This window comes from Paracoccus aestuarii, assembly GCF_028553885.1.
Classification (GTDB): domain Bacteria; phylum Pseudomonadota; class Alphaproteobacteria; order Rhodobacterales; family Rhodobacteraceae; genus Paracoccus; species Paracoccus aestuarii.
Genome location: NZ_CP067169.1, coordinates 1,781,060 through 1,893,313, shown reverse-complemented (window position 1 = coordinate 1,893,313; position 112,254 = coordinate 1,781,060). Strand labels below are relative to the sequence as shown.

The following is a 112,254-nucleotide window of genomic DNA, read 5'->3' as shown; positions in this document are numbered from 1 at the left end:
ATGATGTCGCTGACCGTGTCGATCGGGCTGGCGCCCTTGGCCATCGCGCAATGGGTGCCGCCGACCATGGCGCAGCTGGGCTGGCTGGGGCTGGTCGCGGTCTTTGCCACGGTGGGGCATTACACGATGACCCGCGCCTTTGCCGCCGCGCCCCTGACGGTGACCCAGCCCGTGACCTTCCTGCAGCTGGTCTGGGCCAGCCTGGTCGGCGTCTTCGTCTTTCACGAGCCGCTGGACGGGTGGGTGATGCTGGGCGGCGGCCTGATGATCGGCGCGATCAGCTATATCACCTGGCGCGAGGCCCGGCTGCGCGCCCGCGTCCAGACGCCCCCGGTCGGCGCCACCAAGGTCTGACCGGAACCGCCCCCGAGCCCTTCGTGTTGGCCCCTGCGACAGAAGGAGGCCCCGATGGCATCGCATGACGAGACGTGGGACGACTGGCAGGATCTGGTGAACATGACCCCCTCCGAGCTGGAGGACTGGCTGAAGACCGACGAGAGCAGATCCGTCGGCGACAGCGGCGGCGGGGGCGAAAGCACCGGCCACAAGTCGGGCCGGCACATCCTGCGCATCAAGGACAAGAAGAAGGCCGATCTGAGCGATGACGACTGGTCGCACATGGCCAAGGTCAACGGTTATATCAAGCGCCACCTGGCGCAGGGCGGCCCCGACAAGGACAAGGAACACAGCGACTGGCGCTATTCCCTGATGAACTGGGGCCACGACCCGCTGAAGTGACCCGCTAAAGTGATCAGCGGTTCGGCCACAGCGTCGCGTGGCGGTTCACGTCCTTGTAGAGCAAGTATCGGAACCGCCCCGGCCCGCCCGCATAGCAGGCCTGCGGGCAGAATGCGCGGAGCCACATGTAATCGCCCGGGCCGACCTCCAGCCAGTCTCGGTTCAAGCGATAGACGGCCTTGCCCTCCAGCACGAAGAGGCCGTGCTCCATCACATGCGTCTCGGCAAAGGGGATCGAGCCGCCGGGTTTGAAACTCACCACCGTGATATGCATGTCATGGCGCAAATCCGCCGGATCCATGAAGCGCGTCGTGCCCCAGGCTCCGTCCGTGTCGGGCATCATGGATGGCGCGATGTCCTGTTCCTGCACCACGATCGGGTCGGGTTTCTCCACCCCGGCGAAGGGCTGCCAGCGCTTGCGCCACCAGTGGAAACCGGCGGGGCCCGCGGTGCGGTTGCGGATCTTCCAGGGCGTGCCGGGCGGGATATAGGCAAAGCCACCGGGCGTCAGCAGATGCTCGGTCCCGTCGATCACCACCTGCATGTCGCCGCCGGTGACGAAGATCGCGTGCTGCACCTCGGGGTCGTCATCGGGGGTGTCGCTGAAGCCGCCCTCGGCCAGTTCCACGATATACTGGCTGAAGGTCTCGGCGAAACCCGTCAGGGGCCGGGCCAGCATCCACATCCGCATCCCCGTCCAGCCGGGCAGATAGCTCGTCACGATGTCGCGCATCACCGTGCGGGGGATCACCGCATAAGCCTCGGTGAAGACGGCGGTGTCAGTCGTCATGCCCGTCTGCGGCGGCAGGCCCGCGACGGGGCCGGCATAGGGGCCGCTATGCTGTTCGGGGATCACGCGGGCGATGTCGCCGGTCGGCGCGCCCTTGGGCGGTTGGTCGGTCATTTCAGGGCCTCTTGCAGGCGGAGGGTGGCGATGCGAACGACCTGCGCCTCGGCAGTGGCGCGTTCGGTGGCGGTGTCGTTGTCCACACGGGTCTGCATGGCCGACAGGATGCCCGCCTTGTCATGGTCGCGCACGGCGATGATGAAGGGAAAGCCGTGCTTTTCGACATAGGCTTCGTTCAGGCGGGTGAATTCGGCGCGTTCCTCGTCGGTCAGGGCGTCGAGGCCGGCGCTGGCCTGCTCGGCGGTGCTTTCGGCGGTCAGGCGCTTGGCGGCGGCCAGCTTGCCGGCCAGATCGGGATGGGCGGTCAGCACGCCGAGGCGCTCCGCGTCGCTGACCTGCCGAAAGACCTGCGCCATCCGCGCGGCAAGGCCTGCGGCGCTGTCATGGACCGCGCCCATCTCGGCGTCCCAGACCCGCTCGGCGATGAAGGGCGAATGTTCATAGATGCCGCCGAACCGGGCGACAAAATCCGCGCGCTCCATCTGCGACGGGCGGGGGCGGGGCTGGAAGGGATGCACCCGCGCCCAGTGGCGCGCGATGTCCAGACGGGTGGCGAACCACACGCCCTCATGGCTGCGGGCGTGATCTAGGAACCGCTTCAGCGCCATCGCCCGTCCGGGGCGGCCAGCCAGGCGGCAATGCAGGCCCACGGACATCATTTTCGGCGCCCCCGCTTGCCCTTCGGCATAGAGCATGTCGAAGCTGTCGCGCAGATAGTCGAAGAAATCCGTCCCCGTGCCAAAGCCCTGACCTGAGGAGAACCGCATGTCATTGGCATCCATCGTATAGGGCACCATCAGCTGCGGGCGGCCATTATGGACATGCCAATAGGGCAGCTCATCCGCGATCGTGTCGGCCAGATAGTCGAAGCCGCCTTCCTCGCAGCCGAGCGCGACCGTGTTCATCGAGGTCCGCCCCTGATAGAACCCGCGCGGGCGTTCGCCGCAGACCGCGGTGTGCAGCGCCACGGCCTCGGCGATATGGCGCGCCTCCTCCTCGCGCGGGACGTTGCGATAGTCGATCCATTTGAGGCCATGGGTCGCCATCTCCCACCCGGCCGCCTGCATCGCCGCGACCTGTTCGGGATTGCGCTCCAGCGCGGTGGCGACGCCGTAGCAGGTGACGGGGATGCCGTCGAGCAGCCGCAGCAGGCGCCAGAAGCCCGACCGCGCGCCGTAATCATAGATCGATTCCATGTTCCAGTGCCGCTGGCCGGGCCAGGGCTGGGCGCCGATGATCTCGGACAGGAAGGCCTCGGAGGCGGGATCGCCATGTTCGATGCTGTTCTCGCCGCCTTCCTCGTAGTTCACGACGATCTGCACGGCGATCCGTGCGCCGCCCGGCCATTCGGGGTCGGGTGTGGTCGGGCCATAGCCCCTCAGGTCACGGCTGTAGCGCATCGGTCCCTCCGTTGATCGCGCCCGCAGCAAAGCGCGCAAGCGACGCAAGGGCAAGCGCCCAAGGGCCGAATTCACTGTTTAGGATTCCGCAAAGATGGAATGCTCTTTCAATGGGCGGTTGAAAGACTTGCGGGCTGGCGGCAATTGTTCGACGGCGGCGGGGCGGCAAAGCTGCGCGCCAAGCGGCACCGAAGCCGCGCCAACAGGAAGGCATCATGGAACGCTATTTCAACCTGGCCAAGGCCGGAAGTTCGGTCAGGACCGAATCCATCGCGGGGGTCACGACCTTTCTGACGATGGCCTATATCATCTTCGTCAATCCCGAGATCCTGGGCACGACCGGCATGGACCGCGACGCGGTCTTCGTGGCGACCTGCCTTGCGGCGGCGCTCGGATCGCTGATCATGGGGTTCTGGGCGAACTGGCCCATCGGCATGGCGCCGGGGATGGGGTTAAACGCGTTCTTCGCCTTCACCGTGGTCGGTGTGATGGGCTTCACCTGGCAGCAGGCCTTGGGCGCGGTCTTCATCAGCGGGATCATCTTTCTGCTGCTGACGGTGACGGGGGTCAGGCGCTGGCTGATCGCGGGGATCCCCAATTCCATGCGCAGCGCCATCGCGGCGGGGATCGGGCTGTTCCTGGCGATCATCGCGCTGCAAAGCTCGGGCATCGTGGTGGCCAGCCCCGCGACGCTGATCACCTTGGGCGATCTGACCGCGACGGGGACGCTGCTGACCATCGCGGGGTTCTTCCTGATCGTGACGCTGGACGCGTTGCGGGTGACGGGGGCGATCCTGATCGGCATCCTGGTCATGACGGTGGCGGCCATCCTGCTGGGGGTCAGCAGCTTTGGCGGGATCGTGTCGATGCCGCCGTCGATCGCGCCGACCTTCCTGCAGCTGGACCTGATGGGGGCGCTGACCTTCGGCATCTTCCAGGTCGTGCTGGTGATGGTGCTGGTCGAGGTCTTCGACGCCACCGGCACGCTGATCGGGGTCGCCAAGCGCGCGGGCCTGCTGACCGAGGGGCCGACCCATACCAACCCCAATCTGGGCCGCGCGCTGATGGCGGATTCCACGGCCATCACGGCGGGATCGCTGCTGGGGACGTCATCCACCACGGCCTATGTCGAAAGCGCCTCGGGCGTGCAGGCGGGCGGCCGGACGGGTCTGACGGCGGTGGTCGTGGGGCTGCTGTTTCTGGCCGCGACCTTCTTTGCGCCGCTGGCGGGGGCGGTGCCGGCCTATGCGACGGCGCCGGCGCTCCTCTATGTCGCGACGCTGATGGTGCGCGAACTGTCCGAGGTGATCTGGGACGACGTGACCGAGGCCGCGCCCGCGGTGCTGACGGCCATCGCCATGCCCTTCACCTATTCCATCGCGAACGGGCTGGCCTTCGGCTTCATCAGCTATGCAGTGATCAAGCTGCTGACCGGTCGCGCGCGCGAGGTGCATGCCGCGACCTGGATCATCGCCGGGCTGTTCGTGGCCAAATACGCGATGTTCGGCGGGCATTGAGGCCCTCAGGCGGTCGGACCGCCGAGCGCCTCGGTCAGGGCGGCGGCCGCGGCCGCCACCACCGCGCCGAGCGTCTTGACATGTTCCGCCCCGATCCGCTGCGTGGGGCCGCTGACCGAGATCCCGGCCACGGCCTCGCCCGACAGATCGAAGACCGGGGCCGCGATGCAGCGCATTCCGCGCGACCGTTCCTCGTCGTCGAAGGAAAAGCCCCGATGCCGGATGCGCGCCAGATCGGCCTGCAGCCGGTCGGGATCGGTCAGGGTGGTGTCGGTGAACCGTGCCAGCCCGCCTGTCTGCAGCAGCACCCGCAGGCTGTCGGGCCGATGCGCCAGCAGCGCCTTGCCGATCCCCGAGGCATGCAGGGGCGAGCGCGTGCCCGGCGGAAAGAAGGCGCGGATCGTCTCGGTCGTCTCGACCTGGCCCAGAAACAGGACATGTTCGCCCTGCAGGATCCCAAGGTTCGCGGTCTCGCCCGTATGCTCCATCAGGGTGCGCATGATCGGGCGGGCGCGTTCCAGGAGGCCCGAGCGCCGCATGAAGGCCGATCCGAGCCGGAAGGCCTGGGCCCCGATATTCCAGGCCTGGGTGGCCGGGTCGCTTTCCACCATGCCCCGCGCGGCCAGCGTGTGCAGCACCCGATGCACGCTGGAGGGGGGCTGGCCCGCCGCGTCGGCGATCTCGGACAGGGTCAGGCCGGGGCGGGCCGCCAGCAGGTCCAGAAGGTCCAGCGCCCGGTCCAGCGCCTGGACGGTGCCGGGCGCGTCGGGCTGGGCCTTGGGCGGGCGGCCGCGGCGGCGGGTTGGATCGGCCATTTTATCGGCTCCGTAGATGGCGTCTTGCGCGCAGGGATATAATGGGCGCCGGATCGCCAGGTTTCCCGGCAAAAACCCCGGTTCGATGCTTGTCGTCCCTTATCCGGCCATTCCCCGCCAAGTTCCAGAATCTTTGTGACGGGACCGGCCCTGTGGCAGGCTGACCGCCGGGAGGGATGTTCTGCCGCCTTTTCGGGCAGATTCGCAAGGGATCGCGGCGGGATATCGGGGCGGGGCTTGCAGAGCGGCGCATCGGCGCCAGTCTGTCCGCCAGACACGGGGGACCAAGATGAGACATTCCGCAATCGGCACGCCGGAACAGCTGCGCGATCCGAACTACATGCCGCCCTTGTGGTCGGCGGTGCCCTTGGGCATCCAGCATGTGCTGGCGATGTTCGTGGCGAATGTGACGCCCGCGATCATCGTGGCGGGGGCGGCGGGGTTCGGCTTCGGCTCGAACAGTCCGGATTTCCCGGAGCTTTTGTACCTGATCCAGATGTCCATGCTGTTCGCGGGGGTGGCGACGCTGCTGCAGACGCTGACCGTGGGACCGGTGGGGGCGGCGCTGCCGATCGTGCAGGGGACGTCCTTCGCCTTCATCCCGATCATGATCCCGCTGGTGGCGGGCAAGGGGGTGGACGGGCTGGCCGCGCTGTTCACGGGCGTGCTGATCGGCGGGCTGTTCCATGCCGCCCTGGGCCTGGTGATCGGGCGCATCCGCTTTGCGCTGCCGCCCTTGGTGACGGGGCTGGTCGTGCTGATGATCGGGCTGGCGCTGGTCAAGGTGGGCATCGAATATGCGGCGGGCGGCGTGCCGCTGAAGGCGCAGGGGTCCGATCTTTATGGCAGCTGGGCCAGCTGGTCGGCGGCGCTGGTGGTGATCGTGGTGACCTTGGGGCTGAAGTTCTTCGCGCGCGGGATGCTGTCGATTTCCGCCGTGCTGGTGGGGATCGCTGCGGGCTATGTCTATTGCCTGGTGACGGGCAAGCTGCCGGTGGGGGCGATCACCGGATCCTGGAGCCAGGCGGCGGCCTTCGCGCTGCCCATGCCGTTCCGCTACGGGTTCGAGATCTCGGTCGCGGCGGTGATCGGGTTCTGCCTGATGGCCTTCGTCTCGGCTGTCGAGACGGTGGGCGACGTGTCGGGCATCACCAAGGGCGGCGCGGGCCGCGAGGCGACCGACCGCGAGATCGAGGGCGCGACCTATGCCGACGGCGTCGGCACGGCGGTCGCGGGGATATTCGGCGGTCTGCCCAACACCTCGTTCAGCCAGAATGTCGGGCTGATCGCGATGACCGGCGTGATGAGCCGCCATGTGGTAACCATCGGCGCGGTCTTTCTGATCCTCTGCGGGCTGGTGCCCAAGATCGGCGCGCTGATCCGCACCATCCCGATCGAGGTGCTGGGCGGCGGCGTCATCGTGATGTTCGGCATGGTCGTGGCGGCGGGGATATCCATGCTGTCGGACGTGTCCTGGAACCGGCGCAACATGGTCGTCTTCGCGGTCGCGCTGTCGGTGGGCCTGGGCCTGCAGCTGGAGGCGATGGGCACCGCGCCGGGTGGCGTGGACGCGCTGCAGCATCTGCCCGAGACGCTGCGGGTGCTGGGCGCGTCCGGCATCCTGCCTGCGGCGGTGATCGCGATCGTGCTGAACCTGATCCTGCCGCGCGAGCTGGCCGAGGAGGCGACCGAGGAGGTCTCGGGCGGGCTGCGCGGGCATGGCACGGGGCTGCGGAACCGCTGATCCTGCGGAAAGGGCGGCCTGCGACCGCCCTTGCGCCCTTTCTCCCGCCTCGGCGGGGCCGGGTCGGGCTGCTGGGTATTCTTCACGAAATCTATAGACTGGTTCTTGGTGCAGGACGCTCGCGATGCGGGGCGGATCGGGTATCACGGGGAAAAGACGACGAGAGGGGGCTGCGATGCCGGGCTATCTGACGACCCATGTTCTGGACACCGCGCGGGGCCGCCCCGCCGAGGGGATGGAGATCGTGCTGTTCCGCCTGGATGGCGGCGCGCGCGAGGAGCTGGCGCGGATGCGCACCAATGCGGACGGGCGCACCGATGCGCGGATCCTGCCCGAGGCGGATTTCGCCACCGGCACCTATGAGCTGGAATTCCGTGCCGGGGACTGGATGGACGCCACAGGCATCGCGCCCGAGAGCCCGCGTTTCCTGGACGTGATCCCGATCCGCTTCGGCATGTCGCAGGACGATCATTACCACGTGCCGCTGCTGGTTTCCCCCTTCGGCTATTCGACCTATCGGGGCAGCTGAGATGATCCCGGAAACCGCCATCCTGTGGGATTTTCTGTCATTCGCCATCCGCTGGCTGCATGTGATCACGGCCATCGCCTGGATCGGGTCGTCCTTTTACTTCATCGCGCTGGATCTGGGTCTGCAGAAGGCGCCGGGCATGCCCAAGGGCGCCCATGGCGAGGAATGGCAGGTCCATGGCGGGGGCTTCTATCACATCCAGAAATACCTGGTCGCGCCCGAGCGGATGCCCGAGCATCTGACCTGGTTCAAATGGGAAAGCTATGCCACCTGGCTGTCGGGGGCGGCGCTGCTGATGGTCACCTATTGGGCGGGGGCGAACCTCTATCTGATCGAGCCCGGCAAGGCCGATCTGGCGATCTGGCAGGCGATCGCGATCTCGGGCGGGTCGCTGGCGGTGGGCTGGCTGATCTATGACGGGCTGTGCAAGTCGCCCTTGGGCCAGCGGCCGACGGTGCTGATGCTGCTTCTGTTTGCGGCGCTGGTGGCGATGGGATGGGCTTATGACCAGGTCTTCACCGGCCGGGCGGCGTTGCTGCATCTAGGGGCGTTCACGGCGACGATCATGACCGCCAACGTCTTTCTGATCATCATGCCGAACCAGCGCATCGTGGTGGCCGACCTGAAGGCCGGGCGCGCGCCGGACCCGAAATACGGCAAGATCGCCAAGCTGCGGTCCACCCATAACAATTATCTGACGCTGCCGGTCATCTTTTTGATGCTGTCGAACCACTATCCGCTGGCCTTCGCCAGCGAATGGAACTGGCTGATCGCGGCGCTGATCTTTCTGATGGGCGTGACGATCCGGCATTTCTTCAACAGCATGCATGCGCGCCAGGGCTATCGCTGGTGGACTTGGGCGGTGACGGCGATGCTGTTCATCGGGGTCATGTGGCTGGCCTCGATCGGGGTCAAGCAGGACAGCTATGAGGAATCCATGGCCCGGCCCCTGACCCCGGTCGAGGCGCGCTTTGCCGCGGCCGATGGCTTCGACGATGCGGCCAATGCGGTGATCGGGCGCTGTTCGATGTGCCATGCGCGCGAGCCGGTCTGGGACGGCATCCGCGTCGCGCCCAAGGGCGTCCTGCTGGAGACGCCCGCCGACATCGCCCGCGCGGCGCATCAGGTCTATCTGCAGGCGGGGCTGACGGATGCGATGCCGCCGGCGAACATCACCCATATGGGCGATGACGAACGCGCCCAGATCCGCCGCTGGTTCCGCGAGGTGGGGATGCGGGGCGTCGCGGGGCTGTGAGCCGCGCCTGTCAGGCGGGGCTGGGTTCCGGCTCCGGTTCCGGCGCGACCTCGCGTCGCGAGATCAGCAGATAGAAGGCCGGCACCACGAAGAGCGTGAAGGCCGTGCCCACGGTGATGCCTGAAAAGATCACCAGCCCCATCGCGAAGCGCGCGGCCGCGCCCGCCCCATCCGCCGTCATCAGCGGCACGACGCCCAGGGCGGTGGCCGCCGTGGTCATCAGGATCGGGCGCAGGCGCAGGCGGCAGGCCTCGATCATCGCCTCGCGGCGGTCGGGCATCGCCCCGCGGCGCAGCTGGTTGGCGAATTCGACCAGCAGGATGCCGTGCTTGGTGATCAGCCCGATCAGCGTGATCAGCCCCACCTGGGTATAGATGTTCAGCGTCCCCAGCCCCAAGTTCAGCGGCACGATCACACCGAAGACCGTGAGCGGCACCGACATCAGGATGATCAGCGGGTCGCGCAGGCTTTCGAACTGTGCGGCCAGCGCCAGATAGATCACCACGATGGCCAGGGCGAAGGCCACCAGGACCGTGTTGCCCTCGGACACCTCCAGCCGGGACTGGCCCTCGTAATCGACGAAGAAGCTGTCGGTCAGGTGGCGCTGCGCGATCTCCTCAAGCGCGGCCAGGCCGTCGCCGGTGGAGGTGCCGATCATCGGCAGGGCGGTCAGCGTGGCCGAGTTCAGCTGGTTGAACTGTTCGATGGATTGCGGCGCGGCCTCGGCGCTGATCGAGGCGACGGCGGACAGCGGCACCAGGTCCCCCGACAGGGACCGCAGATAGATCTGGCCCAGGGCTTCGGGGGAATCGCGGTATTCCTGGGGGACCTGGACGATGACGTCATAGCTCTGGCTGTCGCGGTCGAACTGGCCGGTGGCGCCGTCGCCGACCATCAGGCCCAAGGCCTGGCCGATCTGGGCGGCGGGCAGGTTCAGCGCCGCTGCGCGGTCGCGGTCGATTGTCACGACCAGCTGGGTCGTGTCGAAGGACAGCGAGTTCTGCACGACCAGGAACCGGCCCGAGGCCTGGGCCTCCTGGCGGATGCGGTCGGCCATCTCATAGACCTCGGCGGGAGATCCGGTGGACTGGATCACCATGCCGATGGGCAGCCCGCCCCCCGCGCCGGGCAGCGAGGGCGGCGCGAAGACGAAGGCCTGCAGCCCCGCGATGGGGGCGATGCGGCCCTGCAGGTCCTGCTGGATCTGGGCCTGGCTGCGGTCGCGTTCGGCCCAATCGTCGAAGGCCCACAGCATGATCCCGCTGTTCGTGGCCCCCCCGAAGCCCACGACCGAGAAATTCGCCGCCAATTCGGGCAGGTCGGCGGTGCGTTCACGCATCTCGGCCACATAGCGGCTGGTATAATCGACCGTCGCATAGGAGGGCGCGTTGATGAAGCTGAAGAGCGCGCCGCTATCCTCCTCCGGTGCCAGCTCGGACGAGGTGTTGACGAAGAGGAACGCCGTCAGCCCGGACAGCACCGCGACCATCAGCATCGTCACCGGCACAAAGCGCAGCGATCCGGTCAGGCGGCGGGTGTACCAGCCCTCCAGCCCGGTCAGGCTGCGGTTGATGGCGCGCTGGAACCGGTTCTCGCCCCCGCTCGGGCGCAGGACATGGGCGGCCATCATCGGCGATATGGTCAGCGCGACCAACCCCGAGATCGCGACCGCCCCCGCCACCGCGGCGGCGAATTCGCGAAACAGCGCCCCCGTCAGCCCGCCCGAGAAGAACAGCGGCAAAAACACCGCGAACAGCGTCGTCATCATCGCCAGGATCGCGACCGACAGCTCGCGCATGGCGGTGAAGGCGGCCTGGCGCGGCGACTGGCCGTCCTCGATATGGCGCTGGACGTTCTCGACCACGATGATGGCGTCATCCACCACCAGCCCGATCGCCAGCACCATCGCCAGCAGGGTCAGCAGGTTGATCGAATAGCCCATCGCGAACAGGATGAAGAGCGTGCCGACCAGCGACAGCGGGATCGCCACCAGCGGGATCGAGACCGACCGCACCGAGCCCATGAAGATCAGGATGATCAGCGCGACGATGACCGTCGCCTCCAGGATGGTGCGCAGCACCTCGTTGATGGATGCGGCGATCTGTTCGGTCGCGTCATACATCAGCTCCAGCGTCATGCCGTCGGGCAGGCCCGCCTGGATCGAGGGCAGTTCCGCCAGGACCGCCGCCGACACGTCCAGCGGGTTGGCCCCGGGGGTGGGAAAGACGCCGATGAAGGTGCCGGGGCGGCCGTTGAAGGTCACGACCATGTCGCTGGATGCGGCGGCCAGCTCGATCTCGGCCACGTCGCGCAGGCGCACAACCTCGGTCCCCGAACCCGAGACCGGCATCTCGCCGAAGGCCTCGGGCGATTGCAGGGTGGATTGCAGGGTCAGCGCATAGCCGACCTGATCGCCCCGGGTGCGGCCGGGCGCGGCCAGGAAGTTCGAATTGCCGATGGCCTGGGCGACCTCCGGGGCGGTCAGCCCGTGGCCGGCCAGGCGCACCGGGTCGATCCAGACGCGCATCGCATAGGTGGCCGCGCCCATGACCTCGCTCTCGGCGACGCCCTCGATGGTGGACATGCGCGGGACGATGACGCGTTCGATGTATTCGGTGACCTGCTCGGCCGACATGGCCGGGTTCTGGACGGCCAGATACATCGTCGCGAAGGTCATGCCGGTGCCCTTGACGATGCTGGGATCCTGGGCGTCCTGGGGCAGGCGGGACCGGACCTCCTGGACCTTGGACATGACCTCGGTCAGGGCGGTGTCGGGATCCTCGCCCAGGTTCATGTTCACCGACACGATCGAGGCGGATGGCCGCGACTGGCTGGTGACGTAATCCACGCCCTCGGCGGTGGCGACGGCGCTGCTGATGGGGGCGGTCACGAAGCCCTGGATCAGGTCCGCCGATGCGCCGGGATAGACGGTGGTCACGGTGATGACAGTTTCGTCGACGCGGGGATATTGCCGCGTCTCCAGCCCCGCCAGGCCCAGGATGCCCAGCAGGATGATCATCATCCCCAGCACGCTGGAGCCGACGGGACGCTTGATGAAGGGGGCCGCGATATTCATTCCGTGCCCTCGGCCAAGGTGACGCGGCTGCGGTTCGACAGCCGGTTCTGACCCGCCACGACCACGCGGTCGCCGGGGTCCAGCCCGTCGCGGATCTCGATCAGGGTTCCGTTGCGGCGGCCGGGGGTGACGAAGACCTGCCGCGCCTCCAGCACATCCGCGTCATCCTCGCGCGGGCGGACGACATAGGCGAAATCACCGTAGAGGCTGCTGATGACGGCGGTCTGGGGCAGGGCGATCACGCCGTCCTCGGCGGGCAGGGTGATGCGGATGCGGGCGAACTGGCCCGGCGTCAGGGCGCGGTCGGGATTGTCCACCGTGCCGCGGATCGCCACCATGCGCGAGGCGGCGTCCACCTGCGGGTCGATGCCGGTGATCCGGCCCGCGAAATCGCGGTCGTCGCCGTCGATGCGCATGGCGATCGCCTGGCCGATGGCCAGCCGGGGCAGGTCCTGTTCGGGCAGGCTGAAATCGACGCGCATATTGTCCAGATCCTGCAGCGTGGCGATGGTGGTGCCGGTCGCCACGAAGGCGCCCGGATCGACGCGGGGCAGGCCGATCGTGCCGGCAAAGGGCGCGACCAAGCGGCGCTGGCCGATCACGGCCTCGGCGCGGGCCAGCTGCGCCTCGGCCGCGTCGAACCCCGCGCGGGCCTGGTCCAGCCGGGCCGAGGTGGCGACGCCGCGGGTCTCCAGCTCCTCCTCGCGGGTCAGGGTAGTGCGTTCCAGGGACAGCTGGCTGCGGGCGGCGGCCAGGTCGGCCTGCTGGACCTCGTCATCCAGCTGGACCAGCAGCTGGCCCGCCTCGACCTCGTCATTGGCGGCGAATGCGATGCTGCGCACGATGCCTGCCGTCTCGACCGTCAGATCGACGCCTTGGGCGGCAAAGACCGTGCCGATGGCCTGCAGGGCGGGTTCCCAGCTGACGGCCTCGGCCAAGGCGGTTTCCACCGGATAGGATTGTTCGGGCTGATTGGCCAGGAATTCCCCGATCATGCGGTCGCGGAACAGGTTGAACCCCACCAGCCCCCCGCCGATCACGGCTAGCAGCAGAACGGCAATCACGAAACGCTTGATCATTGATGAAATCCTGTCGGCAGGCTTGCGGGATCACTGCGGCCGCTATACCGTCCGGACGGTCAAGTCAACGGAAAGTGAGGCCCCGTGCCCCCGCAGCAGCCCAACCGCCCCGCCACCCGCGACCGCCTGCTGGCGGCGGCCGAGACCTTGGCACGGCGGCTTGGCCCCGGGCAGCTGTCGCTGGAGGCGGTAGCCGCCGAGGCGGGCGTGTCCAAGGGCGGGCTGCTCTATCATTTCCCGACGAAGGAAAAGCTGTTGGAGGCCTTGGTGGCCAGCCATCTGGACAGCTATGATGCGGCGCTGCAGGCGGCGGGGGCCGAAGGGCCGGATCAGCTGCTGCGCGCCTATCTGACCCAGTTCCGCGACGACCGCTGCGCGGGCGTGCCGCCCTCGTCGGGGCTGCTGGCGGCGCTGGCCCAGAACCCCCAGCTGCTGGACCGCGTCGGCCCCTGCGAGCGCGATTTCCTGCAGCGCATCCGCGGCAATTCCAGCGATCCCGATTTCGCGACGGCGGCCTTTCTGGTCATCCACGGGCTGCGCGCGATGACGCTGCTGGGCACCGAGGTGCTGACCGAACCCGAGGTGGACGAGATCCAGGCCTGGCTGCTGCGTGAATTGCAGGAACGGCGGCGGAGCTAGAGGGCGTCGCGGCGCAGGGCCTGCGCCTCGGCCCGGGCCAGGCGGGCGATGACCTTGTCGGGCGAACAGCCGCGCGCCCGCGACCGGCGCCAGATCGCCAGGCAGGATGCGGGCGACCAAGGCCGCGCCGCGTGGGCCAGCCAATGGCGCAGCGCCGGGGGCAGGCGGTCATAGGTCTGCATCGGATCGACTTTGCGGCTGCGGCGGGGCAGGGCCGTCCGGCCCAGATTGGCGGCGCGCAGGGATTGGGGCGCAGATTGGGGCGCAGGGGTCATGGCATCCTCCGGCAGGTGGCGGATACGTTATGTGATATGATTACGTCGCGCGCAAGGCCCCGCGCATGAAAGCGCCCCCGCCGAGGGGTCCCGGCGGGGGCGTGTCACTGGTCCGGTGGCGGGCTTACATGCCGGCCTGGACCTGGCGGCTTTCGGTCTGGACGACCTGACCGGCGGTCTGGATGTCACGGCCGGCGCCTTGGACGGTCTCGCAGGCGGTCAGCGTCATCACGGCCAGAACGGCGCTCAGGCCAAGGAACTTCTTCTGCATCGCTCAGTCTCCTCTGGGGTAAGCATCTGGTTTTGCAACGCAATCGGAAGGGATCGGTTCCGCGCTAAAATGCGACCCCGGCGATCAGCCCGATATTGGCATAGGGCGTGCATTCCCCGGTCCGCAGGATCGCCCGCGCGAAACGGCTGCGGAGCTTGAAGTCCTCATGCGTCAGGATGGTGGCGGAGCCGATGGCGCGGTCGCGGAACCGGGCGGTCAGGGCGGGGTCGGCCTCCTGCGCCAACAGGGCGGATTCGACAACCATCTCGGACAGGACGGCATCCAGGACGTCGAAGATCCCCGGCACGCCGCGCGTCACGGCCAGGTCGATCACCCGCACGCCGGGCGGCACCGGCAGGCCCGCATCCCCGATCACCAGCAGATCGCCATGGCCCAGCCCGGCCACCAGACCGGAGGTCTCGGCATGCAGCAGCGCGCCTCGTTTCATCGCATCACCCCTCGGGCAAGGTTTCCATCAGATAGGCCATCATGTTGCCGCCCATGACCTTGGCGATGCGGTCCTCGGACAGGCCGCGATCCATCAGGGCCTGGGTCAGCGCCGCCAGATGCGCCGCGTCGAAGGGCGTGTCCACCGACCCGTCCCAATCCGACCCGAGCGAGACGTGATCATCCCCCACCAGCGCGATGGCCGCGACGATGGCCTGGGCCACGTCGTCGGGCGTCCGGCCGCAGACCACGTCGGACCAGAAGCCGATGCCGATCATCCCGCCCGCCGCCGCGATGTCGCGGACCAGATCGTCGGGCAGGTTGCGGGGGCTGGGGCAATGGCCGTGGATGCCGGTATGGGACAGGACCGGCCGCGTGCCGGGGATCTGCAGCACGTCGCGCACCATCTGGGGCGAGGCATGGGTCACGTCGATGACCATCCCCCGATCCATCATCGCATCGACCACCTGGCGGCCGAAATCCGACAGGCCCGCACCGCTGCCGCCCTCGCCATGCAGGCTGCCGCCCAGCTCGTTATCGAAGAAATGGGTCAGCCCCATCAGGCGAAAGCCCGCCGCATGCAGCACGTCCAGATTGGCCAGATCCCCCTCCAGCGGGTGGCCGCCTTCGGATCCCAAGAGGCCGCCCATGACGGTCGCGCCCGCCGCACGGTCCTCCAGCAGGCGGGCCAGGTCGTCGCGGGTCTGGATCACGCGCAGGCGGTCCGGGTCGCGCCGCGCGGCGCGGTGCAGCGCCTCGGCCTGGACCAGCGCCCGTTCGCGCAGCGAGAACCACGCCCGGACCGGCCGCAGCTGGGCGATGAACAGGGGCGTGATGTTGTCGCCCGCCTCGGTGTCGTTATGGTCGTAATTCTGGCCACGCGGGCTGCGGGTCACCGTCGTGAAGACCTGCAGCGCCATGTTCCCCTCCTGCAGGCGGGGGATGTCGGTATGGCCCTGACGCGCCCGGTTCAGCAGGTTGCGGTTCCACAGCAGCGCGTCGGAATGCCAGTCGCCGATGACCAGCCGGTCATGCAGGGCCTGGGCCTCGGCGCTGACGGGCCAGCCCTCGCCGGGCATGGTGACGGGGTTCAGGCCCCGTTCGACCGCAGCCGGCGCCAGCAGCAGGAAGGCGGTGACCGCCAGGCCCAGGACCAGGGCCACTCCCAGCAGCAGCTTCTTGATCATCGCATTCCCCCCGCGGCCCGCAGGCTCAGCCCTTTAAGGCTTCCAGCTGGTCGATCAGCCCCTCGATCATCGACAGGCCCTTGTCCCAGAAGGCCGGGTCGGACGCATCCAGCCCGAAGGGCGCCAGCAATTCGCCATGATGCTTGGAGCCGCCGGCCTTCAGCATCTCGAAATACTTGGTCTGGAAATCGGGCAGCCCGTCCTCATAGGCGGCATAGAGCGCGTTCACCAGCCCGTCGCCGAAGGCATAGGCATAGACGTAGAAGGGCGAATGCACGAAATGCGGCACATAGGTCCAGAAGGTCTCGTAGCCGGGCATGAACTCGAAGACCGGGCCCAGGCTTTCATGCTGGACCGCCATCCAGATCGCGTTGATGTCGTCGGCGGTCAGTTCGCCCTCGGCGCGGGCGGCATGCAGGCGGCATTCGAAATCATAAAACGCGATCTGGCGGACGACCGTGTTGATCATGTCCTCGACCTTGCCGGCCAGCAGGGCCTTCTTCTGGGCGGGATCGGTGGTCTTGGCCAGCAGCGCGCGGAAGGTCAGCATCTCGCCGAAGACCGACGCGGTCTCGGCCAAGGTCAGGGGGGTGGATGACAGCATCTCGCCCTGACCGGCGGCCAGGCGCTGGTGGACACCGTGGCCCAGCTCATGCGCCAAGGTCATCACGTCGCGCGGTTTGCCCAGATAGTTCAGCAGGATATAGGGATGGACCGTGGTCACCGTGGGATGGGCAAAGGCGCCGGGCGCCTTGCCCGGCTTGACGCCCGCATCGATCCAGCCCTTGTCGAAGAAGGGCTGCGCCAATTCGGCCAGCGCGGGCGAGAAACCGGCATAGGCGTCCAGCACAGTGGCCTGCGCCTCGGGCCAGTCGATCAGGCGCGGGGTTTCCGTGGGCAGGGGGGCGTTGCGGTCCCAGACCTGCAGCTTGTCCAGCCCCAGCCATTTCGCCTTCAGCGCATAATAGCGATGCGACAGGCGCGGATAGGCGGCGGTGACGGCGTTGCGCAGGGCCTCGACCACCTCGGGTTCGACATGGTTGGACAGGTGGCGCGCATGCTGGGGGCTGGGCATCTTGCGCCATTTGTCCTCGATGGCCTTTTCCTTGGCCAGCGTGTTGTGGATGCGCGTGAACAGACCCACATTCTGCTGGAAGACCGCGACCAGCGCGCGGGCCCCCGCCTCGCGCCGCACGCGGTCATGGTCGGTCAAGAGGTTCAGCGTCGCCTCCAGGCCCAAGGTCTCGCCCTCGACTTCGAAGGTCAGGCCGGCCATCGTCTCGTCAAAGAGGCGATTCCACGCGGCGGCCCCCACGACCGAGGCGTCGTGCAGGAACTGTTCCAGCTCATCCGACAGCTGGTGCGGGCGCATCGCGCGCAGCCGGTCGAAGGCGGGCTTGTAGCGGGCCGGGCCCTCGGGGGCGGTGAAGACGGCCTCGTAGGTGGCGTCGGGGATGCGGTTGAACTCCAGGCTGAAGAAGACCAGCGGCGTGGTCATGTCGGTCAGCCTGGCTTGGTAATCCCCCAGCATCTTGGCGCGCTGCGGATCGGTGGTGTTCTGGTAATAGCGCAGCCCGACATAGGACATGATGCGGCCCGACAGGGTCTCGATCGCCTCATAGGCGATGATGCAGTCCAGCATCTCGGCCGGGGCCAGATCGGCCAGGCGGCCCTGATAGGCCTGGGCAAAGCTGGCGGTGCGGGTTTCCAGCGCGGCAAGGTCGGCGGCCAGTTCCGGGCTGTCCGGCGCGGGATAGAGGTCCGTCAGGTCCCATTCGGGCAGGGTCCCGAATTCGCCCTTTGCCGGTTCCGCCGCGTCGAAGACCATGCCTGCCATGCTGTATCCTTTCCGTATGTCTTGCCAGGTCCTGATGTGGACCCTGGCCGCGCGGGGTGCAAGGGCGTCACGCCCCCGCGAAGGCCGGGGCATGGGCGACGGCGCTGCCCGCCGGCAGGTCGCCCCGGATCATCAGCCCCGGCCAGGGCGAGGCCAGATCCGCGGGCCGGAACCCGAACCGGGCATAGAAGGCCGGATCGCCCAGCACCACGACCGCATGATCGCCCGCAGCTTGCAACGCGGCGCGGACCAGCGCCGACCCGATGCCCCGGCCCTGCAGCGCGGGATGGACGGCCACGGGCGCCAAGGCCAGAGCGGGGCGTTCGGCCGCCAAGGGCGACAGGGCGGCATGGCCCACAGGCACCCCGTCGGCATGGGCCACCAGTGATGCCGCCAGATCGCCCGCCTGCCGCAGATCGCGCAGCAGTTGCGCCTCGGCGTTGCCGCCGAAGGCCGCGCGCAGCAGGGCGTCCAGCCCGGGCAGGTCGGCCCGCGCCTCGGGGCGCAGGCGCAGGGGGGCGGCGTAACGGTGGAAATCACGGCCCATGTCGCGGCTGTCCCGGCCCCAGGGGCTGTCCGCGCTGCGAGCCTGATGGGCGGCAAAGGCCGCATCGTCGGCGAAGAGCTCGGACAGGGTCCAGACCATCGGATCGTCGGATTGGTCGATCTGGAAATGCAGGCAGCCCGGCTCGGCCCGACTGGCCGCCACGTGATCGGGCAGCAGCGACAGCGCGGTGGCCATCTGGCCCATGTCGCGACAGATCAGCCGCCCGTGCAGCGCGACGGGTGCGGGCATCAACCCCAGATCGCGGCCCGTCAGGTCGCGCGCCGCGCCGTCATGATGATGTCCGCAGGCGCAATCCATGCCATGTCCCTCCGCTTCGCGCGGATCGTGGCCGGGCGCAGGCGCGCCGTCAAGCCGTCAGACCGGATCGCCCGCGTCCAGCGTCCTGAGGAAATCCGCAGCCTCAGTTCGGATGGTCTTGCGGCGGTCCGCATCCATCCGGTCCCATGTCCCATAGATCCGGCCGATGCGGGGATTGCCCTCGAACCGCTCGCGGTGCCGGGCCAGGAAATCCCAATAGAGCAGGTTGAACGGGCAGGCGTCCTTGCCCGTCTTGGCCGAGACCTTGTAGCTGCAATGCTTGCAGTAATCCGACATCTTGTTGATGTAATTGCCGGAACTGACATAGGGCTTGCTGCCCACCACGCCGCCATCGGCGAATTGGCTCATCCCGATGACGTTCGGGGCCTCGACCCATTCATACGCGTCGACATAGACCTCCAGATACCATTCATGGACCTGATGCGGATCGCAGCCGGCCAGCAGGGCGAAATTGCCGGTGATCATCAGGCGCTGGATGTGATGGGCATAGGCATGGTCGCGCGTCTGCCCCACCGCCTGCGCCAGGCAGTTCATCCGCGTCTTCCCGCCCCAATAAAGCGGCGGCAGATCGCGGTCATGGCCCAGCACGTTGCGCGACGTGTAATCCGGCCCTTCGAGGAAATAGATCCCGCGCATGTATTCGCGCCAGCCCAGGATCTGGCGGATATAGCCCTCGGCCGAATTCAGCCGCACCTTGCCGTCGGCATAGGCGCGGGCCACGGCCTCGCAGACCTCGCGCGGGGACAGCAGGCCCGCATTGATATAGGGCGACAGGATCGAGTGGTGCAGGAACGGATCGTCCTGCAGCATCGCATCCTGATAGGGGCCGAATTCGTCCAGCGAATGGTCGATGAAATGGCGCAGCACCTTCAGCGCGCCCTTGCGGTCGGTGGCATAGGAGAACGGGCGCAGGCGGCCGAAATTGTCGGGAAAGCGCGCCTCGACCAGGTCCAGCACCTCGGCGGTCACCGCATCGGGCTCGAACCGCGGCGGGCCTTGGCGCAGGAGGTCGGCACGGGCGGGCTTGCGGTTGTCGTGGTCATAGTTCCACTGGCCGCCCTCGGGGGTGTCGCCATCCATCAGAAGGCCGGTCTTGCGGCGCATCTCGCGATAGAACCACTCCATCCGCAATTCCTTGCGGCCCTCGGCCCAGGCCGCGAATTCGGCATGGCTGGACAGGAACCGGTCGTCGGGGCGCTGATGGACGGTGATCGGCAGATAGGTCAGGATGGTGATCAGCCGCCATTCGCCCGGCTCGGTCGCGATCACCTCGGAGGCGCCGTGTTCGGCGGCCCGGCGCAGCAATTCGCCCCCGATCTTCTGGCTGTTCTCGGGGTCGTCCAGCGTGCTGTAGGCGACCGTCAGGCCCTTGCCGCGCAGCTCGGCCGCGAATTTGCGCATCGCGGCGAAGAGGAAGGCGATCTTCTGGGGATGGTGGCGGACATAGCTGGCCTCGTCCATCACCTCGGCCATGACGATGATGTCGCCGGGTTCGGCCTCGCGCAGGGCGGCGATGTCATGGGACAGCTGGTCGCCCAGGACCAGGATCAGACGCGGCATCGGCACCCCCCGAAAACGACAGGACGCGCGGGATGGCCCGCGCGTTCCGTCACTGCGACATCATTCCCATTCGATCGTGCCCGGAGGCTTGGAGGTGATGTCATAGGTGCAGCGGTTGATGCCCTTGACCTCGTTGATGATCCGCGTCGCGGTCTCGCCCAGGAAATCATGGGTGAAGGGAAAGTAATCCGCCGTCATCCCGTCGACCGAGGTCACCGCCCTGAGCGCGCAGGCGAAATCATAGGTCCGCCCGTCGCCCATCACGCCCACGGTGCGGACGGGCAGGATCGCCACGAAGGCCTGCCAGATCTCGTCGTAGAGACCATGCTTGCGGATCTGGTCGATGAAGACCGCATCGGCCTTGCGCAGGATCTCCAGCTTTTCGCGGGTGATCTCTCCGGGGCAGCGGATGGCCAGGCCCGGGCCGGGGAAGGGGTGGCGGCCGATGAAGCTTTCGGGCAGGCCCAGTTCGCGGCCCAGTTCGCGGACCTCGTCCTTGAACAGCTCGCGCAGCGGCTCCACCAGCTTCAGGCCCATCTTCTCGGGCAGGCCGCCCACGTTGTGGTGCGACTTGATCGTGACCGAGGGGCCACCCGAGAAGCTGACGCTTTCGATCACGTCGGGATAGAGCGTGCCTTGCGCCAGGAAATCCGCGCCCTCGATCTGGCTTGCGTATTTCTGGAACACGTCGACGAACAGCCGGCCGATGGTCTTGCGCTTGACCTCGGGGTCGCTGACGCCCTCCAGCGCGCCCAGGAACAGGTCGCTTTCGTTCGCGTGGATCAGCGGGATGTTGTAATTGTCGCGGAACATCTTCACGACATCCTCGCCCTCGTTCAGGCGCAGAAGGCCGTGATCGACGAAGACGCAGGTCAGCTGATCGCCGATCGCCTCGTGGATCAGCACCGCGGCGACCGAGCTGTCGACCCCGCCCGACAGGCCGCAGATGACCTTGCGGTCGCCCACCTGCTCGCGGATCTTGCGGATCGCTTCGTCTTTGTAGGAGGCCATGGTCCAGTCGCCGGTGAAGCCCGCCAGCCGGACGAAGTTCTCCAGCATGGTGCGGCCGTTCGGGGTGTGATGCACCTCCGGGTGGAACTGGACGCCGTAGAACTGGCGCGATTCGTCGGCGATCATCGCGATGGGCGCGTTGGGCGAGGTGCCGATCACCTCGAAGCCGGGGGCCAGCCGCGTGACGCGGTCGCCATGGCTCATCCAGACCTCCTCGCGGCCAGTGGCGAAGAGGCCCGCGAAGATGCCGTCGCCCTTGTGGCCGGGGGCGGGGGCGATGAAGGCGCGGCCGTATTCGGCATGGTGGCCCGCCTCGACCGCGCCGCCCAGCTGGGCCATCATGACCTGCTGGCCATAGCAGATGCCGAAGACGGGGACGCCCATCTCGAACACGGCCTGGGGCGCGCGGGGGCTGGCATCGTCCGTGACGCTGGCCGGACCGCCCGACAGGATGATGGCCTTGGGGGCCATGTCCCGCAGGATCTGGTCGGTCAGCGTGTTGAACGGGTGGATTTCGCAATAGACGTTCAGTTCCCGCAGGCGACGCGCGATCAGCTGCGTCACCTGGCTGCCGAAGTCGATGATCAGAAGGCGCTGGTGCTGGGTCATGCCCTGCGCTTTAAGCGCGGTTTCGGACCCGCGCAAGGGTTTCGCGGACCCGCGGCCCCGATCGGACGTTCCGGGGCAATCCCAGTCACGAGGTTCCGCCATGGTCCGTCCCGCCCTTGCCGCCGCCAGCCTGTTCGCCCTGACCGCCTGCCAAGGCGTCACCATCCCCGCGATGACCGCGCCCACGCCGCCGGTCGAACAGGCGCTGGCCACGGAATGCCGGGGCGACGAACAGGCCGGGATGCGCCTGTCGCAATCGGTGAACGCGGCCCGCCTGGCCGAGGGCAAGCGCGACCTGGCCACGGATGCGCGGTTGGACCGGATCGCGCTGGCCCATGCCTGCGACATGGCCCGCACGGGGCGGGCCGATGTCGCGGGGTCCAACGGATCGAACGTGGTCGATCGGGCGCGGTCCGTCGGCTATCCGACCTGCGGGGTGGTCCAGCTGGTCGGCACCGGCGCCGGCCCCGAGGCGGTGGTCGGTGCCTGGCTGGTGCCGGGGCCGCAGCGCGAACAGGTGCTGGGCCAGCTGAGCTATCAGATCGGCAGCGGCGTGGCGCGCGGTGCCGATGGCCGGTTGTGGCACAGCACCGTGCTGGGGAACAACTGCCGCTGAGCCCTATTTCTCGGGTAGCAGACCCCGCGGCGCGAAGCGCAGCACCAGGAGCAGCACCGCCCCCATCGCGATGAAGCGCATATGGGGCGAGCTGTCCAGCAGATGCGCCTTGATCGGGCCGTCCGCCATCGGGCTGGTCATGGCGGCGATCAGGGCGGGGCCCCAGACCTCGGCCTTGATCCACAGGAACCAGATCGTCACCGATCCCAGCACCGCCCCCCAGTTGTTGCCCGACCCGCCCACGATCACCATGACCCAGATCAGGAAGGTATAGCGCAAGGGGTTGTAGCTGGTCGGCGCCAGCAGCCCGTCCAGCGTCACCATCATCGCCCCCGCGACCCCGATCACGGCGGAACCTAGGATGAAGACCTGCAGGTGGCGGCGGGTGACGTCCTTGCCCATCGCCTCGGCCGCGGTCTCGTTGTCGCGGATGGCGCGCATCATGCGGCCCCAAGGCGATTTCAGCGCCAGTTCGGCCAGCAGGATGATGACCAGCAGGACCACGAGGAACAGCGACATGTAGGACAGCTTGACCCAGATCCCCGAAGCCTCGGCCGCGCCGAAGCCCCACCGGGACGCGGCCTCGACGAAGTCCAGGTTGCGCTGCAGCTCGATCTCGTAGGCGACGGGGCGGGGGATCGAGGTGATGTTCATCACCCCGCGGGCCAGCCATTCCTCGTTACGCAGCACCGCCACGATGATCTCGCCGATGCCCAGGGTGGCGATGGCCAGATAATCGGACCGCAGGCCCAGGGCGACCTTGCCGATGGCCCAGGCCGCCGCGGCGGCAAAGACGCCCCCCACGACCCAGGACAGCAGGACCGGCAGGCCCAGCCCGCCGATATTGCCCTGACGGGCGGGGTTGTTCGCCTCGATCGCGGTGACGGCGGGATCGAACAGCCAGCGATAGGCCAGGAACCCGCCGATCAGCACGGCCAGCGTTAGGATGCCGCTGCGGGTGCGGCCCCAAGCCAGCCGCGCCATGGCCAGCGTGCCCAGGCCCACCAGCAGCGCCAGCGCCAGGCGGGGGATGCCCGCCTCCCACGCACCCTCGACCGGGGGCAGGGATATCAGGACCGGGGCCAGCGCGCCCATGGCCAGAAAGCCCACGACGCCCACGTTGAAGAGGCCCGCATAACCCCATTGCATGTTCACCCCAAGCGCGGTGATGGCCGAGATCAGCCCCATGTTCAAAATCGCCAGCGAGGTGTTCCAGCTGCCCGAGAACATGGAGTTCCTGACCGTGCCCTCCAGCACGAAGAGGACCGCGAGGATCGCGAAGAAGATCGGCGCGCGCCAGCGGCTGTGGGCGGTGGCGGCTTGACGGTTCGTTGCCATGATATCCCCTCCCTCAGACCGACTTGCCGCGGAACAGGCCGGTGGGCCGGAACAGCAGGACGACGATCAGGATTACGAAGCTGACGGCGAATTTGTATTCGGTGCCCAGCAGCTGCATCAGGTTGCCCGGCCCCGGATCATACCACGGCGCGACATAGCCCACGACGCGGACCCAAGGATAGGTGACCGCGACCTCGGAAAAGGCGACCAGAAAGCCGCCCGCGATGGCGCCCATCGGATTGCCCAGGCCCCCCACGATGGCGGCGGCAAAGATCGGCAGCAGGATCTGGAAATAGTTGAAGGGCCGGAACGCCTTGTCCAGGCCATAGAGCGTGCCCGCCATCACCATCAGCCCCGCCGCGATGATCCAGGTCAGCCGCACCACGCGTTCGGGGTCGATCCCCGACAGCAGGGCCAGATCCTCGTTGTCGGAATAGGCGCGCATGGCCTTGCCCGACCGGGTGCGGTTCAGAAACCAGAACAGCGCGATCATGGTGATGAAGGCCAGGATCACGGTCAGGCCCTGCGTGGACCGCAGCGCCAGCCCCTCGGTCAGGCCGGTCATCTCGCGGAAGGTCCGCACGTCGATGATGAAGCGCGCGCCGTCGTCGAAACGCTGTTCGTTCACGCCGATCAACAGGCGGGTCAGCCCGTTCATCACGAACATCACCCCGACCGAGGCCATGACCAGGATGATCGGCGCCGCCTTCTGCCGGCGATAGAAGCGATAGACCAGCCGGTCGGTCGCCAGGACCAGCAGCGCGGTCAGCGCGATGGCCGGGACCAGCGCCAGCAGCGCGGTTGGCAGCGGCTGGATCGAGATGCCGAGCGCCTGCAACCCCCAGGTCAGCAGGATCACGATGGCCGTGCCGAAGGCCATCGTGTCGCCATGCGCAAAGTTCGAAAACCGCAGGATCCCATAGATCAGCGTGACCCCAAGCGCCCCGAGCGCCAGCTGCGCGCCATAGGCGGCGGCGGGAATGAAGACGAAGTTCAGGAAGACCACCAGGCCGTTCAGGATGTCCATGGCTCAGCCCCCCAGGAAGGTGCGGCGCACCTCGTCATTCTGCATCAGTTCCTTGCCCGTGCCGGTATGCGCGTTCGCGCCCTGCACCAGCACATAGGCCTTGTCGGCGATCATCATCGCCTGGCGCGCGTTCTGTTCGACCATCAGGACGGGCAGGCCGCCCCGCGCGATGGCGATGATGCGGTCGAACAGCTCGTCCATGACGATGGGGCTGACGCCCGCGGTGGGTTCGTCCAGCATCAGGACCTTCGGCTGCGTCATCAGCGCGCGGCCGACGGCCACCTGCTGGCGCTGGCCGCCCGACAATTCGCCCGCGGCCTGACGGCGCTTGGCGGCGACGGCGGGGAACAGCTCATAGACCTGCTCCATCGTCGCCTTGAAGTCGTCGCGGCGGATATAGGCGCCCATCTCCAGGTTCTCCTCGACCGTCATGGACGGGAAGATGTTGTTGACCTGCGGCACGAATCCCATGCCCGCCTTGACCCGGTCCTGCGGGTTCAGGGCGGTGATGTCCTGGCCGTTCAGCCGCACGCTGCCCTGACGCAGGTGCAGCATGCCGAAGATCGCCTTCATCGCCGTGGACTTGCCCGCGCCGTTCGGGCCCACGATCACGGCGATCTGGCCCTGTTCGACCGCGATGGTGCAATCATGCAGGATGTCGGGGCCGCTGCCATAGCCGCCCGTCATCGCCTCGCCGATCAGGAAGGGATCGCCCGCGCGACCCTCGCCCACGGGACCGGACCGGCGGGTGCCGTCGATGCTGCCCCGGCCGTTGGTGTTCACCACGGACCAGTCGCGATTGCCGCGATTGCCGAAGACTGCGTCCTGATCGCTCATCCGACCATGTCCTTGTTTTTCAGGCCCGTGCCCAGATAGGCCTCGATCACCGCCTCGTTCTGCATGATGTCCCGGGCGCTGCCTTGGGCCAGGACCTTGCCCTCGGCCATCACGATCACCGGGTCGCAGAGCTTGCCGATGAAGTCCATGTCATGTTCGATCACGCAGAAGGTATAGCCGCGTTCGCGGTTCAGCCGGATGATCGCGTCGGCGATGGTCATCAGCAGGGTGCGGTTCACGCCCGCGCCGACCTCGTCCAGAAAGACGATCTTGGCGTCGACCATCATCGTGCGGCCCAGCTCCAGCAGCTTCTTCTGGCCGCCGGAGAGGTTGCCGGCCTTCTCATGGGTCAGGTGACGGATGGTCAGGAAGTCCAGGACCTCGTCGGCCTTGCGACGCAGCTCGGCCTCCTCGCGCTCGATCCGGCCGCGCTGGAACCAGGTCTTCCAGATCGTCTCGCCCGATTGCGCGCCGGGGACCATCATCAGGTTCTCGCGCACCGTCATCGAGCTGAACTCATGCGCCAGCTGGAAGGTGCGCAGCAGGCCCTTGTGGAACAGTTCATGCGGGGGCAGGCCGGTGATGTCCTCGCCATCCATGAAGACGCGCCCCGATGTGGGGGGCAGCACGCCCGCGATCACGTTGAACAGCGTCGATTTCCCCGCGCCGTTCGGCCCGATCAGCCCGGTGATCGATCCGGTCTCGATCGTCAGGCTGGCGCCGTCGACGGCGCGAAAGCCGCCGAAATGTCTGTGAAGGTCCTCGACCCTGATCATCTTCTACATCCCCGACTTCACATTCTGGGTGAAGTTCCACCGTCAAGCGGTTGTTATCATTCGAATCGGCCCGGCACCACAGGGGCGCCGGGCCTGATGTCACGCGGTCGGATCAGCGATAGCCGACGACCTCGATCTTGCCATCCGTGAACTGGATCTCGCGGAAGGTGCCGGCGGATTCGCCCGGACCGACCAGCTCGACCGCGGTGGCGCCTTGGTAATCGACATCGCCGCCTTCGTTGATGATCTCCAGCGCGCGGGCCAGCTGGCCGGGCAGGATCTCCTCGCCGGGGCCGTTGGCCACGTCCATCACGTGATCCTTGTAGACCGCGGGATCGCTGCTGCCGGCCTTGGCCATCGCCAGCAGCATCAGCGCCGCCGCGTCATAGGCCTCGCCCGAGAAGGCGCCCGAGCCGTCGAAGCCCGCTTCCTCGGCCATGGACAGGAAGGTGTCGCGGCCCTCGCCCTCGCCGGCGGGGTTCTGGCCGAAGCTGCCGTCGATCTCGGTGCCGAAATTCGTCTCCAGTGCGGCGCCGACCATGCCGTCGGGGAAGACGAAGGTCTCGAAAGCGCCGGTGTCCAGCGCGGCGCGTACGACGCCCGACCCGCCTTGGTCGACATAGCCGACCACGACCAGCGCCTCGCCGCCGGCGGCGGCCAGGGCCGCGACCTCGGCGGAATAGTCGGCCTTGCCGTCGTCATGGGCGGCGTTCACCGTCACCGACCCGCCGCGTTCGCCGAAGGATGCCGCGAAGGCATCGGCCAGGCCCTTGCCATAGTCGTTATTGGTATAGGTTACGGCGACCGAATTGATGCCGCGTTCCTGCACGATCTCGGCCATGACCTCGCCCTGGCGGGCATCCGAGGGCGCGGTGCGGAAGAACAGACCGTCATCCTCGATATCGGTCAGCGCGGGCGAGGTCGCCGAGGGCGAGATCATGACGATGCCGTTGGCCTTGGCCACGTTCTCCAGCGAGGCGATGGTTTCGCCCGAACACATGCCGCCGATGATGCCGCGCACGTTTTCCGACGCGATCAGGCGTTCCACCGTCGCGGTCGCCGCGGCGGCGTCGATGCAGGTGCTGTCGCCGGTCACCGCGGTCACGGTCGAGCCGTCCAGCAGCAGGCCGGATTCGCTGATTTCGCGCATCGCCATCTCGGCACCCTGCTGCATCGCGGGGGCCATGGATTCCAGCGGCCCCGTGAAGCCGAGCGAGATGCCCAGCTTGATGTCTTCGGCGCCCGCGGCACCGGCCATCAGCGCGCCGGCGGCGGTCGCGAGAAGAAGGTTTTTCATGCTTGTCTCCCAGTTGGAACATTGTCCTGCGCGTCAGGTTAGAAGCGCCCTTTCCAAAAAGAAAGGGCGTTATCGCGCGCTTTTGCATGGCTTTTCGGCAGTTTGACGGTTGACCCAGGGTCAGCCCGTCAGGCCTGCAGGATCGGGCGATAGATCTCGGCCAGACGGGCGATGGCGTCCTTGGGCGACATCTCCTCGGACTGGCCGCTGCGACGGTTCGTCAGCTCGATCTTGTTGCTGGCCAAGCCGCGCGGGCCGACGGTGATCCGCCACGGCAGGCCGATCAGGTCCATGCCCGCGAATTTCGCCCCCGCCCGTTCGTCCCGGTCGTCATAGAGCGGGTCCAGCCCCTGGGCCTGCAGCTCGGCATAGATCGCCTCGCAGGCGGCGTCGGTGGAGTTGTCGCCCTGTTTCAGGTTGACGATGCCGACATGGAAGGGGGTCACGCCCTCGGGCCAGATGATGCCGCGCTCGTCGTGATTGGCCTCGATGATCGCGCCCAAGAGGCGGCTGACGCCGATGCCGTGGCTGCCCATATGGACGGGCACGCGCTGCCCGTCCGGGCCCACGACCGTGGCGCCCATCGGTTCGGAATATTTTGTGCCGAAATAGAAGATCTGGCCGACCTCGATGCCCCGCGCGCTGCGCCGGCGCTCCTCGGGGACCTGGGCATAGATCGCCTCGTCATGGGTCTCGTCGGTGCGGGCGTAACGGCTGGTGAATTCCTCCAGCACAGCCTGGCATTCGTCCACATTGTCGTAATCGATCGCGCGGTCGCCGAAGGTCAGGTCGGTGATCTGGCTGTCATAGAAGACCTCGGATTCGCCCGTCTCGGCCAGGACCAGGAATTCATGGGTATAGTCCCCGCCGATCGGCCCGCCATCGGCGCGCATCGGGATGGCCTGCAGGCCCATGCGTTCATAGCTGCGCAGATAGCTGACCAGATGCCGGTTATAGGCGTGCAGCGCGGCCTCCTTGGTCAGGTCGAAATTATAGCCGTCCTTCATCAGGAATTCGCGGCCCCGCATCACGCCGAAGCGGGGGCGGATCTCGTCCCGGAACTTCCACTGGATGTGATAGAGCGTCAGCGGCAGGTCCTTGTAGCTGTTCACATGGGACCGGAAGATGTCGGTGATCATCTCCTCGTTCGTGGGACCATAGAGAAGGTCGCGCTTGTGGCGGTCCTTCACGCGCAGCATCTCTTCGCCGTAATCGTCGTAGCGGCCGGATTCGCGCCACAGATCGGCCGGTTGCAGCGTGGGCATCAGCATCGGGATATGGCCGGCGCGGGCCTGTTCCTCATGCACGATCTGTTCGATGCGGCGCAGCACCTTGAAGCCCAGGGGCAGCCAGGAATAGATGCCCGCCGTCTGCTGCTTGATCATGCCCGCGCGCAGCATCAGGCGGTGGCTGACGATCTGCGCCTCCTTGGGGTCTTCCTTCAGAACGGGCAGGAAATAGCGCGACAGACGCATGGCACGGGTCCTTCGAAACGGTTCGGGGCAGCGTTACCGGATCGGCCGGGCCTTGCCAAGCATCGCGCTTGCAAGCAGACGCATGGGGCGGCACATTCGGCCGAGCGTCACGAAGGTCAGGAACAGATGCGCATCCCCGTTCGCAAGCAGGTCATGTGGTGGGGCGTCGCCGCGGCGTCATTGGCGGTGACTCTGTGGCTGTTGGGGCAGGCGGTGCTGCCCTTCATCCTGGGGGCGGGGGTCGCCTATCTGCTGGACCCGGTGGCCGACCGGCTGGAACGGGCGGGCCTGTCGCGCACCCTGGCGGTGGTGGTCATCACCTTCGCGGTGGTCATCGCCTTCGTCGTGGTGGTGCTGCTGCTGGTGCCGGTGCTGATCCGCCAGGCCTGGGCGCTGATCGAGATCGGGCCGGTGATGATCGAACAGGGCCGGGTCTTCGTCACCTCGCGCTTTCCCGATCTGCTACCGGATGCGGCGGGGCTGGAACAGACGCTGCGCGACATCCAGACCACGGTGGGCGACCAGGCGGGCCGCATCACCGGCACCATCCTGGGATCGGTGCGCGGGCTGATCGGGACGGTCGCGCTGCTGGTCATCGTGCCGGTCGTGGCCTTCTATCTGCTGCTGGACTGGGATCACATGGTCGAGGCGATCGACCGCCACCTGCCGCGCGAACACGCCCCCACCATCCGCCTGCTGGCGCGCGAGATCGACGAGGCGCTGTCGGGCTTTCTGCGCGGGCAGGCCGTGGTCATCGCGATCCTGGGGACGTGGTATGCGATCATGCTGATGCTGGTGGGGCTGCCTTTCGGGTTCTTCATCGGGATCATGGCGGCGGTTCTGTCCTTCATCCCCTATGTGGGGGTGCTGATCGGGGGGGCGACGGCCATCGGTGTGGCGCTGTTCAGCTTCTGGGGCGATCCCTTGTGGATCAGCGCGGTCGTGGCGATCTTTGCCTTGGGCCAGATCGTCGAGGGCAATTACCTGCAGCCCAAGATCGTCGGCGGCCATGTGGGCCTGCACCCGGTCTGGCTGCTGCTGGCGCTGTCGGTCTTCGGGGCGCTGTTCGGTTTCGTGGGGCTGGTCATGGCGGTGCCGATGGCCGCGGCCTTGGGGGTTCTGGCGCGGTTCCTGATCGCGCGCTATCGCGACAGCTCGTTCTATACCGGCCAGGCCATGCCCGAGGAGCCCGCCCAGCCCATCATGGTCGAGGTCGTGCCCACCGGCACCGTGGCCGACCGCCAGCGCGCCGCCCGCATGGCCGCCGACCGCGCCCGCAGCCAGCAGCACCTGGCCGAGATGCAGGAAGACATGTCGCGCCGCGACGATCAGGGCTGATCCGTGACGGACCGGCCCCCATCATCGCGCCAGCTGACGCTGGACCTGACCACGCCCCCCGCCCATGCGCGGTCCGATTTCCTGCCGGCCGAGGCCAACCGCGCCGCGCTGCAGGCGCTGGACCGGCCGCAGGACTGGCCCTCGGGGCGGATGCTGCTGATCGGTCCCGAAGGGGCGGGCAAGACCCATCTGGCGGCCTTCTGGGCGGCCGAGAACGGCGCGCGGCGCATCAGCGCGTCGGCCCTGCGCCCCGACGCGGCCGACATGCTGGCCACCGAGGGCGGCGCCGTGGTGGTCGAGGATGCCGATCACGCGGGTTTCGCCGCGGGCGCCGAACAGGCGCTGTTCCATCTGTGGAACTTGTCGGGGCCGCGCGACTGCCTGCTGCTGCTGACGGCGCGCAGGCCGCCGCGGGACTGGGGGCTGGTGCTGCCGGATCTCAGGTCGCGGATGGATGCGATGCCGCAGGTCCATCTGGGCCCGCCCGACGAATCCCTGCTGGCGGCTGTGCTGGTCAAGCTGTTCGCCGACCGCCAGCTGGCCGTGCCTGCCGGGCTGATCGACTGGCTGGCGCTGCACATGGACCGCGACCTGGGCTTGGCGCGGCGCTTGGTGGCGGCGATGGACGACGCGGCCATGTCGCAGAAGGGCCCCGTCACCCGGCGCATCGCGGCCGAGCTGCTGGACAAGCTGTCCGAGGCTGACGCATGATCCCCGACCCCAGCCCCCATATGCCCCATCCGCAAGAGCCCATGACCCAAGCCGATTTCCTGCGCACGCCCTTTCCCGAACCCAGGGACCTGCCCGGAGGCACGCCCGAAGGCCCCGCCCGCTTCTTCAACCGCGAGCTGTCCTGGCTGTCCTTCAACTGGCGCGTCCTGGACGAGGCGCGCAACCCGCGCGTGCCGCTCTTGGAACGGCTGCGCTTTGTTTCGATCAGCGCGACGAACCTGGACGAATTCTACACCGTCCGCGTCGCGGGCCTGCGCGAGCTGGTGCGCGAGGGCAACGCCACCCCGTCCGATGACGGGCTGACCCCGGCCGAGCAGCTGTCGCTGATCAACGCCGATGCGCGCCGCCTGATGGGCGCCCAGCAGCAGGTCTGGAACAGCCTGCGCCGCGACATGGAACGCGAGGGCATCGTGATCCTGTCCCGCCAGCGCCTGACCGGGGCCGAGGAACAGTTCCTGCACGACTATTTCGAGAACCGGGTCTTTCCGGTCCTGTCGCCGCTGGCCATCGACCCGGCGCATCCCTTTCCCTTCATCCCCAATGCGGGCTTCTCGCTGGCGCTGGAGCTGGCGCGCGAGACGGATGGCCGCCAGATGCAGGCCCTGCTGCCCATCCCCGCCCAGCTGCCGCGCTTCGTGGGCCTGCCGGGGGGCGAGCGGTTCCTGAAGCTGGAGGACCTGCTGCTGATGCATCTCTCCAGCCTGTTTCCGGGCTATCGCGATGCGGGCCATTGCAGCTTTCGCGTGCTGCGCGACAGCGATCTGGAGGTCGAGGAGGAGGCCGAGGACCTGGTCCGCGAATTCGAGACCGCGCTGAAGCGCCGCCGCCGCGGCAGCGTCATCCGGCTGAAGATCACCGCCGGTGCCCCGGACCGCATCCGCCGCCTGATCATGGAGGAGCTGGAGGTCAGCCCCGACGAGGTGATCGAGGTCGGCGGCCTTCTGGGCATGGCCGATCTGCGCGAACTGGTGCTGGACAGCCGCCGCGACCTGATGTGGCCGTCCTTCACGCCGCGCGTGCCCGAACGGGTCCAGGACCATGACGGCGACATGTTCGCGGCCATCCGGCAAAAGGACATGCTGCTGCACCACCCCTACGAGACCTTCGACATGGTGGTGCGCTTTCTGGCCCAGGCCGCGCGCGATCCCGACGTGCTGGCGATCAAGCAGACGCTTTATCGCACCTCGCGCGACAGCCCGATCGTCGATGCGCTCTGCGAGGCGGCCGAGGCGGGGAAATCCGTGACCGCGCTGGTGGAGCTGAAGGCGCGCTTCGACGAGGCCGCGAATATCCGCCAGTCGCGCCGGCTGGAACGGTCGGGGGCGCATGTCGTCTATGGCTTCGTCAACTACAAGACCCATGCCAAGATCAGCACCGTCGTGCGGCGCGAGGGCGAGGGGCTGGTGACCTATACCCATTACGGCACCGGCAACTATCACCCGATCACGGCGCGGATCTATACGGACATGTCGCTGTTCACCTGCGACCCGGCGCTTGGGCGGGATGCGACCAAGGTCTTCAACTATCTGTCCGGCTATGTCCAGCCGGCGGGGCTGGAGAACCTGTCGATCTCGCCCAATCAGATGAAGGACCGGCTGATCGACCTGATCGGGCGCGAGGCGGAATATGCCCGCCAAGGCCGCCCCGCCGCCATCTGGGCCAAGATGAACGCGCTGATCGAACGCGACGTGATCGAGGCGCTCTATGCCGCCAGCGCGGCGGGGGTCCGGATCAGCCTGGTCGTGCGCGGCATCTGCGGCATCCGCCCCGGCATCCGCGGGCTGTCGGACAACATCCGGGTGAAATCCATCGTCGGGCGCTATCTGGAACACAGCCGCATCGTCTGCTTCGGGTCGGGCCACGGCCTGCCATCGGCCAAGGCGCGGGTCTTCATCAGCTCGGCCGACTGGATGGACCGCAACCTGAACCGCCGGGTGGAAACCCTGGTCGAATGCGTCAACGACACCGTCAAGGCGCAGATCGTCAACCAGGTCATGGCCGCCAACATGGCCGACGAGGCGCAGAGCTGGCTGTTGCAGCCGGATGGCCGTTTCCTGCGTTACCTTCCCGAAGGCCGGGACGACCTGTTCAATTGTCATCGCTTTTTTATGGAAAACCCGTCTCTTTCCGGTCGCGGCACGGCCGGGGCGCGCGACGTTCCGGCACTGACGCATTCGACCGATTGACCCGGGGCCGGACCGGCCTGCATATCGACCCGAAGACAACGGACAGGACCTGACATGAACGGTGTGCGTATCACCAGCGGCAAGACCATCGAGCCGTTCGGGCCCAAATTCCGCAAGCTGCCCAAGCGGGCGCTGAAACGGATCGGCGTCGTCGATGTCGGATCGAACTCGATCCGGCTGGTGGTGTTCGACGGGGCGGCGCGGTCGCCCGCCTATTTCTACAATGAAAAGGTGATGGCGGGGCTGGGCCAGGACATGGCCCGCACCGGCCGCCTGAACCCCAAGGGCATCGAGCGCGGCTTTTCCGCGCTGCAGCGTTTCGCGCTGCTGGCGAAATCCATGGATATCGAGCCCCTGACCTGCGTGGCCACCGCCGCCGTGCGCGAGGCCGAGGACGGCCCCGACTTCCAGCGCCGCGTCGAACGCGAGACGGGCCTCAAGCTGTATGTCATCGATGGCGAGGAGGAGGCCCGCCTGTCGGCCCAAGGTGTGCTGCTGGGCTGGCCCGATGCGCGCGGGCTGGTCTGCGACATCGGCGGCAACTCGATGGAGCTGGCCGAGGTCGGCGGCGGCAAGGTCGGACGGCGCGTGACGTCCCAGCTGGGGCCGTTCCGGCTGCAGCAGGTGCCGCAGGCGCGGCTGCGCGATCATGTGGATGCGATCCTGAACGATCTGGCCGGGGCGATGGGCCGCGATCACGACCGCATCTATCTGGTGGGCGGGTCATGGCGGGCCATCGCGCGGCTGGACATGGAACGCAGCGGCTATCCCATGACGGTGCTGCACGAATACCGCATGAGCCCGGATTCCCTGCGTCAGACCATCGACTGGATCGCGGGCCAGGACCTGGCCACCCTGCGCGCCCGGGTGGGCATATCCGGATCGCGGATCGAGCTGGTGCCCTTGGCCGCCCAGGTCCTGTCGCGGCTGATCAAGGTCTTCGATCCGGCCGAGCTGGCCGTCAGCAGCTATGGCATCCGCGAGGGGCTGCTCTATGAGCATATGTCCGACACGCTGCGCCGGCGCGATCCGCTGATCGAGGCCGCGCGCTTCACCGAACGCCAACTGGCGCGGATGCCGGGCTTCGGCAAGAAGCTCTATCACTTCCTGCTGCCGCTGTTTCCCGACCTTCCGCCCGAACGCGACCGGCTGATGCGGGCGGCCTGCCTGCTGCATGACACTGCTTGGCGCGCCCATCCTGACTATCGTGCCGAGGCCTGTTTCGACAACGTGACCCGCGCGAACATGGCCGCGCTCAGCCATCCCGAGCGAATCTATCTGGGGCTGGCGCTGCTGCACCGCTACAAGAACAACCGTGCGCAGTCGCAGATGGCGCCGCTGTTCGCGCTGCTGTCCCCCGACCAGATCCGCGATGCCGAGGTGCTGGGCAAGGCGATGCGCTTCGGCGCCATGTTCGCCATCGACGACCCCTCGGACGCGGCCGCGCTGCGCCTGTCGGGGGGGCGGCTGGAACTGCGCCTGACGGCCACGGGCCGCAGCCTGATGGGCGAGGTCGCCCAGTCCCGGTTCCAGTCCCTGTGCAAATCCATGGAGGTCGAGGGCACGGTCGTCTGACCCCGCCCCGCCCGCGACATGAAAAAAGGCACCCCGAGGGGTGCCTTTTTCCGCGTTTCCGCAAGGGGGGATGATTACATCATCCCGCCCATGCCGCCCATGTCGGGCATGCCGCCGCCGGCAGCCGCGCCCTTGGGCTCGGGCTTCTCGGCGATCATGGCTTCGGTCGTGATCAGCAGACCTGCCACCGAGGAGGCGTCCTCCAGCGCGGTGCGGACGACCTTTGCGGGGTCGATCACGCCGAACTTGAACATGTCGCCATATTCCTCGGTCTGGGCGTTGAAGCCGAAGGCCTTGTCGGTCGATTCGCGCACCTTGCCGGCCACCACGGCGCCGTCGACGCCCGCGTTCTCGGCGATCTGGCGCATCGGAGCCTCCAGCGCGCGGCGCACGATGGCGATGCCGGCGTTCTGGTCGCTGTTCTCGCCTTCCAGGCCTTCCAGCGCCTTGCCGCCCTGGACCAGGGCCACGCCGCCACCGACGACCACGCCTTCCTGGACGGCCGCACGGGTCGCGTTCAGGGCGTCATCGACGCGGTCCTTGCGCTCCTTGACCTCGATTTCCGACATGCCGCCGACGCGGATCACGGCAACACCGCCGGCGAGCTTCGCCACGCGTTCCTGCAGCTTTTCCTTGTCGTAGTCCGAGGTGGTCTCCTCGATCTGCTGACGGATCTGGGCGACGCGGGCCTCGATCTCGGGCTTGTCACCGGCGCCGTCGACGATGGTGGTGTTGTCCTTGTTGATCGTGACCTTCTTGGCGCGGCCCAGCATGTCGATGCCGACATTCTCCAGCTTCATGCCCAGGTCTTCGCTGATCACCTGACCGCCGGTCAGGATGGCGATGTCCTGCAGCATGGCCTTGCGGCGATCGCCGAAGCCCGGTGCCTTGACGGCCGCGATCTTCAGACCGCCGCGCAGCTTGTTGACGACCAGCGTGGCCAGGGCCTCGCCTTCGACATCCTCGGCCACGATGACCAGGGGCTTGCCCGACTGGATCACGGCTTCCAGCAGCGGCACCATCGGCTGCAGCGAGGACAGCTTCTTCTCGTGCAGCAGGATGTAGGCGTCTTCCAGATCCGCGATCATCTTGTCGGGATTGGTGACGAAATAGGGCGACAGGTAGCCGCGGTCGAACTGCATGCCTTCGACGACTTCGACCTCGGTCTCCATCCCCTTGTTCTCTTCGACGGTGATGACACCCTCGTTGCCGACCTTCTGCATCGCGTCGGCGATCTGACGGCCGATCGAGGCTTCGCCATTGGCCGAGATGGTGCCGACCTGGGCGACTTCGTCGCTGTCATTCACCGGGCGCGAGGCGGCCTTGATGGCCTCGACGACCTTGGCGGTCGCTTGGTCGATGCCGCGCTTCAGATCCATCGGGTTCATGCCGGCGGCGACCGCCTTCATGCCCTCTTTCACGATGGCCTGGGCCAGGACGGTGGCGGTGGTGGTGCCGTCGCCGGCCTCATCGTTGGTGCGCGAAGCGACTTCGCGGACCATCTGGGCGCCCATGTTCTCGAACTTGTCGGACAGCTCGATTTCCTTGGCGACCGAGACGCCGTCCTTCGTGATGCGCGGCGCGCCGAAGGACTTGTCGATCACCACGTTGCGGCCTTTCGGGCCGAGCGTCACCTTGACCGCATCGGCCAGGATGTTCACGCCTTTCAGCATCCGGTCGCGGGCGTCGGTGCTGAACTTGACTTCTTTCGCAGCCATTTGATTCTCCTGAAATTATCGTAGAAGGAAGGGGCGGACGATCAGGCCAGAATGCCCAGGATGTCGCTTTCCTTCATGATCAGCAGCTCTTCGCCGTCGACGGTCACCTCGGTGCCGGACCACTTGCCGAACAGGACGCGATCGCCGGTCTTGACCGACGGTGCGATCAGCTCGCCCGAATCCTTGCGCGCGCCTTCGCCGACCGCGATGATTTCGCCCTCGGCGGGCTTTTCCTTGGCGTTGTCCGGGATGATCAGACCACCCTTGGTCTTTTCTTCCGACTGGACGCGGCGGACCAGGACGCGGTCATGCAGCGGTTTGAATGCCATAGTCGAACACTCCGATGTTTCAGGTTGCAGTGTTGCGGTTGTTGGCACTCACCTGATGCGAGTGCCAATGACGGTGATCTAGGCAAAGCTGGCGGGCTTGTCAACGGGGTCGGGGTGGCATCGGGGCAGGGGACGTGACATGGTGCAGACCCGTATTCCGCAACCGCCCGGACCTGCCATGACCGTCATCCGCACCGCCCTTGCCGCCGCCTTTCTGGGCCTGACCGCGCAGGGCGCCCAGGCCGTCTGCACCGGCCAGAACCTGTTCGAGACGATGCCCCCCGAACGCCGCGCCGCGATCGAGGAGGCCAGCCGCGACATCCCCTTCCGCCGCGGCATCCTCTATCAGGCGCAGCGCGACGATGCGCGGATCACGCTGGTCGGCACCTATCATTTCGCCGATCCCCGCCATCAGCCGATGGTCGATCGTCTGGCCCCGGTCATCGCCGATGCCGCCGCGCTGATGGTCGAGGCCGGCCCCGAGGAACACGCCCGTCTGACCGAGGCGCTGACCGCCGACCCCACCCTGATGGTCGCCCCCGACGGCCCGACCCTGCGCGAGCGTCTGTCGGACGACGATTGGCAGGCCCTGTCCGACGCCATGACCGATCGCGGCACGCCCCCTGTCGTCGCGGCGCGGATGCGGCCGTGGTATGTCGCGCTGATGCTGGGCATATCGCCCTGCATGGTCCGCGCCATGGCCGAGACGGGCGAGGCGGGCGGCCTCGACCATCTGCTGATGGACCGGGCCGAGGCGACCGGCACCCCCATCCGCGCGCTGGAGCCGTGGGATACGATGTTCCAGCTTTTCGCCGGGCTGACCCCGGAGGAGGAGCTGGACATGATCCGCTCCAGCCTGCCCGCGGCGGCCTATGCCGATGATTACGCGGTCACCCTGACCGACGCCTATTTCGAGGGCGATGTCTGGACGATCTGGGAATTCGGGCGCCAGGATGCCTATGCCAATTCCGGCATGGAGCGCGCCGAGGTCGACCGCCAGATGGCGCTGGCCCAGACCCGTCTGATGGACGACCGCAACCGCGCCTGGATCGACCCCCTGATCGAGGCGGCCGAGGATGCGGGCGATCAAGGCGTCGTCGCGGCCTTCGGCGCGCTGCACCTGCCGGGCGAGGCCGGCGTGCTGGCGCTGCTGCAGGATCGGGGCTTCGCGATCACCCCCTTGGAGGACTGACCGGGCCTATTGCCCATTCAGCACCCCCAGGGCATGGGCGCGGCCCTGCTTCTGATAGGTGATGCGGCTGTCGCCGATGGCGGTGATCGTGCCGCCATTGATCCGGTCGCCGATGCGCAGCGTCAGGACCCGGCCGTTCGACAGGCGTACCAGCGCGCGGCTGGCCTGGCCCGCGCCGACCGTGCCGATGATCTGGGTGCTGTTCAGGCGGATGCCGTCCTTGACCGTGGCGCTGGCCGCGGCATTGCCCACCGCATTGCGCGGAACGGCGGCGACCACATCGGGCTCGTTGTCGATTTCCGGCGGGCGGTATTGCTGATTGCGGGCGGCGGCGGCGCGGGCCTCGGCCTCGGCCTGGGCGCGGGCGCGGGCTTCGGCCTGGGCGCGGGCCTGGGCCTCGGCGCGGGCGTCCGCTGCGGCTTGGGACCGGGCGCGGGCCTCGGCCTGGGCCTGCAATTCGTCGTCCAGACGGCGCTGTTCGGCCATGGCGGCCTCGGCCGCCTGCGCCTCGGCGGCGGCGCGCAGATCGGGCGAGCTGGGCGCCAAGGCCGCGGCCGCAGGCGCTGCGCTGGCCATCATCGCATTGGCCACGGGCGCGGCGATGGCCGCCGGCGCGGCAGCAGCCGCCGCGGACCGCCGCGGCGGAATGGCCGATGAGGTCAGCGCCGTAAGCGGCACGGCACCGGGCGTCGCCGGGCTGCGTTCGATGGCCGATGCGATGGCGGCCTCGACAGCCGCACCGGTCGGCGCAGTGCCACGGGCGGGCTTGCTGGCCGGGCGGGCAGAACGCTGCAGCCGGTCGCCCGAGGCCACGGCGGCGGGCGGTGCCGCAGCCGGGGCCGGGTTCACGACGGCGGCGGCGGTGCTAGCCCGCGCGGCGGGGCGGGCGGCATCCTGCGCCGCCTGTTGCGAGGGCGCGCGCACCGCGACCGGGCGGCGCGCGGGACGTGCATCGGCCAGTTGGAACACCAGCCCCGCCTCGGCATCCGTCAGGCCGCCATTCCCCGCCTGCGCGGTGCGCAGATCGCGCAGCTGGCGGCTGATCAAGGCGCGCTCGGCCTGGGTCAGCAGGCGGGGCAGATCCTCGGCGCGGCTGCCTTCCTCCTCCAGCAAGGACAGGGTCTGGGGCCGCGCGGGCGGGCGCGCGCCGTTGACGCCCGGTGCCGCCGGCGCCGGAGCGGCCGTCGTGGGCTGGGGCGCCGGTGCCGGTGCGGGTTGGGGCGCCGATGTCGCCTCGCCGCGATTCGGGCTGGGCGGACGCGCACCGGCGGTCGTGGGCGCGGGTGCCGGTGTGGCTGCGGGGCTGGGCGCGGGTGCAGGGGCCGCGGTGGCAGCGGGCGCTGCGGTGGATGCCGGTGCCGCCGCCGGTCGTGCGGGCCGCGCGGGCGGGCGCGCAGCCGTCGCTGCGGGGGCCGCCGCGGGCGCCGTCGGGCTGGCCGCCGCCGGGGTCGAGCTTGGGATGGTCGGCCGCGCATCCGGCGCCGCCGGGGCCGAGGCCGGGGCGGGCGTCGCCCGAGGCGGGCGGGCCGAGCTGATCAGCCGCCCGGCCTGGGTGGCCGCCTGGCTCTGGGCGGGCGTGGTCGCGGGTGCTGCGGCCTCGGCGCGCGGCTCGGCCGCCGGGCGCGGAGCGGTGGATTCACGGACCGGGGCGGGGCTGGGGGCGGGGGTCGTCTCGGCCGCGGTCTCACGGGCCTCGGCGGCCGCGGCGGGTGCTTCGGCCTCGGTCAGCGGTGCCGGGCTGGGGGCGGCGTGGTCTCGGCTGCGGTCGCGCGGGCCTCGGGGGCGGGCAGGGGCGCCTCGGCTTCGGTGACCGGGGCTGCGGTGGCTTCGGCGACGGGGGCCTGGGCCTGTGTCACCGCCGGGGGGCGGTCTCTGCGGCCTCGGGCGTCTCTGTTGCGGGCAGGAGGGCGGTGGCGGGTTGGGTCTCCGGGGCCTCGGTCGCCTGGACCGGGGTCTGGGCTTGGGCCAGAGCCTCGGCCAGGGCGAGGTCCAGCGCGTCGGGCTGATCCGGCGCGGTCGCGGTCTCGACCGGGGGCGTCGGGGCGGGTGCGGCCTCGGGTTCAGCGGTGACAGGCTCGGCGGTGGCGGGCTCGGCCTGGGGCGCGGGCAGCGTGGCCACCTGGTCCTGCGGCGTGGGCCGGCCCAGCCACAGAAGCGCCAGGACCAGGATCAGCGCCAGCCCGCCGACCATCACCGGCAGGCGCGCGGGATCCAGGCGGCGCAGGCGCTCGGCCATGGTGGGTGCGGCGGCTGCGGGGCGCCCGCCCTCGGCCCGCTGCGCGCGGGCGGCGGCGGCGCGGTTGTGGATCGCCTCGGCCCGGGGCGACAGGCGCTTGGCCGCGACGGGCCCGCCATGGCGGATCACCGCGGCCTTGTCCTGGGCGGCATCGGGGGCGGCATCGGCTGCGGCCACCGGCGCGGCCGGGGCCGTCACCACATGGGGCGTAATGCGCGACACGATCACCGCCGCCGCGGCCGGTGCGGTCACCGGGTCGATCACCGGCGCCGTCACCCGCGCCTGGCTGAGATCGGGCCCCGAGAACGGGCGCCGGTTGAACTGGTCCTGCGCCAGCCGCGAGGGGCCGAAATCCGGCTGGCCCTGGAACCGGTCATCGCCCGGACGCGCCTGATAGCCCGAGGGGCGGAACCCTTGGGCGCGGGCGAATTCCTCGGCCTCGTCCAGCGTGCGGCGGGCGACGGCGGCCACGCGCAGCGTCTCGATGTCGCCATTGACGGCGGGGCACCAGTCGAAGACCAGATCATCGGCGGAATAGGGGGTCGAGGCCTCCAGCGCGCGGGCGATCGTCCCGGCCGTGTCCGACCCGTAGGGCACCGTCAGCACCGTATAGAGGATCTGGTCGTCGGGAATGACCAGCACGGTGTCCAGCTCGCCCGCCTGGCCGCCCGCCTCCTCGCGCAGGGCGTTGAGGACGGATGCCATGTCCCCGCCCGAAAAGCGCACCTGCCCGAGCGGGCGCCAGTCCGAACCCGTTCGGCATTCCAGCCTGACGGCCTCCTGCGTGAAGCTCATGGCGAATTCTGGAGGCGCGGCGTGCTGGTTCATGGCTGTGTCTTCACTGCTCGGGGTGCGTCGCGTGGTCGATGCCCGTGACGTCATTGTTCATCCCAATCACTACCGCAAATTGTGTCGCGTTGAAAGAAGAACTGCCAGATCTGTGATCGGTTTTCGCGCTTTGGGGGCTAGGAAGCCCGCCCCGCCCAAGGCATCAACACAGTCACCGAGCGCATGATCAGAAAGGATCCCTGATGCGAGCGAATTTCACCCCCCGTCTTGCCCGTCCCCTGGCGCTGTCCGTGGCGCTGGCCGCCTTGGGCGCCGCGCCCGCCCTGGCCGCGCCGATGGGCTGCGGCCATGCCGGGCCGTCGCGCCTGACCGTGACCGGCGAGGGCCAGGCGCGGATCGCGCCCGACATGGCCAGCATCCAGCTGGGCGTGTCCACCCAGGCCGAGACCGCCGCCGAGGCGATGGCGCAGAACAGCGAACAGCAGCGCGCCGTGATCGACGCCCTGACCGGCGCGGGCATCGCCGAGGACGACATCCAGACCTCCGGCCTGAACCTGAACCCGCTGATGCAATATGGCGACGGCCAGGCGCCGACGGTGACCGGCTATCAGGCGGTGAACACCGTCCAGGTCCGGGTCAGCGAACTGGAACGCTTGGGCGAGGTGCTGGACGCCATCGTCGGGGCCGGCGCGAACGAGATCAGCGGCATCAGCTTCACCCGCGAGGACGGTGCGGATGCCCAGGATGAGGCGCGCCGCGACGCGGTGGCGGATGCCCGACGCAAGGCCGAGCTGCTGGCCGAGGCGGCGGGCGTGGACCTGGGCCCAATCCTGACGCTGCGCGACGTGCAGACCGGTGGCGGCGGCCCCCGCCCGATGATGCGCATGGAGGCCGCGATGGCCGACAGCGTCCCCGTCCAGCCCGGCCAGGTCGAGATGGCCGCCCAGGTCGAGATCGACTTTGCCCTGACCGGCGACGGCGCCTGCGCCCCGATGGGCCCGCGCGGTCCGCGCAACGGCCCGGGCCAGGATGACGGCGCCGACCGACCCGAGCCGGTCGTGCCGCCGATGCATGGCGACGGCGCGCCCGCCCCGGACGAACCCATTGTGCCGGGCATCGTCGAGCCGCTGCCCGACGCGCCCCTGATGGATGCACCCGAAGCCGAGGACGCCGAGGCGCCGGCCAACTGATCCCGCTGCGGGCCGGGGCGACCCGGTCCGCACCGCTCAGGCGGTGGCCTTGGCCAGCGCCTGATCCAGATCGGCGATCAGGTCATCGGCATCCTCGATCCCCACGGACAGGCGCACGATCTCGGGTGCGGCACCGGCGGCGCGCTGCTGCTCCTCGGTCAGTTGGCGATGGGTGGTCGATGCCGAATGGATGACCAGCGACCGCGCATCGCCCAGGTTGGCCACATGGCTGAACAGCGCCAGCCCGTCGACCAGCCGCACCGCCGCCTCATACCCGCCCTTGATCGCAAAGGTGAACAGCGCCCCCGCCCCCTTGGGATAAAGCCGCCGCGCCACCGCGTTCCAGGGCGAGCTGTCCAGCCCCGCATAGGTCACGCGCTCGACCCGCGGATCGGCCTCCAGCCAGGCGGCGATCTTCTGCGCGTTCTCGACATGGCGGGCCATGCGCAGGGGCAGGGTCTCGATCCCCATCAGCGTGTAATGCGCGCCCTGCGGGTTCATCGTCATGCCCAGATCGCGCAAGCCCACGGCGATCCCGTGAAAGGTGAAGGCCATCGCGCCGAAGGTCTGGTGAAAGACCATGCCGTGATAGGCGGGCTCGGGCGCCGACAGGCTGGGAAACTTGTCGCTGGCCGACCAGTCGAAGGTGCCACTGTCCACCACGACCCCGCCGGTGACGGTGCCGTTGCCCGTCATGTATTTCGTCAGGCTGTGCACGACCAGCGTGGCGCCCATCTCGATCGGGCGGCACAGATAGGGCGTGGCCAGCGTGTTGTCGACGATCAGCGGCACCCCCGCCGCATCCGCGATGGCCGCCACCGCCGGAATGTCGGTCACCGACCCGCCAGGATTGCTGATCGATTCGCAGAACACCGCCCGCGTGTCGTCATCGATTGCCGCCCGCAGCGCCTCCGGATCGTCGAAATCGACGAATTTGGCGGACCAGCCGAACCGCCGGATCGTATGGCTGAACTGCGTGACCGTCCCGCCGTAAAGCCGCGTCGAGGCGACGATGTTGCGCCCCGGCGCCATCAGGGGAAACAGCGCCATGATCTGCGCCGCATGGCCCGACGAACAGCAGACCGCGCCCGCGCCCCCCTCCAGCGCGGCGATGCGCGCCTGCAGCGCCGCCACGGTGGGGTTGGTCAGGCGCGAATAGATATAGCCCACCTCCTGCAGATTGAACAAACGCGCCGCCTGATCCGCATCGCGGAACGCATAGGCCGTCGTCTGATAGATCGGCACCTGCCGCGCGCCGGTCGCGGGATCGGCCTCAGCCCCCGCATGAATGGCCATCGTGTCGAAACCCTGTCCGTCGCCCATCGCGTCCTCCCTGCCGTAATCCGCGCTCAGCCTATCCGCCGATCGCCTCGCGAGGCAACGGCCCGATTTCTCCGTTGCGAAATACCCCGGGGGGAGTCCGCAGGACGGGGGGCAGCGCCCCCCTACCGCCCCTGCCGCCGCGCCATGAAGGCCAGCTTCTCGAACAACGCCACATCCTGCTCGTTCTTCAGCAGCGCCCCATGCAGCCGCGGCAGCATCGTGACCGGATCCCGCGCCAGATCCTCGGGCGCCAGATCCTCGGCCAGGATCAGCTTCAGCCAATCCAGGAACTCGCTGGTCGAGGGCTTCTTCTTCAGCCCCGGCACCTCGCGCAGCTCCATGAACTGCGCCAGCGCCGTCTCCAGCAGGCGCGGCTTCAGGCCGGGGTGATGGACCTCCACGATGGCCTTCAGCGTCTCGGCATCGGGAAAGCGGATATAGTGAAAGAAGCACCGCCGCAGAAACGCATCCGGCAGCTCCTTCTCGTTGTTCGAGGTGATGATCACCACCGGCCGCTGCGCCGCGCGCACCGTCTGGCCGGTCTCGTAGACATGGAACTCCATCCGGTCCAACTCCTGCAGCAGGTCGTTGGGGAACTCGATATCGGCCTTGTCCACCTCGTCGATCAGCAAGACGACGCGGGACGGCGCCTCGAAGGCCTGCCACAGCTTGCCGCGGCGAATGTAGTTGGCGACGTCATGGACCCGCGCCTCGCCTAGCTGGCTGTCGCGCAGCCGGCTGACGGCATCGTATTCGTAAAGCCCCTGCTGCGCCTTGGTGGTCGATTTCACATGCCATTCGATGATCGGCATCCCCAGGCTGTCTGCCACCTGACGGGCCAGCTCGGTCTTGCCGGTGCCCGGCTCGCCCTTGACCAGCAGCGGGCGTTCCAGCGTCATCGCCGCATTCACCGCCAGCGCCAGGTCGGGCGGGGCCACATAGCGGTCGGTTCCCGTGAATTGCATCAGAACTCTCCTTTCGGCCGAGGCATCTGGACCATCCGTCCCGGGCCTCGCGCGGAATTGCATGTCGCGCATGATTAGCGCGCTCAACCCTAGTGACAAGCCGCGTGTCATACTTTAAGGGGGCGCCCAAGGTGCCGGTAATTTTGCTCCGCCCGGCACTGCCGGAGGACGTAATGAAAGCCCAGACCTTCCTGCCCCAGGATTACCGTCCCGCCGAGGACGAACCCTTCATGAACGAGCGTCAGCTCGAATATTTCCGCAGGAAGCTGGAGGCCTGGAAACAGGAATTGCTCAGCCAGTCCGCCGAGACGCTGGAGGGGCTGCAGGACAGCGCCCGCGCCGTCCCCGACCTGGCCGACCGCGCCAGCGAGGAGACCGACCGCGCGCTGGAGCTGCGCACCCGCGACCGCCAGCGCAAGCTGGTCAGCAAGATCGACGCCGCCCTCCGCCGCATCGAGACCGGCGATTTCGGCTATTGCGAGATGACGGGCGAACCGATCAGCCTGCGCCGCCTGGATGCCCGCCCCATCGCGACCATGACGCTGGAGGCCCAGGAGCGCCACGAGCGCAAGGAACGCGTCCACCGCGACGACTGACCCATGACCGCCGGGGCCTTGGCATCGCGCCCCGTCGCCGTGATCGGCGGCGGCATCGGCGGGCTGACCGCCGCCCTGGCCTTGGCGCGGCGCGGCGCACGGGTCGAGGTCCATGAACAGGCCCCCGCCCTGACCGAGGTAGGCGCGGGCATCCAGCTGTCGCCCAATGCGGTGCGGGCGCTGGACGCGCTCGGCCTGCGCGGGGCGCTGGACGCGGCGGCTTTGCGCAACCGCGCCGTCCAGTTGAACGATGCGACGGGCCGCCGGGTGCTGCGCATGGACCTGGCGGCGCACCGCCCCGATGCGCGCTTCCTGATGATCCACCGCGCCGCGCTGATCGCGCTGCTGGCCGATGCCGCGCGGGATGCGGGCGTGACGCTGCATCTGGGCCGGGCGGTGGACGGCCTGCCCGACGCCCCCCTGATCATCGCCGCCGACGGGCTGCGCAGCCCCCGCCGCGCCATCCTGAACGGGGTCGAGGTTCCGTTCTTCACCCATCACATCGCCTGGCGCGCCGTCATCGACGACAATTTCCAGGCCGCGCCCGAGGCGCAGGTCTTCATGGCCCCCGGCCGCCATCTGGTGACCTATCCCCTGCAGGGCGGCCGCCGCAACCTGGTCGCCGTGCAGGAAAGCCATGACTGGCAGGACGAGGGCTGGTCCCGCCCGGGCGACGCCAAGGACCTGCGCCGCAGCTTCGCGGATCTGGGAGGCCCGGTGCCGGGCTGGCTGGACCGGGTGGGCCGCGTGAACCTCTGGGGCCTCTTCCGGCACGAGGTCGCGCGGGTCTGGCATGACGACCGCTTGGCGCTTCTGGGCGACGCCGCCCATCCGACCCTGCCATTCCTGGCCCAAGGGGCGGGCATGGCGATCGAGGATGCCTGGATCCTCGCCGATTGCCTCGACCGCGATCCCGACCAGCCGCGTGCGCTGGCCCGCTATCAGGCCGCGCGCGCGCCGCGGGTCGGGCGCATCGTGGCGGCGGCCAATGCCAATGCCCGCAACTATCACCTCAGCGGGGCGCGGCGGCTGGTCGGCCATGCGGTCCTGCGCGTGGCGGACCGGGTGGCGCCCTCCTTCATGCCGGGGCGCTTCGACTGGCTCTACGATTTCGATCCCACGGCCTGACCGGCGCGCGGGGGTCGTCGGTCCGGGGGTCCGGGGGGCTGGCCCCCGGCAGTCGCGGGACGCAATCAGGCCGCCTGTTCCACCGCCGCCACGATGCCGTCCACGACCTCGCGCAGGACGGTCTCGTCCTCGGCCTCGGCCATGACGCGGATCAGCGGCTCGGTGCCCGACTTGCGGATCAGCACCCGGCCATGCCCGGCCAACCGCGCCTCGGCATCGGCGATGACCCGGCGCACGCCGTCCGCGCCCAAGGGATCGGAACCCGCCGCATAGCGCACGTTCTTCAGCATCTGCGGCACCGGGTCGAACTGGCTGACCAGCTCGCTGGCGGGGCGGCCGCTCTCGGCCATGGCGGCCAGCACCTGCATCGCCGCGACCAGCCCGTCGCCGGTCGTGGCATAGTCGGTCATCACGATATGGCCCGACTGCTCGCCGCCCAGGTTGAAGCCCCCCTCGCGCATCCGCTCGACGACATAGCGGTCGCCGACCTGCGTCCGCTCCAGCCGCACGCCGCGCGCATCCAGGAAATGCTCCAGCCCCAGGTTCGACATGACCGTGGCCACCAGCGCGCCCCCCGACAGGCGGCCCTGATCGGCCCACCGCCCGGCCAACAGCGCCATGATCTGGTCGCCATCGGCCACCCGGCCGGTCTGGTCCACGATCACCACGCGGTCGGCATCCCCGTCCAGGCTGATCCCCAGATCGGCCCCATGCTCGCGCACCGCGGCGGCGCAGGCCTCGGGATGGGTGCTGCCCACGCCGTCATTGATGTTGAACCCGTCGGGCTTGACGCCCAAGGGGATCACGTCGGCCCCAAGCTCCCACAGCACGTCGGGCGCCGCGCGATAGGCCGCGCCATGGGCGCAGTCCAGCACCACCCGCAGCCCGTCCAGCCGCAGGCCCGCCGGAAAGGTCGTCTTGGCATATTCCATATAGCGCCCGCGCCCGTCCTCGATCCGCTTGGCGCGGCCGATATTGGCGGGCTGGGCGGGCTGGATCTCGGTCGCCAGCAGCGCCTCGATCTCGGCCTCGGCGGTATCGGACAGCTTGAAGCCGTCGGGCCCGAAGAACTTGATGCCGTTATCCTCGGCCGGGTTGTGGCTGGCCGAGATCATGATCCCCAGATCCGCCCGCATGGACCGCGTCAGGAACCCCACCGCCGGCGTCGGCACCGGGCCCAGCAGCAGCACGTTCATCCCCGTGCTGGTCAGCCCCGCGGTCAGCGCGTTTTCCAGCATATAGCCCGACAGGCGGGTATCCTTGCCGATCACCACGCGGTGCCGGTTGCGCCCGTCGCGGCGGAAATACCGACCGGCGGCGGCCCCAAGCCGCAGGGCCATCTCGGCGGTCATGGGATGGGTGTTGGCGCGTCCCCGCACGCCGTCTGTTCCGAACAGCTTCCGTGTCATCGCTCTGCCTCGTCCTCTTTGTCGTTGAGGGCCGCGATCACCCGCAGCGCCTGTGCATGCTCCGCCACGTCATGGACGCGGTGGATCTGGACCCCCTGCGCGATCGCCGCGACGCTCAGCGCCAGCGTGCCCGGCATGCGGGCGGCGGGGGGATCGGCCCGGCCGATCCGGCCGATGAAGCGCTTGCGCGACACGCCCAGCAGGATCGGACATCCCAGCCCATGATACAGCGAAATGCGGCGCAGGATGGAAAGATTATGCGCCTCGGTCTTGCCGAAGCCGATACCGGGATCGACGATGATCCGGTCGCGCGCGATGCCCGCCGCCTCGGCCCGCGCGATCCGTGCCTCCAGCGCGTCGAAGACGTCCAGCAGCACGTCGTCATAGCGCGGATCGTCCTGCATGTCCTGCGGCAGGCCTTGGGCATGCATCAGGCACAAGGGCAGGTCCGACGCCGCCACGACATCCGCCAGCCCGGGGTCGAAATCCAGCCCCGAGACGTCGTTGACCATCACCGCCCCCGCCGCGATGGCCGCCTGTGCGACCGCCGCCTTGCGCGTATCGACCGAGACCGGCGCCAGCCCCCGCGCGGCGCGGATCGCGGGCAGGATGCGGGCGGTCTCGGTCGCGGGGTCGATCTCATCGGCGCCGGGGCGGGTGGATTCGCCGCCGATGTCCAGGATCGCGGCCCCCGCATCGGCCAGCGCGCGCAGATGCGCCACGGGGTCATAGCGGCCGCCGTCGGAAAAGCTGTCGGGGGTCGCGTTCACGATGCCCATCAGTCGCGGGCGGTCCATCGCCAGCCCGGCCACCGGCGCGCGGGGCGCGGTCAGCGCGGCCAGAACCTCGGCCGGGGCGTCATCGACGATACGAGGGGGCGCGCCGCGCGTCAGGCGTTCCAGCTGCGAGAACCCGGTCCAGCCGCCTGCCAGCCGCCAGCGCCCTCCCTGGGCCTGGGGGATGGGGCGGAAATAGGATCGCCCCGCCATCACGCCCCCGGCTCGGCCAGCCTTGCGCCGCGCATCCGCCCGGCCAGCCAGCGCGCCAGATCGGCCGGGGCCAGCCCCGCATCGGGATGATCGCCGGCCAGCAGCGCCGGAGCCCAGACCACCGCCTGGCCCGTCAGGGCCGCGGCCTCGATCTCGGTCCATGTGGCCGCCACCTCCAGCCCGCGATCGCCGGCCAAGGCCCAGGCCGCCTGGTCCAAGGCCAGCAGCGCGATGCGCCGGGCATGGGGCCCCCGGGCCTCGGCAGGGGCGGCGGGCGGCAGGATCACGGCGGCACCTTTGGGTGCCTGCGCCCCGTCCAGCAGGATGTCGAAGGGGCTGTCCGCGCCGGTCGCCGCCACCCGCCCTCTGTCGCGCATGATCGAGACGCCGAGCGCCCCCGGCCCGCGATCCAGCTTCTCGACGGTCACGGCGATGCGGGCGGCGCGGGGATGGGCCAGCACCTCGGCTGCGATGCGTTCGGCCAAGGTCTCGACCAGGTCATAGCGGCGATCGGCCAGCGCCGTGTCCACCGCCCGCGTCAGCACGTCATAGGACAGGATCGCGTCGACCCGGTCGCCGGCCCCGCTGACCGGGTCGCGCAGGTCCACCGTCAGGGAAAAGCGCAGCCGCTGGTCGCGGCCGCGCTCGGACTGGAAGGCGCCGATCTCGGCCGACAGGACGTGATCGCGCAGAAAGATGCGGTCGGGCTGTTCCATGGCGCCATTCATCGCAATTCGCGCCCTCAGGCAAGCCCTCGCGACCGTCTTTGGCCGGACCGGCGAAAACCCGTCACGGGGCGGCCAGAACCTGATCGGCCGTGGGCATCGGCCCCGCCCTCAGGTCGGCCTGAACGCGCAGGGCGCGGGCCAATTGCTGGCGATAGGTGGCGCGGGTGATCTCGATCCCGCCCATGCGGGCCAGGTGGGGGGTCAGGAACTGGGTGTCGAACAGCCGGAACCCCCGATCCCGCAGCAGCGCCGAGGTGAAGATCAGCGCCATCTTCGAGCCATCCTTCTGCGCCGACATCATCGATTCGCCGAAAAACGCCCCGCCCAGGGTCACACCGAAGATGCCGCCCGCGAATCGGCCGTCATGGCGGATCTCGATCGCATGGGCATGGCCCATCGCATGCAGCCGCTGATAGAGATGGGCCAGCGGCGCGTTGATCCAGGTCGTCTCGCGCGCGGCGCAGGCAGCGACGATGGCTGCGAAATCGCAATCCAGATGCGCGCTCCAGCCGCCACGGCGCAGTGACCGGCGCAGCGAGCGCGAGGCATGCACGCCCCCCACCGGCAGGACCCCCCGAAAGGGCGGGTCGAACCAGTAGAGCCGGTCGTCATCCGCGCTTTCCGCCATGGGAAAGACGCCCCGCGCATAGCCTGACAGCAGCTGCGCGGGGTCCAGCATCGGGCCTCAGGCGTAATGCTTGGCCAGCCAGCGTTCCAGCCAGTGGATCGAGTAGTTCCCCGACTGGATGTCCGGCTCGGCCAGAAGGTCGCGGAACAAGGGCACGGTCGTGTCCACCCCGTCCACGATCAGCTCGCCCAGGGCGCGCGACAGGCGCGACAGCGCCTCGTCGCGGTCGCGGCCATGCACGATCAGCTTGCCGATCAGGCTGTCGTAATAGGGCGGGATCGAATAGCCCTGATAAAGCGCCGAATCCATACGCACCCCCAGCCCGCCCGGGGCGTGATACTGGGTCACCTTGCCCGGGCAGGGCGAGAAGCTGGGCACCTTTTCGGCGTTGATCCGCACCTCGATGGAATGGCCGTTGATGACCAGATCCTCCTGGTGGAACTCCATCGGCAGGCCGGCGGCGACGCGGATCTGCTGGCGGACCAGATCGACGCCGAAGATCGCCTCGGTCACCGGATGTTCGACCTGCAGGCGGGTGTTCATCTCGATGAAGTAGAACTCGCCATCCTCGAACAGGAATTCGATCGTGCCGGCGCCGGCATAGCCGATCTTGGCCACCGCATCGGCGCAGACCTTGCCGATGCGGGCGCGCTGTTCGGCGGTGATGGCGGGGCCGGGGGCCTCCTCAAGCACCTTCTGGTGGCGGCGCTGCAGCGAACAGTCGCGTTCGCCCAGATGCACGGCGCGGCCCTTGCCGTCGCCAAAGACCTGGATCTCGATATGGCGGGGCTTCTGCAGGTATTTCTCGATATAGACGTCCGGATTTCCGAAGGCGGCCTTGGCCTCGGACCGGGCGGTGCGGAAGGCGACCTCCAGGCCCGCCTCGTTTTCCGCGACCTTCATGCCGCGGCCGCCGCCGCCTGCGGTCGCCTTGATGATGACCGGATAGCCGATTTCCGCGGCGACGCGCTTGGCCTCGTCCACATCGTTCACGCCGCCGTCGCTGCCGGGCACGCAAGGGACGCCCAGGGCCTTCATCGTGTCCTTGGCGGTGATCTTGTCGCCCATGATGCGGATATGTTCCGCGCGCGGGCCGATGAATGTGATGTCGTGATCTTCCAGCATCTGCACGAAGCCGGCATTCTCCGACAGAAAGCCATAGCCCGGATGGATCGCCTGCGCGCCCGTAATCTCGCAGGCCGAGATCAGCGCGGGCATCGACAGATAGCTTTGCGCCGAGGAAGGCGGCCCGATGCACACCGATTCGTCGGCCATGCGGACATGCATCGCATCGGCATCGGCGGTGGAATGGACCGCGACCGAGGCGATGCCCATCTCGCGGCAGGCGCGGATCACGCGCAGCGCGATCTCGCCCCGGTTGGCGATGAGGATCTTGTCGAACATCGGCGTCACTCGACGATCATCAGGGGCGTGCCGAATTCGACCGGGCTGCCGTCATCGACCAGGATGCGGCGCACCGTGCCCGCACGGGGGGCGGGGATGTGGTTCATGGTCTTCATCGCCTCAACGATCATCAGCGTGTCGCCCTCGGCCACGGCCTGGCCGACGCTGACGAAGGGGGCGGCGCCCGGTTCGGCCGACAGATAGGCGGTGCCGACCATGGGCGATGCGACCGCGCCGGGCAGCGATGCGGGATCGGCGCCGGGGGCTGCGGCCGCGGGGGTTGCGGCTGCCTGGGGCGCTGCGGGAGAGGCGGCGGGGGCGGGGGCGGGGGCGGCCTGCTGGGCGCTTGGGCATAGACGACCTGCTTGCCCTGCTTGGTCAGGCTGACGGTCAGGCGGTCATGTTCGCCATATTCGCGCTTGACCTGGATCTCGTTCAGCTCGCTGGCGTTCAGCAGTTCGGCAAGCGACCGGATGAAGGCCACGTCGCCGTCGTGATGCTTGTCGGGGTTGGAATCGTTGCTCATGCCGTCCTCTGCGATCTTTCGTCATGCCGCATCCACCGGCGGCGATTGCGGGGCTTATAGCCCCTGTGCCTGCCCGAGGGGAAGGGTCGGGTTTCCGCAAGGGAAAATTTGCGCTCAGCGCGCCGCCTTTTCGTCCAGGCCCGACCGGCCCTCGCGGCGTTCCAGTTCGGCCTCGACATCGGCCAGGGTCAGATCGCGGGCGGCCAGCATCACAAGCAGGTGAAAGACCACATCCGCCGCCTCGGCGGTCAGGCGGTCGCGGTCGCCGCGGACGGCCTCGATGATCGCCTCGACGGATTCCTCGCCGAATTTCTCGGCGCATTTCTCGGGGCCCTTGGACAGCAGGCGCGCGGTCCAGCTGCTGTCGGGATCGGCGCCGCGGCGGGACTGGATCGTGGCGGCCAGGCGCTGGATCGGGGTCATGTCAGCCTCATGGGGATGCCGGCGGCGGCCATATGGGCCTTGGCCTCGGCGATGGTATGGGTGCCGAAATGGAAGATGCTGGCGGCCAGGACCGCGCTGGCATGGCCTTGGGTCACGCCTTCGACCAGGTGATCCAGCGTGCCGACGCCGCCCGATGCAATGACCGGCACGCTGACCGCATCGGCGATGGCGCGGGTCAGGGGCAGGTTGAAGCCCGCCCGCGTGCCGTCCCGGTCCATCGAGGTCAACAGGATCTCGCCCGCGCCCTTGGCCTCCACGGTGCGGGCAAATTCGACGGCGTCGATGCCGGTGGGCTTTCTGCCGCCATGGGTGAAGATCTCCCACCGGCCATCCGCGACGGTCTTGGCGTCGATGGCCACGACGATGCACTGGCTGCCGAAGCGGTCGGCGGCCGCGGCGACCACGTCCGGGTCGGCCACGGCGGCGGAATTGAAGCTGACCTTGTCGGCCCCCGCCAGCAGCAGCGCGCGCACGTCCAGATGGCTGCGCACGCCGCCCCCCACTGTCAGCGGCACGAAGCACTGTTCGGCCGTGCGCGTCACCAGATCGAACATCGTGCCGCGGTTTTCATGCGTGGCATGGATATCTAGAAAGCAGATCTCGTCCGCGCCGGCGGCGTCATAGGCGCGGGCGGCCTCGACCGGATCGCCCGCATCGCGCAGATCGACGAAGTTCACGCCCTTGACGACCCGGCCATCGGCCACGTCCAGGCAGGGGATGATGCGGGTCTTCAGCATGGCCGGGCCCCCTTGCGCGATGCCACGGTCACGCCAGCGCCTTCAGCGCTTGGCCCAGATCCAGCGCCCCGTCGTAAAGCGCCCGCCCCGAGATCGCCCCCGCGATCACCCGCGTCTCGGCCAGCGCGCGCAGATCGTCCAGCGACGACACCCCGCCCGAGGCGATGACCGGGATGGTGACCGCGCGGGCCAGGGCCTCGGTGGCGGTGATGTTGGGGCCGCCCATCGCGCCGTCGCGGTCGATGTCGGTATAGATGATCGCGGCCACGCCCGCGTCCTGGAACTGGCGCGCCAGGTCGGTGGCGTTCACGTCGGTCTCGGTCGCCCAACCGCGGGTGGCCACGCGGCCCGCGCGGGCGTCGATGCCCACCGCGATGCGGCCCGGAAAGGCGTCGGCGGCCTCGCGCACCAAGGCGGGGTTCTCGACCGCGACGGTGCCCAGGATCACCCGGGTCAGGCCGCGATCCAGCCAGGATTCGATCGTCGCCATGTCGCGGATGCCGCCGCCCAGCTGGGTGGGGATGGTGACGGCGGCCAGGATCGCCTCGACGGCGGCGGCGTTGACGGGCTTGCCCTCGAAGGCGCCGTTCAGGTCGACCAGGTGCAGCCATTCGGCGCCCGCATCCTGAAAGGCGCGGGCCTGGGCTGCGGGATCGCTGCCGAAGACGGTCGCGGCCTCCATGTCGCCGCGCAGCAGGCGCACGCAGTTGCCGTCCTTGAGGTCGATGGCGGGATAGAGGATCATGGCGCGGCTCCGCTGGAAGGATCGGTTGGCGCCCCTTTGCCATGGGCAGGGCGGGGGCGGCAAGGGGCGGACCTCACGTCATGCTTGCCCGATGCCGCGCGGCGCAGCAATCTGGACGCATCCTTGAGGGAGGAGTTCTCATGCGTACCATCATTCTGGCCGGTGCCTTCGCGCTGGCGGCGGGGGCGGCCATGGCCGACCCGATCGAGGGGGTCTGGCAGACCCAGCCCGATGACGGGGCATTCGCCCATGTCACGGTCGCGCCCTGCGGGGGTGCCTATTGCGGGACGATCACCCGCACCTTCCGCGGCAATGCCGAATACGCATCGCCGAACCTGGGCCGCCAGATCGTCATCGACATGGCGCCACAGGGCAATGGCGAGTATTCGGGCCGCGTCTGGCGCCCGTCCAACGACAAGGTCTATCGCGGCAAGGCCAGCGTGTCGGGCAACCGGATGAGCCTGTCGGGATGCATCGCGGGCGGCCTGCTCTGCAGCAGCCAGACCTGGGCCAAGGTCCAGTGAGGGCAGGGGCGGGGCCGGCGGATCAACCGGCCTTGCCCTGACCCATATTCGCCATATGGGCGGCGATGGCCTCGTCGATATCGGGATAGAAGGTCAGCTTGCCCCCCTCCAGCACCGCGCCCGCTTGGCACAGCTGGCGCAGGGTGCCCATCTGGTGGGCCACCACGATCGCGCCCGCCCGCGACATGCGGTCGTGAAAGACCTGGTTCGACTTGGCCTTGAAGGCCGCGTCCCCCACGGCCGAAACCTCGTCCACCAGATAGGTGTCGAAGGGCACCGCCATGGACAGGCCGAAGGCCAGCCGCGACCGCATCCCCGAGGAATAGGTGCGGATCGGCAGGCGGAAATGGTCACCCAGCTCGGCAAAATCCTCGACGAAATGCAACAGCTCGTCGGTGTTCACGCCGTAGAGCCGCGCCACGAAGCGACAGTTCTGCTCGCCCGTCAGCTCGCTGTTGAAGGACCCCGCGAAACCCACCGGCCAGCTGATCGTGCCCGTGGACAGGATCCGGCCTGATGTCGGCAGCATCGCCCCCGAAATCATCCGCAGCAGCGACGATTTCCCCGCCCCGTTGCGCCCCAGCAGCGCCACGGACATGCCGGTGGGGAAGGTGGCCGTGATGTCGTCGGCCACCACCTTCTTCTTGCCGTTCAGCCGATAGACCTTGGTCAGGTTCTGCAGATGGATCATCGCCGGTCGCGCAGGCTGTAGAAGATCAGGCTGCCGATAACCCACAGGATCAGCAGGAAACCCGCGATCATCGCCAGCAGCATGGCGCGCTGCGGGAATTCGGCCTCCTGCGCCAGGGTCGGGCGGATATAGGGCGCCAGGTAGCGCGACTGGCGCACCGCCTCGGCCCGGGCGGTCTCGTAGCTGGCCAGCGCGGCGGTATAGCTGGTTTCCGCGAATTGGCGGTCGACGGCCAGGATCTCGTATTGGCCCACCACGTCCGACAGGGCCACGCCCTCGCTTTCGGATCCGAACTTCTGGCGCTCGGCCTCGATCTGTTCGCGGATGACCTCGATGCGCAGCTCGGTCTGGCTGATGCGCGGATCCGAGGGCTGGGCATTGGCGCGCAGCAGCCCGAGCGAAACCAGCTGGTCGGCCAGCTGCTGCTGCAGGCTGCTGACCACGCCCAGCTGGCCCTGCACATCGGCCTGCGGATCGACCAGCTGATAGCGGTTGCGGAACTCGGTCACCTCCTGGCGGGCGACGCGCAGGCGTTCCTGGGCGCGCTCCAGCTCGTCGCGGGCATAGCGCAGCGTGTCCTCGCGGGCGATGTCGTTCAGCTCGTTGATCAGGATGCCGCCCTCGTCCAGGATGGCGCGGGCGATGTCCTGGGCGTCCTGGGGGTCGAAGGCCAGGATGCGCAGGTCGATCATGCCGGTGTCGTAATGAATGCGGACCTTGCGGTCCCATTCCTTGACCAGATCCTCCAGCGCGGTGGTGCCGCGAAAGGCGAAGACCGGGTCATTGGGCGCCTTGGACCAGACCTCGCGCAGGTCGATGCGGGCATTCACCCGCTCGACCAGGTCGCGGCTCTGGATGAACTTGTAGAGGATGTCGGTGTCCGTGGTCGAGCTGGAGGTCACCCCCACCAGCGAGCCCAGCCCCCCCAGCACGTCGCCCGGGCTGGCCGCGGATTCGCTGCGCACCGAAAAGCCGACATATGAGGCGTATTGATCCGCCGCCCGGGCATAGATGTACCATGCGCTGACGATGACCGGGATGACCACCGCGATCAGAAAGCTGATCGCCATGCCGTAATGGCGCCGTTCCAGCTTGGCCTCGGCCGCGGGGGGCAGGACAGGTTTCTGAAGCGCCGCGTCGATTTTGGCCTGCATCTGGGGGCCAGGCTTTCCGGGACCCGCGCCGGGCGCTTTCGGGCCGGGTTTGGCTGCTGGCTTGGCTGCGGCCTTTTCAGCCGGCGTATCGGCCGGTTTCGCCGCAGGTTTGTCGCCCGCGGGTTTTGACGTCGGTTTCGGTGCCGGCTGCGTTGCCGGTTTAGGGGCGGGCTGAGCGGCGGGCTTGTCGGCGTCCGGGCGGTCCGCGTTGGGCTTGGGGTCGGGTCTGGACGCGTCTTCGGTCATGGGGAGGGTCTGATCCTGGGCGGACGGACGGTCCGGGCCGCCTGTCATGTTGATCTTGCTGCGCGTCTCATACATAAGCGCGGGCAACAGTTCCAGCGCGTTCCCTTGCCAGGATCGTGATCAGCCCATGGGCGGCCGCCCGGTTTCCAGGCCCCAGATGACCCAGACCCCCGCATCCCACGCCCCCCTGCCGCAGCGGCGCGGCCCCGCCCGCCCGCCCGTCCTGCAGGAGATCCGCAAGCATCGCCGCTTTGCCAGCCTGCGCGCCATCGGCGCCCTGGTCCTGCGCGAGATGCAGACCAGCCACGGGCGCAGCGCCGGCGGCTACTTCTGGGCCATCGCCGAACCGGTGGGCGGTATCGTGCTGCTGACGCTGATCTTTTCGGTGGGCTTCCGCAGCCCGCCCATCGGCACGAATTTCGCGATCTTTTATGCGACGGGGGTGGTGCCGTTCATGGCCTATCTGGACATGTCGAACAAGGTGTCGAACTCGATCCGCTATTCCAAGGCGCTGCTGTCCTATCCGGCGGTGACCTTCATGGATGCGCTGCTGGCGCGGGTGGCCTTCAACACCGTGACCCAGATCGCTGTGGCGACGCTGATCTTCTCCGGCATCACCCTGACGATGGAGACGCGGACCGACGCCCAGCTGGACCAGATCGTGATCGCCATGGCCATGATCGTGCTGATCGCATCGGCGGTGGGGGCAATGAACTGCTTTCTGTTCGAGGCCTTCAGCTGGTGGCAGCCGCTCTGGGGGATCTTCATGCGGCCGCTGTTTCTGCTGTCCTGCATCTTCTTCGTTTATGACGACATCCCCCAGCCCTACAGCGACTGGCTGTGGTGGAACCCGCTGGTCCATATCGTGGGGCAGATGCGGCGGGCCTTCTATCCCAGCTATGCGGGGGCCTATGTCAGCCATCTCTATGTCTTCGGGCTTGGGCTGGTGCTGCTGGCGATCGGGCTGGCGCTGCTGGTGCGCTATCACCGCGACCTGCAGAACAGCTAGGCGCGCGGGTCGATCAGCCTCGCCAGCAGCGTCTCGCGCGTGATGCGGCCGCCGCCCTGGACGCCCACCGCCTCGCGATCGGCCAGCAGCGCCATGACCTGGCGCACCGGCATGTCGGGGGCCACGGCCTCGCCGAAGGCCCGGCCCGGCCCGGCCACGTCCTGCGCCGTCAGCACCCCGAGCGGGTTCATATGCGCCACGAAATCCGCGACATAGTCGTTGACTGGATCGGCGATGATCTGGCGCGCGGTGCCGATCTGGACGATGCGCCCCCCCTCCATCAGGGCGATGCGGTTGCCCAGCTTGAAGGCCTCGTCCAGGTCGTGGCTGACGAAGATGATCGTGCGCTTGGTGCGGGCCTGCAGGTCCAGCAGCTCGTCCTGCAGGCGGGCGCGGATCAGCGGGTCCAGCGCGCTGAAGGGCTCGTCCATCAGAAGGATCGGCGCCTCGGTCGCGAAGGCGCGGGCCAGGCCCACGCGCTGCTGCATGCCGCCCGACAGATCGCCGACCTTGCGGTCGGCCCAGTCCGACAGGCCCACCACCGCCAGATGGCGGTCGATGCGGCTGCGCCGCTCGCGCGCGCCGATGCCCGCCAGCTCCAGCCCCAGGCCCACATTCTCGCGCACGCTGCGCCACGGCAGCAGGCCGAACTGCTGAAACACCATCGCCACGTCGCGCAGGCGGATGTCGCGCAGATCGCGGGGACCTGCGCCGGTCACGCTGACCATGCGGTCGCCGCGGCGGATGCGGACCTCGCCCCGGCAGACGGGGTTCAGCGCGTTCACCGCCCGCAACAGGGTGGACTTGCCCGATCCCGACAGGCCCATCAGGACCAGGATCTCGCCCTCGGCCACCGACAGGGAACAGTCATGCACGCCCAGGACCTGGCCGGTCTCGTCCTTGATGGGGCCGCGGTCCAGGCCTTCGTCCATCAGGGGCAGGGCGCGTTCGGGGCGGTCGCCGAAGACGATGCTGACCCGGTCGAATTCGACGGCGTTCATTTGCGCCCCTCCATCCGCAGCATGCGGTCCAGCAGGATCGCCACGACCACGATCACCATGCCCGATTCGAAGCCCAGGGCCGTGTTGACGCTGTTCAGCGCCCGCACCACCGGCACGCCCAGGCCCGATGCGCCGACCAGGGCCGCGATCACCACCATCGACAGCGACAGCATGATCGTCTGGTTCAGCCCGGCCATGATCTGGGGCAGGGCCGAGGGCAGCTCGACCTTCCACAGCAGCTGGCGGGGGGTGGCGCCGAAGGCGCGGGCGGCCTCGACCAGCGCGGGCGGGGTGGATGCGATGCCCAGCTGGGTCAGGCGGATCGGCGCGGGCAGCACGAAGATCACGGTGGCCAGCAGCCCCGGCACCATGCCGATCCCGAAGAAGACGATCGCCGGGATCAGATAGACGAAGGTGGGCAGGGTCTGCATCAGGTCCAGCACCGGCCGCATCCAGGCATAGAGCCGCGGGCGATGCGCCGCCGCGATCCCGATGGGCACGCCCAGGCCCATGCACAGGATGCAGGCCGACAGGACCAGGGTCAGCGATTGCAGCATCTCGGTCCAGTAGCCTTGGTTCAGCACGAAGAGCAGTCCCGCCATGACCAGAAGGCAGGTCCCGATCCGCCGCTGCAGCAGGAAGGTCAGCGCCATGGCCAGCCCGATGAAGACCAGCGGATGCGGGGCCTGCAGTCCCGACAGCACCGCCCGGATCAAACTCTCCATCACCGATGCCACGGCATCGAACACCCCCGCGAAATTGGCGTTCATCCAGTCGAAGACCGTCCGCGCGGTGCGGCCCACGGGGATCTTGGTCTCGGTGATCCAGGCGGTCAGCTGGTCCATGCGGCCTCATTCGGGTCAGAGGTGGTGCCGGGTGCGGGCTCAGTCCAGCGCGGCTTGCAGCGCCGAGACGGGGTCATTGCCGTCCACCGTCGTGACGTCCGTCAGCCAGCCGGTCGCCGCATCGGGATTGGCCGCCAGCCAGGCCCGCGCCGCGGCCATCGGGTCCTGGCCGTCGTTCAGGATCGCGCCCATCACCTCGTTCTCCATCGACAGGGTGAATTCCAGGTTCTGCAGGAAGCGGCCCAGGTTCGGGCATTCCTCGACCAGGCCCGCGCGGGTGTTGGTGCGCACCTCGGCCCCGCCCAGGTCGGGACCGAAGATGTCGTCCCCGCCGGTCAGATAGGTCAGGTCGAACTGGCTGTTCATGGGATGCGGCTCCCACCCCAGAAAGACCACGGGCCGGCCCGCATTCGTCGCGCGCGAGACCTGGGCCAGCATGCCCTGTTCGCTGGATTCCACGATCTCGAAGGTGCCCAGGTCGAACTGGTCCATGGCCACCATCTCCAGCAGCAGGCGGTTGCCGTCATTGCCCGGTTCGATCCCGTAGATGCGGCCGTCCAGCGCGTCCTTGTTGGCGGCGATGTCGGCGAAATCGGCGATGCCCAGATCGGCCCCGGCCTGGTTGGTGGCCAGCGTGTATTTCGCGCCGGTCAGGTTGGTGCGCACCGTGTCGACCGTGCCCGAATCGCGATAGGGGGCGATGTCGGCCTCCATGGTCGGCATCCAGTTGCCCAGGAAGACATCCACGTCATCCGTGGACATGGCCGTATAGGTGACCGGCACCGACAGGACCCGCGTCTCGGTCTGATAGCCCAGGGCCTGCAGAACGGTCGTGGCCAGCGCGGTGGTGGCGGTGATGTCGGACCAGCCCACATCCGAAAAGACGACGCTGCGGCACTGGTCGGGTTCGGCAGCGCGGGCGGGCAAAGCCAGCGTGGTGCCGATCAGCAGGCCTGCGGCCAGACGGGAAAGGGTCATTTCAGGCTCCCTGTTCTTGATTGGTTAGTCAATTAACGCTACAGTGGTTCGACAAAGCAACAGAAATCATCCGCCGCAGGGGAAAAGATCATGCCGAAACTCGGGGCCGAGCCTATCCGAAAAGCCGCGCTGATCAACGCCGCGATCTTCGAGGTCGGGCGCGCGGGGTCGCTGGACGTGACGGTGGCCCAGATCGCCCGCCGGGCGGGGATGTCGCCCGCGCTGGCGCATCACTATTTCGGGTCCAAGGACCAGATGTTCCTGGCGGCAATGCGTTACATTCTGCGGACTTACGGGCAATCGGTGCGCGACCGTCTGCCCGGCCGCGGGGCCCGCGGGCGGCTGGACGCGATCGTCCAGGCCAGCTTCGCCCCCCAGAATTTCCAGCGCGAGACGGTCAGTGCCTGGCTCAACTTTTACGCACTTGCCCTGACCTCGGAGGAGGCCGCGCGCCTGCTGCGCGTCTATCACATGCGGCTGCGGTCGAACCTGATCGTGGCGCTGCGGGGGCTGACGGATCATCCCGACCGCATCGCCGACACGGTCGGCGCGCTGATAGACGGCGTCTATCTGCGCGAGGTGCTGAAGCCCGGCCCCACCGATGCCGATGCCGCGCAATCCACCATCATGACCTATCTGAAGGAGGCCCTTGCATGAGCCTTTCCGCACAGCCCGCAGCCAGCCTCTTCATCGCCGGCCGGCCGGTCGAGGGGCAGGGCGACGATCTGCCCGTCCGCTATGCCTTTGACGGCAGCGTGATCGCCACGCTGCGCGAGGCCACGACCGACCAGGTGGCCGAGGCCTGCACCGCCGCCCGCGCGGCCCAGCCCGCTTGGGCCGCCATGGCCCCGGTCGAACGCGGCCGCATCCTGTCGCGCGCCGCCGCCATCATCCTGGAGCGCAACTACGAACTAGCCCGGCTGGAGACGCTGGACACCGGCAAGCCCATCCAGGAGACGCTGGTCGCCGACTGGCCGTCCGGGGCTGCGGCGCTGGAATATTACGGCGGGCTGGCCGCGACGCTGACCGGGCAGATGATCCCGCTCGGCGCCGATTGGGCCTATACCCGGCGCGAGCCCCTGGGCGTCTGCGCGGGGATCGGGGCCTGGAACTATCCCAGCCAGATCGCCTGCTGGAAGGCCGCGCCCGCGCTGGTCATGGGGAATACCATGGTCTTCAAACCGTCCGAGGAAACGCCGCTCGGTGCGCTGAAGCTGGCCGAGATCCTCATCGAGGCCGGGATGCCGCCGGGCGTCTTCAACGTGGTGCAGGGCCGTGGCGCGGTGGGGGCGGCGCTGGTCACCGACCCGAACGTGGCCAAGGTCTCGCTGACCGGATCGGTGCCCACGGGCCGCAAGGTCTATGCCGCCGCTGCTGAAGGCATGCGCCATGTCACGATGGAACTGGGCGGCAAATCGCCCCTGATCGTCTTTGACGACGCGAATCTGGAGGATGCGGTCAGTGCCGCGATCCTGGCGAATTTCTACAGCTCGGGCCAGATCTGTTCGAACGGCACGCGGGTCTTCCTGCAGGCGGGCATCCGCGATGCCTTCCTGGACCGGCTGGCCGAACGCGTGAAGGCCGTCCGCATGGGCGATCCGCTGGATCCGGACACGAATCACGGCCCGATCATCAATCAGGCCCAGGCCGACAAGATCCGCGCCGCGATCCGCGCGGGCGTGGATGCGGGCGCGCGGCTGGTCTGCGGCGGCGAGGGGGAGGGGGCCTTCATCCCGCCCACCGTCTTTGCCGACGCGCGTGACGACATGGCCATCGCCACGGACGAGATCTTCGGCCCCGTCATGACCGCCCTGACCTTCACCGACGAGGACGAGGCCATCGCCCGCGCCAACGGCACCGGCTTTGGCCTGGCCGCGGGCGTCTTCACCCAGGACCTGTCTCGCGCGCATCGCGTCATCGGGCGGCTTGAGGCCGGGACCTGCTGGATCAACACCTACAACCTGACGCCTGTGGAAATGCCCTTCGGCGGCGTCAAGATGTCGGGCCTGGGGCGCGAGAATTCCGCCGCCGCGATCGAGCATTACAGCCAATTGAAATCCGTCTATGTGGGCATGGGAGGCGTCGATGCACCCTACTGATCTGCCGAAGGCCGCGCAGGACGCGGATTACGTCATCATCGGCGCGGGCAGCGCGGGCTGCGCGCTGGCCTACAGGTTGACCGAGGCCGGGCGGACCGTCACCCTGATTGAATACGGCGGCAGCGATATCGGCCCCTTCATCCAGATGCCGGGCGCGCTGTCCTATCCGATGAACATGAGCCGCTATGACTGGGGCTTTGCCAGCCAGCCGGAACCGCATCTGGGCGGGCGGACCTTGGCCACGCCGCGCGGCAAGGTGATCGGCGGGTCGTCCTCGATCAACGGGATGGTCTTCGTGCGCGGCAACCCGCAGGATTTCCAGCACTGGGCCGATAGCGGCGCCGCGGGCTGGGACTATGCGGGCGTCCTGCCCTATTTCAAGCGGATGGAGACCTGGCATGGCGGCCAGTCCCCGCTGCGCGGCACGGACGGTCCGCTGCACATCACCCGCGGTAAGCGCAAGAACCCGCTGTTCAACACCTTCATCGAGGCCGGGCAGCAATCGGGCTGGCCCCGCACCGACGATTACAACGGCGCCCAGCAGGAGGGCTTCGGCCCGATGGAGGCGACCATCTGGAAGGGCCGCCGCTGGTCCGCCGCCAATGCGTATCTGCGGCCTGCGAAAAAGACCGGGCTGCTGACGGTGGTGCGCGGGCTTGCGAACCGCATCCTGTTTCAGGGAAAGCGGGCTTACGGCGTTGAAATCGAACGGGGCGGCAGGACCGAGGCCGTGCATGCCACGCGCGAGGTCATCGTCTCGGCCAGCTCGATCAACACGCCCAAGATCCTGATGATGTCGGGCATCGGGCCCGCGGATCACCTGCGCCAGCATGGCATCACGCCTTTGGCCGACCGGCCCGGGGTAGGCTGCAACCTGCAGGATCATCTTGAAATATACATGCAGTACAAGTCGCTGAAGCCGGTGACGCTCTATACCTATTACAACCTGCTGGGAAAGGGCCGGGTGGGGGTCGAATGGCTGCTGCAGAAGACGGGCCTCGGCGCGTCGAACCAGTTCGAAAGCTGCGGCTTCATCCGGTCCAGCGACGCCAAGGACTATCCCGACATCCAGTATCACTTCCTGCCGCTGGCGGTGCGCTATGACGGGAAATCGGCCGCCAAGGGGCACGGGTTCCAGGCCCATGTCGGTCCGATGCGGTCGAAATCGCGCGGCGCGATCCGGCTGGCCTCGGGCGATCCCAAGGCCGCGCCCGAGATCCGCTTCAACTACATGTCCCAGCCCGAGGATTGGGTGGAGTTCCGCGCCTGCGTGCGCCATACCCGCCGCATCTTCGACCAGCCCGCCTTCGCCGAATATCGGGGCGACGAGATCCAGCCGGGAGACGCGGTGCAGACGGACGACCAGATCGACGCCTTCATCTGCGAGCATGCGGAATCGGCCTATCACCCCTGCGGGTCGGCCATGATGGGGGCTGTGGACGATCCGATGGCGGTCGTGGACCCGGAGCTGCGGGTGATCGGGGTCGAGGGGCTGCGGGTCGCGGACAGCTCGATCTTTCCGCGCATCACCAACGGCAACCTGAACGGCCCGTCGATCATGACCGGCGAAAAGGCCGCCGATCACATCCTGGGCCGCCCGATGCTGCGCGAGGCGATCTGACGCTCAGCGGCCCATCCGGGCCATGATGCTGGCGGCGATGGCGCCCGAAATATTGTGCCAGACGCTGAACAGCGCCGCCGGCACCGCCGCCAAGGGCGAGAAATGGGTCGTCGCCAAGGCGGCGGCCAGCCCGGAATTCTGCATCCCCGTCTCGATCGCGATGGCCTTGCGGGCGGCCAGGGGCAGCCCCGCCGCCCGCGCCGCCAAGAACCCGATCAGGAACCCCAGCAGGTTGTGCAGCACGACCACGCCGAAAATCATCAGCCCCGATTGCAGGATCGCGCCCTTCGACGCGCCCACCACCGCCGCCACGATCAGCACGATCCCGGTGACGCTGACCAAGGGCAGCACGGGGATCGCCCGCGCCACCACGCCCGGCACCAGCCGCTGCGCCAGCAGCCCGAGCGCCAGCGGCAGCAGCACGACCTTGACGATGGACTGGAACATCGCCCAGGCATCGACCGGCAGGTATTCCCGCGCCAACATCAGGACCAGAAAGGGCGTCACCACCGGCGCCAGCAGCGTCGTCACGCTGGTGCAGGCCACCGACAGCGCCGTGTCGCCCCGCGCCAGATAGGTCATCACGTTCGACGATGTCCCGCCCGGGCAGCATCCGACCAGGATCACCCCCGCCGCGACCTCGGGCGGCATCGGGATGATGCGCGTCAGCCCGAAGGCCAGCAGCGGCATGATCAGGAATTGCGAGCCCACGCCGATGCCCACCTGGCCCGGCCTGCGGAACACCTCGGCGAAATCGCGCCCCGAGATGGTCAGCCCCATCCCGAACATGATGATCCCCAGCAGCGTCACGATCCATGGCGTCAGCTGACGAAACACATCGGGCAGCAGAAAGCCCAGAGCCGCAAAGCCCAGCACCCAGAACGCAAAACTCTTGCCGACAAAGCGCGACAATCCTGCCAAAACCATCATCCGCGGCCCCTTTCGCGACAGATCAGGACCGCGGCTTTAGGCGCGCGGGCCGGGGGATGCAAGCCGCGCACCGCTTTGCGGTTGCATCCGCGCGCGAAACTTTCCAACCATCGCCCCGACACCGGAAAACCCTGCGGACGCCCTGATGGAAGCCCTGATCGACCGATACCTGGACAACCCGCTGATCCTGACGGCGCTGCTGTTCGTGGCGACCTTCGTGCTGGAGGAGGCGGCGATCCTGCTGGCGGCGGGGCTGGCGGCGGGCGACGCGCTGCGCCCGCCCGTGGCGCTGGCGGCGGTCTGGCTGGGCGTGGTGGTCAGCGACTGGTCGCTCTATGCCTTGGGGGCGCTGGCGGGGCGCAGCCGGCGCATCCGCGCAAGGGTTCCGCAGGCCCAGCTGGACCGGGGCCGCGGCCTGCTGGCGCGCAGCACCCTGCTGGCGGGGCTGCTGGCGCGGCTGATCCCGTGGCTGCTGTTTCCGGTCTTCGTGGCCAGCGGCTTTCTGCGCACCGGGTTCCGCCGCTTCGCGCTGGTGAACCTGGCCATCGCCACGGTCTATGTCGGCGCGCTGTTCTTCGGCGCGGTCGAGCTCTACGAGGCGCTGACCGCGCGCATGGGCCATTGGGCCTGGGCGGTGGGCGCGGGGCTGCTGCTGGTGATTTTGTGGGGCGGGCGGCGGATCGCGGCGCGCTATTTCCCCGCCGACAGGTCGCGCGGCGCCTGATCGGGCAGGGACGCCACCAGGCAGTCCAGGCTGCGCGTCAGCAAGGGCGCATGGGTCCAAGGCAAAAAATGGTCGGCCCCCTCGATCAGGATCACGGTCGGGGGTTCGGGCAGCATCGCGCGCAGGTAATCGACATTCGCCGCCGGAACCAGCGTGTCGCCGAGGCCCTGCAGGATGGTCACCGGCTGGCGCAACCCGGCCAGGTCGGGGGCCAGATCCTCCAACCCCGGGCGCAGCGACATCAGCTCGGCATTCGAGCTGGCCAGCTCCGAGGGCAGCAGCTGGGCAAAGAAATCCAGGGCCGCGACCTCCTGCAGGGGGTGGATCTCCTCCAGCCCGGGATCGGCGGCGGCGCCCACCAGCAGGACGCCCGCGACCCGGTCGGGCCTGTCGGCGGCGATCCGCAGCGCGACCGGCCCGCCATAGGAATAGCCGACCAGCACCACGCCGGGCTGGGTCGCGGGACCCAAGAGCGGATGCAGCGCATCGGCATGGGCCTGCAGATCGGTCACCGGATCGGCGCCGCTGTCGCCATAGCCCGGACGGTCGGGTGCCAGATGCAGTCGCCCCGGCGGCACATCGGCCAGAAACGGGCGCCATTCCTCGGCCAGGCCCGGGCTGCCATGAATGAAGATCACCCGCTGCGCCCCCGCCTGGCCCGCCGCCATGACCGCGACCTGGGCGCCGTCCGGCCCCGCGGTCAGGCGCAGGCTGCGCAGGCCCGCATCGGTGCCGGTGCCGTCATCCTCCAGCCCGATGCCGGTGATGGCGATGAACTGTTCGCGCAGCGGCTGGAACGGTTCCAGCACGAAGCCCAAGGCGCCGGCGGCCGGGCCGGGATCCTCGGCGGGGATGGTGATGACCTGGCCGGGGCGGGGGCAGTCGGGCAAATCGGCGATCATGACGGGGTCCGGGTGGGGATGGCTGGCGCGATCATCCCGCCCCGCGCGGCCGCGCGCAAGGGCCTGGTCAAGAACTGGGCGGATAGACGCGGCGCAGGCGTTCCTGCTGGCGCTGCAGGGCCAGCATCCGGCGCAGCCCCAAGGGCCGGTGCCCCGCCCGGCGCATCGCCGCCCCGATGCGGAACAGCGCCCGATACTGCCGCCACAACGTCCGCCAGGCGCCGGTCAGCGTGCCGGTCCCGGCCCAGATATGCAGCATCTCGGCCCCCGCGCCGTTCAGCTCGACGATCTGCATGGTCTGGCCGCGGGCCAGCTCCTCGCGGCTGCGGAAGCGGATGTCGAAGCGGCCGAAATGGAAATCGGGCATCTCGCGCGAGATGCGGTCGATGACCGCCTCCAGCTCCGGCGTCACCTCGGCGGTGGCGTCGTGATAGACCGCCCCGAGCCGCGCGCTGCGGGCATTGGTCAGGCATATGAATTCGTCCGGTGCGGGGATGCGGTTCCAGTCGGCCGGGTTGCGGTCGCGATAGATCGCGGCATTGGCCTGCAGGATCGGATCGGCGGCGACCAGTTCCTCGACGCGCCTGCGCCCGTCGCCGATGACATGGGGCGGGTGGACATGGGCCATGGACAGGATGCGGCCCCGGTCCTGCCCGACCTCGCGGATATAGAAGATCCCGACCTCGCCCGGCAGGTCGATCAGCCCCTGCAGCAGCACGCGCGCCCCCGGCGGCTGGACCGAGAGGTAATCGGCCAGATCCGCCTCGACGCGCAGCAGCCGCACGCCCCATCCCTGATAGCCGCGATCGGGCTTGGCCACGACCGGATAGGACAGGCCAGCCCGCGCCATCGCCCCCCGGGCCAGCGCCAGGCGGTCGGCATCGGGCGCGCAGTCCACCGTCGCGAAGGGCGGCAGAAAGGCCTGCCCCTCGGGACCGAAGAGGTCCAGCCCCTGCGACTTGCTTTCCCCCCACAGCCCGCCCGCATCCATCGACGGATTGGCCGCGGTGGGCAGGGTGATGCTGCCATGCCGGATCGACAGGGCCAGCCACATCAGCGCGGGCAGCACATAGAACAGCCGTTCCGGCACGCGGCGCTTGAAGCGGGGATAGGTCGGGCCGGGGGCGGACGCAGGTCGACGGGGGCGGGTTCGGGACGGGGTGGGTGACAGGTCAAATGAACGGAAATCCGGGTCTGCGGGGTCATCCTTTGGGCCGAACAGTCGATCTGCACGCCGGCGAGCACCCATCATGCGCCATCCGGCCCCGAAAGGCCAGCACCGGGCACAGCCGCGCCGGGATCAGCGGAACAGCAGGACCGAGCGCCGCGCCTCGCGCAGCATCTGGGTGGTGACCGATCCGATGATCAGCCGCCGGATGCGGCTGTGGCCATAGGCGCCCATCACCAGCAGGTCATGGCCCGCGGATTCCAGACGCTCGGGCAGGGCGGTCTCGGGGCTGCCGGTCAGGGTCACGGCCTGGGCGTCCAGGCCCGCGGCGCGCAGGCGCAGGATCGCCTCGTCCATCTGGCCTTGGGCGTTGCGGGGCAGGGGGTCGGCCATCGCGACCTCGATCCGCATGCCGGTGAAGGCGGGGCTGGTGCAGATGTGGTCGACCGCCTTCATGGCCGATCCGCCGCCGTCAAAGGCCACCAGCGCGCTGGTCATGGGCCGGAAGGCGCGGGCCGCGACCAGGACCGGCACCCGGGCCGAGCGGACCACCCGTTCGAGGTTCGAGCCCAGATGCGCCTTTGCGAAATCGGCCGCCAGGCCACGCTTGCCGATGACGATGACCGACCCGTCGGTCGTGCGGTCGGTGGCGTGGTCGATCAGGTCGCCCTGTTCCAGCCGCGTGTCCACCTGGGCGGCGCCGGCGGCCTCGGTCAGGCCGCGCGCATCCTCCAGCAGGGCGCGGCCTTGGGCATTGGCCAGCCGGGCGCGCTGTTCGTCCAGCGATGCCAGCTCCTGCAGCAGCTCGCTGCGGGCGCCGAGGCGGATGGTCCCCGACAGGTCCTGCGGCCGCGCCCCCTCGCGCCGGCCCAGCACATGCAGCAGCGTGACGGGCGCATTGAGCCGCCCCGCCAGCCATCCCGCATGGTCGCAGACCGAGGGCGCATAGAGGGAATCGTCCACCAGCGCGATGATCTTGTCCGTCGTCATGTCCCGTCCCCCCGTCAATGCGCGGCCATCCTGTCGATGGCATCCGGTTTGTCATGCACCCCGAGGCGGTCCATCATCGCCTCGGACGCCCGGTTCAGGCCCAGGACCTGCACCTGCGCCCCCCTGCGGCGGAATTTCACGATCGCCATGTCCAGGGCCTGTACGGCGCTGATGTCCCAGACATGGGCGCGTCCCACGTCGATGGTGACATGATCCAGCCGTTCGGAAAAGTCGAAGGCCGCCATCAGGTCCTCGACCGAACCGAAGAAGATCTGACCCTCGACCAGATAGGTCCGCGAGAGCCCGTCCGCCGACAGGGTCGATGTCACGCGGAACAGCCGCGCGATCTTGGCGGCGAAGAAGATGCCCGACAGCATCACCCCCACCATCACCCCGATGGCCAGGTTGTGGGTCCAGACGACCGTGCCCACCGTGGCCAGCATCACCACCGACGACGATGCCGGGTTGCGCCCCAGATCGGCGATCGAGGACCAGCTGAAGGTGCCCACCGACACCATGATCATGATTGCCACCAGCGCGGGCATGGGGATGCGGCTGACCAGATCGCCCAGGCCCACGACCAGGATCAGCAGCACCACCCCCGCCGTCAGCGACGACAGCCGCCCGCGGCCGCCGGATTTGACGTTGATCATCGACTGGCCGATCATCGCGCAGCCCGCCATGCCGCCGATGAAGCCGGTGGCGCTGTTGGCCAGGCCCTGGCCGATGCATTCCTGGTTTCGGTCGGTGCGGGTGTCGGTCAGGTCGTCGACCAGGTTCTGGGTCATCAGGCTTTCCAGCAGGCCGACGACCGCGACCGCGACGGAATAGGGCAGGATGATGCGCAGCGTCTCCAGGTTCAGCGGCACGTCGGGCAGCAGAAAGACCGGCAGCGTGTCGGGCAGCGCGCCCATGTCGCCCACCGTCCGCACGTCCCAGCCCAGCATCACCGCCAGCGCCGTCATCACCACGATCGTCACCAAGGGCGAGGGCACCGCCCGCGTGATGCGCGGGAACAGATAGATGATCGCCAGCGATGCCGCGACCAGCGCCCAGGTGAACCAGGTCACGCCCGGCATGCGCAGGTCCAGCTCCGGCAGCTGCGCCAGAAAGATCAGGATCGCCAGCGCGTTCACGAATCCCGTCATCACCGAACGCGAGACATAGCGCATCACGAAGCCCAGCTTCAGGATCCCGCAGCCGATCTGGATCAGCCCCGCCAGCACCGTCGCCGCCAGCAGGTACTCCAGCCCGTGATCGCGCACCAGCGTCACCATCAGCACCGCCGTCGCCGCCGTCGCGGCCGAGATCATCCCCGGCCGCCCCCCGGTGATCGCGGTGATCACCGCGATGGAGAAGCTGGCATAGAGCCCCACCTTGGGGTCCACCCCCGCGATGATCGAAAACGCGATCGCCTCGGGGATCAGGGCCAGCGCCACGACCAGGCCGGACAGCAGGTCCGGCCGGATATTGCCCAGCCATTCATGCCGGTATCTTTGAAGGGGTGTCATCTGTAATCCGTTCCCGACCGGGGCTGCCCCGGCCCTGCATCATCTTGCACAGGTTCGAATTGTCCGGCGGATCGGCGGCCGGAAGAGCCACCCGGAATTTCACCGGGTCCATGCGAATGGCATGCTGATACGCGGCACCGGGGGCGGCCGCAACCCCCGCCCGTCAGCCGCGCGGGCGGCGCAGCAGGCCCATGATGTCCTTGGTGCGGTCCAGGATCGGCGTCGCGATGGCATCGGCGCGATCCGCGCCCCGGGCCAGGATCGCGTCGATCTGGGCCGGATCGGCCAGGTATTCCGTCATCCGCCGGGTGATCGGGGCCATGGCCTCGACCGCGACCTCGGCCAGGGCGGGCTTGAAGGCGCCGAAGCCCTGACCCTCGAACCGCGCCAGCACCGCGTCGGGGGTCTCGTCCGTCAGGGCGGCGAAGATGTTGACCAGGTTGCGGGCCTCGGGGCGGTCCTTCAGGCCGTCCACCTGGCCGGGCAGGGGATCGGCATCGGTCCGCGCCTTGCGGATCTTCTGGGCGATGGTGTCGGCATCGTCGGTCAGGTTGATGCGGCTGGCATCCGAGGGGTCGGATTTCGACATTTTCTTGGAGCCGTCGCGCAGGGACATGACGCGGGTGGCCACGCCCTCGATCAGCGGTTCGGTGATCGGGAAGTGATTGACGCCGTAATCATGGTTGAACTTGGCCGCGATGTCGCGGGTCAGTTCCAGATGCTGCTTCTGATCCTCGCCGACGGGCACCGCGGTCGCCTGATAGGTCAGGATGTCGGCCGCCATCAGCGCCGGATAGGCCAAAAGGCCCAAGCTGACATTTTCGGCGTTCTTGCCGGCCTTGTCCTTGAACTGGGTCATCCGGTACATCCAGCCGACGCGGGCCACCGTGTTGAACAGCCACGCCATTTCCGCATGGGCGCTGACTTGGGACTGGTTGAACAGCACCGATTGCTCCGGGTCCACCCCCGCCGCCATGAAGGCCGCCGCCGCCTCGCGGATGCGCTGGCGCAGGCCCTCGGGGTCCTGCCAGACGGTGATCGCATGCAGGTCGACGATGCAATAGACCGTCTCGGCCTCCCCGCCCTGCAGCGCCGCGAACCGCTTCAGCGCGCCCAGGTAATTGCCGAGCGTCAGCCCGCCCGACGGCTGGATCCCCGAGAAGATGCGCGGGCGGAACGAAGCGGTGATCGGGTCGGACATGGGACGGCCTGCCTTGGAATTTCCTGGCCCGTGGCTTAGCGGTTGCCCATCACCCTTGCAACCCGTGCCGTCGAGGACCCCCATGCGCCCCGGACTGACCCAATCCCCGCTGAACCCGCTACCCCCGGTCCTGTGGCTGCTGGCCCTGCCCATCATCGTCACCGAGGCCGCCTTTGCCTTGGGCCGGGCCGGCCTGATCGGCGGGGCCGAGGGCGTGGGCCTGCGCCTGTCGGCCATCCGGCTGGCGGCCTTTCCGCCCGAACTGGCCCAGAGGGTCTGGACCCTGGGCGCGCTGGACCTGGACCAGGCCTATCGCGCGGTCAGCTTCAGCTTTGTGCATGCCTCGCTGACCCATGCGCTGTTCGTTCTGGTCTTCACCCTGGCCTTGGGCAACATGATCGCCCAAAATTTCCGTCCCTGGGCCGTGGTGGCGCTGTTTCTGGGATCGGCCATCGGCGGGGCGGTCGTCTATGCGGCGGTGCTGGCGGCGGCGGGGATGCGGCCCGCGCTGCTGGTGGGGGGCTATCCGGCGGTCTATGGGCTGGTCGGGGCCTTCACCTTCCTGCTCTGGACACGGCTGGCGGCGCAGAACGCCAACCGCTTCCGGGCCTTCGTGCTGATCGGGGTGCTGCTGTCCTTCCAGCTGATCTTCGGGCTGGCCCATGGCGGGTCCGGCCCCGGCTGGATCGCCGAGATCGCGGGCTTTGCCTGGGGGTTCGGGCTGTCCTTCCTGCTGGTGGACGGGGGGCTGGGCCGCGCCCTGGCCCAGATCCGGCGGCGCTAGCCCCGCCGGATCGCGGCGCGCAGCTCGGACGGGCGATAGCCGCCGATCACGAAGGCCAGCGCAAAGTAAAGCGCCGCCCCCCCGAAGACCAGGATCGCCAGCCCCAGCCCGCGATCCAGGCCCGCGGCGTCCAGCCAGCCGCGCGTGACCCACAGCCCCGCAGCCATCAGCGCCGATGCCGCGACCAGCCGCGGCACCGCCCGGCGCAGCCGCGCATCGGCCCGCGCCGCTTGGCCCATGGCGCGCGTCCCCCACCACAGCTGGGCCACCATGATCCAGGCCGCGATGGTCGTGCCCAAGGCCGCCGCCAGAAAGCCCATGAAAGGCATCAGCCCGAAGGCCGCGACCGCGTTCACCACCATCGCGATCACCGCGAAACGGAAGGGCGTTTTGGTATCCTCGCGCGCGAAATAGAGGGGCTGGAGGATCTTCTGCAGCACGAAGGCCGGCAGGCCCAAGGCATAGACGACCAGCGCCGCCGCCGTCTGCTGCGTGTCGAAGGCGGTGAAGGCGCCGCGTTCGAACAGGGTGCGGACCATGGGTTCGGCGATCACCGCGATGGCGAAGGCCGATGGCAGGGTCAAAAACAGCCCGAATTCGGTGGCCCGCGAAAAGGCCTGCTGGCCGCCTGCGTGATCCTCGGCCCGGATGCGGCGGGCCAGTTCCGGCAGCAGCACCACCGCCACCGCCGCGCCGACCACGCCCAAGGGCAGCTGATACAGACGGTCGGAATAGGACAGCCACGCGATCGCGCCCTCGAACCGCGATCCGACCTGGCGGCCGACCAGCAGGTTGATCTGCACCACGCCGCCCGCGAAGGCCGCAGGCAGGGCCACCGCGATCAGCCGGCGCATGTCCGGCGTCAGCCGGGGGCGGCCCGGCCAGAAGGTGTATCCCGTCCGCCGCGCATCCCACCAGACCAGCGCCAGCTGGGCGATGCCGGTGACCGGCGTGGCCCAGGCCAGGGTCAGGCCCAGATCCCAGCCCTGCCACCGGCCCAGATACATCGCCACGATGAACAGCAGGTTCAGCAGCACCGGTGCTGCCGCCGCCGCCGTGAACCGCCCATTCGCGTTCAGCACCCCGGAGATCATCGAGGCCATCGAGATCAGCAGGATATAGGGAAACGTGATCCGCCCGTATTCCACCGCCAGATCGAAGCGTTCATCCCCCGCAAAGCCCGAGGCCATCAGCCAGACCAGCCCCGGCATGAAGATCATCGCCACCGCCGACAAGGCCAGCACCGTCAGGAACAGCCCCGAGAACGCCTCGCGGGCAAAGCGGCGGGCATCCTCCGGGTCCTGCAGCTTCTTGGAAAACATCGGAATGAAGGCGGTGTTGAATGCGCCTTCCGCAAAGAAGCGGCGGAACATGTTGGGCAGGGACAGCGCGATCAGGAAGGCCTCGGCCACGGCGCCCGTGCCCAGCCATGCGGCCATCAGGATGTCGCGCAGGAATCCCGACACGCGCGAGATCAGCGTCCACAGCCCCACCGACAGGAAGCCGCGCACCAGTCCGGTCTTTTTCATGCCTGTTCAGCCTCGGCCCGTTTGACGCCATCGGCGATGGCCGCGCGCAGTTTCTTTTCCAGCCCGTCGCGCTTGGCATGGCTGTGCAGCTTCAGCCCGAACATGTCCTTGACATAGAAGCTGTCGACCACCTGTGCGCCATAGGTCGCGATGACGGCGCTGACGATCTGGATATGGTTCGATGCCAGCGTCCGCGTCAGGTCATAGAGCAGGCCTGGGCGGTCGCGGGTATCGACTTCGATGATGGTGTAGATATCGCTGCCTTCATTGTCGAAGGTGATATGGGTCGGGAACTTGAATTCCCGGTTGCGCTTTTTGGGCTTGTCGCGGCTGGCGAAGGCCTCGCGGGCGACGATCTCGCCGCCCAGGGTGCGCAGGATGGTCTGGCGCAGCTTGGGCAGGCGGTCCTCGGCGAAGGGGTGGCCCTCGGCGTCCTGGACCCAGAAGACCGCCGTCGCATAGCCGTCGCGGGTGGTGTAGGTCCGCGCATCGACCACATTCGCCCCGGTCAGCGTCAGCGCGCCCGCCAGGCGCGAGAAGATGCCCGGATGGTCCGACAGCACAAAGGCCGCGCGGGTCGCGTCACGGTCGGGATCGGCACGCAGGTCGATGCGGATCTCGTCCGGGCCGATGCCGGACAGCAGCTCGGCGAAGACGGCCTGGGTCGCGGTCTGAAGACCGGGCCAATAGGCGTCGTAATGGCGCCCGATCTCGGCCCGGATCTGGCGGGCCTCCCATCCCTTGGCGATCAGCATGTGGCGCAGGGACCGCTTGGCCTCGGCCTGGCGGCGGTCGCGGTTCAGTTCCTCCAGACCGTTTTCCAAGGCGGCGGCGGTTTCCTGATGCAGCTTGCGCAGCAGCATGGCCTTCCAGTTGTTCCAGGTGCCCGGACCCACGCCGCGGATGTCGCAGACGGTCAGGACCAGCAGCATGTCCAGCCGCTTCCTGGTCTTCACCGCCTTGGCGAAATCGCGCAGGGTGCGGGGATCGGCGATGTCGCGTTTCTGCGCCACGTCCGACATCAGCAGATGGTGGCGCACCAGCCATTCGACCGTGTCCACGTCGTCCTGGCCAAAGCCCATCCGCGTGGCGATGCGCCGGGCGATGCGCGCCCCCAGGATCGAGTGATCCTCGGGGCGGCCCTTGCCGATGTCATGCAGCAGCGTCGCCAGATAGAGGACGCGGCGGTTCACCCCCGCCTCGATGATCTCGGAGGACAAAGGCAGGTCCTCGGGATGTTCGCCGCGCTCGATCTCGGCCAAGGCGGCGACGCATTGGATGGAATGTTCGTCCACCGTGTAGTGGTGATAGAGGTTGAACTGCATCATCGCCACGACCGGCTCGAATTCCGGGATGAAGGCGCCCAGCACCCCAAGTTCGTTCATGCGGCGCAGCGCGCGTTCGGGATTTCCGTGCCGCAGCAGCAGGTCCATGAAGATGCGGATCGCCTCGGGGTCGGCCTGCACCTTCTCGTCGATCAGATGCAGGTTCGCGGCCACGGTCCGCAGCGCCTCGGGGTGGATCAGGATGCCGGTGCGCAGCGCCTCCTCGAACAGGCGCAGGATGTTCAGCGGATCGTCCAGGAACTGCGCCTCGTCGGCATAGGAGAGCCGCCCCTGCTGATCGGCGAAACCGGGGCGCATCTTGCGGCGCCTGCGGAAGATGCGGCCCAGGAAGGGGGCCGCGCGGACATGGCGGGTCTCCAGCTCCGTCAGGAAGACGCGGGTCAGTTCGCCCACGCGGGTGGCGTGGCGGAAATAGTCCTGCATGAAATATTCGACCGCCCGGCGCGCGGCCGTGTCGTGATAGCCCATGCGCCGCGCCACCTCGACCTGCATGTCGAAGGACAGCACGTCCGCCGGCCGCCCCGCGATCAGGTGCAGATGGCTGCGCACCGCCCAGAGGAAATCCTCGGCCTGCCAGAAGGACAGATGCTCGTCGCGGGTGAAGACGCCCAGATCGACCAGTTCGACCGCCCGATCGACCCGGTGGATGTATTTCGCGATCCAGTAGAGGGTCTGGAGGTCGCGCAGGCCCCCCTTGCCCTCCTTGACATTGGGCTCCAGGACATAGCGCTGGCCGCCCTGACGCTGGTGGCGGGCGGTGCGTTCCTCCAGCTTGGCCTCGATGAATTCGGGGACGGTGCCGGCGAAAAGCTCGGTCCAGAGCCGGTCGCCAAGCTCCTGCGCCAAGGGGGCGTGGCCGGTGACAAGACGGTGTTCCACCAGCGATGTGCGGATGGTGATGTCGCCCGCGCCAAGCCGCAGGCAGTCGTCGACGCTGCGGATCGAATGGCCGATCTTCAGCTTCATGTCCCACATCATGTAGAGCATGGATTCGACGACGCTCTCGGCCCATGCGCTGATCTTCCACGGCGTCAGGAACAGCAGGTCCACGTCGGATGCGGGCGCCATCTCGGCCCGGCCATAGCCGCCCACGGCCAGCACCGCCAGGCGTTCGTTGTCGGATCGCGACCGCTGGCGGTGCAGGCGGGTCGTGGCGACGTGATGGACGCCGATCACCAGCAGGTCGGTCAGCGCGGCGATGGCGCGCACCGTCTCGCGCGCGGCGCGGGGATGGGTGGCGAAGGCCGCCTCGATCGCGGCCATGCCCTCGGCCCGGCGCAGCGACAGGACGGCGACGGTGCGGGCGCGGATCTCGCGCGGGTCGGTCAGATCGCCCAGGCCGTGATCCAGCAGGGCGATCAGCTCGGCGGCGTCCGGGTCGGGCGGGGTGCCGACGATGGGGTCGGTCGTCATCGGGGCGGGGTCCGTCCTCAGGACCCGAAGCCGCGCGTGGTGCGCTGGGCGGGGTCCAGGATGACCAGCTGGCCGTCGCGGATGGTGGCCACGGCCATGCCGCGCTGGATCGTGCCGTCGCGCTGCAGCCGGAAGATGCCGCCCACGCCCGCGAAGCCCGATCGCTGCGTCAGCCCGGTCGTGGTCAGCGCGTTCCGCCGCCCGTCGCGCGCCAGCGAGGCGATGGCCGCCACCCCGTCATAGGCCAGCGAGGCCAGCTGATGGGGCGCCTCGCCATGGGATTGGGCATAGCGGGCCTCGAACTGGCGCTGCAGGGTCTGGTCGGGGATGGCGAACCAGCCCTCGGCCAGCTGGGGCATCCGCAGGCGGTCGGCGGGCTGGTCCCACCGGGTCAGGCCCATCATCTGGGTGACGGGGCTGCGCACGCCCGCCCGGGCCAGCTGTTCGGTCAGATAGGGCAGCACGGCCTGGTTGTTGGCGGTCATGAAGACCGCGTCCACCCGGCCCGACTGCGCGGCCTGGGCCACGCGCGGCACGACCGAATCGATCCCCGAGATCGACACGGGGTGGTTGATCCGCCCGGCCAGCCGCGCGCCGTTGCGGGCGATGGCGGTCTCGATCGCGCGGCCGCCCAGCTGGCCCGCGATGTCGTCCTCGGCCACGACCAGCAGGTTGCGCTTGCCCTGACGGGCGCCATAGCCGACCAGCCGGTCGGCGATGTTGGCGAAGCTGTTGCCCAGGATGAAGACGTTGCCGCCCGCCACCTGGGTGTTGTTCGAGAATGTCAGCACGTTGATGTTGCGCGCGGCCATGGCGTTGCCCACGGCATTGGCGCCCTCGGCGAAAAGCGGCCCCAGGATGATCTGGGCGCCGGCATCGGCCGCGGCATTGGCCTGGGCCACCGCGGCCTCGGTCGATGCGCCCGCGTCATAGATGCGCAGGTCGATCGCCGCCCCCTGGGCATCGGCCGCGGCCATGCGGGCGGCGTTCTTGAGGCTGCGCGCCAGCCATTCCAGATCCTGCGATCCGGTGCCGCCGGGCGCCAGCAGGGCCACGCGCACGGGCTGGGCCGGGTCGATCAGCGGGCCGAATTCGCGCCCGCCGGCCTGGCTGATGGCCTCGGTCGTGTCGCAGGCCGCCAGGAACAGGGCCGATGCGACCGCTGCGGCTTTCAGAAGGGCGCGGCCCAGGCCGCGGCCCGGCCGGGTTGTGGCGAAGGCGGACATGTGAAATTTCCCTGCTGGATGGAATGGCACGCAAGACTGGCGTCAGCCTAGGACCTGTGCGCAGGATTGGCAATCAGCCCCGGCCCCGACCGGAGGCCCACGGAGGCAGGATGACCGACCGCAACGACAAGGCACCCGCCGAAGCCCCCCGCCGCCTGGCCGCCCAGATCGAGGCCCCGCGGCTGGAGGGGGGGCTCTATCTGGTGGCGACGCCCATCGGGGCCGCACGCGACATCACGCTGCGCGCGCTGGACGTGCTGAACGGCGCGGATGTGCTGGCGGCCGAGGATACCCGCGTGCTGCGCCACCTGATGGAGATCCACGGCATCCCGCTTCGGGGCAGGCGGGTGCTGGCCTATCACGACCATAACGGCGAACGGGCGCGGCCCGCGCTGCTGGCGGCCTTGGCGCAGGGCGCCAGCGTCGCCTATGCCTCGGATGCGGGGACGCCGCTGGTCGCCGATCCGGGCTATCGCCTGGCGCTGGACGCGGCCGAGGCGGGGGCGCGGGTCCATGCCCTGCCGGGCCCGTCGGCCGCGCTGGCCGCGCTGAGCCTGTCGGGCCTGCCGAGCGACCGGTTCCTGTTCCTGGGCTTTCCGCCGTCCACCGCGACGGCACGCCAGACCTGGCTGCGGCGCTGGCTGGCGGTGGACAGCACGCTGATCCTGTTCGAAAGCCCGCGTCGCGTTAACCGAACGTTGGATGATCTGTGCCAGATTGATCCGAATCGACTTACGGTGGTCGCGCGGGAACTGACCAAGAAATTCGAGGAGGTGATCCGCGGCCCGGCCATCGAACTGGCCGCCGATCCGCGCATCCCCACCCTGAAGGGCGAGGTGGTGATGGTCCTCGACCGTCCGACGCCCGCCGCGCCGGATGCGGACCGGGTGCGCGACCTGCTGCGCGCCAAGATGGACCGCATGTCGGTCAAGGATGCCGCGCGCGAGGTGGCGCTGGAACTGGGACTGCCGCGGCGCGAGCTTTATCAGCGCGCGTTGGAGATGGGGAACGGGAATGACGGCGATGATGGCGACGACTGACCTGCAGCCCTGGGCGCGGCCCGGGGCATCCGGGATGCGCGCGGGGCGCGGCCGGCGTGCCGCCCTGTCCGGCCTGATGGCCGAGGACAACGTGCTGCGCCATTACCAGCGCGCGGGCGCGGTGCTGCGCGACAGCCGCTGGCGCGGTCAGGCAGGAGAGATCGACCTGATCCTGCAGGACGGCCCCGACCTGGTCTTCGTCGAGGTGAAATCGGCCGCCACCCATGCCGCCGCCGGCGGGATGCTGCGGCCCGCGCAGATCCGGCGCATCATGGCCTCGGCCTGCGACTATTGCGGGCGGCACGGGCTGGACGGGGCGACAATGCGCTTCGACGTGGCGCTGGTCGACGGGCTGGGCCGGGTCGAGATCCTGGCGAATGCGCTGGTCCAAGACTGAAGCTTGCATCCGCCCGGTCCCCGCGCCACAACGGGCCCAACCACCAGGAGGGCAGGATGAGCCTTTACGTCGCCTTGCAGATGGACCCGATCGAGGATGTCTCGGTCACCGCTGACAGCACCTTTCGCATCGGGCTGGAGGCCGAGGCCCGGGGCCATCGCCTGTTCCAGTATACCGTGGATCAGCTGCGCTATGACGAAGGCCGGGTCATCGCCCGCGGCCGCCCGGTCACCCTGAACCGCCAGCAGGGCAGCCATGCCCGCTTCGGGGACTGGGCCGAGGTCGAGCTGACCGAATTCGACGTGATCTGGCTGCGCCAGGATCCGCCCTTCGACATGGCCTATGTCACCTCGACCCATCTGCTGGACCGGGTGCATCCCCGCGCGCTGGTCGTGAACGACCCGTTCTGGGTCAGGAACTGCCCTGAAAAGCTGATGGTGCTGGATTTCCCCGACCTGACGCCGCCCACGATGATCTCGCGCGACCCGGTCGCCTTCAAGGCCTTCCGCGCCCGTCATGGCGAGATCATCGTGAAGCCCCTCTATGGCAATGGCGGCGCGGGGGTGTTCCACCTGAAGCCGGGCGATCCGAACCTCTCGGCGCTGCTGGAGACCTTTGCGGGCATCAACCGCGAGCCGATGATCGCGCAGAAATACCTGCCCGCCGTGGTCAAGGGCGACAAGCGGATCATCCTGGTCGATGGCGAACCCGTGGGCGCCATCAACCGCGTCCCGCAGGAGGGCGAGGCCCGGTCGAACATGCATGTGGGCGGCCGCGCCGAACAGGTCGGCCTGACCGACCGCGAACGCGAGATCTGCGCCCGCATCGGCCCGGTCCTGCGGGACAAGGGGCTGATCTTCACCGGCATCGACGTGATCGACGGCTGGCTGACCGAGATCAACGTCACCTCGCCCACCGGCATCCAGGAACTGGAACGCTTCGACGGCATCAACGCGGCCGAGGCGATCTGGGAGGCTATCGAACGTCGCGTCGCCGCCCGCTGATCGGGGGAACTGCCCGCGCGCGTGGCGGTTCGATGACGGTTCATGGGCGCACACGCAGTCTTGCGGCGGCGCATGTTGACCTGAAGGCCCGGGCGAACCATCTAGGGTTATCTTCGGACCGGTCCGCCGGTCCCCTTTTCGTGCAAGGGCGGTGATGAAGCGTTTCCTGTCATCCTCGACGCTGGTCTTTCTGGCGATCCTGGGCTTTCTGGTCTTCTGGATCGGCGGCGGCATGCTGAACCGCCAGCCGCCGCAACAGGCCGAACCCGTCGACGTGCCCGTCCCCCATGTCGCGGCCAGCCTGTCGGCCGCCGAGGAGATCGTGCCGCGCACGGTCCTCTTCGGCAATGTCGTGCCCGATCAGACCTCGGTCCTGCGGGCCCGTACCTCGGGCATCGTCGAGGAGGTCATCCGCCAAGGCCGCGAGGTCGAGGAGGGCGAGGAGCTGGCGCGCCTCTCCGCCGATGACCGCGAGGCCGGGGTGGCCCGCGCCCAGGCTTCGGTCAGCTCGGCCGAGCGCGACTATGACGCGGCCCGCCAGCTGCGCAGCCGCGGCGTCACCTCCGAGGCCGAGCTGCAGTCGCGTTTCGCCCAGCTGGAATCCGCCCGGGCCGAGCTGCGCGCCGCCGAGCTGGAACTGTCGAACACCCGCCTGCGCGCGCCCATCGCCGGCACCGTCAGCCGCGTCACCGCCGAACTGGGCAGCTTCGTCGATGCCGGCGGCGAGGTGCTGCAGATCGTGCGCAACGACCCCCTGATCGCCGAAGTCGAGGTCCGCCAGTCCGAGATCACCTCGATCCGGCTGGACCAGATCGCCGACGTGACCTTCCAGGGAGGCCGCCAGACCAAGGGCACGGTGCGCTTCATCTCGCCCGTGGCCACGCCCGAGACGCGCACCTTCCGCGTCGAGCTGGAGATCCCCAATCCCGGCAACGAGATCCCCGCAGGCCTCAGCGCCGAGATCTCGCTGCCGCTGCAACCCCTGCGCGCGCATCGCCTGTCGCCCGCACTGGTGCGGCTGGACGACACCGGCCGCATCGGAGTCTTTACCGTGGCGGATGACGGCCGGACCCTGCGCTTTGCCCCGATCGAGATCGTGCAGGCCCGCGCCGAGGCGATCTGGATCACCGGCCTGCCGGACGAGGCGCATGTGGTCACCATCTCGCAGGGGGCGCTGTCGGACGGCCAAGAGGCCCGCATCAGCGAGACGCCCGAGGCCTATCGCAACGTGCTGGGCGACCGCGAGGCGCCGCCCGACCCGGCATCGCCCGAGGCCGCGACCGGCCTTCTGGGCGCGGCCAATGCCGCCGAGGCGCCGCGGCCATGAACGCGATGATTGCCGCGGGCTTTTCGCGCGCCCGGACAGTCATCCTGGTCATGATCGCGCTGATCGCGTCGGGCTTCATGGCCTATGTCTCGATTCCCAAGGAATCGATGCCCGAGGTCGATATCCCGATCTTCATCGTCAACGTCACCTATAGCGGCGTCAGCACCGAGGACGCCGCCAAGCTGCTGGCCGAGCCGATCGAACGGCAGGTCAATTCGCTGGACGGGCTGCGGCGGATGCAGACGGTGGCCTCGGAGGGTTTCGCCTCGGTCACGCTGGAATTCCGTCCCGGCTTCGATCAGGACGCGGCGCTGCAATCGGTCAAGGATGCGGTGGACGATGCCGGCCCCGACATCCCGCCCGGCGCCGACGGCCCCTTCGTGCGTGAAATCGACATGTCGCTCTTTCCGATCCTGACGGTCGCGCTGTCGGGCCAGGTGCCGGAGCGCGAGCTGATCCGCCTCGGCCGCCTGCTCAGCGACCGGATCGAGACGGTGGGCGGTGTGCTGCAGGCCGATCTGACCGGCGACCGCGAGGACCAGCTGGAGATCCTGATCGACCCCTTGGCGCTGGAGACCTATGGCATATCGCCGGGCCAGCTGTCGCAGGCGGTGCGCGCCAACAACCAGCTGATCGCGGCGGGGTCCTTCGACACCGGCGCGGGGCGGCTCGGGGTGTCGATCCCCGGCACCGTGGTCCAGATGGACGAGATCATGTCCATCCCCGTCCTGGTCGACGGGGCCACGGTGCTGCGCGTGCAGGACGTGGCCGAGGTGCGCCAGACCTTCAAGGACCCGGTGACCTTTGCCCGCATCGACGGCCAGCCCGCTTTGGCGATCGACGTGCGCAAATCGGCCGGGTCGAACATCATCGACACCGTCGCCGCCGTCCGCCAGGTCGTGGCCCAGACCACCGCGGACTGGCCCGAACAGGTCAGCGTCGTCTTCATGAACGACCAGTCCGAGGAGATGCAGACCCTGCTGTCGGACCTGCAGAACAACGTCATCGCGGCGGTGGTTCTGGTCATGCTGGTAACCGTGCTGTTTCTGGGGGTGCGCGCATCGCTGCTGGTGGCGGTGGCCATTCCCGGGTCGTTCCTGGGCGGCATCCTGATCATCTGGGCGCTCGGCTTCACGCTGAACGTCATCGTGCTGTTCGCGCTGATCCTGGTGGTGGGGATGCTGGTCGACGGCGCCATCGTCGTGGTCGAGCTGGGCGAGCGGCTGATCGCCAAGGGCCACAGCAAGACCGAGGCCTTCCGCATGGCCGCGCAGCGCATGGCCTGGCCGATCACCTCATCCACCGCGACGACGCTGGCGGTGTTCTTTCCGCTGCTGTTCTGGCCGGGCCTGGCGGGGCAGTTCATGTTCTACCTGCCCGCGACGATGATCGCGACGCTGCTGATGTCGCTGCTGATGGCGCTGCTCTTCGTGCCGGTGACGGGGACGCTGCTGGGCGGCGGGCAGGACATGGCGCCCGAACCCATCGGGCAGGAGCCCGATTCGCTGATGGGCCGCCTGTCGGGCTGGACCATCGCGCGGCCCGGCGCGACCATCGGCTTGGCGATCCTGGGGGTGCTGGTCATCCTCTATGCCTATGCGCAGCTGGGCCGGGGGGTGGAATTCTTCCCCCAGACTGATGCCGAACGTGCGCAGGTCCAGATCACCGCAAACGGCAACATGTCGGTGGAGGAAAGCGACCAACTGGTGCGGCTGATCGAAGGCCAGATCCTGGGCTTCGACGGGGTGGAGCGGGTTTATTCCCGCACCATCGGATCGGTCGAACAGCGGGTCCGGTCCAACCTGTCCAGCGACGTGATCGGCCAGATCCAGGTGGAGTTCACCGATTGGCGCGGCCGCGCGGCCTCGGACGAGGTGATCGACCGCATGCGCGCCGCCACCGCCGAGGTGCCGGGCCTGGGCATCCAGATCGAGGCCGCGGCATCCGGCCCCGGCGCGGCCCGCCCCGTCCAGATCGAGGTTTCCGCCACCAACCGCGAGATGCTGCAGCAGGCATCCCAGACCATCGAGCGGATGATGGAGGAGGCGGGCACCTTCGTCGACATCGCCAATGACACGCCCCGCCCCAATCCCGAGATCCGGCTGATCGTCGATCGCGAGGAATCCGCCCGCTACGGGCTGGACATCGACACGATCGGCACGGCCGTCCAGCTGTTGACCACGGGGGTGAACCTGGGCACCTATCTGCCCGATTTCGCCGATGACGAGGTCGACATCGCCCTGCGCTATCCCCCCGACCAGCGCAATTTCGAGAACCTGGCCGCGCTGCGCGTGGCGGGGCCGTCGGGGGCGCAGGTGCCGATCTCGAACGTGCTGCAGATCGTCCCCGCCCCGGCCCCCGCCGCCATCACCCGCATCGCCGGGCGCGAGACCCAGACCCTGACCGCCGATATCGCGCCGGGCAGCACGCTGCAGGCCGAACTGGCCCGCATCGACGCGGCCATCGCCCAGGCCGATCTGCCCGACGGGGTCGAGGTCAATTTCGGCGGCGAGATCGAGGACCAGGAGGAGGCGATGACCTTCCTGATGGGCGCCTTCGTCGCGGCGATATTCCTGATGTTCACGATCCTGCTGATCCAGATGAACAGCTTCTTCCAGGCCGGGCTGGTGCTGACGGCGATCATCTTCTCGATCACCGGGGTGTTCCTGGGGCTGATGATCCGGCAGGAGGCCTTCTCGATCGTGATGAGCGGGATCGGCATCATGGCCTTGGCGGGCGTGGTGGTGAACAACAACATCGTGCTGATCGACGCCTTCAACGAACATCGCGATGCGGGCATCGGTCCCGACGAGGCCGCGCGCCGCGCCGCCGCCGAACGCGTGCGGCCGGTGCTGCTGACGGCATCGACCACGGTGATCGGGCTGCTGCCGATGGTGATGGGGATGACCATCGACTTCACCGGGCGGGACCTGTTCTTCGGCGCGCCTTCGGGCCAGTTCTGGATCCAGCTGTCGACCGGGATCGCGGGCGGGTTGGTGGTGGCGACGGCGGTGACGCTGATGCTGACGCCGACGCTGCTGGCCTGGGACGGGCGTCGCCGCCTGCGCCGGGCCGAACGGCGCGACCGCAAGCGCCAGTCCCGCGCCATGCCGCAACCTGCCGAGTAAGGCACGAAAAAGGGGCCGCCGATCCGGCGGCCCCTGGGCATGCGCGCGATGCTCAGTCGAAGGCGCGGTCGGTGATGGTCGACACCCATGCCCCCTCGGGCGCGGCCGAGATCACCGGATCCGATCCGCCGGCCAGCAGGATGTCCACGGTGCGCTGGTAATCGGCCTCGTCCAGCGTGCCGTCCGAGCCCTCCAGCAGCAGGGCGATCTCGGACATCATGCGGGTCTGGTGTTCCAGGGTCTGGGCGCCGGTCTCGTCATTCTCCAGGACGATGCGGGCGGCCTCCTCCGGGTTCTCGGCGGCCCATTCCCATCCGCGCATGCTGGCGCGGACGAAGCGGACCAGGCTGGTCACCTTCTCGCTGTCCTCCAGCGTGGATTCCAGGACATAGAGCCCGTCCTCCAGCGTGGCCACGCCCTGATCCTCGTATTTGAAGGTGATCAGGTCATCCTCGGTCAGGCCGGCATCCAGCACCTGGCCGTATTCGTTATAGGTCATGGTGCTGATGCAGGCGGCCTGCTTCTGCAGCAGCGGATCGACGTTGAAGCCCTGCTTCAGCACCGTCACGCCCTCCGGCCCGCCCTCGGTCGAGAGGCCGAGCGTGTTCATCCAGGACAGGAAGGGATATTCGTTCCCCGAGAACCAGACGCCCAAGGTCTTGCCCGCGAAATCCGTGGCCGGGTCGGTGATCCCCGTCTCGGCCAGACAGGTCAGCATCATGCCCGAGGACTTGAAGGGCTGGGCGATGTTGACCAAGGGCAGGCCGCGTTCGCGCGCCGCCAAGGCCGCGGGCATCCATTCCACGACCACATCCGCGCCGCCGCCCGCCAGCACCTGGGTCGGTGCGATGTCGGGACCGCCGGGCAGGATGGTGACGTTCACGCCTTCTTCCTCGTAGAAGCCTTGGTCCTGGGCCACGTAATAGCCCGCGAACTGGGCCTGGGTCACCCATTTCAGCTGCAGCGTCAGGTCGTCGGCCTTGGCGGCGCCTGCCATCAGGGCCAGGCCCGCGGCGGAAAGCATCAGATGTCTCATTTCCCTGTCTTCTCCTTGATGGGGGCGGATGCCCCGTTCATGTGCGCTGCGACGGGTGCCAGAACGTCACCTTCTTTTCGATCAGCGCGACAAGCCCATAGAACAGCGTGCCCGCAAGCGCCGCCACGACAATTTCCGCCCAGACCAGCGGCAGGTCCAGCCGCCCCACCGCGGTCGAGATGCGAAACCCCATCCCCCGCGTCGGGCTGCCGAAGAATTCGGCAACGATCGCCCCGATCAGCGCCAAGGTGGTGGTGATCTTCAACCCGTTGAACAGGAACGGCATCGCGGCCGGCAGGCGCAGCTTCCACAGGGACGCGCCATAGGGGGCGGCCCAGCTGGCCATCAGGTCGCGCTGCATCGGGTCCGTGGCCTTCAGCCCCGCCACCATGTTCACCAGGATCGGAAAGAAGACCATGACCACGACCACGGCGGCCTTGGACTGCCAGTCGAAGCCGAACCACATGACCAGGATCGGGGCGATGCCGACAATGGGCAGGGCCGCCACGAAATTGCCGATGGGCAGCAGGCCGCGCTGCAGGAACGGGCTGCGGTCGATGGCAATGGCGGTCAGGATCGCGGCCAAGGCGCCGATCACCCATCCGGTCAGCGCGCCGCGCAGGATGGTCTGGACGAAATCCGTCCACAGGATCGACCGGTTCGCCACGAAGCTGTCGGCGATCTGGCTGGGGGCGGGCAGGATGACGGTCGGGATCGCATAGATGCGGACGGCCATCTCCCACAGGATGACGATGGTTGCGCCGAAGATCACCGCCACCAACGCCCGCGTCGCCCGCGTGTCGAACCGCGCCAGCCAGATGTTCAGCGCCCATCCGCCCAGCCACACGCCCAGCAGGGGAAGCGCGCTCATCGGGTCAGCCCCATGCGCGACAGGGTGGCGCGTTCGATCAGCCCCACCAGCGCGACCAGCACGCCCGCCAGGATCGCGGCGGCGAAAAGCGCCGACCAGATCTGCACCGTCTGCCCGTAATAGCTGCCCGAGAGCAGCCTTGCCCCCAGACCCGCCGTGGCCCCCGAGGGCAGCTCGGCCACGATGGTGCCGACCAGGGCGGCGGCGATGGCGACCTTCAGGCTGGCAAAGAGATAGGGCAGCGAGGAGGGCAGCCGCAGATGCCAGAAGATCTGGGCGCGCCCCGCGCTCCAGCTGCGCAGCTGGTCCAGCTGCATCGCGTCGGGGGTACGCAGCCCCTTGACCATGCCAACCAGCACCGGAAAGAAGGACAGCCAGGCCGCGATCACCGCCTTGGGCAGCAGCCCGGTGATGCCGGTGCTGGCCAGGACCACGATGACCATCGGCGCGATGGCCAGGATCGGCACGGTCTGGCTGGCCACGGCCCAAGGCATGACGGATTGGTCCATGCTGCGGCTGTGCACGATGCCCACGGCCAGCAGGATCCCCGCGCCGGTCCCGATCGCAAAGCCCGCCAAGGTGGCCGACAGCGTCACCCAGCCATGCCAGACCAGGCTGCGGCGCGAGGTGACGGGCTGGCCGGTCACCCCCTCCCACAGGCCCTGCGCGACCTGATGGGGCGTGGGCAGGATGGGCCTGTCCTGGGACAGGGTGCGGCTGACCAGATCGGGCAGGGTCAGTTCCACCCCCGCGCGGGCGGCCTGGTCACGTTCCCAGGTGGCGTTCATGCGGATCGCCGCGACATACCAGATCGCCATGATGACCAGCAGCACCGTCAGGATCGGGACCAGATCGCCGGTGGACAGGCGCAGGCGGCGCGCGGCGGGGGCGTTCAGGACCGCGTCAGTCATGGGCATGCCCGTCGCGCAGCCCCTCGCGGACCTCATGGGCCAGGGCGATGAATTCGGGCGTGTCGCGGATCTCCAGCGGGCGGTGGCGGGGCAGGGTGCTGTCGATCACCCGGCTGATCCGGCCCGGACGCGGCGACATCACCACGATCCGGGTGGACAGATAGACCGCCTCGGGGATCGAATGGGTGACGAAGCCGATGGTCTTGCCCGTCTTGGCCCAGAGCGTCAGCAGCGCCTCGTTCAAGCGGTCGCGCACGATCTCGTCCAGCGCGCCGAAGGGTTCGTCCATCAGCAGGATGTCGGCATCGAAGGCCAAAGCGCGGGCGATGCTGGCGCGCTGCTGCATTCCGCCCGACAGCTGCCACGGGAACTTGGCGCCGAAACCCGACAGCTCGACCAGCTCCAGCACGCGGGCGATCCGCTCCTTCCGGTCGGCGCGGGAAAAGCCCATGATCTCCAGCGGCAGCGAGATGTTGCCCGCGATGGTCCGCCAGGGATAGAGCCCCGGCGCTTGGAAGACATAGCCATAGGCCCGCGCCCGGCGCGCCGCATCCGGGTCCATGCCATTCACCCGCAGATCGCCCGCGGTTGGCCGTTCCAGCGCGGCGATGGATCGCAGGAAGGTCGTCTTGCCGCAGCCCGACGGGCCGATGAAGCTGACGAATTCGCCGGGCGCGATGGCCAGGTCCACATCCTTCAGCGCATGGACCGGGCCGTCGCCGGTCTGAAAGGTCAGGCCGACGCCGCGCGCCTCGATGACGGGGGCGGTCAAGTCAGACCCCGCTTGCGGGAATGCCGCCGCGCTGGACGGGGCGGGGCGCGGTCAGCGATTTCCACTGGCTGAGCGCGCGGTTGACCTGGCCGCGCGGCTGGCGCGCGACAAATCGGCCATGCCCCTCGGCCCCCAGCATCCGGCCGTCGCGGACCGCCACCACGCCGCGCGTCAGCACATGGCGCGGCAGGCCCTTGACCTGCACCCCCTCGAAGACGTTGTAATCGATAGCCGATTGCTGGGCATCGGCGGTGATGGTCTTTTCCGCCTCCGGATCCCAGATGACCAGATCGGCATCCGATCCGACCAGCACCGCTCCCTTTTGCGGATACATACCCAGGATCTTGGCGATATTGGTCGATGTGGCCGCCACGAATTCGTTGGGCGTCAGACGGCCGCTGCCGACGCCCTTGGTCCACAGGACCGGCATCCGATCCTCAAGCCCCCCGGTGCCGTTGGGGATCTTGGTGAAATCCTCGCGTCCGGTGCGCTTCTGCTCGGTGGTGAAGGCGCAGTGATCGGTCGCCACGACCGACAGGCTGCCCGATTGCAACCCCGCCCACAGACTGTCCTGATGCGCCTTGTTGCGGAAGGGCGGCGACATGACCCGACGCGCGGCATGGTCCCAATCGGCGTTGAAATATTCGCTCTCGTCCAGCACCAGATGCTGGATCAGCGGCTCGCCCCAGACGCGCTTACCCTGGGCGCGCGCCCGGCGGATCGCCTCGTGGCTGTCCTCGCAGCTGACATGGACCACATAGAGCGGCACGCCCGCCATGTCGGCCACCATGATCGCGCGGTTCGTGGCCTCGCCCTCGACTTGAGGCGGGCGGGAATAGGCATGCGCCTCGGGGCCGGTATTGCCCTCGGCCAGCAGCCGCGCCGACAGCTCGGCCACCACATCGCCGTTCTCGGCATGAACCATCGCGATGCCGCCCAGATCGCCCACCCGGCGGAAGGATGCGAACAGCTCGTCGTCATTCACCATCAGCGCGCCCTTGTAGGCCATGAAATGCTTGAAGCTGGTGATGCCCCGGTCGACCACCGCCTGCATCTCGTCAAAGACCTGCTCGCCCCACCAGGTCACCGCCATGTGGTAGCTGTAGTCGCAATGCGCCCGACCCGCCTTGTTGTCCCACATCTGCAGCGCGTCCAGCAGCCCCTGGCCGGGTGAGGGCAGGGCGAAATCCACCACCATCGTGGTGCCCCCGGCCAGCGCCGCCCGCGTGCCGCTTTCGAAATCATCGGCGGAATAGGTGCCCATGAAGGGCATCTCCAGATGCGTATGCGGGTCGATCCCGCCGGGCATGACATAACAGCCCGAGGCGTTCAGCACGCTGTCCCCCACCAGCCCCTGTCCGATGGCGGCGATCCGTCCATCCTCGATCAGCAGATCCGCCTCATAGCTCAGATCCGCCGTGACGATGGTTCCGCCCCTGATGACCGTGCTCATGACTGCCCTCTTCTTCGTTGTCCAAATACCCTGGGGGTCCGGGGGTGAAACCCCCGGTCCGTGGTCCGCCTCAGCGGACGATCCCGGCCGTGTCCAGCACGGCATGCAGCAGCACGTCGGCCCCCGCCTTGGCCCATGCGGGGGTGATCTCCTCGGCCTCGTTATGGCTGAGACCGTCCACGCAGGGGCACATGATCATCACCGTCGGCGCGACCTTGGCGATCCAGCAGGCGTCATGCCCCGCGCCCGAGACGATATCCATCCGCGAATGTCCCAGCCTGTCAGCCGCAGCCCGCACGCGTTCGACCAGCGTGTCGTCGAACGTCACGGGGTCGAAATGGCCGACCGGCTCGATCTCCAGACCCAACCCAAGTTCGGACGCGATATCAGCGGCTTCCGCCTCCAACCTCGACCGCATCGAGGTCAGCTTGGCCAGGTCGGGGGACCGGAAGTCGATGGTGAAGACCGCCCGCCCCGGGATCACGTTGCGGCTGTTGGGCCAGACATTCGCCTGACCGACGGCGCCCACGGCATCGGGCTGGTGGTCCATGGCGATGCGGTGGACAGCCTCGATGATCCGCGCCATCCCCAGGCCCGCATTGACGCGCATCGCCATCGGCGTCGATCCGGTATGGGCATCCTTGCCGGTCAGCGTCACCTGCAGCCACCACAACCCCTGACCATGGGTGACGACGCCGATATCCTTGCCCTCGGCCTCCAGGATCGGGCCCTGTTCGATGTGATATTCGAACATCGCATGGATGCGGCGGTCGCCCGGTGCCTCGGTGCCGCGCCAGCCGATGCGGTCCAGCTCGGCCCCGAAAGTCAGGCCATCGGCATCCACCCGGCTATTGGCGTAGTCCTCGGTCAGCACGCCCGCAAAGACGCCCGAGGCCAGCATGGCGGGCGCGAAACGCGCGCCTTCCTCGTTGGTCCAGTTCGTCACCACGATGGGGCGGCGCGTGCGGATGCCCAGATTGCGGATCGAGCGGATCACCTCCAGCCCCGCCAGCACGCCCAGCACCCCGTCATAGCGCCCGCCGGTGGGCTGGGTGTCCAGATGGCTGCCGATATAGACGGGGTCCAGGTCCGGCTCGGTCCCTTCGTGGCGCATGAACATGTTGCCCATGCGGTCGAGGCCCATGGTCATGCCCGCATCCTCGCACCAGCGCTGGAACAGGGCGCGGCCCTCGGCATCGGCATCGGTCAGGGTCTGGCGGTTGTTGCCCCCCGCGATGCCGGGGCCGATCTGCGCCATCCGCTCCAGGCTGTCCCACAACCGGTCGCCATTGACCGTCAGGTTCGTGCCCTTCATCTGGGCAGCCGTCATCACGGCGCTCTCGTCGCTCATTATCCTGTCCTTCCTGTCGGGCCGCCCCGTTCTGTCGCGGGGTCGGCTGGATGGGTTCGTCGGTCAGGCGGCGCTTTTCAGCACATCGCCAAGCGTTCCGATCAGATGGTCGATCTGCTCCTTCGAAATGATCAGCGGCGGCGACATGGCGATGATGTCGCCCGTCACCCGGATCAGGATGCCCGCCTCGAAGGCGCGCACGAAGATGTCGAAGGCGCGCTTGCCCGGCTGGCCGTCGATGGATGCCAGCTCGACCGCGCCGATCAGGCCCATGTTGCGGATGTCCATCACGTGGGGATGATCGGCCAGGCTGTGCAGCGCATCCTGCCAGTAGGTCTCCAGATCGGCGGCGCGGGTCAGCAGGCCCTCCTCGGCATAGGTGTCCAAGGTGGCGATGGCGGCGGCGCAGCTGATCGGGTTGCCGGAATAGGTATAGCCGTGGAACAGCTCGATCATGTGTTCCGGGCCCTGCATGAAGGCGTCGTGGATCTGGGCGGTGGCCAGCACCGCGCCCATCGGGATGACGCCGTTGGTCAGGCCCTTGGCGCAGGTGATCATGTCCGGCACCACGCCGAAATGCTGGGCGGCAAAGGGGCTGCCCAAGCGGCCGAAGCCGGTGATGACCTCGTCGAAGATCAGAAGGATGCCGTGCTTGCGGGTGATCTCGCGCAGCTTTTCCAGATAGCCCTTGGGCGGCATCAGCACGCCGGTCGATCCGGCCATCGGCTCGACGATGACGGCGGCGACCGTCTCGGCCCCGTGCAGCGCGATGATCCGTGCCAGGTCATCCGCCAGATGGGCGCCATGTTCTGGCTGGCCCTTGGTCATGCGGTTTTCAGGCAGATGGGTGTGGGGCAGGTGGTCCACGCCCGCCAGCAGCGTGCCGAAATGGCGGCGGTTGTTCACGATGCCGCCGACCGAGATCCCGCCGAAGCCCACGCCGTGATAGCCGCGCTCGCGCCCGATCAGGCGGGTGCGGGCCGCGTCGCCCCGCGCCCGGTGATAGGCCAGCGCGATCTTCAGCGCGGTGTCCACGGCCTCCGACCCGGAATTGCAGTAGAAGACATGCTCCATCCCCTCGGGGGCGATGTCGACCAGGCGGTTGGCCAGCTCGAAGGCCAGCGGATGGCCCATCTGGAAGGCGGGGGCATAGTCCAGCTCGCCCACCTGGGCCTGCACGGCCTCGGTGATTTTGGGGCGGCAATGGCCCGCATTGCAGCACCACAGGCCCGCGGTCCCGTCCAGGATCTGGCGGCCGTCGGCGGCGGTGTAATGCATGTCCTTGGACGCGACCAGCATCCGCGGCGCCGCCTTGAACTGGCGGTTCGCGGTGAACGGCATCCAGAACGCGCGCAGGTCGTTCGGGGCTGGCTTGCGGTCAAGCGGCATGATCGGGGTCCCTCGCAGAATATTGACCAAACGGTCAGGATCAGGCTAGCACGGGTCCAAGGCCAGTCAAGCGCCGTGATGGGGCGCGAAACGAATCCGGCCAGGCTGCCCATTTTCCCATCATGACAGAGCGGGGGATTCGATGACAGAGACGCCGGCGCCCGCCCTGTCGCGCATCCAGCAGAAAAACCGCGACCTGATCCTGGATGCCGCGCTGGAGGTGTTTTCGGGCGCGGGGTTCCACGGCGCGACCATCGACCAGATTGCCCGGATGGCGGGGCTGTCCAAGCCCAACGTGCTCTATTATTTCGGGTCCAAGGACGAGATCCACAAGGCGCTGCTGACGACGCTGCTGGACCTGTGGTTGGCACCGATGACGCGCATCGACCCCAAGGGCGACCCGATGGCCGAGGTGCTGGCCTATGTCCAGGCCAAGCTGCTGATGTCGCGGGACTATCCGCGGGAAAGCAGGCTGTTTGCGCATGAGATCCTGCAGGGCGCGCCGCATCTGACCGAGGTGCTGGGCGGCGGGCTGCGGGTCATCGTGGAGCAGACGGTGACCGTGCTGGAACGCTGGATGGATGCAGGGCTGCTGGCGCGGGTCGAGCCGCGGCACCTGATCTTCTCGATCTGGTCGATGACCCAGCATTACGCGGATTTCGACACCCAGGTCCGCGCCGTTCTGGGCGAGGGCCGCGACCCCTATGCCGAGGCCGCGGTCTTTCTGGAAACGCTCTATCGTCGGTTGCTGACGCCTTAGGCGGGCTTGTCCAGCATTTCGGCAGCGACCAGAATCAGCGACAGGTTCTCATGGGCGGCGGCGATGAAGTCCATGCGGTTGCCCGAGACCCAGTCCTTGGTCGCGGCATTGGTCGCGGCGATGATCGCGGCGGCCAGGATCTCGATCACCCGTTCATCCGATCCGGGCAGGCGGCGATGCAGCAGGCCGCGCATCTGCGCGCGCCGGGCCAGCATGGCGCTGTTGCGCAGTGCCTCCAGCTTGGCATCCTGTTCGGACAGCGACAGGATATGGCCGACCATCTCGCGTTCGTCGAGGAAACGCGTCAGATGCGCCTCGATGAAGACGCTCAGATCGTCGATCAGCCGGCCGGTCCCGGCGATGAACTGCTCGGATGCCTCGGGCGGGTAATCGGGGGGCGGGCCCATCAGCGCCGCCTCCTTGTAGGGATAGTAGTTGAAGAACGTCCGCGTGCTGATTCCCGCATGCCGGGCGATCGCCTCGGTCGTCACATTGGCCAGCCCCTCACGGACGGCAAGTTCGACCGCTGCGGCCTGGATTTTCTTCGCGGTCCGAAACCGACGCGTCTGGAGAAGGCTCATGCCGATCCGTTCTGTTGTTCAATCTTATCGGCAGGTTGGACGGTGCGGCCCCATATGGCAAGGGCTGAATACGACGAAAGCGCCGCCCGCCCGGATGGCGGAAGGCGCTTTGAGCGTCAGGACGGGCTTGGGGCCGATCAGCTGCCCCAGGACCGGACCGGGCCGCAATCCATATGCACGAAGTTCGACCGGCTGTAGCGTCCGACGCCGCCCGCGCGGCAGGCGACCGCCGCCTGGAACATCTGGTTGACCGAACGCGATTTCAGCCGCAGGTCGGCCGCCTTGCCCGTGGTGTGCAGCGAGTTCTGCGCGACGCCGCTGGACTGCCGGCGCAGCATGGCGTTGGTGCGCGGCGAACGGTAGCCCGACAGCATCATGTAGGGTTCGTTCGTCTGCAGCAGCCGGGCCGAGGCCGCCGCCACGTCGATGGTCCGCGGGTCGATGCCGATCACCTCGCCCGTGCGCCAGTCGCGCATGAAGATGTTGATCTCGTTCAGCGCCTCGCGGATGTACTTGCCGTCGACCCAATAGACGGTGTCGATGCTTTCCCCCGTCCGGCCATTATACATGCGCACCCTGCGCATGTCGCCCGCGCGCCGCACGAACCCGAAGGCATTGGCCATCACCGGAGCTGCCGCAACAGTGGTCGCCGCGAACACACCCATGATGCCGCGACGGGAGATAAGGTCCATTGTCATGTCAGATCGCCTGTCCTGCTTCTTTTTTTCAGCCGCGACGCGTCGTGGCTTGTCGTGGTTTATCCCCGACTTCTTAACAATATGTCAAAAGACCGTGCAGAGCGAAACGGATTCTGGACGATCACCCGTTCAACCCCCAGTATAGGCAGAATTTCGCCGAACGGAACGGTTGTTGCAGCGATGCCGGAACCCTGTGCCAAATCTGCCACGGACAGGTTTTCGCAGCCCCGTCAGGGGCATGGCCGATCGCGCTGCGCCGTTCTTATGTGTGATGATAAGAAAACATGGATGAGGGTGCGGGCGATGAAGCGGATCACGGCGGTTCTGGGTATGGCGCTGATGCTGAGCGGAGGGGTGGCGCATGCCGCGCCCGCCGCTGGCGGAGCCGTGAACCCGGCGCCGCGGCTGGAATTCTCGGACCGGCAGATGGCGCTGGCCTTGGCGGTGGCGGGTGATTCCGACCTGGCGGCCTTCTATGGCGAAAACGGGTTGCAGCCCGTCTTCACCGGTCCCGACGCCGCCTTGCGCCGCGCGGCCCTGCTGGCCGCCATCGCCGAGGCGCCCCGCGATGGCATCCCCTCGGCCCGCTATGCGCCCGATCGGCTGGCGGCCTTGGGCGACAGCCCCCAGGCCGAGCTGGCCCATGCGCGCGAGCTGGCCCGCCTGCTGCGCGACCTGACGGGCGGCGTGCTGGAGCCGGGGCGCATCGACCCCGAGATCAAGCGCCAGCCCGATCGCAGCGCGGTGCCCGCGCTGATGACCGCCTTTGCGCATCAGGACGATCCGGCCGCGGTACTGCGTGCGGCCGCGCCCGATCACCCCGCCTATCGCCGCCTGCAGCAGGCCTTGGCGGGGCCGGCGCATCTGACCATTCCCGCTCATCTGCCGCCCGTGCCCTCCGGCGTCTGGCGCGCGGGGATGCGCGATCCGGCCGTCGCCGCCCTGCGCGCCCGGCTGGAGGGGGCGGGCTTTGCCGCGCCCTCGACCCAGCCCGATCTTCATGACGATGATCTGGCCCAGGCCACCATGGCGTTCCAGCGCGCGGCCGGTCTGCCGCCGGACGGGGTGGCGGGGCCGCGCACGCTCGGCCTGCTGAACGGGGACGCGGCGCAGGGCGGGGATGCCCGTCAGCGCGCCATCATCCTGGCCTTGGAGCGGTTGCGCTGGATGGGGGATGCCGATCTCTCGGCGCGCCATGTCTGGGTGAACATCCCCGAATTCGCGACGGCCATCGTCGAGGACGGGCACGAGGTCTTCCGCACCCGCAGCGTCGTGGGCAAGGACACGCCCGAGATGCGCACGCCCGAATTCTCGGAGATGATGCCCAACATCGTCGTCAATCCCAGCTGGAACGTGCCGCGGTCGATCACCATCCGCGACTATCTGCCCCGGCTGCAGGCGAACCGGCATGCGCTGTCGCATCTGGACGTGCTGGACCGGTCGGGCCGGGTGCTGGCGCGCGACGGGATCGACTTCTCTGGCTACACGGCGGCGAATTTCCCCTTCCGCCTGCGCCAGAAGCCGAGCGACGACAATGCCTTGGGCATCGTCAAGTTCATCTTTCCGAACCCCTGGAACATCTATCTGCACGACACGCCCAGCAAGTCGCTGTTCGGCAACCGGGTCAGGGCCGCGTCGAATGGCTGCATCCGCATCGGCGACCCGGTCGACCTGGCCCATGCGCTGCTGTCGCGCCAGACCGACAATCCGGCGGCGATATTCCAGCGTGCGCGCGACAGCGGGCGCGAGACCTGGCTGCGGCTGACGCCGTCTGTCCCGGTGCATCTGGTCTATTTCACCGCCTGGCCGGGGCCGGACGGGTCGATCCGGCTGCATGACGACATCTATGGCCGAGACGCGCGCCTGTGGCAGGCGCTGCAGGCCGAGGGTCGGGGACCGGCGGCGGGATCGGACGTGATGGCCGACGCCCCTGCGTCACCCTAGGCGCCGTGGCACTGGAAGCAGCGCGGCAAACAGGCTAAGCCCTTGGGTGAAAGGGGGCACCATGGCCGTCACGATCAAGGAACTTGCCAAGGCGCTGGATGCCGAATTCTGGGGCGACGGCGCGATCCGCGTCACCGGCGCGGGGGAACCCGGGCAGGTCGATCCCGTCGGACCGGACGGGGGCCAGCTGGCCCTGGCCATGGCGCCGCGCTATGCCGATGCCATCCGTCCGGGCAGCGTCGCGATCCTGGCCCAGGGCATGGACCCGGAGGCGATGGGCCTCAAGGCCGCGATCTTTGCGCCCCGGCCCCGGCTGGTCTTGGCCGGGCTGACCCGCGCCTTCGATCCCGGCCCCGACATCGCGCCGGGCATCCACCCGAGCGCGGTCATCGACCCCTCGGCCAGCATTGGCGAGGGCGCGGCCATCGGCCCCTTCGTGGTGGTGGGCGCGGATGTCGTGATCGGCCCCGGCGCACGGATCGGCCCCCATGTCAGCATCGGCCGCGGCAGCCGCATCGGCCGCGATGCCATCCTGCATCCGGGCGCGCGCGTCGCGCATGGGGTCACGGCGGGCGACCGGCTGATCCTGCAGCCCAATGCCGTGATCGGCGGCGACGGATTCTCCTTCGTCACCCCCGAGGAATCGGGCATCGAGGAGATCCGCCGCACCTTGGGCGACCGGGCGCAGATCAAGGCCCAGCACTGGACCCGCATCCATTCCCTGGGCGGGGTCGAGCTGGGCGACGATGTCGAGGTCGGCGCCAATTCCACCATCGACCGCGGCACGATCCGTGCCACCCGCGTGGGATCGGGCACCAAGATCGACAACCTGGTCCAGCTGGGCCACAACGTCGTGGTCGGGCGGGACTGCCTGCTCTGCGGTCATGTGGGCGTCGCGGGATCGGTCACGATCGGCGACCGGGTGGTGCTGGCGGGCAAGGTCGGCGTGTCCGACAATGTCTCGATCGGCGATGACGTGATCGCGGGCGGGGCCACCAAGATCTTCACCCGCGTTCCGGCCGGGCGGGTGATCCTGGGCAACCCCGCGGTCAAGATGGAGACCCAGATGGAGATCCAGAAGGCCATGCGCCGCCTGCCGCGTTTCGCGCAACAGCTGGCGCAGCTTCAACAAACCGTTACACGCCTGTTGGAAAAGGGCTGATCAGGAGGCGACATGACAGACGACATTACGCAACGCATCAGGGCCATCATCGCCGAACAGGCCATGCTGGAACCCGAACAGGTCAGCGACGAGGCGACGCCCGCCGATCTGGGCATCGACAGCCTGGGCCTGGTCGAATCGATCTTCGCCATCGAAGAGGAGTTCGACATCTCGATCCCCTTCAATGCCAACGAGCCGGAAAAGTCGGAATTCGACATCTCGACCATGGGCACGATCATCGCGGCCGTCCGTCGGCTGGTGGCGGAAAAGAACGGATGACCAATCCCGACGACGAGGCCCGGATCGATGCCGGGCTGGCCGCCCCCGCGATCCAGCCCGCCACCGATCCCCGGGCGCGGGCCGGCATGCGGCGGGTCGTGATCACGGGCGCGGGGACGATCAACGCGCTCGGCCATGACGTGGGCACGACGCTGGCCGCCTTCCGCGAGGGGCGCTGCGGCATCACCCAGCTGGATTTCCGCGATGTGGAACGTCTGTCGATCCAGATCGGCGCGCAGGTCCATGACTGGACGCCCGAAACATACTTCAACCGCCAGCAGATCCTGCTCTATGACAAGTTCACCCAGTTCACCCTGCTGGCCGCCAAGCAGGCGGTCGAACAGGCGGGCCTGCATTTCGAGGGCGCGCTCGGCTTCCGGTCCGGGGTCATCTTGGGCACGGCGGGCGGCGGGCTGAACACCTGGGACGAGAATTACCGCGCCGTCTACGAGGAGGGGAAGAACCGCGTCCATCCCTTCGTGGTCCCCAAGCTGATGAACAATGCCGCGGCCAGCCATGTCAGCATGGAATTCGGCCTGCGCGGCCCCGCCTTCACCGTGGCCACGGCCTGCGCCAGTTCCAATCACGCGATGGGCCTGGCCTTCCAGATGGTGCGGTCCGGCGCGGCCGAGGTGATGCTGTCGGGCGGATCCGAGGCGATGCTGTGCTTTGGCGGCGTCAAGGCCTGGGAAGGGCTGCGCGTCATGTCCAAGGATGCCTGCCGCCCCTTCAGCGCCAACCGCAACGGCATGGTCCAGGGCGAGGGCGCGGGTGTCTTCGTCTTTGAGGAATACGAACATGCCCGCGCCCGCGGCGCCGAGATCCTGGCCGAGGTGGTGGGCTTCGCCATGTCTTCGGATGCGCAGGACATCGTCATGCCCTCGGCCCAGGGGGCGGAACGCGCGATCACAGGGGCGATGGTCGATGCCGGGCTGAACCGTGAGGATATCGGCTATATCAACGCCCATGGGACGGGCACGGCGGCCAATGACAAGACCGAATGCGCGGCGGTGGCCCATGCCTTCGGCCATCATGCGGATCGGCTGATGATGTCATCGACCAAGTCAATGCACGGCCATCTGATCGGCGGCACCGGCGCGGTCGAGCTGCTGGCCTGCATCATGGCGCTGCGCGAGGGCGTGATCGCCCCCACCATCGGCTATCAGGAACCCGACCCCGAATGCGCGCTGGACGTGGTGCCCAACGAGGCGCGCGAGGCGCGGGTGGATGCGGTCCTGTCCAACGCCTTCGCATTCGGCGGTCTGAACGCGGTCATCGCGCTGCGCCGCGCCTGAGGATCGCCGCGCCCGATGGGGGCGCGGCGGGCCGTCCTTATTCCGCGGCTTCTTCCTCGACCTCTTCGGCGGGGGCCGCGGCATAGGCCTCCAACTCGTTGAAGGCGGCGGTGAAGCCCGACAGCGAGGCCGTCAGCTGGACCGGGTTCGCCGGATCACCGCCGAAGGGCAGCAGCTGGATCGTCGCATTGCCGCCCCGCTTCAGCCCGTTCAGCTCGGCCTCGGTGAAGCCCATGCGCGAGATGCAGCCCACCGGCGCGCAGAAGCTGAAGGGATAGCCGCGCACCTCGCCCGAATCGACGCGCAGGCCCAAGCCCTCGATCAGGTCGGTCTCCAGCGGGGCGACCAAGGTGGCGCCGGCGGCGACGGTGCCGTTCGACAGCGGCACCAGCGTCAGTTCGGCGACGGCGTTGTCATCCTCGTCCGTCAGCAGCTTGTACATCTCGCAGGGGTCCTTGCCCTCGCCCGCGCGGATGCAGCGGATCAGCCAGTCGCCATGTTCGGATTTCGCATAATACGTGCCGGGACCCTCGGGATCGCGGGCGGGCTGCTGGGGCGCGGCCTCGGCGGCGGGCTGGTCCTCGGTCGCTTCTTCGGTAGCCGCGTCAGTGGCCGCGTCCTCGGCATCGGTTTCGGCCAGGGTCTCGGTGCCGGTGGCGGCGGGGGCTTCGGCAGGGGTATCGGCCTGGGTTGCGGCGGCGGGGGTGTCGGCCTGAGCCTCGGCCGGGGCAGGGGTTTCCTGCGCGAAGGCGGGGGCGGCGATCAGCGCCATGGCGGCCAGAAGTGCGTGCGAAGATTTCATGGACATCGGTTTTCTTCCCTTTGCGGAACGCATTGGCGCCGATCTAGCATGGCGGATCGGACTTGTCAGGCCTCCGCCGCGCACGGGGCCGTCACCTTGGCTTTACCCCGCCCATCGGGAACCGGAGGACGCCCTTATGCGTCACCCTCAATACGCAAAGGGCCACGGCTGGTGCCGCGGCCCTGACGCTGTTGCGTTATCTCCCTGCCGGACTGGCCGGTCATCATTGTGTCGCACGCTAGTCGCGCCATCGTGATCAGTCAACCGCGCTTGTGACCGCCCCCGATCACATTATCGCCCCGAAATGGAAAAAGGCCGCGCCCAGGGAGGGGGGCGCGGCAGTCCAACAGGGAGGAAGGTCCGACCCACGGCACGAGGGCCGGACAGGTTCACCATGACCCGAAAAGGTTAAGATGGCGTTTGCGCAGCGTCCGCTGCGTTGCGCGGGCCCGGACAGGCGAACGGCCCGGGCGGGGCCGGGCCGTCGGGCAGGATGGGGTGGGGTGGTCGCGCGGACCCGCCGGTCGGATCACATCGCGATGGCGGGCTGGGGGGCGGCGGCGACGGCGGCGCGCATCTCGGCCAGGATGGCGATCATCAGCAGCACATGGCGATGCATGTCGTAATCCGCCGCGCGCGTGCAGCGCAGGTCGTTCTGAAGGTCCTCCTCGGCCCGCAGGCGCGCAAGCGCACGGCCCGGCGCGGGGCAGTGATCGCTGCGCAGCAGCCGCGCCAGGTCGCGGTCGCGCTTCCAGCCGCGCTGACCCTCGCGCGCGGCGCGGATCAGCGAACCCGGGCGGCGCAGCGCCTGGCCGGTGGGGCGGGGGCGAAAGAGGATCACGTTCGAGGCTTGGGTCATGTCGGAGGTCCTTCGGGTTTGCGACAGGGCCACCTTCACACAACCTAAGCGTGTGTTGCTGAAACACATAGCGCACCGTGCGGTAGGTCAAGTCATCTTTAAGGATTCTTAGGGAATGTTGCCGCTATGTGCAGAAAGATCCTGTTAACCAACAGGAGAAAATGGAAACCAGGGGTGGCTGGCTGACGGGCTGCCCGCGGACGACAAGGGACCTGACATGACCATTTTCACCGGTGAATTCGCAGCTGGCTTCAATAAGGCGAACCACCATTCGCACGCGTATTGTGCCCCGTCTAAGAAAGGCCCGGGCGAGGATACCAAACTCTATCTTCGCCATGTTCAGCAGGGCGTCTCGATCCGCGCTCTCGCTCGGGAAGTCGGTTGCCATGCGTCGACGATCCTCCGGCGCATCAGGCGGATTGAGGCCCGACGCGACGACCCGCTTGTCGAGGCTGCGCTGGAGGCAAAGACAACGCCGATCGAAGGTGGGCTGGATGATCGCCAGTCTTTGCGCGTCCTGCGGCGTTTGGCAGAACCCGGTGCTGTCATGGTTTCGGCCCCGGGAATGGAGAAGGCAATCGTCACCCGGGACGAGATCCGGACCGCAATTCTTGATCGGAACCTAGCTGAGCGTATGGCTTTGAAAGGATGGGTGGTGCAAAGCTGTCAAGGTGGTCGCCTACAACGCTATGTCATCGCACCCGGTGGTAGGGACGCACTGCGACAGATGCTTAAATCGTCGCGTCAGAAGAATATGGCGCTCGAGCCCGGATCCTTCGTCGACGCCCAGCCCGTCGACGGCATGGCCGAGGCGCCCGCGGGCTTCGATCATGCCGACCGCCACCGCATCTGGGACGAGCGCGTGATCGAGGACCCGGAGGATGGCCGCCGCCGCAGCACCCGCGTCAACATCGCCGAAAGCCCGCTGCTGGTGCTGGCGCGCCGCCGCGATCATGACGGCACGCCCTTCCTGACGCCGGGCATGGTCTCGGCCGGAGAGCGGCTGCGCGAGGATTTCGAACTGGCCCAGATGGGCCCGCGCGTGACCCAGAACTGGGACGGGTTCATGACCGCGGGGATCGACCTGTCGCGCGGCGGCACCGGCTATCGCGGCGGATCGGAATCGGCGCGCGACCGGGTGGCGCTGGCGCTGCGTGACCTGGGGCCGGGCCTGGGCGACATCGTGCTGCGGGTCTGCTGTTTCCTGGAGGGGATCGAGATGACCGAGCGGCGGCTCGGCTGGTCGGCCCGGTCGGGCAAGATCGTCCTGCGCCTGGCCCTGATGCGGCTGGAGCGTCACTATGGCGAGACCTATGGCGAGGGCATGCCGCTGATCGGTTGAGGCTGGCATCGACGGGCGGGTCTGATAGAATCGGCCCGTCGATTTCCCGCAACCGGATCAGTCCCGCTGATGAACATCACCCTGCGCCAGCTGCGCTATTTCCTGGCCTTGGCGCAGCAGGCCCATTTCACCCGCGCGGCCGAGATGGCCAATGTCAGCCAGCCCGCCCTGTCGATGCAGATCCGCGCGCTGGAGGATGCGATCGGCGCGCGCTTGGTCGAACGCACCGCCCAAGGCATCGTGATGACGCCGCAGGGCCGCGCGCTGGAACATCACGCCCGCCAGGTCATGGCCGCGATGACCGATCTGGAACAGGGGATGCGCCAGCCGGGGCAGGGCGGTCGGCTGATGCTGGGGATGATCCCCACGGTCGCGCCCTATCTGCTGCCCGAGGCGCTGCCGATCCTGCGGGCGGGCGATATCGGGCGTGACCTGCACCTGCGCGAGGCCCAGACCGAACGCCTGCTGGAGGAGCTGGCCTCGGGGCGGCTGGATGCCATCGTCATCGCCACCCCGCCCGAGGATGACGGCTTTGCCGCCGTGCCGCTTTTCACCGATCATTTCCTGCTGGCGGGCAGCAATGCGCGCATCCGCGAACAGGCGGGCCGCGCCATCGCCCCGTCGGCGCTGGATCCGGGCCAGCTGCTGCTGCTGGACGAGGGGCATTGCCTGGGCGACCAGGCGCTGGAGGTCTGCGGGCTGAACCGTCGGGCCAGCCGGCTGGATCTGGGGGCGGCGTCGTTGTCGACGCTGTGCCGGCTGGCGGCGCAGGGAATGGGCCTGACCTTCCTGCCCGAGATCGCCCGCCGGCAGGAGACTGCCGCCGCCCCCGGCCTTGCGGTCATGCGTTTTCCCGAACCCCAGCCCTCGCGCCAGGTGGTGCTGATGCGCCGCGCCTCGACCTGCGGGCGGGGCTGGTTCGACGATCTGGCCGCCACCCTGTCGCGGGCGGCCGCACCCCTGCTGGCCTGACGGGAACACGTTGCCAAACCGGGTGAAAGCGCCTATTTCAACGGGAACCGCGACCGAAAGGACTGTCAGTTTGCGCGACCTCAGGATCCCGGATCAGCGCCACCCGGAAAAGGCGCACCGTCCCGATCAGGCCCAGCCCCGAAAACCGGACTGGATCCGCGTCAAGGCCCCGACCTCGCAGGGCTACAAGGACACCCGCGACCTGCTGCGCGAACACCGCCTGTCCACGGTCTGCGAGGAGGCGGGCTGCCCCAATGTCGGCGAATGCTGGAGCCAGGGCCACGCCACCATGATGATCATGGGCGAGATCTGCACCCGCGGCTGCACCTTCTGCAACGTGGCCACCGGCAAGCCCCAGTCCCTGGACGCCTTCGAGCCCGGCCGCGTCGCCCATGCGGTCCAGAAGCTTGGCCTGAATCATGTCGTCATCACCAGCGTGGACCGCGACGACCTGGATGACGGGGGCGCGGACCATTTCGCCCAGACCATCCGCGCGATCCGGCACCGCTCGCCCTCCTCCACGATCGAGGTGCTGACGCCCGATTTCCTGAAATCCAGGCCCGGCGCGCTGGAGGCCGTGGTCGAGGCCCGGCCCGACGTTTTCAACCACAACCTGGAGACGGTGCCCGGCCTTTACCCGACCGTGCGGCCCGGGGCGCGCTATTTCCATTCGCTGCGCCTGTTGCAGCGGGTCAAGGAACTGGACCCGACCATGTTCACCAAATCGGGGATCATGGTGGGCCTGGGCGAGGATCGGCAGGGCGTGCTGCAGGTCATGGACGACATGCGCGCGGCCGATATCGACTTCATCACCATCGGCCAGTATCTTCAGCCGACGCCCAAGCATCACCGCGTCGACCGCTTCGTGACGCCCGAGGAATTCGCGGGCTATGAAAAGGCCGCCTATGGCAAGGGGTTCCTGATGGTCTCGGCGACGCCCCTGACCCGGTCATCCTATCACGCGGGCGACGACTTTGCTCAGATGCGGGCCGCGCGCCTGGCCAGGCTGGGCCAGGCCTGAGGGCCGCGAGCTGACCTGAATGGGGGCCGGCATTGCCGGCCCCTTTCGCATGTCAGGCGGCCTCGGTCCGGCGCGCCCCGGCATTGTAGTTCAGGATCGGCGCCAGCCAGCGCTCGGCCTCCTCCAGCGTCCATCCCTTGCGGGCGGCATAGTCGCGGGCCTGATCCTCCTCGATCTTGGCGACCCCGAAGTAATAGCTGTCCGGATGCCCGATATAGAGGCCCGAGACGGATGATCCCGGCCACATCGCCATGCTTTCGGTCAGCGTCACGCCGGTCGCGGCCTCGGCATCCAGCAGGCGGAAGAGGGTCAGCTTTTCGGTATGGTCGGGCTGGGCCGGATAGCCGGGCGCGGGACGGATGCCGGCATAGGGTTCGGCGATCAGCTCGGCCGGGGTGAAGGCCTCGTCCGTGGCATAGCCCCAATGCTCGCGCCGGACGCGTTCATGCAGCATCTCGGCCATGGCCTCGGCAAAGCGGTCGGCCAGGGCCTTGACCATGATCGCGCCGTAATCGTCATTCGCGCGTTCATAGCGGGCCGAGATCTCGGCCTCCTCCGGGCCTGCGGTCACGACGAAGCCGCCGACATGATCGGGGATGCCCTCGGGCGCCACGAAATCCGACAGGGCCACGTTCGGACGGTCGCCGCGCTTGGTCACCTGCTGGCGCAGGGTGAACAGCGTCTCCAGCGGCCGGCTGCGGCTGTCATCCGCCCAGAGGCGGATGTCGTCGCCCACCGCATTGGCGGGCCAGAAGCCGATCACCGCGCGGGGCTTGAACCACTGACCCTCGATGATGCGGGCCAGCATCTCCTGCGCCTCGGAGAACAGCTGACGGGCGGCCTCACCCTGCTTTTCGTCGTCCAGGATGCGCGGATAGACGCCCTTCAGCTCCCATGTCTGGAAGAAGGGCGTCCAGTCGATGTAACGCGCGATCTCGGCCAGATCCCAGTCCTCGATCACGCGGGTGCCGGTGAAACCCGGGGCCTTGGGCGCGTAACCCGACCAGTCGATCTTCAGCGCATTGTCGCGCGCCTTGGACAGGGGCAGGCGGGTCTTGGCGGCCTCGGAGCGTTCGTGGCGCTCGGCCACGGCGGTGTAATCCGCGCGGATCTCCTCGACATAGGCGGCCTTGCGCTCGGGCGACAGCAGCGCCGAGGCGACCCCCACCGCGCGGCTGGCATCGGTCACATAGACGGCCTGACCCTTGACGTAGCGCGGCGCGATCTTGACCGCCGTGTGGATCTTGGAGGTGGTCGCGCCGCCGATCAGCAGCGGGATCGACATCCCCTCGCGCTCCATCTCGGAGGCCAGATGCACCATCTCGTCCAGGGACGGCGTGATGAGGCCCGAGAGGCCGATGATGTCGACCTTTTCGTCGCGGGCGACCTGCAGGATCTTCTGCGGCGGGACCATGACGCCCAGGTCGATCACCTCGAAATTGTTGCAGGCCAGAACGACGCCCACGATGTTCTTGCCGATGTCATGGACATCGCCCTTGACGGTCGCCATCAGGATCTTGCCCGCGCTTTCACGGCCCTCGCCGCCCGAGAGGCGCTTCTCCTCCTCCATATAGGGCAGCAGGATCGCCACGGCCTGCTTCATCACGCGGGCGGATTTCACCACCTGCGGCAGGAACATCTTGCCCGCACCGAACAGATCGCCCACCACGTTCATCCCCGCCATCAGCGGCCCTTCGATGACATGCAGCGGGCGTTCGGCCTGCTGGCGCGCCTCCTCGGTATCGGCCTCGATATATTCGGTGATGCCGTTGACCAGCGCATGTTCCAGCCGCTTTTCCAGCGGCCATTCGCGCCAGCTGAGGTCCTTTTCGCGCTTGGCCCCCTGGCCGTCGCCCCGGAACCGCTCGGCGATTTCCAGCAGACGTTCGGTGCCGTCGGGGCGGCGGTTCAGGACGACATCCTCGCAGGCCTCGCGCAGCTCGGGGTCGATCTGGTCATAGACCGCCAACTGGCCCGCATTGACGATGCTCATGTCCATGCCCGCCTTGATGGCGTGATAGAGGAACACGGCATGCATCGCCTCGCGCACAGGCTCGTTGCCGCGGAAGCTGAAGCTGAGGTTTGATACGCCGCCCGACACATGCGCATGGGGCAGGTTGGTCCTGATCCAGCGCGTGGCCTCGATGAAATCGACGCCGTAATTGTTATGCTCCTCGATGCCCGTGGCCACGGCGAAGATGTTGGGGTCGAAGATGATGTCCTCGGGCGGAAAGCCCACCTCGTCCACCAGGATGTTGTAGGCGCGCTTGCAGATCTCGATCTTGCGGGCGGCGGTGTCGGCCTGGCCCTGCTCGTCGAAGGCCATGACCACGACCGCCGCGCCATAGGCCAGGCACAGCCGCGCCTGATGGCGGAACTGATCCTCGCCCTCCTTCATGCTGATCGAATTGACGACCGGCTTGCCCTGCACGCATTGCAGGCCGGCCTCGATCACCTCCCATTTGGAGCTGTCGATCATGATCGGCACGCGGGCGATGTCGGGCTCGGCCGCCAGCAGGTTCAGGTATTCGACCATGGCGGCCTTTGAATCGATCAGGCCCTCATCCATGTTGATGTCGATGATCTGGGCGCCGTTCTCGACCTGGTCGCGGGCGACCTCCAGGGCGGTGGCATAGTCGCGCTCCTTGATCAGCTTGCGGAAACGGGCCGAGCCGGTGACGTTGGTGCGTTCGCCCACATTCACGAAGGGGATGTCGGGCGTCAGGACGAAGGGCTCCAGCCCCGACAGGCGCAGGTAACGGTCAGGCATAGGCGGGCACCTTTCTGGGGGCGAAGGGGGCCACGGCTTCGGCGATGGCGCGGATATGGTCGGGGGTCGTGCCGCAGCAGCCGCCGACGACGTTCACCAGCCCCTCGCGCGCGAAATCGGCGACCTGGGGGGCGGTGTCATGGGGGCCTTCGTCATATTGACCGAAGGCATTGGGCAGACCCGCATTCGGATAGGCGCAGATCAGCGTATCCGCGACCTGCGACAGCTCGGCCAGATGCGGGCGCATCGCGGCGGCGCCAAGCGCGCAGTTCAGCCCGATGGTCCAAGGGTTCGCATGGCGCACCGAATGCCAGAAGGCGGTCGGCGTCTGCCCCGACAGGGTGCGCCCCGAGGCATCGGTGATCGTCCCCGAGATCATCATCGGCAGGCGCGCCCCATGCTCCTCCATCGCCTGGATGCAGGCGAAGATCGCCGCCTTGGCGTTCAGCGTGTCAAAGATCGTCTCGATCAGCAGGATGTCCGACCCGCCCTCGATCAGCCCGCGCGCCTGCTGCAGATAGGCCAGGCGCAGATCCTCGAAGGTCACGGCGCGAAAGCCCGGATCGTTCACGTCGGGCGACATCGAGGCCGTGCGGTTCGTCGGCCCGATCGCGCCCGCGACGAAGCGGGGGCGCCCATCCTCGGCCGTGGCACGGTCCAGCGCGCGGCGCACCACGCGGGCGCCCTCGACGTTCAGGTCGTGGACCGCCTCCTGCAGCCCGTAATCGGCCTGGGCGATGGTCGTGGCCGAGAAGGTGTTCGTCTCGACGATATCCGCGCCCGCGATGGCATAGCGGTAATGGATCTCCTCGACCGCCTCGGGCTGGGTCAGGATCAGCAGGTCGTTATTGCCCTGCTGGGGGTGGTCGGTATGGTGGCGGCAGGCGCAGCCCGACCCCTTGCCGGTATAGTCATCCTCGCCCAAGGACAGCGCCTGGATCTGCGTGCCCATCGCGCCGTCCAGGATGAGGATACGCTCGGATGCGGCCTTGTTCAGCGCCGCGAAGGCGGGGGATGGGGGCAGGGGCATGGATGGGGCCTTTCGATTGCAGCCCGTGATATAGGCCCTCGGGCGCCCATCGGCAAATTCATAGTTCTGGACAAGATCATGAGCGGCGCGCAAGTCACAGCGCCACGCCGCCCTCGTCCTTCAGCGTCTTCAGCACGATCTCGGACCGGACCTGCGCGACCTGGGGGTGCGGCAGCAGGTGGCGGTGGACGAAATCGGCGAAGGCCTCCAGGTCGCGTGCGCGGATGTCCAGGATGTAATCCGCATCGCCGGAAACGGAAAAGGCCTGCCGGATCATCGGCTGCGCGGCCACGAAGCGCGCAAAATCCTCCTCGCGCCCCTGGCCATGGCCGCGCAGGTTCACGCGGATCACCGCGCGGAACCCGTGCCCCAGCTTCGCGGCCGACAGCCGCGCGGCATAGCCCTCGATCACCCCCGCCTGTTCCAGCGCCGCCCGCCTGCGCGAGATCTGGCTGGCCGACAGGCCCACGATCTCGGCCAAGGCGGCATTGGTCAGCGCGCCATCACGCTGCAATGCGGTCAGGATTGCGGTATCGAACCGGTCCATGCGTGCTCCATGCATCCACTGCGCGAACCGTGCGCGCTTCGTGCAAGGATGCCGCAAGGCGGGCGCGGTTTGCAACCACCATGCGCGCCCCCGGGCGCATCATGTGCGAAACGACAGGAGGATACCGCATGGGCCCGTTCCCGCATGACGCCCCCAAGGCCACGATCAGCGCCGCGAACCCCGCAGGCACCGACGGCTTCGAATTCGTCGAATACGCCCATCCCGATCCGGCGGTGCTGGACCGCATCTTCCGCCAGATGGGCTTCACCCCCGTCGCGCGCCACAAGACCCGCGACATCACGCTCTATCGCCAAGGCGACATCAACTATCTGCTGAACGCCGATCCCGACGGGCATGCGGCCCAGTTCGTCCACGATCACGGCCCCTGCGCCCCCGCGATGGCGTGGCGGGTGGTCGATGCGCAGGTCGCCCTGAAACGCGCGCTGGATCTGGGCGCGACCGAATATACCGGCCCCGGCAAATCCATCGACGCCCCCGCGGTGATCGGGATCGGTGGCTCGCTGCTCTATTTCGTCGACCGCTATCGCGACACGGGCAGCGCCTACGAGGCCGATTACGACTGGCTGGGCGAGGCCGATCCGCGCCCCGAGGGCTTCGGCTTCTACTACCTCGACCACCTGACGCATAACGTCATCCGTGGCAACATGGATACCTGGTACAAGTTCTACCACGAGACCTTCAACTTCCGCGAGATCAAGTATTTCGACATCAAGGGCAAGCAGACCGGCCTGGTCAGCCGCGCCCTGACCTCGCCCGACGGCAAGATCCGCATCCCGATCAACGAGAGCACCGACGATCACAGCCAGATCGAGGAATATCTGCGCGAATACAAGGGCGAGGGCATCCAGCACATCGCCATTGCCTCGAACGACATCTACGCCGGCACCGACAGGATCGCGGATGCCGGGATGGAGTTCATGCCCGGCCCCCCCGACACCTATTACGAGATGTCGCACCGCCGGGTGAAGGATCATGACGAGCCGATCGACCGCATGAAGGCCCGCGGCATCCTGATCGACGGCGAGGGCGTCGTGGGCGGCGGCCAGACCCGCATCCTGCTGCAGATCTTCTCCAAGACCGTGATCGGCCCGATCTTCTTCGAATTCATCCAGCGCAAGGGCGATGACGGCTTCGGCGAGGGCAATTTCCGCGCCCTCTTCGAATCGATCGAGGAGGACCAGATCCGCCGCGGCGTCCTGACCGCCACGGCCGATTGACGGACAGGCGCACCCCGTCATGGCGTGGACAGATTACAGCACCGCTCCCGCCCCGGGCACCCGCATCTGTGCGGCTGCCCGGATCACCGCCGTCCACCCTCTGACCGTCACGACCGAACGCGGCTCCTTCCCGATCCTCGTCCTGCGCGACGGTGCCACGATCCGCGCCTATGTCAATGCCTGCCCGCACCAATACCTGCCGCTGGACTACCGCGGCACAAACCTTCTCTCGGCGGACGGCACAAAACTCCTCTGCACCGCCCACGGCGCCAGCTTCGACAAGACGACGGGCCAGGCCATCACCGGCGCCGATTGCGGCCTCGACCAGGTGCCGGTCGAACAGATCGGCGACGACCTCGTGATCGCCGCCTGATCTTCTCTGTTGTCGAAATACCCCGGGGGTCCGGGGGCTGGCCCCCGGTCCGGCGCCGGATCAGAACCCGGCCTTGATCCGCTCGAACTCGGCCAGCTGCCGCTGACGCTGCTGCGGATCGTTCGGGGTCTGGGCCAGGACCGGCACGTCCAGCTCGGCCAGCCCTTCGGCCACGGCGGGCTCGTCCGCGATGGTCGCCATCGCCTCGGTCGAGCTATGCCCGTATCCGATCGCATCCAGCAGCGCCTTGCCGGCCGAGGGCTCCAGCCAGGCGTTGATGAAGTCATAGACCTTGTCCTCGCTGCCCGGCCCGTTCGACAGGTTCACGAAACCGCAGAAGAAGGTCGACGACCCTTCCTCGGCCTCGCGCTGGAAGCCGACGGGATAGTTGTCCTCCTGCAGATAGACGACGCCGTCATTCCAGGACCACGCGACATCCACCAGGCCCGAGGCCATCAGCTGCGCCTGTTCCGACGGGTCCGACCAATAGGCGGCGACGTTCATATGCGCCTCGCGCAGCCAGTCGGCGGCGGCCTGGAACTGTTCGTCGGTCACGTCGTCCCAATCCGACACGCCGGTCGCCAGATAGGCCAGCGCCCAGACATCATCCGCGCTGTCGGGCAGCGAGACACGCCCCTGGAATGCCGGGTTGGTAAAGACCTGCAGCGTCGCCACGTCCTCCTCGGACACGGTTTCGGTGTTGTAGGCGATGGCGGTCGCGCCCCAATCGGTCGGGATGAACCAGACGCCTTGGTCGTCGCGGAAGACATCGCTGTCCAGGAACCGCTCGTCGATCTTGTCGAAATTGGGGATGCGCGCGGTGTCCCAAGGCTCGATCAGGCCGGCATCGCGATACTTGCCGACCATCTGGCTGCAGGGATGGGCGACATCGGCGCGAAAGCCCGAGGCGACCTTTTGGAAGGCCTCGTCATCGTCGCCGAAGAAGGAGAACGTCGGCGACTGGCCGTGCTGATCGACATAGGCCTGAAAGATCGCGGGCACCTCGAAGCCGGCCCAGTCCAGAACGGTCAGTTCCGGATCGGCGGCAAAGGCCGGAACGGCGGCGGCGGCAAGGATGGTGGTCGTCAGCAAACGCATGGGATCGGGCCTTTTCAGCTGGCGGGTTTTGTCCACGCTAAGGTCCGGGGCGGGGCCGCGCAAGGGCTTCGCGCGGCCCCGCCCCTGCGGCGATCAGCGCATGCGCAGCGCGCCGTCGATGCGGATCGTCTCGCCGTTCAGATAGTCGTTCTCGACGATGAAGGCAGCCATGCGCGCATATTCCAGCGGATCGCCCAAGCGCTTGGGAAAGGTCACCTCGGCGGCCAGGCTGTCCTGGACCTCGTCGGGCAGGCCGCGCAGCATGGGCGTGCCGAAGATGCCCGGCGCGATGGCGCAGACGCGGATCCCCTGTCCCGCCAGGTCGCGCGCCAAGGGCAGGGTCATGCCCGCGATCCCCGCCTTGGAGGCCGCATAGGCCGCTTGCCCCTTCTGCCCGTCAAGGGCCGCAATCGAAGCCGTGTTCACGATCACCCCGTTGCGGTCGCGGCCGTTGCGGGCCATGATCTCGGCCGCCAGGCGCAGGACGTTGAAGCTGCCGATCAGGTTGATCTCGACGGTGCGGCGAAAGCTGTCCAGGCGGTGCGGGCCGTCGCGGCCCAAGGTCTTTTCGCCCGTGGCGATGCCCGCGCAGTTCACGCAGACGTCGATGCCGCCCATCAGCCCGACGGCTCCGGCCAAGGCGGTGGCGACGCTGTCCTCGTCGGTGACATCGGCCTGGGCGAAACCCGCCCCCATGGCCGCGGCCGCATCCGCCCCGGCGGGGTCGCGGTCCAGGACCACGACCTCGGCGCCGCGGTCGCGGAAATGCGCGGCGGTCGCCGCCCCCAGGCCCGATGCGCCCCCGGTGACGACGGCGCGGCAATTCGACAGATCCATCGGAAACCCTCCCTTTTCCC

Annotated in this window: 102 protein-coding genes, 1 pseudogene and 1 other annotated feature (1 of these 104 running past the window's edge); of the genes and pseudogenes, 39 read left to right on the top strand and 64 right to left on the bottom strand. The window is 68.3% G+C overall.

Annotated features, from left to right (window positions below; all coding sequences use genetic code 11):
• Both JHW48_RS09630 and JHW48_RS09625 read left to right on the top strand, forming a co-directional pair.
• On the top strand, nucleotides 1–354 hold the end of the coding sequence (locus tag JHW48_RS09630) for a DMT family transporter (protein ID WP_240637809.1). Its footprint begins 555 nt before the window's first position; the window shows 354 of its 909 coding nt (coding positions 556–909); its start codon lies beyond the left edge, outside the window; it ends in the stop codon at nucleotides 352–354.
• A 54-nt stretch (nucleotides 355–408) separates the two neighbouring features.
• A complete protein-coding gene (locus JHW48_RS09625) occupies nucleotides 409–738 on the top strand; it encodes a DUF3140 domain-containing protein (protein ID WP_119885936.1) in 330 nt (109 codons plus the stop codon).
• A 13-nt stretch (nucleotides 739–751) separates the two neighbouring features.
• Here the strand turns inward: JHW48_RS09625 and JHW48_RS09620 are convergent, their stop codons facing one another.
• Complete coding sequence (locus tag JHW48_RS09620; protein WP_119885935.1) at nucleotides 752–1,642, bottom strand: bifunctional allantoicase/(S)-ureidoglycine aminohydrolase; 891 nt, start codon at nucleotides 1,640–1,642, stop codon at nucleotides 752–754.
• Nucleotides 1,639–3,045, bottom strand: coding sequence for an allantoinase PuuE (puuE, locus tag JHW48_RS09615; RefSeq protein ID WP_119885934.1), 1,407 nt, complete (start codon nucleotides 3,043–3,045; stop codon nucleotides 1,639–1,641). Before puuE ends, JHW48_RS09620 begins: the two co-directional genes overlap by 4 nt.
• A 215-nt stretch (nucleotides 3,046–3,260) precedes the next feature.
• On the opposite strand from puuE, the gene JHW48_RS09610 reads away from it, so the two are divergent.
• On the top strand, nucleotides 3,261–4,562 hold the full coding sequence (locus JHW48_RS09610) for an NCS2 family permease (protein WP_205961890.1): 1,302 nt from the start codon (nucleotides 3,261–3,263) through the stop codon (nucleotides 4,560–4,562).
• A 5-nt stretch (nucleotides 4,563–4,567) separates the two neighbouring features.
• Here the strand turns inward: JHW48_RS09610 and bhcR are convergent, their stop codons facing one another.
• Nucleotides 4,568–5,377, bottom strand: a complete 810-nt coding sequence (bhcR, locus tag JHW48_RS09605) for an HTH-type transcriptional regulator BhcR (protein ID WP_119885932.1) — start codon at nucleotides 5,375–5,377, stop codon at nucleotides 4,568–4,570.
• A gap of 289 nt (nucleotides 5,378–5,666) precedes the next feature.
• Here bhcR and JHW48_RS09600 point away from each other — a divergent pair, with 289 nt between their 5' ends.
• The 3 genes from JHW48_RS09600 (at nucleotide 5,667) to JHW48_RS09590 (ending at nucleotide 8,905) form a co-directional block, all read left to right on the top strand.
• Nucleotides 5,667–7,121: a uracil-xanthine permease family protein gene (locus JHW48_RS09600; RefSeq protein WP_119885931.1), complete on the top strand. Its 1,455-nt coding sequence runs from the start codon at nucleotides 5,667–5,669 to the stop codon at nucleotides 7,119–7,121.
• Between the two features lie 175 nt (nucleotides 7,122–7,296).
• Nucleotides 7,297–7,650: a hydroxyisourate hydrolase gene (gene uraH, locus JHW48_RS09595; protein ID WP_119885930.1), complete on the top strand. Its 354-nt coding sequence runs from the start codon at nucleotides 7,297–7,299 to the stop codon at nucleotides 7,648–7,650.
• A 4-nt stretch (nucleotides 7,651–7,654) separates the two neighbouring features.
• Entirely contained in the window at nucleotides 7,655–8,905 is a 1,251-nt protein-coding gene (locus tag JHW48_RS09590; RefSeq protein ID WP_119885940.1) for a urate hydroxylase PuuD, read from the top strand.
• Between the two features lie 10 nt (nucleotides 8,906–8,915).
• Here the strand turns inward: JHW48_RS09590 and JHW48_RS09585 are convergent, their stop codons facing one another.
• Complete coding sequence (locus tag JHW48_RS09585; protein ID WP_119885929.1) at nucleotides 8,916–11,981, bottom strand: efflux RND transporter permease subunit; 3,066 nt, start codon at nucleotides 11,979–11,981, stop codon at nucleotides 8,916–8,918.
• Nucleotides 11,978–13,060, bottom strand: coding sequence for an efflux RND transporter periplasmic adaptor subunit (locus JHW48_RS09580; protein WP_119885928.1), 1,083 nt, complete (start codon nucleotides 13,058–13,060; stop codon nucleotides 11,978–11,980). The genes JHW48_RS09585 and JHW48_RS09580 overlap by 4 nt, the downstream gene beginning before the upstream one ends.
• 84 nt (nucleotides 13,061–13,144) lie before the next feature.
• Between JHW48_RS09580 and JHW48_RS09575 the strand changes: the two genes are divergently transcribed.
• A complete protein-coding gene (locus tag JHW48_RS09575) occupies nucleotides 13,145–13,699 on the top strand; it encodes a TetR/AcrR family transcriptional regulator (protein ID WP_205961889.1) in 555 nt (184 codons plus the stop codon).
• Here JHW48_RS09575 and JHW48_RS09570 read toward each other — a convergent pair.
• The 8 genes from JHW48_RS09570 to guaA all read right to left on the bottom strand — a co-directional run bounded on the left by JHW48_RS09570 (nucleotide 13,696) and on the right by guaA (nucleotide 21,782).
• Nucleotides 13,696–13,974, bottom strand: a complete 279-nt coding sequence (locus tag JHW48_RS09570; protein WP_119885927.1) for a DUF6525 family protein — start codon at nucleotides 13,972–13,974, stop codon at nucleotides 13,696–13,698. The two genes, JHW48_RS09575 and JHW48_RS09570, sit on opposite strands and share 4 nt — an antisense overlap.
• A 124-nt stretch (nucleotides 13,975–14,098) precedes the next feature.
• Nucleotides 14,099–14,245, bottom strand: a complete 147-nt coding sequence (locus JHW48_RS09565; protein ID WP_119885926.1) for an entericidin A/B family lipoprotein — start codon at nucleotides 14,243–14,245, stop codon at nucleotides 14,099–14,101.
• Nucleotides 14,246–14,309: 64 nt separating this feature from the next.
• On the bottom strand, nucleotides 14,310–14,693 hold the full coding sequence (gene rbsD, locus JHW48_RS09560) for a D-ribose pyranase (RefSeq protein WP_119885925.1): 384 nt from the start codon (nucleotides 14,691–14,693) through the stop codon (nucleotides 14,310–14,312).
• A gap of 4 nt (nucleotides 14,694–14,697) precedes the next feature.
• Complete coding sequence (locus JHW48_RS09555; protein ID WP_119885924.1) at nucleotides 14,698–15,879, bottom strand: dipeptidase; 1,182 nt, start codon at nucleotides 15,877–15,879, stop codon at nucleotides 14,698–14,700.
• Between the two features lie 25 nt (nucleotides 15,880–15,904).
• Complete coding sequence (locus tag JHW48_RS09550) at nucleotides 15,905–17,716, bottom strand: M3 family oligoendopeptidase (RefSeq protein WP_119885923.1); 1,812 nt, start codon at nucleotides 17,714–17,716, stop codon at nucleotides 15,905–15,907.
• A 67-nt stretch (nucleotides 17,717–17,783) separates the two neighbouring features.
• Nucleotides 17,784–18,581, bottom strand: a complete 798-nt coding sequence (locus JHW48_RS09545) for a GNAT family N-acetyltransferase (RefSeq protein WP_119885922.1) — start codon at nucleotides 18,579–18,581, stop codon at nucleotides 17,784–17,786.
• Between the two features lie 57 nt (nucleotides 18,582–18,638).
• Nucleotides 18,639–20,162 carry a cryptochrome/photolyase family protein gene (locus JHW48_RS09540; RefSeq protein WP_119885921.1) on the bottom strand — a complete coding sequence of 508 codons (1,524 nt, stop codon included), beginning with the start codon at nucleotides 20,160–20,162 and terminating at the stop codon, nucleotides 18,639–18,641.
• Nucleotides 20,163–20,222: 60 nt separating this feature from the next.
• Nucleotides 20,223–21,782: a glutamine-hydrolyzing GMP synthase gene (guaA, locus tag JHW48_RS09535; RefSeq protein ID WP_119885920.1), complete on the bottom strand. Its 1,560-nt coding sequence runs from the start codon at nucleotides 21,780–21,782 to the stop codon at nucleotides 20,223–20,225.
• 100 nt (nucleotides 21,783–21,882) lie between these two features.
• Here guaA and JHW48_RS09530 point away from each other — a divergent pair, with 100 nt between their 5' ends.
• On the top strand, nucleotides 21,883–22,398 hold the full coding sequence (locus tag JHW48_RS09530) for a CAP domain-containing protein (RefSeq protein ID WP_170152272.1): 516 nt from the start codon (nucleotides 21,883–21,885) through the stop codon (nucleotides 22,396–22,398).
• A gap of 3 nt (nucleotides 22,399–22,401) precedes the next feature.
• On the opposite strand, the gene JHW48_RS09525 is transcribed toward JHW48_RS09530, so the two are convergent.
• The 6 genes from JHW48_RS09525 to proS all read right to left on the bottom strand — a co-directional run bounded on the left by JHW48_RS09525 (nucleotide 22,402) and on the right by proS (nucleotide 29,148).
• Complete coding sequence (locus tag JHW48_RS09525) at nucleotides 22,402–23,736, bottom strand: branched-chain amino acid ABC transporter permease (protein ID WP_119885919.1); 1,335 nt, start codon at nucleotides 23,734–23,736, stop codon at nucleotides 22,402–22,404.
• Between the two features lie 13 nt (nucleotides 23,737–23,749).
• Nucleotides 23,750–24,763: a branched-chain amino acid ABC transporter permease gene (locus JHW48_RS09520; RefSeq protein WP_119885918.1), complete on the bottom strand. Its 1,014-nt coding sequence runs from the start codon at nucleotides 24,761–24,763 to the stop codon at nucleotides 23,750–23,752.
• 3 nt (nucleotides 24,764–24,766) lie between these two features.
• Nucleotides 24,767–25,600, bottom strand: a complete 834-nt coding sequence (locus tag JHW48_RS09515; protein ID WP_119885917.1) for an ABC transporter ATP-binding protein — start codon at nucleotides 25,598–25,600, stop codon at nucleotides 24,767–24,769.
• A complete protein-coding gene (locus JHW48_RS09510; RefSeq protein WP_119885916.1) occupies nucleotides 25,597–26,376 on the bottom strand; it encodes an ABC transporter ATP-binding protein in 780 nt (259 codons plus the stop codon). The genes JHW48_RS09515 and JHW48_RS09510 overlap by 4 nt, the downstream gene beginning before the upstream one ends.
• Before the next feature lie 112 nt (nucleotides 26,377–26,488).
• Nucleotides 26,489–27,673 (bottom strand): ABC transporter substrate-binding protein, encoded by a 1,185-nt coding sequence (locus JHW48_RS09505; RefSeq protein ID WP_119885915.1) that lies wholly within the window; start codon nucleotides 27,671–27,673, stop codon nucleotides 26,489–26,491.
• A gap of 128 nt (nucleotides 27,674–27,801) precedes the next feature.
• Complete coding sequence (gene proS / locus JHW48_RS09500; protein WP_119885914.1) at nucleotides 27,802–29,148, bottom strand: proline--tRNA ligase; 1,347 nt, start codon at nucleotides 29,146–29,148, stop codon at nucleotides 27,802–27,804.
• Between the two features lie 126 nt (nucleotides 29,149–29,274).
• Between proS and JHW48_RS09495 the strand changes: the two genes are divergently transcribed.
• The 4 genes from JHW48_RS09495 to JHW48_RS09480 are packed head-to-tail and all read left to right on the top strand — an operon-like array spanning nucleotide 29,275 to nucleotide 34,979.
• Nucleotides 29,275–30,486, top strand: coding sequence for an AI-2E family transporter (locus JHW48_RS09495; protein WP_119885913.1), 1,212 nt, complete (start codon nucleotides 29,275–29,277; stop codon nucleotides 30,484–30,486).
• Between the two features lie 3 nt (nucleotides 30,487–30,489).
• Complete coding sequence (locus tag JHW48_RS09490) at nucleotides 30,490–31,197, top strand: P-loop NTPase family protein (protein WP_119885912.1); 708 nt, start codon at nucleotides 30,490–30,492, stop codon at nucleotides 31,195–31,197.
• 41 nt (nucleotides 31,198–31,238) lie between these two features.
• Nucleotides 31,239–33,404 carry an RNA degradosome polyphosphate kinase gene (locus tag JHW48_RS09485; protein WP_119887567.1) on the top strand — a complete coding sequence of 722 codons (2,166 nt, stop codon included), beginning with the start codon at nucleotides 31,239–31,241 and terminating at the stop codon, nucleotides 33,402–33,404.
• A 54-nt stretch (nucleotides 33,405–33,458) separates the two neighbouring features.
• Nucleotides 33,459–34,979 (top strand): Ppx/GppA family phosphatase, encoded by a 1,521-nt coding sequence (locus JHW48_RS09480; RefSeq protein WP_119887568.1) that lies wholly within the window; start codon nucleotides 33,459–33,461, stop codon nucleotides 34,977–34,979.
• Between the two features lie 74 nt (nucleotides 34,980–35,053).
• On the opposite strand, the gene groL is transcribed toward JHW48_RS09480, so the two are convergent.
• Complete coding sequence (groL, locus tag JHW48_RS09475; protein WP_119887569.1) at nucleotides 35,054–36,697, bottom strand: chaperonin GroEL; 1,644 nt, start codon at nucleotides 36,695–36,697, stop codon at nucleotides 35,054–35,056.
• Nucleotides 36,698–36,738: 41 nt separating this feature from the next.
• Nucleotides 36,739–37,026 carry a co-chaperone GroES gene (gene groES / locus JHW48_RS09470; protein WP_119887570.1) on the bottom strand — a complete coding sequence of 96 codons (288 nt, stop codon included), beginning with the start codon at nucleotides 37,024–37,026 and terminating at the stop codon, nucleotides 36,739–36,741.
• 178 nt (nucleotides 37,027–37,204) lie between these two features.
• On the opposite strand from groES, the gene JHW48_RS09465 reads away from it, so the two are divergent.
• Entirely contained in the window at nucleotides 37,205–38,218 is a 1,014-nt protein-coding gene (locus JHW48_RS09465; RefSeq protein WP_119887571.1) for a TraB/GumN family protein, read from the top strand.
• 6 nt (nucleotides 38,219–38,224) lie between these two features.
• On the opposite strand, the gene JHW48_RS09460 is transcribed toward JHW48_RS09465, so the two are convergent.
• Nucleotides 38,225–39,331, bottom strand: a complete 1,107-nt coding sequence (locus tag JHW48_RS09460; RefSeq protein WP_119887572.1) for a hypothetical protein — start codon at nucleotides 39,329–39,331, stop codon at nucleotides 38,225–38,227.
• Between the two features lie 37 nt (nucleotides 39,332–39,368).
• Between JHW48_RS09460 and JHW48_RS09455 the strand changes: the two genes are divergently transcribed.
• On the top strand, nucleotides 39,369–40,028 hold the full coding sequence (locus JHW48_RS09455) for a hypothetical protein (protein WP_272835587.1): 660 nt from the start codon (nucleotides 39,369–39,371) through the stop codon (nucleotides 40,026–40,028).
• A 42-nt stretch (nucleotides 40,029–40,070) separates the two neighbouring features.
• Here JHW48_RS09455 and JHW48_RS09450 read toward each other — a convergent pair whose 3' ends face one another.
• Nucleotides 40,071–41,249 carry a hypothetical protein gene (locus JHW48_RS09450; protein WP_272835586.1) on the bottom strand — a complete coding sequence of 393 codons (1,179 nt, stop codon included), beginning with the start codon at nucleotides 41,247–41,249 and terminating at the stop codon, nucleotides 40,071–40,073.
• Nucleotides 41,250–41,485: 236 nt separating this feature from the next.
• Here JHW48_RS09450 and JHW48_RS09445 point away from each other — a divergent pair, with 236 nt between their 5' ends.
• Nucleotides 41,486–42,433 (top strand): SIMPL domain-containing protein, encoded by a 948-nt coding sequence (locus JHW48_RS09445; RefSeq protein WP_119887719.1) that lies wholly within the window; start codon nucleotides 41,486–41,488, stop codon nucleotides 42,431–42,433.
• Nucleotides 42,434–42,469: 36 nt separating this feature from the next.
• On the opposite strand, the gene JHW48_RS09440 is transcribed toward JHW48_RS09445, so the two are convergent.
• A complete protein-coding gene (locus tag JHW48_RS09440) occupies nucleotides 42,470–43,756 on the bottom strand; it encodes an O-acetylhomoserine aminocarboxypropyltransferase/cysteine synthase family protein (RefSeq protein WP_119887720.1) in 1,287 nt (428 codons plus the stop codon).
• Between the two features lie 122 nt (nucleotides 43,757–43,878).
• Entirely contained in the window at nucleotides 43,879–44,721 is an 843-nt protein-coding gene (locus JHW48_RS09435; protein WP_119887721.1) for an AAA family ATPase, read from the bottom strand.
• 173 nt (nucleotides 44,722–44,894) lie between these two features.
• Here JHW48_RS09435 and dksA point away from each other — a divergent pair, with 173 nt between their 5' ends.
• Nucleotides 44,895–45,317: an RNA polymerase-binding protein DksA gene (dksA, locus tag JHW48_RS09430; protein WP_119887722.1), complete on the top strand. Its 423-nt coding sequence runs from the start codon at nucleotides 44,895–44,897 to the stop codon at nucleotides 45,315–45,317.
• Nucleotides 45,318–45,320: 3 nt separating this feature from the next.
• Nucleotides 45,321–46,445, top strand: a complete 1,125-nt coding sequence (locus JHW48_RS09425) for an FAD-dependent monooxygenase (protein ID WP_119887723.1) — start codon at nucleotides 45,321–45,323, stop codon at nucleotides 46,443–46,445.
• Nucleotides 46,446–46,510: 65 nt separating this feature from the next.
• Here the strand turns inward: JHW48_RS09425 and glmM are convergent, their stop codons facing one another.
• From glmM to hisA, 9 genes and pseudogenes are all read right to left on the bottom strand, one after another.
• A complete protein-coding gene (glmM, locus tag JHW48_RS09420) occupies nucleotides 46,511–47,854 on the bottom strand; it encodes a phosphoglucosamine mutase (protein ID WP_119887782.1) in 1,344 nt (447 codons plus the stop codon).
• Nucleotides 47,851–48,843 carry a dihydropteroate synthase gene (gene folP / locus JHW48_RS09415; RefSeq protein WP_119887781.1) on the bottom strand — a complete coding sequence of 331 codons (993 nt, stop codon included), beginning with the start codon at nucleotides 48,841–48,843 and terminating at the stop codon, nucleotides 47,851–47,853. Before folP ends, glmM begins: the two co-directional genes overlap by 4 nt.
• Nucleotides 48,843–49,559 carry a dihydroneopterin aldolase gene (locus tag JHW48_RS09410; RefSeq protein WP_119887780.1) on the bottom strand — a complete coding sequence of 239 codons (717 nt, stop codon included), beginning with the start codon at nucleotides 49,557–49,559 and terminating at the stop codon, nucleotides 48,843–48,845. Before JHW48_RS09410 ends, folP begins: the two co-directional genes overlap by 1 nt.
• A 73-nt stretch (nucleotides 49,560–49,632) precedes the next feature.
• Nucleotides 49,633–50,250, bottom strand: a complete 618-nt coding sequence (gene aat, locus JHW48_RS09405; protein ID WP_119887779.1) for a leucyl/phenylalanyl-tRNA--protein transferase — start codon at nucleotides 50,248–50,250, stop codon at nucleotides 49,633–49,635.
• A gap of 6 nt (nucleotides 50,251–50,256) precedes the next feature.
• Nucleotides 50,257–51,603, bottom strand: a complete 1,347-nt coding sequence (accC, locus tag JHW48_RS09400) for an acetyl-CoA carboxylase biotin carboxylase subunit (RefSeq protein WP_119887783.1) — start codon at nucleotides 51,601–51,603, stop codon at nucleotides 50,257–50,259.
• A gap of 5 nt (nucleotides 51,604–51,608) precedes the next feature.
• Nucleotides 51,609–52,129, bottom strand: a pseudogene (gene accB, locus JHW48_RS09395) (acetyl-CoA carboxylase biotin carboxyl carrier protein).
• Between the two features lie 114 nt (nucleotides 52,130–52,243).
• Nucleotides 52,244–52,552 (bottom strand): phosphoribosyl-ATP diphosphatase, encoded by a 309-nt coding sequence (locus tag JHW48_RS09390; protein WP_119887832.1) that lies wholly within the window; start codon nucleotides 52,550–52,552, stop codon nucleotides 52,244–52,246.
• A complete protein-coding gene (gene hisF, locus JHW48_RS09385; RefSeq protein ID WP_119887833.1) occupies nucleotides 52,549–53,310 on the bottom strand; it encodes an imidazole glycerol phosphate synthase subunit HisF in 762 nt (253 codons plus the stop codon). The genes JHW48_RS09390 and hisF overlap by 4 nt, the downstream gene beginning before the upstream one ends.
• Nucleotides 53,311–53,338: 28 nt before the next feature.
• A complete protein-coding gene (gene hisA, locus JHW48_RS09380; protein ID WP_119887834.1) occupies nucleotides 53,339–54,055 on the bottom strand; it encodes a 1-(5-phosphoribosyl)-5-[(5-phosphoribosylamino)methylideneamino]imidazole-4-carboxamide isomerase in 717 nt (238 codons plus the stop codon).
• A gap of 140 nt (nucleotides 54,056–54,195) precedes the next feature.
• Here hisA and JHW48_RS09375 point away from each other — a divergent pair, with 140 nt between their 5' ends.
• Nucleotides 54,196–54,579, top strand: a complete 384-nt coding sequence (locus JHW48_RS09375; protein ID WP_119887835.1) for a DUF2147 domain-containing protein — start codon at nucleotides 54,196–54,198, stop codon at nucleotides 54,577–54,579.
• A 22-nt stretch (nucleotides 54,580–54,601) separates the two neighbouring features.
• Here the strand turns inward: JHW48_RS09375 and JHW48_RS09370 are convergent, their stop codons facing one another.
• Both JHW48_RS09370 and JHW48_RS09365 read right to left on the bottom strand, forming a co-directional pair.
• A complete protein-coding gene (locus JHW48_RS09370; RefSeq protein WP_119887836.1) occupies nucleotides 54,602–55,270 on the bottom strand; it encodes an ABC transporter ATP-binding protein in 669 nt (222 codons plus the stop codon).
• Nucleotides 55,267–56,424: a KpsE/RkpR family capsule polysaccharide export protein gene (locus JHW48_RS09365; RefSeq protein WP_119887837.1), complete on the bottom strand. Its 1,158-nt coding sequence runs from the start codon at nucleotides 56,422–56,424 to the stop codon at nucleotides 55,267–55,269. Before JHW48_RS09365 ends, JHW48_RS09370 begins: the two co-directional genes overlap by 4 nt.
• Nucleotides 56,425–56,827: 403 nt before the next feature.
• Here JHW48_RS09365 and JHW48_RS09360 point away from each other — a divergent pair, with 403 nt between their 5' ends.
• Entirely contained in the window at nucleotides 56,828–57,679 is an 852-nt protein-coding gene (locus tag JHW48_RS09360) for an ABC transporter permease (RefSeq protein WP_272835585.1), read from the top strand.
• Here the strand turns inward: JHW48_RS09360 and choV are convergent.
• Genes choV through choX form a run of 3 tightly spaced genes read right to left on the bottom strand, consistent with a single transcriptional unit; the run spans nucleotide 57,676 to nucleotide 60,503 of the window.
• Entirely contained in the window at nucleotides 57,676–58,680 is a 1,005-nt protein-coding gene (gene choV / locus JHW48_RS09355; RefSeq protein WP_119887409.1) for a choline ABC transporter ATP-binding protein, read from the bottom strand. The genes JHW48_RS09360 and choV overlap by 4 nt on opposite strands.
• Nucleotides 58,677–59,525, bottom strand: coding sequence for a choline ABC transporter permease subunit (gene choW, locus JHW48_RS09350; RefSeq protein WP_119887410.1), 849 nt, complete (start codon nucleotides 59,523–59,525; stop codon nucleotides 58,677–58,679). The genes choV and choW overlap by 4 nt, the downstream gene beginning before the upstream one ends.
• A gap of 39 nt (nucleotides 59,526–59,564) precedes the next feature.
• Nucleotides 59,565–60,503: a choline ABC transporter substrate-binding protein gene (gene choX / locus JHW48_RS09345; RefSeq protein ID WP_119887411.1), complete on the bottom strand. Its 939-nt coding sequence runs from the start codon at nucleotides 60,501–60,503 to the stop codon at nucleotides 59,565–59,567.
• A 90-nt stretch (nucleotides 60,504–60,593) separates the two neighbouring features.
• Between choX and betI the strand changes: the two genes are divergently transcribed.
• Genes betI through betA form a run of 3 tightly spaced genes read left to right on the top strand, consistent with a single transcriptional unit; the run spans nucleotide 60,594 to nucleotide 64,223 of the window.
• Complete coding sequence (gene betI, locus JHW48_RS09340; RefSeq protein WP_119887412.1) at nucleotides 60,594–61,160, top strand: transcriptional regulator BetI; 567 nt, start codon at nucleotides 60,594–60,596, stop codon at nucleotides 61,158–61,160.
• The gene (gene betB / locus JHW48_RS09335; protein WP_119887413.1) at nucleotides 61,157–62,602 is read left to right on the top strand and encodes a betaine-aldehyde dehydrogenase; all 1,446 of its coding nucleotides are present in this window, start codon (nucleotides 61,157–61,159) and stop codon (nucleotides 62,600–62,602) included. The genes betI and betB overlap by 4 nt, the downstream gene beginning before the upstream one ends.
• A complete protein-coding gene (gene betA, locus JHW48_RS09330; protein WP_119887414.1) occupies nucleotides 62,589–64,223 on the top strand; it encodes a choline dehydrogenase in 1,635 nt (544 codons plus the stop codon). The genes betB and betA overlap by 14 nt, the downstream gene beginning before the upstream one ends.
• Nucleotides 64,224–64,226: 3 nt before the next feature.
• Here betA and JHW48_RS09325 read toward each other — a convergent pair whose 3' ends face one another.
• A complete protein-coding gene (locus JHW48_RS09325; RefSeq protein WP_119887415.1) occupies nucleotides 64,227–65,153 on the bottom strand; it encodes a bile acid:sodium symporter family protein in 927 nt (308 codons plus the stop codon).
• A gap of 145 nt (nucleotides 65,154–65,298) precedes the next feature.
• On the opposite strand from JHW48_RS09325, the gene JHW48_RS09320 reads away from it, so the two are divergent.
• Nucleotides 65,299–65,877 (top strand): DedA family protein, encoded by a 579-nt coding sequence (locus JHW48_RS09320; protein ID WP_119887416.1) that lies wholly within the window; start codon nucleotides 65,299–65,301, stop codon nucleotides 65,875–65,877.
• Here the strand turns inward: JHW48_RS09320 and JHW48_RS09315 are convergent.
• From JHW48_RS09315 to trpS, 5 genes are all read right to left on the bottom strand, one after another.
• Nucleotides 65,844–66,779 carry an alpha/beta fold hydrolase gene (locus JHW48_RS09315; RefSeq protein WP_119887417.1) on the bottom strand — a complete coding sequence of 312 codons (936 nt, stop codon included), beginning with the start codon at nucleotides 66,777–66,779 and terminating at the stop codon, nucleotides 65,844–65,846. The genes JHW48_RS09320 and JHW48_RS09315 overlap by 34 nt on opposite strands.
• Nucleotides 66,780–66,846: 67 nt before the next feature.
• Entirely contained in the window at nucleotides 66,847–67,869 is a 1,023-nt protein-coding gene (locus JHW48_RS09310; RefSeq protein WP_272835584.1) for an ATP-grasp domain-containing protein, read from the bottom strand.
• A gap of 210 nt (nucleotides 67,870–68,079) precedes the next feature.
• Entirely contained in the window at nucleotides 68,080–68,937 is an 858-nt protein-coding gene (locus tag JHW48_RS09305; RefSeq protein ID WP_119886023.1) for a universal stress protein, read from the bottom strand.
• Between the two features lie 14 nt (nucleotides 68,938–68,951).
• Nucleotides 68,952–70,448: a SulP family inorganic anion transporter gene (locus JHW48_RS09300; protein ID WP_119886024.1), complete on the bottom strand. Its 1,497-nt coding sequence runs from the start codon at nucleotides 70,446–70,448 to the stop codon at nucleotides 68,952–68,954.
• Nucleotides 70,449–70,505: 57 nt separating this feature from the next.
• Nucleotides 70,506–70,561: a sequence feature (sul1 is cis-regulatory element that is thought to sense ions involved in sulfur or methionine metabolism; They are found in Alphaproteobacteria), on the bottom strand.
• Nucleotides 70,562–70,611: 50 nt separating this feature from the next.
• Nucleotides 70,612–71,649: a tryptophan--tRNA ligase gene (trpS, locus tag JHW48_RS09295; RefSeq protein ID WP_205961897.1), complete on the bottom strand. Its 1,038-nt coding sequence runs from the start codon at nucleotides 71,647–71,649 to the stop codon at nucleotides 70,612–70,614.
• Between the two features lie 82 nt (nucleotides 71,650–71,731).
• Here trpS and JHW48_RS09290 point away from each other — a divergent pair, with 82 nt between their 5' ends.
• Nucleotides 71,732–72,433, top strand: a complete 702-nt coding sequence (locus tag JHW48_RS09290) for a rhomboid family intramembrane serine protease (RefSeq protein WP_119886025.1) — start codon at nucleotides 71,732–71,734, stop codon at nucleotides 72,431–72,433.
• On the opposite strand, the gene murJ is transcribed toward JHW48_RS09290, so the two are convergent.
• The 3 genes from murJ to JHW48_RS09275 are packed head-to-tail and all read right to left on the bottom strand — an operon-like array spanning nucleotide 72,430 to nucleotide 77,947.
• A complete protein-coding gene (gene murJ / locus JHW48_RS09285; RefSeq protein WP_119886026.1) occupies nucleotides 72,430–73,962 on the bottom strand; it encodes a murein biosynthesis integral membrane protein MurJ in 1,533 nt (510 codons plus the stop codon). The two genes, JHW48_RS09290 and murJ, sit on opposite strands and share 4 nt — an antisense overlap.
• On the bottom strand, nucleotides 73,959–76,721 hold the full coding sequence (locus JHW48_RS09280; RefSeq protein ID WP_119886027.1) for a [protein-PII] uridylyltransferase: 2,763 nt from the start codon (nucleotides 76,719–76,721) through the stop codon (nucleotides 73,959–73,961). The genes murJ and JHW48_RS09280 overlap by 4 nt, the downstream gene beginning before the upstream one ends.
• A 17-nt stretch (nucleotides 76,722–76,738) precedes the next feature.
• Complete coding sequence (locus JHW48_RS09275; protein ID WP_119886028.1) at nucleotides 76,739–77,947, bottom strand: penicillin-binding protein activator; 1,209 nt, start codon at nucleotides 77,945–77,947, stop codon at nucleotides 76,739–76,741.
• Between the two features lie 110 nt (nucleotides 77,948–78,057).
• On the opposite strand from JHW48_RS09275, the gene rsmI reads away from it, so the two are divergent.
• The 5 genes from rsmI to JHW48_RS09250 all read left to right on the top strand — a co-directional run bounded on the left by rsmI (nucleotide 78,058) and on the right by JHW48_RS09250 (nucleotide 84,843).
• On the top strand, nucleotides 78,058–78,987 hold the full coding sequence (gene rsmI / locus JHW48_RS09270) for a 16S rRNA (cytidine(1402)-2'-O)-methyltransferase (RefSeq protein ID WP_119886029.1): 930 nt from the start codon (nucleotides 78,058–78,060) through the stop codon (nucleotides 78,985–78,987).
• Nucleotides 78,974–79,384, top strand: a complete 411-nt coding sequence (locus tag JHW48_RS09265) for a YraN family protein (RefSeq protein ID WP_240637819.1) — start codon at nucleotides 78,974–78,976, stop codon at nucleotides 79,382–79,384. Before rsmI ends, JHW48_RS09265 begins: the two co-directional genes overlap by 14 nt.
• A gap of 56 nt (nucleotides 79,385–79,440) precedes the next feature.
• Nucleotides 79,441–80,388 carry a glutathione synthase gene (gene gshB / locus JHW48_RS09260; RefSeq protein WP_119886030.1) on the top strand — a complete coding sequence of 316 codons (948 nt, stop codon included), beginning with the start codon at nucleotides 79,441–79,443 and terminating at the stop codon, nucleotides 80,386–80,388.
• 154 nt (nucleotides 80,389–80,542) lie between these two features.
• Nucleotides 80,543–81,715 carry an efflux RND transporter periplasmic adaptor subunit gene (locus JHW48_RS09255; RefSeq protein WP_119886031.1) on the top strand — a complete coding sequence of 391 codons (1,173 nt, stop codon included), beginning with the start codon at nucleotides 80,543–80,545 and terminating at the stop codon, nucleotides 81,713–81,715.
• A complete protein-coding gene (locus tag JHW48_RS09250) occupies nucleotides 81,712–84,843 on the top strand; it encodes an efflux RND transporter permease subunit (protein WP_119886032.1) in 3,132 nt (1,043 codons plus the stop codon). Before JHW48_RS09255 ends, JHW48_RS09250 begins: the two co-directional genes overlap by 4 nt.
• A 52-nt stretch (nucleotides 84,844–84,895) precedes the next feature.
• Here the strand turns inward: JHW48_RS09250 and JHW48_RS09245 are convergent, their stop codons facing one another.
• The 7 genes from JHW48_RS09245 to aptA form a co-directional block, all read right to left on the bottom strand.
• Nucleotides 84,896–85,879: an ABC transporter substrate-binding protein gene (locus JHW48_RS09245; protein ID WP_119886033.1), complete on the bottom strand. Its 984-nt coding sequence runs from the start codon at nucleotides 85,877–85,879 to the stop codon at nucleotides 84,896–84,898.
• A 37-nt stretch (nucleotides 85,880–85,916) separates the two neighbouring features.
• The gene (locus JHW48_RS09240) at nucleotides 85,917–86,750 is read right to left on the bottom strand and encodes an ABC transporter permease (RefSeq protein WP_119886034.1); all 834 of its coding nucleotides are present in this window, start codon (nucleotides 86,748–86,750) and stop codon (nucleotides 85,917–85,919) included.
• On the bottom strand, nucleotides 86,747–87,661 hold the full coding sequence (locus JHW48_RS09235; RefSeq protein WP_119886047.1) for an ABC transporter permease: 915 nt from the start codon (nucleotides 87,659–87,661) through the stop codon (nucleotides 86,747–86,749). The genes JHW48_RS09240 and JHW48_RS09235 overlap by 4 nt, the downstream gene beginning before the upstream one ends.
• Nucleotides 87,654–88,433, bottom strand: coding sequence for an ABC transporter ATP-binding protein (locus JHW48_RS09230; protein ID WP_119886035.1), 780 nt, complete (start codon nucleotides 88,431–88,433; stop codon nucleotides 87,654–87,656). The genes JHW48_RS09235 and JHW48_RS09230 overlap by 8 nt, the downstream gene beginning before the upstream one ends.
• A 1-nt stretch (nucleotide 88,434) precedes the next feature.
• Entirely contained in the window at nucleotides 88,435–89,886 is a 1,452-nt protein-coding gene (gene hydA, locus JHW48_RS09225) for a dihydropyrimidinase (RefSeq protein ID WP_119886036.1), read from the bottom strand.
• Nucleotides 89,887–89,956: 70 nt separating this feature from the next.
• On the bottom strand, nucleotides 89,957–91,237 hold the full coding sequence (locus tag JHW48_RS09220; RefSeq protein ID WP_419182382.1) for a Zn-dependent hydrolase: 1,281 nt from the start codon (nucleotides 91,235–91,237) through the stop codon (nucleotides 89,957–89,959).
• A 63-nt stretch (nucleotides 91,238–91,300) separates the two neighbouring features.
• Nucleotides 91,301–92,626 (bottom strand): omega-aminotransferase AptA, encoded by a 1,326-nt coding sequence (gene aptA, locus JHW48_RS09215; protein WP_119886037.1) that lies wholly within the window; start codon nucleotides 92,624–92,626, stop codon nucleotides 91,301–91,303.
• Between the two features lie 142 nt (nucleotides 92,627–92,768).
• Here aptA and JHW48_RS09210 point away from each other — a divergent pair, with 142 nt between their 5' ends.
• Nucleotides 92,769–93,386 carry a TetR/AcrR family transcriptional regulator gene (locus JHW48_RS09210; RefSeq protein ID WP_119886038.1) on the top strand — a complete coding sequence of 206 codons (618 nt, stop codon included), beginning with the start codon at nucleotides 92,769–92,771 and terminating at the stop codon, nucleotides 93,384–93,386.
• On the opposite strand, the gene JHW48_RS09205 is transcribed toward JHW48_RS09210, so the two are convergent.
• Both JHW48_RS09205 and mepK read right to left on the bottom strand, forming a co-directional pair.
• A complete protein-coding gene (locus JHW48_RS09205) occupies nucleotides 93,383–93,967 on the bottom strand; it encodes a TetR/AcrR family transcriptional regulator (protein ID WP_119886039.1) in 585 nt (194 codons plus the stop codon). The two genes, JHW48_RS09210 and JHW48_RS09205, sit on opposite strands and share 4 nt — an antisense overlap.
• A gap of 137 nt (nucleotides 93,968–94,104) precedes the next feature.
• Complete coding sequence (gene mepK / locus JHW48_RS09200) at nucleotides 94,105–94,665, bottom strand: peptidoglycan L,D-endopeptidase MepK (protein WP_119886040.1); 561 nt, start codon at nucleotides 94,663–94,665, stop codon at nucleotides 94,105–94,107.
• Between the two features lie 303 nt (nucleotides 94,666–94,968).
• Between mepK and JHW48_RS09195 the strand changes: the two genes are divergently transcribed.
• The 4 genes from JHW48_RS09195 (at nucleotide 94,969) to JHW48_RS09180 (ending at nucleotide 99,345) form a co-directional block, all read left to right on the top strand.
• Nucleotides 94,969–96,609, top strand: coding sequence for a L,D-transpeptidase family protein (locus tag JHW48_RS09195; RefSeq protein ID WP_119886041.1), 1,641 nt, complete (start codon nucleotides 94,969–94,971; stop codon nucleotides 96,607–96,609).
• 61 nt (nucleotides 96,610–96,670) lie between these two features.
• A complete protein-coding gene (gene lpxD / locus JHW48_RS09190) occupies nucleotides 96,671–97,771 on the top strand; it encodes a UDP-3-O-(3-hydroxymyristoyl)glucosamine N-acyltransferase (RefSeq protein ID WP_119886042.1) in 1,101 nt (366 codons plus the stop codon).
• Between the two features lie 12 nt (nucleotides 97,772–97,783).
• Entirely contained in the window at nucleotides 97,784–98,050 is a 267-nt protein-coding gene (locus tag JHW48_RS09185) for an acyl carrier protein (protein WP_119886043.1), read from the top strand.
• Nucleotides 98,051–98,136: 86 nt separating this feature from the next.
• A complete protein-coding gene (locus tag JHW48_RS09180) occupies nucleotides 98,137–99,345 on the top strand; it encodes a beta-ketoacyl-[acyl-carrier-protein] synthase family protein (protein ID WP_119886049.1) in 1,209 nt (402 codons plus the stop codon).
• Between the two features lie 37 nt (nucleotides 99,346–99,382).
• On the opposite strand, the gene JHW48_RS09175 is transcribed toward JHW48_RS09180, so the two are convergent.
• Both JHW48_RS09175 and JHW48_RS09170 read right to left on the bottom strand, forming a co-directional pair.
• Nucleotides 99,383–100,153 carry an invasion associated locus B family protein gene (locus JHW48_RS09175; protein ID WP_272835583.1) on the bottom strand — a complete coding sequence of 257 codons (771 nt, stop codon included), beginning with the start codon at nucleotides 100,151–100,153 and terminating at the stop codon, nucleotides 99,383–99,385.
• Between the two features lie 523 nt (nucleotides 100,154–100,676).
• Entirely contained in the window at nucleotides 100,677–101,006 is a 330-nt protein-coding gene (locus JHW48_RS09170) for a DUF6477 family protein (protein WP_119886243.1), read from the bottom strand.
• Between the two features lie 217 nt (nucleotides 101,007–101,223).
• On the opposite strand from JHW48_RS09170, the gene JHW48_RS09165 reads away from it, so the two are divergent.
• The 3 genes from JHW48_RS09165 to lipA all read left to right on the top strand — a co-directional run bounded on the left by JHW48_RS09165 (nucleotide 101,224) and on the right by lipA (nucleotide 104,341).
• Nucleotides 101,224–102,348, top strand: coding sequence for a DUF6456 domain-containing protein (locus JHW48_RS09165; RefSeq protein ID WP_419182381.1), 1,125 nt, complete (start codon nucleotides 101,224–101,226; stop codon nucleotides 102,346–102,348).
• A gap of 69 nt (nucleotides 102,349–102,417) precedes the next feature.
• The gene (locus JHW48_RS09160; RefSeq protein WP_119886242.1) at nucleotides 102,418–103,320 is read left to right on the top strand and encodes a hydrogen peroxide-inducible genes activator; all 903 of its coding nucleotides are present in this window, start codon (nucleotides 102,418–102,420) and stop codon (nucleotides 103,318–103,320) included.
• Between the two features lie 70 nt (nucleotides 103,321–103,390).
• The gene (gene lipA, locus JHW48_RS09155) at nucleotides 103,391–104,341 is read left to right on the top strand and encodes a lipoyl synthase (protein WP_119886241.1); all 951 of its coding nucleotides are present in this window, start codon (nucleotides 103,391–103,393) and stop codon (nucleotides 104,339–104,341) included.
• A gap of 52 nt (nucleotides 104,342–104,393) precedes the next feature.
• Here lipA and metH read toward each other — a convergent pair whose 3' ends face one another.
• The 3 genes from metH to JHW48_RS09140 all read right to left on the bottom strand — a co-directional run bounded on the left by metH (nucleotide 104,394) and on the right by JHW48_RS09140 (nucleotide 108,688).
• Entirely contained in the window at nucleotides 104,394–107,111 is a 2,718-nt protein-coding gene (gene metH, locus JHW48_RS09150; protein WP_119886240.1) for a methionine synthase, read from the bottom strand.
• On the bottom strand, nucleotides 107,104–108,141 hold the full coding sequence (locus JHW48_RS09145) for a homocysteine S-methyltransferase family protein (RefSeq protein WP_119886239.1): 1,038 nt from the start codon (nucleotides 108,139–108,141) through the stop codon (nucleotides 107,104–107,106). The genes metH and JHW48_RS09145 overlap by 8 nt, the downstream gene beginning before the upstream one ends.
• 94 nt (nucleotides 108,142–108,235) lie before the next feature.
• The gene (locus JHW48_RS09140) at nucleotides 108,236–108,688 is read right to left on the bottom strand and encodes an Lrp/AsnC family transcriptional regulator (protein ID WP_240637843.1); all 453 of its coding nucleotides are present in this window, start codon (nucleotides 108,686–108,688) and stop codon (nucleotides 108,236–108,238) included.
• A 128-nt stretch (nucleotides 108,689–108,816) separates the two neighbouring features.
• Here JHW48_RS09140 and hppD point away from each other — a divergent pair, with 128 nt between their 5' ends.
• Both hppD and JHW48_RS09130 read left to right on the top strand, forming a co-directional pair.
• Nucleotides 108,817–109,926, top strand: coding sequence for a 4-hydroxyphenylpyruvate dioxygenase (gene hppD / locus JHW48_RS09135; RefSeq protein ID WP_119886237.1), 1,110 nt, complete (start codon nucleotides 108,817–108,819; stop codon nucleotides 109,924–109,926).
• Nucleotides 109,927–109,945: 19 nt separating this feature from the next.
• Nucleotides 109,946–110,299 carry a Rieske (2Fe-2S) protein gene (locus tag JHW48_RS09130; RefSeq protein ID WP_119886236.1) on the top strand — a complete coding sequence of 118 codons (354 nt, stop codon included), beginning with the start codon at nucleotides 109,946–109,948 and terminating at the stop codon, nucleotides 110,297–110,299.
• A 60-nt stretch (nucleotides 110,300–110,359) separates the two neighbouring features.
• Here JHW48_RS09130 and JHW48_RS09125 read toward each other — a convergent pair whose 3' ends face one another.
• On the bottom strand, nucleotides 110,360–111,397 hold the full coding sequence (locus tag JHW48_RS09125) for an ABC transporter substrate-binding protein (RefSeq protein ID WP_119886235.1): 1,038 nt from the start codon (nucleotides 111,395–111,397) through the stop codon (nucleotides 110,360–110,362).
• A gap of 93 nt (nucleotides 111,398–111,490) precedes the next feature.
• Nucleotides 111,491–112,234 carry an SDR family oxidoreductase gene (locus JHW48_RS09120; RefSeq protein ID WP_119886234.1) on the bottom strand — a complete coding sequence of 248 codons (744 nt, stop codon included), beginning with the start codon at nucleotides 112,232–112,234 and terminating at the stop codon, nucleotides 111,491–111,493.
• Between the last annotated feature and the right edge of the window lie 20 nt (nucleotides 112,235–112,254).

Bases quoted from the DNA above. Each gene is read 5' to 3' on its own strand.
- hisF (WP_119887833.1), bottom strand. From the start codon at position 53,310: ATGCTGAAGACCCGCATCATCCCCTGCCTGGACGTGGCCGATGGCCGG.
- JHW48_RS09445 (WP_119887719.1), top strand. From the start codon at position 41,486: ATGCGAGCGAATTTCACCCCCCGTCTTGCCCGTCCCCTGGCGCTGTCC.
- bhcR (WP_119885932.1), bottom strand. From the start codon at position 5,377: ATGGCCGATCCAACCCGCCGCCGCGGCCGCCCGCCCAAGGCCCAGCCC.
- JHW48_RS09625 (WP_119885936.1), top strand. From the start codon at position 409: ATGGCATCGCATGACGAGACGTGGGACGACTGGCAGGATCTGGTGAAC.
- JHW48_RS09435 (WP_119887721.1), bottom strand. From the start codon at position 44,721: ATGCAATTCACGGGAACCGACCGCTATGTGGCCCCGCCCGACCTGGCG.
- mepK (WP_119886040.1), bottom strand. From the start codon at position 94,665: ATGACAATGGACCTTATCTCCCGTCGCGGCATCATGGGTGTGTTCGCG.
- JHW48_RS09205 (WP_119886039.1), bottom strand. From the start codon at position 93,967: ATGAGCCTTCTCCAGACGCGTCGGTTTCGGACCGCGAAGAAAATCCAG.
- JHW48_RS09180 (WP_119886049.1), top strand. From the start codon at position 98,137: ATGCGGCGGGTCGTGATCACGGGCGCGGGGACGATCAACGCGCTCGGC.
- JHW48_RS09550 (WP_119885923.1), bottom strand. From the start codon at position 17,716: ATGGCAGGCATGGTCTTCGACGCGGCGGAACCGGCAAAGGGCGAATTC.
- JHW48_RS09160 (WP_119886242.1), top strand. From the start codon at position 102,418: ATGAACATCACCCTGCGCCAGCTGCGCTATTTCCTGGCCTTGGCGCAG.
- JHW48_RS09140 (WP_240637843.1), bottom strand. From the start codon at position 108,688: ATGGACCGGTTCGATACCGCAATCCTGACCGCATTGCAGCGTGATGGC.
- rsmI (WP_119886029.1), top strand. From the start codon at position 78,058: ATGACCGACCGCAACGACAAGGCACCCGCCGAAGCCCCCCGCCGCCTG.
- choW (WP_119887410.1), bottom strand. From the start codon at position 59,525: ATGGACCAGCTGACCGCCTGGATCACCGAGACCAAGATCCCCGTGGGC.
- JHW48_RS09480 (WP_119887568.1), top strand. From the start codon at position 33,459: ATGAACGGTGTGCGTATCACCAGCGGCAAGACCATCGAGCCGTTCGGG.
- JHW48_RS09185 (WP_119886043.1), top strand. From the start codon at position 97,784: ATGACAGACGACATTACGCAACGCATCAGGGCCATCATCGCCGAACAG.
- JHW48_RS09520 (WP_119885918.1), bottom strand. From the start codon at position 24,763: ATGGACATCCTGAACGGCCTGGTGGTCTTCCTGAACTTCGTCTTCATT.
- JHW48_RS09530 (WP_170152272.1), top strand. From the start codon at position 21,883: ATGGTCCGTCCCGCCCTTGCCGCCGCCAGCCTGTTCGCCCTGACCGCC.
- JHW48_RS09465 (WP_119887571.1), top strand. From the start codon at position 37,205: ATGACCGTCATCCGCACCGCCCTTGCCGCCGCCTTTCTGGGCCTGACC.
- JHW48_RS09130 (WP_119886236.1), top strand. From the start codon at position 109,946: ATGGCGTGGACAGATTACAGCACCGCTCCCGCCCCGGGCACCCGCATC.
- puuE (WP_119885934.1), bottom strand. From the start codon at position 3,045: ATGCGCTACAGCCGTGACCTGAGGGGCTATGGCCCGACCACACCCGAC.
- JHW48_RS09515 (WP_119885917.1), bottom strand. From the start codon at position 25,600: ATGAGCGATCAGGACGCAGTCTTCGGCAATCGCGGCAATCGCGACTGG.
- JHW48_RS09585 (WP_119885929.1), bottom strand. From the start codon at position 11,981: ATGAATATCGCGGCCCCCTTCATCAAGCGTCCCGTCGGCTCCAGCGTG.
- accC (WP_119887783.1), bottom strand. From the start codon at position 51,603: ATGTTCGACAAGATCCTCATCGCCAACCGGGGCGAGATCGCGCTGCGC.
- hydA (WP_119886036.1), bottom strand. From the start codon at position 89,886: ATGAGCACGGTCATCAGGGGCGGAACCATCGTCACGGCGGATCTGAGC.
- rbsD (WP_119885925.1), bottom strand. From the start codon at position 14,693: ATGAAACGAGGCGCGCTGCTGCATGCCGAGACCTCCGGTCTGGTGGCC.
- JHW48_RS09580 (WP_119885928.1), bottom strand. From the start codon at position 13,060: ATGATCAAGCGTTTCGTGATTGCCGTTCTGCTGCTAGCCGTGATCGGC.
- JHW48_RS09440 (WP_119887720.1), bottom strand. From the start codon at position 43,756: ATGGGCGACGGACAGGGTTTCGACACGATGGCCATTCATGCGGGGGCT.
- JHW48_RS09315 (WP_119887417.1), bottom strand. From the start codon at position 66,779: ATGATCGCCGATTTGCCCGACTGCCCCCGCCCCGGCCAGGTCATCACC.
- JHW48_RS09555 (WP_119885924.1), bottom strand. From the start codon at position 15,879: ATGATCAAGAAGCTGCTGCTGGGAGTGGCCCTGGTCCTGGGCCTGGCG.
- dksA (WP_119887722.1), top strand. From the start codon at position 44,895: ATGAAAGCCCAGACCTTCCTGCCCCAGGATTACCGTCCCGCCGAGGAC.
- JHW48_RS09240 (WP_119886034.1), bottom strand. From the start codon at position 86,750: ATGAGCGCGCTTCCCCTGCTGGGCGTGTGGCTGGGCGGATGGGCGCTG.
- JHW48_RS09265 (WP_240637819.1), top strand. From the start codon at position 78,974: ATGGCGACGACTGACCTGCAGCCCTGGGCGCGGCCCGGGGCATCCGGG.
- groL (WP_119887569.1), bottom strand. From the start codon at position 36,697: ATGGCTGCGAAAGAAGTCAAGTTCAGCACCGACGCCCGCGACCGGATG.
- betI (WP_119887412.1), top strand. From the start codon at position 60,594: ATGCCGAAACTCGGGGCCGAGCCTATCCGAAAAGCCGCGCTGATCAAC.
- groES (WP_119887570.1), bottom strand. From the start codon at position 37,026: ATGGCATTCAAACCGCTGCATGACCGCGTCCTGGTCCGCCGCGTCCAG.
- JHW48_RS09370 (WP_119887836.1), bottom strand. From the start codon at position 55,270: ATGATCCATCTGCAGAACCTGACCAAGGTCTATCGGCTGAACGGCAAG.
- JHW48_RS09610 (WP_205961890.1), top strand. From the start codon at position 3,261: ATGGAACGCTATTTCAACCTGGCCAAGGCCGGAAGTTCGGTCAGGACC.
- JHW48_RS09375 (WP_119887835.1), top strand. From the start codon at position 54,196: ATGCGTACCATCATTCTGGCCGGTGCCTTCGCGCTGGCGGCGGGGGCG.
- uraH (WP_119885930.1), top strand. From the start codon at position 7,297: ATGCCGGGCTATCTGACGACCCATGTTCTGGACACCGCGCGGGGCCGC.
- folP (WP_119887781.1), bottom strand. From the start codon at position 48,843: ATGGCGGGGCGATCCTATTTCCGCCCCATCCCCCAGGCCCAGGGAGGG.
- JHW48_RS09305 (WP_119886023.1), bottom strand. From the start codon at position 68,937: ATGACGACGGACAAGATCATCGCGCTGGTGGACGATTCCCTCTATGCG.
- JHW48_RS09620 (WP_119885935.1), bottom strand. From the start codon at position 1,642: ATGACCGACCAACCGCCCAAGGGCGCGCCGACCGGCGACATCGCCCGC.
- JHW48_RS09450 (WP_272835586.1), bottom strand. From the start codon at position 41,249: ATGAGCTTCACGCAGGAGGCCGTCAGGCTGGAATGCCGAACGGGTTCG.
- JHW48_RS09510 (WP_119885916.1), bottom strand. From the start codon at position 26,376: ATGATCAGGGTCGAGGACCTTCACAGACATTTCGGCGGCTTTCGCGCC.
- JHW48_RS09280 (WP_119886027.1), bottom strand. From the start codon at position 76,721: ATGACGACCGACCCCATCGTCGGCACCCCGCCCGACCCGGACGCCGCC.
- JHW48_RS09545 (WP_119885922.1), bottom strand. From the start codon at position 18,581: ATGGATTGCGCCTGCGGACATCATCATGACGGCGCGGCGCGCGACCTG.
- JHW48_RS09125 (WP_119886235.1), bottom strand. From the start codon at position 111,397: ATGCGTTTGCTGACGACCACCATCCTTGCCGCCGCCGCCGTTCCGGCC.
- JHW48_RS09275 (WP_119886028.1), bottom strand. From the start codon at position 77,947: ATGTCCGCCTTCGCCACAACCCGGCCGGGCCGCGGCCTGGGCCGCGCC.
- JHW48_RS09505 (WP_119885915.1), bottom strand. From the start codon at position 27,673: ATGAAAAACCTTCTTCTCGCGACCGCCGCCGGCGCGCTGATGGCCGGT.
- metH (WP_119886240.1), bottom strand. From the start codon at position 107,111: ATGCCTGACCGTTACCTGCGCCTGTCGGGGCTGGAGCCCTTCGTCCTG.
- JHW48_RS09570 (WP_119885927.1), bottom strand. From the start codon at position 13,974: ATGACCCCTGCGCCCCAATCTGCGCCCCAATCCCTGCGCGCCGCCAAT.
- murJ (WP_119886026.1), bottom strand. From the start codon at position 73,962: ATGAAAAAGACCGGACTGGTGCGCGGCTTCCTGTCGGTGGGGCTGTGG.
- JHW48_RS09235 (WP_119886047.1), bottom strand. From the start codon at position 87,661: ATGACTGACGCGGTCCTGAACGCCCCCGCCGCGCGCCGCCTGCGCCTG.
- JHW48_RS09145 (WP_119886239.1), bottom strand. From the start codon at position 108,141: ATGCCCCTGCCCCCATCCCCCGCCTTCGCGGCGCTGAACAAGGCCGCA.
- JHW48_RS09320 (WP_119887416.1), top strand. From the start codon at position 65,299: ATGGAAGCCCTGATCGACCGATACCTGGACAACCCGCTGATCCTGACG.
- glmM (WP_119887782.1), bottom strand. From the start codon at position 47,854: ATGACACGGAAGCTGTTCGGAACAGACGGCGTGCGGGGACGCGCCAAC.
- JHW48_RS09495 (WP_119885913.1), top strand. From the start codon at position 29,275: ATGCGCATCCCCGTTCGCAAGCAGGTCATGTGGTGGGGCGTCGCCGCG.
- JHW48_RS09165 (WP_419182381.1), top strand. From the start codon at position 101,224: ATGACCATTTTCACCGGTGAATTCGCAGCTGGCTTCAATAAGGCGAAC.
- trpS (WP_205961897.1), bottom strand. From the start codon at position 71,649: ATGTCCGACCCGATCACCGCTTCGTTCCGCCCGCGCATCTTCTCGGGG.
- JHW48_RS09410 (WP_119887780.1), bottom strand. From the start codon at position 49,559: ATGGAACAGCCCGACCGCATCTTTCTGCGCGATCACGTCCTGTCGGCC.
- JHW48_RS09175 (WP_272835583.1), bottom strand. From the start codon at position 100,153: ATGTCCATGAAATCTTCGCACGCACTTCTGGCCGCCATGGCGCTGATC.
- JHW48_RS09290 (WP_119886025.1), top strand. From the start codon at position 71,732: ATGCGCCCCGGACTGACCCAATCCCCGCTGAACCCGCTACCCCCGGTC.
- aptA (WP_119886037.1), bottom strand. From the start codon at position 92,626: ATGCCGCTTGACCGCAAGCCAGCCCCGAACGACCTGCGCGCGTTCTGG.
- choX (WP_119887411.1), bottom strand. From the start codon at position 60,503: ATGACCCTTTCCCGTCTGGCCGCAGGCCTGCTGATCGGCACCACGCTG.
- JHW48_RS09485 (WP_119887567.1), top strand. From the start codon at position 31,239: ATGACCCAAGCCGATTTCCTGCGCACGCCCTTTCCCGAACCCAGGGAC.
- proS (WP_119885914.1), bottom strand. From the start codon at position 29,148: ATGCGTCTGTCGCGCTATTTCCTGCCCGTTCTGAAGGAAGACCCCAAG.
- JHW48_RS09250 (WP_119886032.1), top strand. From the start codon at position 81,712: ATGAACGCGATGATTGCCGCGGGCTTTTCGCGCGCCCGGACAGTCATC.
- JHW48_RS09300 (WP_119886024.1), bottom strand. From the start codon at position 70,448: ATGACACCCCTTCAAAGATACCGGCATGAATGGCTGGGCAATATCCGG.
- JHW48_RS09425 (WP_119887723.1), top strand. From the start codon at position 45,321: ATGACCGCCGGGGCCTTGGCATCGCGCCCCGTCGCCGTGATCGGCGGC.
- JHW48_RS09195 (WP_119886041.1), top strand. From the start codon at position 94,969: ATGAAGCGGATCACGGCGGTTCTGGGTATGGCGCTGATGCTGAGCGGA.
- hppD (WP_119886237.1), top strand. From the start codon at position 108,817: ATGGGCCCGTTCCCGCATGACGCCCCCAAGGCCACGATCAGCGCCGCG.
- betA (WP_119887414.1), top strand. From the start codon at position 62,589: ATGCACCCTACTGATCTGCCGAAGGCCGCGCAGGACGCGGATTACGTC.
- JHW48_RS09365 (WP_119887837.1), bottom strand. From the start codon at position 56,424: ATGCAGGCCAAAATCGACGCGGCGCTTCAGAAACCTGTCCTGCCCCCC.
- JHW48_RS09540 (WP_119885921.1), bottom strand. From the start codon at position 20,162: ATGCCGCGTCTGATCCTGGTCCTGGGCGACCAGCTGTCCCATGACATC.
- JHW48_RS09210 (WP_119886038.1), top strand. From the start codon at position 92,769: ATGACAGAGACGCCGGCGCCCGCCCTGTCGCGCATCCAGCAGAAAAAC.
- JHW48_RS09120 (WP_119886234.1), bottom strand. From the start codon at position 112,234: ATGGATCTGTCGAATTGCCGCGCCGTCGTCACCGGGGGCGCATCGGGC.
- JHW48_RS09170 (WP_119886243.1), bottom strand. From the start codon at position 101,006: ATGACCCAAGCCTCGAACGTGATCCTCTTTCGCCCCCGCCCCACCGGC.
- JHW48_RS09245 (WP_119886033.1), bottom strand. From the start codon at position 85,879: ATGAGACATCTGATGCTTTCCGCCGCGGGCCTGGCCCTGATGGCAGGC.
- JHW48_RS09525 (WP_119885919.1), bottom strand. From the start codon at position 23,736: ATGGCAACGAACCGTCAAGCCGCCACCGCCCACAGCCGCTGGCGCGCG.
- JHW48_RS09565 (WP_119885926.1), bottom strand. From the start codon at position 14,245: ATGCAGAAGAAGTTCCTTGGCCTGAGCGCCGTTCTGGCCGTGATGACG.
- JHW48_RS09360 (WP_272835585.1), top strand. From the start codon at position 56,828: ATGACCCAGACCCCCGCATCCCACGCCCCCCTGCCGCAGCGGCGCGGC.
- gshB (WP_119886030.1), top strand. From the start codon at position 79,441: ATGAGCCTTTACGTCGCCTTGCAGATGGACCCGATCGAGGATGTCTCG.
- lpxD (WP_119886042.1), top strand. From the start codon at position 96,671: ATGGCCGTCACGATCAAGGAACTTGCCAAGGCGCTGGATGCCGAATTC.
- hisA (WP_119887834.1), bottom strand. From the start codon at position 54,055: ATGATCCTCTATCCCGCCATCGACCTCAAGGACGGCAACTGCGTGCGC.
- JHW48_RS09255 (WP_119886031.1), top strand. From the start codon at position 80,543: ATGAAGCGTTTCCTGTCATCCTCGACGCTGGTCTTTCTGGCGATCCTG.
- JHW48_RS09220 (WP_419182382.1), bottom strand. From the start codon at position 91,237: ATGAGCGACGAGAGCGCCGTGATGACGGCTGCCCAGATGAAGGGCACG.
- JHW48_RS09325 (WP_119887415.1), bottom strand. From the start codon at position 65,153: ATGATGGTTTTGGCAGGATTGTCGCGCTTTGTCGGCAAGAGTTTTGCG.
- guaA (WP_119885920.1), bottom strand. From the start codon at position 21,782: ATGACCCAGCACCAGCGCCTTCTGATCATCGACTTCGGCAGCCAGGTG.
- betB (WP_119887413.1), top strand. From the start codon at position 61,157: ATGAGCCTTTCCGCACAGCCCGCAGCCAGCCTCTTCATCGCCGGCCGG.
- JHW48_RS09390 (WP_119887832.1), bottom strand. From the start codon at position 52,552: ATGACCCCGATCCAGCGCCTGGCCGCCACGATCCAGTCCCGCCGCGGC.
- aat (WP_119887779.1), bottom strand. From the start codon at position 50,250: ATGCTGGACCCCGCGCAGCTGCTGTCAGGCTATGCGCGGGGCGTCTTT.
- choV (WP_119887409.1), bottom strand. From the start codon at position 58,680: ATGAACGCCGTCGAATTCGACCGGGTCAGCATCGTCTTCGGCGACCGC.
- JHW48_RS09600 (WP_119885931.1), top strand. From the start codon at position 5,667: ATGAGACATTCCGCAATCGGCACGCCGGAACAGCTGCGCGATCCGAAC.